102 protein-coding genes, 1 pseudogene and 1 riboswitch (2 of these 104 running past the window's edge) are annotated in these 113,485 nt (G+C 72.6%); of the genes and pseudogenes, 58 read left to right on the top strand and 45 right to left on the bottom strand.

From position 1 onward, the window contains the following. The 4 genes from R2S09_RS16970 to R2S09_RS16985 form a co-directional block, all read left to right on the top strand. Positions 1-752: the 3' portion of a beta-ketoacyl synthase N-terminal-like domain-containing protein gene (locus R2S09_RS16970; RefSeq protein ID WP_306186756.1), read on the top strand. 496 nt of this gene lie to the left of the window's left edge; 752 of the gene's 1,248 nt are visible here — the last part of the coding sequence; its start codon lies off the left edge, out of view; it ends in the stop codon at positions 750-752. A gap of 95 nt (positions 753-847) precedes the next feature. Next, a complete protein-coding gene (locus tag R2S09_RS16975; protein WP_030164875.1) occupies positions 848-1,105 on the top strand; it encodes an acyl carrier protein in 258 nt (85 codons plus the stop codon). A 2-nt stretch (positions 1,106-1,107) separates the two neighbouring features. Continuing rightward, positions 1,108-1,590: an SRPBCC family protein gene (locus tag R2S09_RS16980; protein WP_306186754.1), complete on the top strand. Its 483-nt coding sequence runs from the start codon at positions 1,108-1,110 to the stop codon at positions 1,588-1,590. A 49-nt stretch (positions 1,591-1,639) separates the two neighbouring features. Next, the gene (locus tag R2S09_RS16985; protein WP_316741839.1) at positions 1,640-1,972 is read left to right on the top strand and encodes a TcmI family type II polyketide cyclase; all 333 of its coding nucleotides are present in this window, start codon (positions 1,640-1,642) and stop codon (positions 1,970-1,972) included. A gap of 84 nt (positions 1,973-2,056) precedes the next feature. Here the strand turns inward: R2S09_RS16985 and R2S09_RS16990 are convergent, their stop codons facing one another. The 3 genes from R2S09_RS16990 to R2S09_RS17000 all read right to left on the bottom strand — a co-directional run bounded on the left by R2S09_RS16990 (position 2,057) and on the right by R2S09_RS17000 (position 5,288). Beyond that, complete coding sequence (locus tag R2S09_RS16990) at positions 2,057-3,085, bottom strand: methyltransferase (protein WP_316741841.1); 1,029 nt, start codon at positions 3,083-3,085, stop codon at positions 2,057-2,059. Positions 3,086-3,212: 127 nt separating this feature from the next. Further along, positions 3,213-4,274, bottom strand: a complete 1,062-nt coding sequence (locus R2S09_RS16995; protein ID WP_306186749.1) for a nitrous oxide reductase family maturation protein NosD — start codon at positions 4,272-4,274, stop codon at positions 3,213-3,215. A 102-nt stretch (positions 4,275-4,376) separates the two neighbouring features. Then, positions 4,377-5,288: an aminoglycoside phosphotransferase family protein gene (locus R2S09_RS17000; RefSeq protein ID WP_316741843.1), complete on the bottom strand. Its 912-nt coding sequence runs from the start codon at positions 5,286-5,288 to the stop codon at positions 4,377-4,379. Between the two features lie 10 nt (positions 5,289-5,298). On the opposite strand from R2S09_RS17000, the gene R2S09_RS17005 reads away from it, so the two are divergent. The 3 genes from R2S09_RS17005 (at position 5,299) to R2S09_RS17015 (ending at position 10,216) form a co-directional block, all read left to right on the top strand. After that, positions 5,299-5,988: a rhomboid-like protein gene (locus R2S09_RS17005; protein ID WP_306186747.1), complete on the top strand. Its 690-nt coding sequence runs from the start codon at positions 5,299-5,301 to the stop codon at positions 5,986-5,988. Positions 5,989-6,034: 46 nt separating this feature from the next. Further along, on the top strand, positions 6,035-7,417 hold the full coding sequence (locus tag R2S09_RS17010; protein WP_316741937.1) for an FAD-dependent oxidoreductase: 1,383 nt from the start codon (positions 6,035-6,037) through the stop codon (positions 7,415-7,417). Between the two features lie 165 nt (positions 7,418-7,582). Further along, positions 7,583-10,216: a glycosyl hydrolase gene (locus R2S09_RS17015; RefSeq protein WP_316741845.1), complete on the top strand. Its 2,634-nt coding sequence runs from the start codon at positions 7,583-7,585 to the stop codon at positions 10,214-10,216. A gap of 89 nt (positions 10,217-10,305) precedes the next feature. Here R2S09_RS17015 and R2S09_RS17020 read toward each other — a convergent pair whose 3' ends face one another. Further along, entirely contained in the window at positions 10,306-10,584 is a 279-nt protein-coding gene (locus R2S09_RS17020; protein WP_316741847.1) for an FAD-dependent oxidoreductase, read from the bottom strand. Between the two features lie 136 nt (positions 10,585-10,720). On the opposite strand from R2S09_RS17020, the gene R2S09_RS17025 reads away from it, so the two are divergent. Both R2S09_RS17025 and R2S09_RS17030 read left to right on the top strand, forming a co-directional pair. Next, entirely contained in the window at positions 10,721-11,410 is a 690-nt protein-coding gene (locus R2S09_RS17025; RefSeq protein ID WP_306186743.1) for a pentapeptide repeat-containing protein, read from the top strand. Between the two features lie 5 nt (positions 11,411-11,415). Then, the gene (locus tag R2S09_RS17030) at positions 11,416-12,054 is read left to right on the top strand and encodes a hypothetical protein (RefSeq protein ID WP_316741849.1); all 639 of its coding nucleotides are present in this window, start codon (positions 11,416-11,418) and stop codon (positions 12,052-12,054) included. 55 nt (positions 12,055-12,109) lie between these two features. Here the strand turns inward: R2S09_RS17030 and R2S09_RS17035 are convergent, their stop codons facing one another. Further along, positions 12,110-12,610 (bottom strand): hypothetical protein, encoded by a 501-nt coding sequence (locus tag R2S09_RS17035; RefSeq protein WP_316741850.1) that lies wholly within the window; start codon positions 12,608-12,610, stop codon positions 12,110-12,112. Between the two features lie 7 nt (positions 12,611-12,617). Here R2S09_RS17035 and R2S09_RS17040 point away from each other — a divergent pair, with 7 nt between their 5' ends. Further along, complete coding sequence (locus R2S09_RS17040) at positions 12,618-14,060, top strand: M1 family metallopeptidase (protein ID WP_399144003.1); 1,443 nt, start codon at positions 12,618-12,620, stop codon at positions 14,058-14,060. 16 nt (positions 14,061-14,076) lie between these two features. Here the strand turns inward: R2S09_RS17040 and R2S09_RS17045 are convergent, their stop codons facing one another. The 3 genes from R2S09_RS17045 to R2S09_RS17055 all read right to left on the bottom strand — a co-directional run bounded on the left by R2S09_RS17045 (position 14,077) and on the right by R2S09_RS17055 (position 15,818). Further along, the gene (locus R2S09_RS17045) at positions 14,077-14,550 is read right to left on the bottom strand and encodes a hypothetical protein (protein WP_316741854.1); all 474 of its coding nucleotides are present in this window, start codon (positions 14,548-14,550) and stop codon (positions 14,077-14,079) included. A gap of 28 nt (positions 14,551-14,578) precedes the next feature. Next, a complete protein-coding gene (locus R2S09_RS17050) occupies positions 14,579-15,109 on the bottom strand; it encodes an N-acetyltransferase (RefSeq protein WP_306186733.1) in 531 nt (176 codons plus the stop codon). A 133-nt stretch (positions 15,110-15,242) separates the two neighbouring features. After that, a complete protein-coding gene (locus R2S09_RS17055) occupies positions 15,243-15,818 on the bottom strand; it encodes a TerD family protein (RefSeq protein WP_306186731.1) in 576 nt (191 codons plus the stop codon). 177 nt (positions 15,819-15,995) lie between these two features. Here R2S09_RS17055 and arfB point away from each other — a divergent pair, with 177 nt between their 5' ends. Then, entirely contained in the window at positions 15,996-16,433 is a 438-nt protein-coding gene (arfB, locus tag R2S09_RS17060; protein WP_316741858.1) for an alternative ribosome rescue aminoacyl-tRNA hydrolase ArfB, read from the top strand. Between the two features lie 18 nt (positions 16,434-16,451). Here the strand turns inward: arfB and R2S09_RS17065 are convergent, their stop codons facing one another. Both R2S09_RS17065 and R2S09_RS17070 read right to left on the bottom strand, forming a co-directional pair. After that, complete coding sequence (locus R2S09_RS17065; protein WP_306186728.1) at positions 16,452-16,967, bottom strand: N-acetyltransferase; 516 nt, start codon at positions 16,965-16,967, stop codon at positions 16,452-16,454. A 387-nt stretch (positions 16,968-17,354) separates the two neighbouring features. Continuing rightward, a complete protein-coding gene (locus R2S09_RS17070) occupies positions 17,355-17,954 on the bottom strand; it encodes a flavin reductase family protein (protein WP_306186726.1) in 600 nt (199 codons plus the stop codon). 380 nt (positions 17,955-18,334) lie between these two features. Between R2S09_RS17070 and cdgB the strand changes: the two genes are divergently transcribed. Continuing rightward, positions 18,335-19,987: a diguanylate cyclase CdgB gene (gene cdgB / locus R2S09_RS17075; RefSeq protein ID WP_306186724.1), complete on the top strand. Its 1,653-nt coding sequence runs from the start codon at positions 18,335-18,337 to the stop codon at positions 19,985-19,987. 119 nt (positions 19,988-20,106) lie between these two features. Further along, positions 20,107-21,093, top strand: a complete 987-nt coding sequence (locus R2S09_RS17080) for a CBM35 domain-containing protein (protein ID WP_306186722.1) — start codon at positions 20,107-20,109, stop codon at positions 21,091-21,093. An 8-nt stretch (positions 21,094-21,101) separates the two neighbouring features. On the opposite strand, the gene R2S09_RS17085 is transcribed toward R2S09_RS17080, so the two are convergent. The 3 genes from R2S09_RS17085 to R2S09_RS17095 form a co-directional block, all read right to left on the bottom strand. Continuing rightward, positions 21,102-22,031 carry a 1-phosphofructokinase family hexose kinase gene (locus R2S09_RS17085; RefSeq protein WP_316741860.1) on the bottom strand — a complete coding sequence of 310 codons (930 nt, stop codon included), beginning with the start codon at positions 22,029-22,031 and terminating at the stop codon, positions 21,102-21,104. 185 nt (positions 22,032-22,216) lie between these two features. Beyond that, positions 22,217-23,359, bottom strand: a complete 1,143-nt coding sequence (gene nagA, locus R2S09_RS17090; protein ID WP_306186718.1) for an N-acetylglucosamine-6-phosphate deacetylase — start codon at positions 23,357-23,359, stop codon at positions 22,217-22,219. Positions 23,360-23,366: 7 nt separating this feature from the next. Next, on the bottom strand, positions 23,367-24,302 hold the full coding sequence (locus R2S09_RS17095; protein ID WP_316741862.1) for an ROK family protein: 936 nt from the start codon (positions 24,300-24,302) through the stop codon (positions 23,367-23,369). 129 nt (positions 24,303-24,431) lie between these two features. On the opposite strand from R2S09_RS17095, the gene R2S09_RS17100 reads away from it, so the two are divergent. From R2S09_RS17100 to otsB, 3 genes are all read left to right on the top strand, one after another. Continuing rightward, positions 24,432-25,682, top strand: a complete 1,251-nt coding sequence (locus tag R2S09_RS17100; RefSeq protein WP_316741864.1) for an extracellular solute-binding protein — start codon at positions 24,432-24,434, stop codon at positions 25,680-25,682. 308 nt (positions 25,683-25,990) lie between these two features. Next, entirely contained in the window at positions 25,991-26,251 is a 261-nt protein-coding gene (locus tag R2S09_RS17105) for a DUF3263 domain-containing protein (RefSeq protein WP_306186713.1), read from the top strand. Between the two features lie 36 nt (positions 26,252-26,287). Further along, positions 26,288-27,160, top strand: coding sequence for a trehalose-phosphatase (gene otsB, locus R2S09_RS17110; RefSeq protein ID WP_316741866.1), 873 nt, complete (start codon positions 26,288-26,290; stop codon positions 27,158-27,160). A 197-nt stretch (positions 27,161-27,357) separates the two neighbouring features. Here the strand turns inward: otsB and R2S09_RS17115 are convergent, their stop codons facing one another. Further along, positions 27,358-28,794 carry a trehalose-6-phosphate synthase gene (locus R2S09_RS17115; protein WP_316741868.1) on the bottom strand — a complete coding sequence of 479 codons (1,437 nt, stop codon included), beginning with the start codon at positions 28,792-28,794 and terminating at the stop codon, positions 27,358-27,360. A gap of 172 nt (positions 28,795-28,966) precedes the next feature. Between R2S09_RS17115 and R2S09_RS17120 the strand changes: the two genes are divergently transcribed. Continuing rightward, positions 28,967-29,659 (top strand): hypothetical protein, encoded by a 693-nt coding sequence (locus R2S09_RS17120; protein WP_316741870.1) that lies wholly within the window; start codon positions 28,967-28,969, stop codon positions 29,657-29,659. Positions 29,660-29,686: 27 nt separating this feature from the next. Here the strand turns inward: R2S09_RS17120 and R2S09_RS17125 are convergent, their stop codons facing one another. After that, positions 29,687-30,658 carry a glucosyl-3-phosphoglycerate synthase gene (locus R2S09_RS17125; protein ID WP_306186836.1) on the bottom strand — a complete coding sequence of 324 codons (972 nt, stop codon included), beginning with the start codon at positions 30,656-30,658 and terminating at the stop codon, positions 29,687-29,689. A 201-nt stretch (positions 30,659-30,859) separates the two neighbouring features. Then, positions 30,860-31,000: riboswitch (SAM riboswitch) on the top strand. An 18-nt stretch (positions 31,001-31,018) separates the two neighbouring features. Between R2S09_RS17125 and thrC the strand changes: the two genes are divergently transcribed. The 6 genes and pseudogenes from thrC to R2S09_RS17155 form a co-directional block, all read left to right on the top strand. Then, the gene (gene thrC, locus R2S09_RS17130; RefSeq protein WP_306186707.1) at positions 31,019-32,305 is read left to right on the top strand and encodes a threonine synthase; all 1,287 of its coding nucleotides are present in this window, start codon (positions 31,019-31,021) and stop codon (positions 32,303-32,305) included. Between the two features lie 176 nt (positions 32,306-32,481). Beyond that, positions 32,482-32,757, top strand: coding sequence for a MoaD/ThiS family protein (locus tag R2S09_RS17135; protein WP_030164968.1), 276 nt, complete (start codon positions 32,482-32,484; stop codon positions 32,755-32,757). A 428-nt stretch (positions 32,758-33,185) separates the two neighbouring features. Continuing rightward, a complete protein-coding gene (locus R2S09_RS17140) occupies positions 33,186-33,389 on the top strand; it encodes a cold-shock protein (RefSeq protein ID WP_004986573.1) in 204 nt (67 codons plus the stop codon). A gap of 329 nt (positions 33,390-33,718) precedes the next feature. Continuing rightward, the gene (gene groL / locus R2S09_RS17145; protein ID WP_306186705.1) at positions 33,719-35,341 is read left to right on the top strand and encodes a chaperonin GroEL; all 1,623 of its coding nucleotides are present in this window, start codon (positions 33,719-33,721) and stop codon (positions 35,339-35,341) included. Positions 35,342-35,568: 227 nt separating this feature from the next. Then, positions 35,569-36,711, top strand: coding sequence for an NADH:flavin oxidoreductase (locus R2S09_RS17150; RefSeq protein ID WP_316741873.1), 1,143 nt, complete (start codon positions 35,569-35,571; stop codon positions 36,709-36,711). A 230-nt stretch (positions 36,712-36,941) separates the two neighbouring features. Then, a pseudogene (locus R2S09_RS17155) lies at positions 36,942-37,253 on the top strand (RNA-guided endonuclease InsQ/TnpB family protein); the annotation flags it as partial. A gap of 13 nt (positions 37,254-37,266) precedes the next feature. Here R2S09_RS17155 and R2S09_RS17160 read toward each other — a convergent pair. From R2S09_RS17160 to R2S09_RS17170, 3 genes are all read right to left on the bottom strand, one after another. Next, positions 37,267-37,851: a hypothetical protein gene (locus R2S09_RS17160; protein ID WP_316741875.1), complete on the bottom strand. Its 585-nt coding sequence runs from the start codon at positions 37,849-37,851 to the stop codon at positions 37,267-37,269. Positions 37,852-37,934: 83 nt separating this feature from the next. Further along, positions 37,935-38,870, bottom strand: a complete 936-nt coding sequence (gene murQ / locus R2S09_RS17165) for an N-acetylmuramic acid 6-phosphate etherase (protein ID WP_316741877.1) — start codon at positions 38,868-38,870, stop codon at positions 37,935-37,937. A gap of 157 nt (positions 38,871-39,027) precedes the next feature. Next, positions 39,028-39,975 (bottom strand): MurR/RpiR family transcriptional regulator, encoded by a 948-nt coding sequence (locus tag R2S09_RS17170; protein WP_306186698.1) that lies wholly within the window; start codon positions 39,973-39,975, stop codon positions 39,028-39,030. Positions 39,976-40,031: 56 nt separating this feature from the next. Here R2S09_RS17170 and R2S09_RS17175 point away from each other — a divergent pair, with 56 nt between their 5' ends. Together R2S09_RS17175 and R2S09_RS17180 are read left to right on the top strand one after the other, a co-directional pair. Then, the gene (locus R2S09_RS17175) at positions 40,032-40,415 is read left to right on the top strand and encodes a hypothetical protein (protein ID WP_306186696.1); all 384 of its coding nucleotides are present in this window, start codon (positions 40,032-40,034) and stop codon (positions 40,413-40,415) included. A gap of 37 nt (positions 40,416-40,452) precedes the next feature. Next, complete coding sequence (locus tag R2S09_RS17180; RefSeq protein WP_306186695.1) at positions 40,453-40,731, top strand: DUF4031 domain-containing protein; 279 nt, start codon at positions 40,453-40,455, stop codon at positions 40,729-40,731. Here the strand turns inward: R2S09_RS17180 and R2S09_RS17185 are convergent. Beyond that, a complete protein-coding gene (locus tag R2S09_RS17185) occupies positions 40,713-41,780 on the bottom strand; it encodes a GNAT family N-acetyltransferase (RefSeq protein WP_316741878.1) in 1,068 nt (355 codons plus the stop codon). The two genes, R2S09_RS17180 and R2S09_RS17185, sit on opposite strands and share 19 nt — an antisense overlap. Before the next feature lie 28 nt (positions 41,781-41,808). Further along, the gene (locus R2S09_RS17190) at positions 41,809-42,462 is read right to left on the bottom strand and encodes a hypothetical protein (RefSeq protein WP_316741879.1); all 654 of its coding nucleotides are present in this window, start codon (positions 42,460-42,462) and stop codon (positions 41,809-41,811) included. Between the two features lie 241 nt (positions 42,463-42,703). Between R2S09_RS17190 and R2S09_RS17195 the strand changes: the two genes are divergently transcribed. Further along, positions 42,704-43,390, top strand: a complete 687-nt coding sequence (locus R2S09_RS17195) for a maleylpyruvate isomerase family mycothiol-dependent enzyme (RefSeq protein ID WP_316741880.1) — start codon at positions 42,704-42,706, stop codon at positions 43,388-43,390. A gap of 88 nt (positions 43,391-43,478) precedes the next feature. Continuing rightward, positions 43,479-44,198: a copper homeostasis protein CutC gene (locus tag R2S09_RS17200; RefSeq protein ID WP_316741881.1), complete on the top strand. Its 720-nt coding sequence runs from the start codon at positions 43,479-43,481 to the stop codon at positions 44,196-44,198. A 25-nt stretch (positions 44,199-44,223) separates the two neighbouring features. On the opposite strand, the gene R2S09_RS17205 is transcribed toward R2S09_RS17200, so the two are convergent. Then, positions 44,224-46,347, bottom strand: coding sequence for a HelD family protein (locus R2S09_RS17205; protein ID WP_399144014.1), 2,124 nt, complete (start codon positions 46,345-46,347; stop codon positions 44,224-44,226). Between the two features lie 320 nt (positions 46,348-46,667). Here R2S09_RS17205 and R2S09_RS17210 point away from each other — a divergent pair, with 320 nt between their 5' ends. Continuing rightward, complete coding sequence (locus R2S09_RS17210) at positions 46,668-46,862, top strand: hypothetical protein (protein WP_316741882.1); 195 nt, start codon at positions 46,668-46,670, stop codon at positions 46,860-46,862. Between the two features lie 32 nt (positions 46,863-46,894). Beyond that, positions 46,895-48,064 carry a glycosyltransferase 87 family protein gene (locus tag R2S09_RS17215; RefSeq protein ID WP_316741941.1) on the top strand — a complete coding sequence of 390 codons (1,170 nt, stop codon included), beginning with the start codon at positions 46,895-46,897 and terminating at the stop codon, positions 48,062-48,064. On the opposite strand, the gene R2S09_RS17220 is transcribed toward R2S09_RS17215, so the two are convergent. Together R2S09_RS17220 and R2S09_RS17225 are read right to left on the bottom strand one after the other, a co-directional pair. Beyond that, on the bottom strand, positions 48,030-49,673 hold the full coding sequence (locus tag R2S09_RS17220; RefSeq protein WP_306186684.1) for a DNA repair helicase XPB: 1,644 nt from the start codon (positions 49,671-49,673) through the stop codon (positions 48,030-48,032). The genes R2S09_RS17215 and R2S09_RS17220 overlap by 35 nt on opposite strands. Positions 49,674-49,759: 86 nt before the next feature. Next, entirely contained in the window at positions 49,760-52,384 is a 2,625-nt protein-coding gene (locus tag R2S09_RS17225; RefSeq protein WP_316741884.1) for a helicase C-terminal domain-containing protein, read from the bottom strand. Between the two features lie 153 nt (positions 52,385-52,537). Here R2S09_RS17225 and R2S09_RS17230 point away from each other — a divergent pair, with 153 nt between their 5' ends. Both R2S09_RS17230 and R2S09_RS17235 read left to right on the top strand, forming a co-directional pair. Beyond that, positions 52,538-53,602 (top strand): hypothetical protein, encoded by a 1,065-nt coding sequence (locus R2S09_RS17230; RefSeq protein ID WP_316741885.1) that lies wholly within the window; start codon positions 52,538-52,540, stop codon positions 53,600-53,602. Positions 53,603-53,736: 134 nt separating this feature from the next. Continuing rightward, complete coding sequence (locus tag R2S09_RS17235) at positions 53,737-54,426, top strand: haloacid dehalogenase-like hydrolase (protein ID WP_316741886.1); 690 nt, start codon at positions 53,737-53,739, stop codon at positions 54,424-54,426. On the opposite strand, the gene R2S09_RS17240 is transcribed toward R2S09_RS17235, so the two are convergent. Continuing rightward, on the bottom strand, positions 54,384-54,653 hold the full coding sequence (locus tag R2S09_RS17240; protein ID WP_030165032.1) for a hypothetical protein: 270 nt from the start codon (positions 54,651-54,653) through the stop codon (positions 54,384-54,386). The two genes, R2S09_RS17235 and R2S09_RS17240, sit on opposite strands and share 43 nt — an antisense overlap. Positions 54,654-54,817: 164 nt before the next feature. Here R2S09_RS17240 and R2S09_RS17245 point away from each other — a divergent pair, with 164 nt between their 5' ends. Beyond that, the gene (locus tag R2S09_RS17245) at positions 54,818-55,201 is read left to right on the top strand and encodes a cold-shock protein (protein ID WP_030165033.1); all 384 of its coding nucleotides are present in this window, start codon (positions 54,818-54,820) and stop codon (positions 55,199-55,201) included. Positions 55,202-55,265: 64 nt separating this feature from the next. Here R2S09_RS17245 and R2S09_RS17250 read toward each other — a convergent pair whose 3' ends face one another. The 4 genes from R2S09_RS17250 to R2S09_RS17265 form a co-directional block, all read right to left on the bottom strand. Next, complete coding sequence (locus tag R2S09_RS17250) at positions 55,266-56,120, bottom strand: 1,4-dihydroxy-6-naphthoate synthase (protein WP_306186676.1); 855 nt, start codon at positions 56,118-56,120, stop codon at positions 55,266-55,268. Continuing rightward, positions 56,110-56,847 (bottom strand): futalosine hydrolase, encoded by a 738-nt coding sequence (locus tag R2S09_RS17255; RefSeq protein WP_372337677.1) that lies wholly within the window; start codon positions 56,845-56,847, stop codon positions 56,110-56,112. The genes R2S09_RS17250 and R2S09_RS17255 overlap by 11 nt, the downstream gene beginning before the upstream one ends. Before the next feature lie 70 nt (positions 56,848-56,917). Continuing rightward, a complete protein-coding gene (locus tag R2S09_RS17260) occupies positions 56,918-57,385 on the bottom strand; it encodes a DUF2771 domain-containing protein (protein WP_316741887.1) in 468 nt (155 codons plus the stop codon). A gap of 620 nt (positions 57,386-58,005) precedes the next feature. Further along, the gene (locus R2S09_RS17265; RefSeq protein WP_316741888.1) at positions 58,006-59,442 is read right to left on the bottom strand and encodes an MFS transporter; all 1,437 of its coding nucleotides are present in this window, start codon (positions 59,440-59,442) and stop codon (positions 58,006-58,008) included. Positions 59,443-59,787: 345 nt separating this feature from the next. Here R2S09_RS17265 and R2S09_RS17270 point away from each other — a divergent pair, with 345 nt between their 5' ends. From R2S09_RS17270 to R2S09_RS17280, 3 genes are all read left to right on the top strand, one after another. Continuing rightward, a complete protein-coding gene (locus R2S09_RS17270) occupies positions 59,788-60,714 on the top strand; it encodes a DUF3027 domain-containing protein (RefSeq protein WP_316741889.1) in 927 nt (308 codons plus the stop codon). A 147-nt stretch (positions 60,715-60,861) separates the two neighbouring features. Then, positions 60,862-63,990 carry a sacsin N-terminal ATP-binding-like domain-containing protein gene (locus R2S09_RS17275; protein WP_316741890.1) on the top strand — a complete coding sequence of 1,043 codons (3,129 nt, stop codon included), beginning with the start codon at positions 60,862-60,864 and terminating at the stop codon, positions 63,988-63,990. 364 nt (positions 63,991-64,354) lie between these two features. Further along, complete coding sequence (locus R2S09_RS17280) at positions 64,355-65,206, top strand: hypothetical protein (RefSeq protein ID WP_306186665.1); 852 nt, start codon at positions 64,355-64,357, stop codon at positions 65,204-65,206. Positions 65,207-65,213: 7 nt separating this feature from the next. On the opposite strand, the gene R2S09_RS17285 is transcribed toward R2S09_RS17280, so the two are convergent. Then, the gene (locus R2S09_RS17285; protein WP_316741891.1) at positions 65,214-67,631 is read right to left on the bottom strand and encodes a cation-translocating P-type ATPase; all 2,418 of its coding nucleotides are present in this window, start codon (positions 67,629-67,631) and stop codon (positions 65,214-65,216) included. A gap of 171 nt (positions 67,632-67,802) precedes the next feature. Next, positions 67,803-68,111 carry a DUF2530 domain-containing protein gene (locus R2S09_RS17290; protein WP_306186661.1) on the bottom strand — a complete coding sequence of 103 codons (309 nt, stop codon included), beginning with the start codon at positions 68,109-68,111 and terminating at the stop codon, positions 67,803-67,805. Between the two features lie 300 nt (positions 68,112-68,411). Between R2S09_RS17290 and R2S09_RS17295 the strand changes: the two genes are divergently transcribed. After that, a complete protein-coding gene (locus R2S09_RS17295) occupies positions 68,412-69,863 on the top strand; it encodes an NCS2 family permease (protein ID WP_306186659.1) in 1,452 nt (483 codons plus the stop codon). A gap of 71 nt (positions 69,864-69,934) precedes the next feature. On the opposite strand, the gene R2S09_RS17300 is transcribed toward R2S09_RS17295, so the two are convergent. After that, positions 69,935-70,117 carry a ribbon-helix-helix protein, CopG family gene (locus tag R2S09_RS17300; RefSeq protein ID WP_316741893.1) on the bottom strand — a complete coding sequence of 61 codons (183 nt, stop codon included), beginning with the start codon at positions 70,115-70,117 and terminating at the stop codon, positions 69,935-69,937. Positions 70,118-70,274: 157 nt separating this feature from the next. Between R2S09_RS17300 and R2S09_RS17305 the strand changes: the two genes are divergently transcribed. Then, on the top strand, positions 70,275-70,712 hold the full coding sequence (locus tag R2S09_RS17305; protein ID WP_316741895.1) for a MarR family transcriptional regulator: 438 nt from the start codon (positions 70,275-70,277) through the stop codon (positions 70,710-70,712). 217 nt (positions 70,713-70,929) lie between these two features. Continuing rightward, the gene (locus R2S09_RS17310) at positions 70,930-72,195 is read left to right on the top strand and encodes an MFS transporter (protein WP_372337676.1); all 1,266 of its coding nucleotides are present in this window, start codon (positions 70,930-70,932) and stop codon (positions 72,193-72,195) included. 16 nt (positions 72,196-72,211) lie between these two features. Here R2S09_RS17310 and R2S09_RS17315 read toward each other — a convergent pair whose 3' ends face one another. Beyond that, the gene (locus R2S09_RS17315) at positions 72,212-72,799 is read right to left on the bottom strand and encodes a Uma2 family endonuclease (RefSeq protein WP_316741897.1); all 588 of its coding nucleotides are present in this window, start codon (positions 72,797-72,799) and stop codon (positions 72,212-72,214) included. A 115-nt stretch (positions 72,800-72,914) separates the two neighbouring features. Here R2S09_RS17315 and thpR point away from each other — a divergent pair, with 115 nt between their 5' ends. Next, positions 72,915-73,487, top strand: a complete 573-nt coding sequence (gene thpR, locus R2S09_RS17320; RefSeq protein ID WP_306186650.1) for an RNA 2',3'-cyclic phosphodiesterase — start codon at positions 72,915-72,917, stop codon at positions 73,485-73,487. Positions 73,488-73,647: 160 nt separating this feature from the next. Here the strand turns inward: thpR and R2S09_RS17325 are convergent, their stop codons facing one another. The 3 genes from R2S09_RS17325 to R2S09_RS17335 all read right to left on the bottom strand — a co-directional run bounded on the left by R2S09_RS17325 (position 73,648) and on the right by R2S09_RS17335 (position 76,064). After that, a complete protein-coding gene (locus tag R2S09_RS17325) occupies positions 73,648-74,640 on the bottom strand; it encodes an aldo/keto reductase (protein WP_316741900.1) in 993 nt (330 codons plus the stop codon). A 61-nt stretch (positions 74,641-74,701) separates the two neighbouring features. Further along, positions 74,702-75,292: a Uma2 family endonuclease gene (locus R2S09_RS17330; protein WP_306186646.1), complete on the bottom strand. Its 591-nt coding sequence runs from the start codon at positions 75,290-75,292 to the stop codon at positions 74,702-74,704. An 88-nt stretch (positions 75,293-75,380) separates the two neighbouring features. Beyond that, positions 75,381-76,064, bottom strand: a complete 684-nt coding sequence (locus tag R2S09_RS17335; protein ID WP_316741901.1) for a GDSL-type esterase/lipase family protein — start codon at positions 76,062-76,064, stop codon at positions 75,381-75,383. An 88-nt stretch (positions 76,065-76,152) separates the two neighbouring features. Between R2S09_RS17335 and R2S09_RS17340 the strand changes: the two genes are divergently transcribed. Both R2S09_RS17340 and R2S09_RS17345 read left to right on the top strand, forming a co-directional pair. Further along, positions 76,153-77,154 (top strand): WD40 repeat domain-containing protein, encoded by a 1,002-nt coding sequence (locus R2S09_RS17340; protein WP_306186644.1) that lies wholly within the window; start codon positions 76,153-76,155, stop codon positions 77,152-77,154. 95 nt (positions 77,155-77,249) lie between these two features. Continuing rightward, complete coding sequence (locus tag R2S09_RS17345; RefSeq protein WP_316741902.1) at positions 77,250-78,794, top strand: cellulase family glycosylhydrolase; 1,545 nt, start codon at positions 77,250-77,252, stop codon at positions 78,792-78,794. Between the two features lie 121 nt (positions 78,795-78,915). On the opposite strand, the gene serC is transcribed toward R2S09_RS17345, so the two are convergent. Beyond that, positions 78,916-80,034 carry a phosphoserine transaminase gene (gene serC / locus R2S09_RS17350; RefSeq protein WP_316741903.1) on the bottom strand — a complete coding sequence of 373 codons (1,119 nt, stop codon included), beginning with the start codon at positions 80,032-80,034 and terminating at the stop codon, positions 78,916-78,918. 188 nt (positions 80,035-80,222) lie between these two features. On the opposite strand from serC, the gene R2S09_RS17355 reads away from it, so the two are divergent. The 10 genes from R2S09_RS17355 (at position 80,223) to R2S09_RS17400 (ending at position 94,656) form a co-directional block, all read left to right on the top strand. After that, positions 80,223-83,114, top strand: coding sequence for an FAD-binding and (Fe-S)-binding domain-containing protein (locus tag R2S09_RS17355; RefSeq protein WP_306186640.1), 2,892 nt, complete (start codon positions 80,223-80,225; stop codon positions 83,112-83,114). 158 nt (positions 83,115-83,272) lie between these two features. Then, positions 83,273-84,226 (top strand): EamA family transporter, encoded by a 954-nt coding sequence (locus R2S09_RS17360; protein ID WP_316741907.1) that lies wholly within the window; start codon positions 83,273-83,275, stop codon positions 84,224-84,226. A 306-nt stretch (positions 84,227-84,532) separates the two neighbouring features. After that, positions 84,533-85,327, top strand: coding sequence for a TIGR03084 family metal-binding protein (locus R2S09_RS17365; protein WP_316741909.1), 795 nt, complete (start codon positions 84,533-84,535; stop codon positions 85,325-85,327). Then, positions 85,324-87,054 carry an acyclic terpene utilization AtuA family protein gene (locus tag R2S09_RS17370; protein WP_316741910.1) on the top strand — a complete coding sequence of 577 codons (1,731 nt, stop codon included), beginning with the start codon at positions 85,324-85,326 and terminating at the stop codon, positions 87,052-87,054. The genes R2S09_RS17365 and R2S09_RS17370 overlap by 4 nt, the downstream gene beginning before the upstream one ends. Continuing rightward, positions 87,051-88,649 (top strand): acyl-CoA carboxylase subunit beta, encoded by a 1,599-nt coding sequence (locus R2S09_RS17375; protein ID WP_306186635.1) that lies wholly within the window; start codon positions 87,051-87,053, stop codon positions 88,647-88,649. The genes R2S09_RS17370 and R2S09_RS17375 overlap by 4 nt, the downstream gene beginning before the upstream one ends. A 5-nt stretch (positions 88,650-88,654) precedes the next feature. Then, complete coding sequence (locus R2S09_RS17380) at positions 88,655-90,523, top strand: biotin carboxylase N-terminal domain-containing protein (protein WP_316741912.1); 1,869 nt, start codon at positions 88,655-88,657, stop codon at positions 90,521-90,523. Between the two features lie 7 nt (positions 90,524-90,530). Further along, the gene (locus tag R2S09_RS17385) at positions 90,531-91,691 is read left to right on the top strand and encodes an acyl-CoA dehydrogenase family protein (RefSeq protein WP_306186631.1); all 1,161 of its coding nucleotides are present in this window, start codon (positions 90,531-90,533) and stop codon (positions 91,689-91,691) included. A gap of 22 nt (positions 91,692-91,713) precedes the next feature. Beyond that, positions 91,714-93,282 carry a 4-coumarate--CoA ligase family protein gene (locus tag R2S09_RS17390; protein ID WP_316741914.1) on the top strand — a complete coding sequence of 523 codons (1,569 nt, stop codon included), beginning with the start codon at positions 91,714-91,716 and terminating at the stop codon, positions 93,280-93,282. 43 nt (positions 93,283-93,325) lie between these two features. Beyond that, positions 93,326-94,060 (top strand): enoyl-CoA hydratase family protein, encoded by a 735-nt coding sequence (locus tag R2S09_RS17395; protein ID WP_316741916.1) that lies wholly within the window; start codon positions 93,326-93,328, stop codon positions 94,058-94,060. After that, complete coding sequence (locus R2S09_RS17400; RefSeq protein WP_306186627.1) at positions 94,048-94,656, top strand: TetR/AcrR family transcriptional regulator; 609 nt, start codon at positions 94,048-94,050, stop codon at positions 94,654-94,656. The genes R2S09_RS17395 and R2S09_RS17400 overlap by 13 nt, the downstream gene beginning before the upstream one ends. Before the next feature lie 119 nt (positions 94,657-94,775). Here the strand turns inward: R2S09_RS17400 and R2S09_RS17405 are convergent, their stop codons facing one another. Further along, positions 94,776-95,876: a citrate synthase 2 gene (locus R2S09_RS17405; protein ID WP_306186625.1), complete on the bottom strand. Its 1,101-nt coding sequence runs from the start codon at positions 95,874-95,876 to the stop codon at positions 94,776-94,778. A gap of 445 nt (positions 95,877-96,321) precedes the next feature. On the opposite strand from R2S09_RS17405, the gene pdxH reads away from it, so the two are divergent. Further along, positions 96,322-96,951 carry a pyridoxamine 5'-phosphate oxidase gene (gene pdxH, locus R2S09_RS17410; RefSeq protein WP_399144041.1) on the top strand — a complete coding sequence of 210 codons (630 nt, stop codon included), beginning with the start codon at positions 96,322-96,324 and terminating at the stop codon, positions 96,949-96,951. Between the two features lie 310 nt (positions 96,952-97,261). Here the strand turns inward: pdxH and R2S09_RS17415 are convergent, their stop codons facing one another. Together R2S09_RS17415 and R2S09_RS17420 are read right to left on the bottom strand one after the other, a co-directional pair. Next, on the bottom strand, positions 97,262-98,248 hold the full coding sequence (locus R2S09_RS17415; protein ID WP_306186623.1) for an alpha/beta fold hydrolase: 987 nt from the start codon (positions 98,246-98,248) through the stop codon (positions 97,262-97,264). A 426-nt stretch (positions 98,249-98,674) separates the two neighbouring features. Beyond that, the gene (locus R2S09_RS17420; RefSeq protein WP_306186621.1) at positions 98,675-99,367 is read right to left on the bottom strand and encodes a metal-dependent transcriptional regulator; all 693 of its coding nucleotides are present in this window, start codon (positions 99,365-99,367) and stop codon (positions 98,675-98,677) included. Positions 99,368-99,684: 317 nt separating this feature from the next. On the opposite strand from R2S09_RS17420, the gene R2S09_RS17425 reads away from it, so the two are divergent. Together R2S09_RS17425 and R2S09_RS17430 are read left to right on the top strand one after the other, a co-directional pair. Continuing rightward, a complete protein-coding gene (locus tag R2S09_RS17425; RefSeq protein ID WP_316741919.1) occupies positions 99,685-100,440 on the top strand; it encodes an SIS domain-containing protein in 756 nt (251 codons plus the stop codon). A gap of 397 nt (positions 100,441-100,837) precedes the next feature. Next, the gene (locus R2S09_RS17430) at positions 100,838-102,289 is read left to right on the top strand and encodes a PAS domain-containing protein (protein WP_306186618.1); all 1,452 of its coding nucleotides are present in this window, start codon (positions 100,838-100,840) and stop codon (positions 102,287-102,289) included. 54 nt (positions 102,290-102,343) lie between these two features. Here R2S09_RS17430 and R2S09_RS17435 read toward each other — a convergent pair whose 3' ends face one another. The 4 genes from R2S09_RS17435 to R2S09_RS17450 form a co-directional block, all read right to left on the bottom strand. Continuing rightward, positions 102,344-102,730, bottom strand: coding sequence for a RidA family protein (locus tag R2S09_RS17435; protein WP_316741921.1), 387 nt, complete (start codon positions 102,728-102,730; stop codon positions 102,344-102,346). Positions 102,731-102,778: 48 nt separating this feature from the next. After that, a complete protein-coding gene (locus R2S09_RS17440; protein WP_316741922.1) occupies positions 102,779-104,407 on the bottom strand; it encodes a transporter in 1,629 nt (542 codons plus the stop codon). Then, positions 104,404-105,198: an ABC transporter ATP-binding protein gene (locus tag R2S09_RS17445; RefSeq protein ID WP_306186832.1), complete on the bottom strand. Its 795-nt coding sequence runs from the start codon at positions 105,196-105,198 to the stop codon at positions 104,404-104,406. The genes R2S09_RS17440 and R2S09_RS17445 overlap by 4 nt, the downstream gene beginning before the upstream one ends. Positions 105,199-105,343: 145 nt before the next feature. Next, a complete protein-coding gene (locus R2S09_RS17450; RefSeq protein ID WP_316741925.1) occupies positions 105,344-106,009 on the bottom strand; it encodes a bifunctional DNA primase/polymerase in 666 nt (221 codons plus the stop codon). Between the two features lie 376 nt (positions 106,010-106,385). On the opposite strand from R2S09_RS17450, the gene R2S09_RS17455 reads away from it, so the two are divergent. Beyond that, positions 106,386-107,771 carry a transcriptional regulator gene (locus R2S09_RS17455; protein WP_306186613.1) on the top strand — a complete coding sequence of 462 codons (1,386 nt, stop codon included), beginning with the start codon at positions 106,386-106,388 and terminating at the stop codon, positions 107,769-107,771. 156 nt (positions 107,772-107,927) lie between these two features. Further along, complete coding sequence (locus tag R2S09_RS17460; protein WP_316741927.1) at positions 107,928-109,667, top strand: hypothetical protein; 1,740 nt, start codon at positions 107,928-107,930, stop codon at positions 109,665-109,667. A 43-nt stretch (positions 109,668-109,710) separates the two neighbouring features. Here R2S09_RS17460 and R2S09_RS17465 read toward each other — a convergent pair whose 3' ends face one another. Then, positions 109,711-111,024 (bottom strand): ABC transporter substrate-binding protein, encoded by a 1,314-nt coding sequence (locus R2S09_RS17465; protein WP_306186611.1) that lies wholly within the window; start codon positions 111,022-111,024, stop codon positions 109,711-109,713. A 117-nt stretch (positions 111,025-111,141) separates the two neighbouring features. Between R2S09_RS17465 and R2S09_RS17470 the strand changes: the two genes are divergently transcribed. Both R2S09_RS17470 and purU read left to right on the top strand, forming a co-directional pair. After that, positions 111,142-111,642, top strand: a complete 501-nt coding sequence (locus R2S09_RS17470) for an SCO4402 family protein (RefSeq protein WP_306186610.1) — start codon at positions 111,142-111,144, stop codon at positions 111,640-111,642. 162 nt (positions 111,643-111,804) lie between these two features. Beyond that, positions 111,805-112,692 carry a formyltetrahydrofolate deformylase gene (gene purU, locus R2S09_RS17475; protein WP_316741930.1) on the top strand — a complete coding sequence of 296 codons (888 nt, stop codon included), beginning with the start codon at positions 111,805-111,807 and terminating at the stop codon, positions 112,690-112,692. A gap of 36 nt (positions 112,693-112,728) precedes the next feature. Here the strand turns inward: purU and R2S09_RS17480 are convergent, their stop codons facing one another. After that, positions 112,729-113,485, bottom strand: partial view of a zf-HC2 domain-containing protein gene (locus R2S09_RS17480; protein ID WP_399144034.1) — the 3' portion only. Its footprint extends 749 nt past the window's final position; only the last 757 of its 1,506 coding nucleotides appear in the window; the start codon falls outside the window, past its right edge; it ends in the stop codon at positions 112,729-112,731.

The raw sequence follows: 113,485 nt of genomic DNA on the forward strand, positions 1-113,485 counted from the left end.
CCGCCGACGAGGCGGGCGGTGTGGACGCCCTGGCGCACGCGGCGCGGGCGGTGCGGCGCGGCACGGACGTGATCGTGGCCGGTGCGACCGAGGCGCCGCTGGCCCCGTACTCGATGGTGTGCCAGCTCGGTTATCCGGAGCTGAGCGCGGTGACGGACCCGAAGCGCGCGTACCGGCCGTTCACCGAGGCGGCGTGCGGGTTCGTGCCCGCCGAGGGCGGCGCGATGCTCGTGGTGGAGGAGGCGGGTGCGGCCCGGGAGCGGGGTGTCCCCGTGCGGGCCGTCGTCGCCGGGCACGCCGCGACCTTCACCGGCGCGTCCCGGTGGGAGCTGTCCCGGCAGGGGCTGGCGGAGGCGATCCGCGGGGCTCTGGCGGAGGCCGGCTGCGCACCGGAGGAGGTCGACGTCGTCTTCGCCGACGCCCTCGGTGTGCCCGCGGCCGACCGGGCGGAGGCCCAGGCCATCGCCGACGCGCTGGGTGCCCACGGCCGGCGGGTGCCGGTGACGGCGCCCAAGGCGGGCACGGGCCGGGCGTACTGCGCGGCACCCGTGCTGGACACGGCGGCGGCCGTGCTCGCGATGGAGCACGGCCTGATCCCGCCCACCCCGAATGTCGCTGACATCTGCCATGACCTCGACCTGGTGACCGGCGCTGCCCGAGCCGCGCGGGTGCGTACGGCGCTGGTTCTCAGCCGGGGACTCATGGGCTCGAACTCGGCGCTGGTGCTGCGGCACGGCGCCGCGGACGAGTGAGCCTGACGACCGCCGTCCCGTAGCGGGGCGGCGGGGGAGACCGGACGCCGCCGAACCGATCGCGGGCGGCCGGGAGCAACAAGGAGAGGAACCGCATGAGTGACCGAATCACCGTGGAAGAACTGTCCGAACTCATGAAGAAGGCGGCCGGTATCACCGTCAGCCCGCAGGAGCTGGCGGACCGGCCCGACACCGGCTTCGAGGAGCTCGGCATCGACTCGCTCGGGCTGCTCGGCATCGTGGGCGAACTGGAGAACCGGCACGGCCTGCCGATGCCGCCCGACGCGGAGCGCTGCAAGACGCCCCGGAAGTTCCTCGACCTCGTCAACAGCACTCTTCTGGCAGGAGCGTAGAGATGGCCGGACACACCGAGAACGAGATCACCATCGCGGCGCCGGTGGACCTGGTCTGGGACATGACCAACGACGTGGAGAGGTGGCCACAGCTGTTCAGCGAGTACGCCTCCGCCGAGATCCTGTCCCGGGAAGGGAACAAGTGCACCTTCCGGCTGACCATGCATCCCGACGAGAACGGCACGGTCTGGAGCTGGGTCTCCGAGCGTGAGCCTGACCGGGACACGCTGACCGTCACCGCCCGGCGGGTGGAGACCGGTCCCTTCGAGTACATGAACATCCGGTGGCGGTACGAGGAGGTGCCCGCCGGCACCCGGATGGTGTGGACCCAGGACTTCGCGATGAAGCCTCAGGCGCCGGTCGACGACGACTGGATGACCGACAACATCAACAAGAACTCCAAGGTCCAGATGGCCCTCATCCGCGACAAGATCGAGAAGGCCGCCGCGGGACGCCGGCCCGAGCCGGCCCTGACCACCGACTGAGCCGCGCCGGACGACGACCGAACCGCACCGGACGACAGGAGAAACGTTCATGCACCAGGCCCTGATCGTGGCCCGGATGGCCCCGGGGTCGGCCCCGGACATCGCGAAGATCTTCGAGGAGTCCGACCGGGGGGAGCTGCCGCACCTGGTCGGCGTCACCCGGCGCAGCCTCTTCCAGTTCGGCGATGTGTACATGCACCTCGTCGAGGCCGACCGGGACCCGGGCCCGGCCATCGCCAAGGTGGCGGACCACCCCGAGTTCCGGGGCATCAGCGAGCGGCTCTCGGCGTACGTCAGCGCGTACGACCCCGAGACATGGCGCTCGCCGAAGGACGCCATGGCGCATCGCTTCTACGTCTGGGAGCGCGACGGCCACGGCTGACGCCGTCGTACGACGGACGGACAACGGCCGCCGGACCCGCGATGCCGCGGGCCCGGCGGCCGTCGCCGGGAGTACCGCCGCCGGTCAGGCGGGGACGGTGCAGTCGAAGGCGTGCAGGTAGGGGTTGACGGGGCTGATGTCGTCGATGACCAGGCCCGCCGCCTCCAGCCGGCTCACCATGGAGTCGGTGGTGTGCTTGGCGCCGCCGACGTTGAGCAGCAGCAGCAGGTCCATGGCGGTGCTGAACCGCATCGAGGGGGTGTCGTCGACGAGGTTCTCGATGACCACGACCCGCGCCTTCGGGCCGCCCGCCTCCATGACGTTGCGCAGACAGCGGGCGGTGGAGGCGTCGTCCCACTCCAGGATGTTCTTGATGATGTAGGCGTCGGCCCGGACCGGGACGGCCTCGCGGCAGTCGCCGGCCACGATGCTCACCCGGTCGGCGAGGGCGCCGCCCGGCAGCAGCCGCGGGTCGGCGTGGTCCACCACACGCGGCAGGTCCATCAGGGTGCCGCGCATGTGCGGGTACTTCTCCAGCAGACAGGCCACCACGTGCCCCTGGCCGCCGCCGATGTCGGCGACCGAGGCGGCCCCGGACAGGTCCAGGAGTTCGGCCACGTCCCGGGCGGACTGCTTGCTGGAGGTGGTCATGGCCCGGTTGAAGACGTCCGCCGACTCGGGGGCGTCCTCGTTGAGGTAGACGAAGAACTCCTTGCCGTACAGCTCCTCGACCACGTTGCGGCCGGTGCGGACCGCCTCGTCCAGCTTCGGCCAGGCGTCCCAGGTCCACGGCTCGGTGCACCACAGGCAGATGTTCCGCAGGCTGTGGGGGTCGTCCTCGCGCAGCAGCCGGGACATGTCGGTGTGCGCGAAGGTGCCGTCCGGACGCTCGGTGAAGACGCCGTAGCAGGTCAGCGCCCGCAGCAGCCGGCGCAGCGGCTTGGGTTCGGTCTTCACCGCGGCGGCGAGGTCCTCCACAGCGGCGGGGGTGTCCCCGAGGGCGTCGGCGACGCCCAGCCGGGCGGCGGCGCGGAGGGCGGCGGCGCAGGCCGCCCCGAACGCGAGCTCCCTGAGCCGCATGGACGGCGGTGGGGCGGTGTGAGCGGTCGTCATGCCGCCTTCCTTCCTTCTGGCTTCTCGGTCCCGCGAAGGGTGTGCGGGGGGCTACGGGTGACGGCGCGGGACCCGCGGGTTGCGGCGCGGGCCTACGGGTCAGGGCTCGATGCCTGCGGGGTGCGGCTCAGCACAGCCCGGCCGGCTCGGACGCACGGCAGAAGTTGTGGGCGAAGGTGTTGCCGCGCTTGGCGGTCTCCTGGTCGACCAGGTCGGCGGGGGAGTTGTCGCGCAGCGAGTTGTCCCGGATCCGGTTGTTGTCGCTGGTGGCCCCGACGAAGCTCTTGAAGAGCACGATGCCGCCCGACAGCGGGGAGGTGCCGGAGTTCCCGGTCACCGCGTTGCCGGTGACGTCGGTCTTCTCCACACCGGTCAGGACGATGCCCGAGCCCTGGAGGAAGGGCAGCCGCTCGGTCTTGGCGCAGTACTTGTTGTTCTTCACGACCTGGTTGCCGCGCACGGTCAGCGCGCCCGCCTTCGGCTTGTTCTCGTCGCCGACGAGGAAGACGCCCGCGCAGTTGCCGGTGACGTTGTTGGCGGTGACGGTCAGGTTCCGCAGCCGGCGGACGGTGACGCCGATCCGGTTGTCCTCCATGCGGTTGCCGGTGATCACCGTGCCCTTGGTGTCGGGGGCGCCCTCTTCGGCGCTGATCGTGTTGGCCAGGAAGATGCCCGCGTCCCCGTTGTTCCGGAGGGTGTTCTGCCGGTACGCGCTGTGCTCGGAGCGCTCCTCGGCGAGGCCCCACACGCCGTTCTTCTCCGCGGTGACGCGCCGTACGGTCAGCCCGTCGGCGGCCACGGCGATCACTCCGGCGTGGGAGAACCCGGTCACCTTCAGGTCGGAGACGGTGACACCCTTGAGCCGCTTGGTCTTGGTGCCGGCCACGCAGATGCCGTTGCCGCGCTTGCCGCAGTCGTCCGTGGCCTTCGGCGCCGGCTCGAGGACGGTGGCGCTGCCCATGCCGCGCAGGATCAGGCCGGGCGTCGTCACCTTGACGCTCTGGTGGTAGGTGCCGGGCAGCACGAGCACGGTGTCGCCCGCCTTGGCGGAGTCCACCGCCTTCTGAATCGATTCTCCCGGGTGCACCGTGTGCGTCCGCTGCCCCCCCGGCTCCGGAGACGCGGCGGCGACGCAGGAGGCGACGAGCGCTGCCGAGCCCACGAGCACGGCGATATGGCGTTTCTTCATATTCTGTACGCTATGACCGGATAAGCCGCTGGACTGGGGGGTGGGCCGTCCGAGGGCGTGTCGCAGGCGCGGTCAGGCGCGGTCAGGCGCCGGCGGGCGCGGTCAGGCGCGCAGGGCGCGGCCGATCTCCAGGTCCGTGGCCGGCAGGGGCCGGCCGTCCCCGAGCTCCCACAGGAAGTTCTGGAGCACCCGGCCCAGCGTCCAGGCACGGGCCCGCTCCCGGTCCAGCCCCAGCGAGCCGGTCAGCGCGTCGAAGCGCCGGACGGTCCCGGCGGGGTCGTAGCGGTTCCACAGTGCCGGGAACAGTTCGAATCCGGGGTCGCCGGCCAGCGGCTTGGGGTCGATGGCCAGCCAGGGCTCGCGCCGGCCGCCCCCGGCCGCGCGCCCGGCGGCGAGGACGTTGTCGTAGTGCAGGTCCCAGTGCAGCAGCCGGTCGCCCGGTTCCGGGGCGACCTCCCGTACCGCGGCCGCGCAGTCCGCGAGCAGCCGGCGGTCCGCGGGGTCCGGGACGCGTTCCAGGGCGGGTGGTGTCCGCTCCAGCATGCCCCGCGCGATGTCGCCCAGCCGCCGCATCCCCGCCGGGGCGGCCACGGAGGTCAGCCGGGCCAGCAGATCGCCGATGACCGAGACGGCCTCACGGATGTCCGGCACATGCGCCAGCGTGCGGGAGGAGTCCAGCCGCTCCAGCAGCAGCGTGCCGGTGGACTCGTCGTGCTCCAGCAGCCGTACGGCCCCGTCGCCGTCCCACACCCGCAGCGCGACCGGCTCACCCGCGCTCTCCTCGTCCAGGAGCTGGAGCTTGAGCGCGGCCGGTGTGCGGTCGGCGCGGACCACCGGAAGGACCAGCGCGCACACCCCGTACATCGGCGGGCCGTCGACGCGCAGCTCCCACCGCTGCAGGAAACCGGCCGCCTGCCGCGGCAGGCCGGCGACGAACGCCCTGCCCGCCGCCCCGTTGAATTTCTCCTGAGAAGCGGCCAGCTCGGCGGGCACCTCGATCACGTTCCCGACCATACTGGCGCGTGTGAACGGGGTCATCCGGTTTCGGCGCGGGTTCCGGGCGGTGGCGGGGTACGTCCGCAGCGCCCCGGGGACGTACGTCTGGCTGCTGATCCTGTTCCTCACCACTGTCGCGCTGCACCACATGTCGCCGGAGTTCGAGGAGGACTTCCTGCGGCAGCGTTCGACGAACCTCCATGAGCTGTCGGACAACCCGGTGCGGGTGCTGTTCGCCAGCGCGATGTGGATCCCGAGCGGCCGGTGGGTGCCGTACGTGGCGCTGTACACGGTCTTCCACGCGCAGGTCGAGCGCTGGCTGGGCACGCTGCGCTGGCTGCTGGTGTGCGCGGCGGCGCATGTGCTGGCCACGCTGATCAGCGAGGGCGCGCTGCTGTGGGCGATCCGGCGCGGCATGGCCCCGGAGTCGGCCGTGAACACGCTCGACGTGGGCGTGAGTTACGCGTTCGCGGGGGTGGTGGGGGTGCTGACCTACCGGTACCCGCGTCCCTGGCGGTACCTGTACGCCGGCGCCGTGCTCGCCTACTTCGGGGTGCCGCTGCTGACCGGGCGCACCTTCACCGACCTCGGGCACTTCACCGCCGTACTGATCGGACTGGCCTGCTTCCCGCTGGTCCCGGGCCGTGGACGAGCGCGGAAAAGCACGGAATCCGAAGGAGACACCGGCGGCTCGCAGAGGTTAACGTCGCGCCCATGACAGCTCGGCAGGCGCCGCGGGCGGCGGCATCGTGAACGGCGGCACGGTGAACGGCGGTATCTCCTTCTGGTTCGCGGACGACGGTCTCCCGGCGGTGCGGGAGCCGCTGACCGGGGACGCGAGCGCCGACGTGGTGATCGTCGGAGGCGGGTACACAGGGCTGTGGACGGCCTACTACCTGAAGAAGGCGGCGCCCTTCCTGCGGATCACCGTCCTGGAGCAGAAGTTCTGCGGCTACGGCGCCTCCGGCCGCAACGGCGGCTGGCTCTACAACGGCGTCGCCGGCCGCGACCGGTACGCGAGGCTGCACGGCCACGAGGCCGCCGTACGCCTCCAGCGGGCGATGAACGACACCGTCGACGAGGTGATCCGCGTCGCCGCCGAGGAGGGCGTCGAGGCGGACGTCCACAAGGGCGGCGTGCTGGAAGTGGCCCGCACCCCCGCCCAGCTGGCCCGTCTGAAGGCCTTCCACGAGCACGAACTGGGCTACGGCGAGAAGGACCGCGAGCTGTACGGCGCCCGGGAGACCGCCCGGCGGATCCGGATCGCCGACGCGGTGGGCTCCACCTGGACCCCGCACGGCGCCCGGCTGAACCCGGCGAAGCTGGTCAAGGGCCTCGCGGCGGCCGTGGAGGCGCTCGGGGTGACCGTCCACGAGGCGACACCGGTCACGGAGATCCGCCCCAAGCACGCGGTCACCCCCTACGGCACCGTCCGCGCCCCCTATGTGCTGCGCTGCACCGAGGGCTTCACGGCCTCCCTCAAGGGCCAGCGGCGCACCTGGCTGCCCATGAACTCCTCGATGATCGCCACCGAGCCGCTGAGCGACGAGCAGTGGGAGGCGATCGGCTGGTCGGGCCGCGAGACGCTCGGCGACATGGCGCACGCCTACATGTACGCCCAGCGCACCGCCGACGGCCGGATCGCGCTCGGCGGGCGCGGGGTGCCGTACCGTTTCGGCTCGCGTACCGACAACGACGGCCGCACCCAGCGGGAGACGGTGGAGGCGCTGCGGGACATCCTCGTCGGTCTCTTCCCCGCCCTGGCCGGGGTGCGGGTCGCGCACGCCTGGTCCGGGGTCCTCGGGGTGCCGCGCGACTGGTGCGCGACCGTCACGCTGGACCGTACGACGGGCCTGGGCTGGGCGGGCGGCTACGTCGGCTCGGGCGTGGCCACCACCAACCTCGCCGCCCGCACCCTGCGCGACCTGGTCCAGCAGGACTCCGGGCAGGGCGGCCGCACCGAGCTGACCGACCTGCCCTGGGTGAACCACAAGGTGCGCAGGTGGGAGCCGGAGCCGCTGCGCTGGCTGGGCGTGCAAGGCATGTACGCCACCTACCGCACGGCCGACCGCCGCGAGACGCTCACCCACAGCGCCCGCTCCTCCCGGCTGGCCCGGATCGCCGACCGCGTGGCCGGACGACACTGACGGCCCGTCAACTCCGTGTCCTGAGCGGCTCGGTCGGCTCGGTCGGCACGGTCGAAATCTTTACGCCTTGATTGCCGTCACGAGCACCTCCTGTCGCTGCCGTCCCTAAGAAGCTGTGTGCCGTATGTGTGTCATGTACGCCACGGCTCCAGGGGAGGGCACTTCATGGCGGCCACAAGCCGGCACAGAAGACGCACGGCGGCGGTACTCATCACCACCGCCGCACTAGGACTGACCATCACTCAGGCCCAGGCGGTGGGACGCGGCACCGATCCCTTCGGTGTCCGCGCCCTGCGCCACCAGGCCCAGCTGCACGAGCGGCACCAGGGGCTGTCACCCTTCGCCGAGGACGGCGACGACGACGGCGGCGAGGGCGCGGAGATCGCCGAACAGGCCGACCAGTACGCCGAGGCCCGCACCTCGCCCGGCATCGTGGCGCCGGGCGCCTACGGAGCGGCCTACGAGTCGCTGCGGAACCTGCCGCGAACCAAAGGAAGATGGCGGGACGTCACCCGGCGGCCCTACGACTCCGACGACCCCCGCTACCGGGACGTCAACTCCAACTCCAGCGGCGGTGCGGGCCGGGTCACCGGCCGGGTCACCGGGCTGGCCGCCGACGACCACGGCTATGTGTACGCCGGTTCCGCCAACGGCGGCGTCTTCCGCTCCCGCACCGGCGGCGGCCACTGGACCGAGATCTCCGACCGGCTCCCGGCGCTGTCCACCGGCGACCTGGAGCTCGACGGACGCGGCCGGCTCTGGTACGCCACCGGTGAGGCGAACACCAGCGCCACCGCGTTCCTCGGCACCGGCGTCTACGTCCTGGACAACCCGCGGCACGGCAGCTTCAGCCGGCGCGACCGGGTCGGCGGCGACGAGCTGGAGTCGACGTCGATCCACGCGCTGCGGTTCGCCGGCGACAAGGTGTGGGCGGCGACCACGCGGGGCGTGTGGAGCCACTCGACGCGGACGCTGAAGGGCCCGTGGAAGCTGGAGTTCGCCCCCGACCCGGACTATCTGCCCGGCGGTCCGAAGGCCGCCGACCCGGACGCCGCGTACAAGAACATCGCCAACGACATCGCCGTCGACCCGAAGGACCCGGACAAGGTCGTCCTCGCGGTCGGCTGGCGCGGCGGCGACGACTACAACGGCTTCTACACCAAGGGCAAGAACGGCTGGCAGCGCCTGACCGGGCTCGGTGACCTGCCCAGCGACAGCGGGGACGTCGGCAACGTCACCTTCGCGCGCAGCGCGGACGGCTCCCGCTACTACGCCATCGACCAGTCGCCGGAGCAGACCAGCGAGAACCCCGACAGCGGCCTGGAGGGCGTCTTCGTCTCCAGGTCCGGTTCGCCGACCGGCCCGTGGACGAGGATCGCCGACTACAAACAGCTGCGCGACTCCGGCTCGGCGCTCACCGGCGCCGGATACCAGCCGGGCATCCAGGCCTGGTACAACGAGTTCCTCGCCGTCGACCCGAAGAACCCCGACCACGTCTACGCGGGTCTGGAGGAGGTCTTCGAGACGAAGGACGGCGGTACGTCCTGGACCGTCCCCGGACCGTACTGGAACTTCGGCTTCCAGTGCTGGTCCATCGACCCGTCCAAGCAGTCCGGCTCCTGCCCGCCCACCGTCCACGCCGACCAGCACGCCGTGGCGATCGGCAGCGACCACGGCCGCTCCTACGTCGTCGTCGGCGACGACGGCGGCGCCTACCGCCGCCCGCTGAACGGCAGCGCCGACGCCGCCGGCCACGCCACCGACTGGACCTCGCTCAACGACGGCACGATGGACGCCCTTCAGTACTACTCGGTCGGTGTCGGCACCGACCCGGCCGGCCGGGGCGTCGACGTCACCGGCGGCCTCCAGGACAACGGGCAGTCGATCCTGCGCCCGCACGACCGCGTGATGGGCTCGAACTTCGGCGGCGACGGCGGCGACACGATCACCGACCCGGCCAACGGCTGCAACACCGCGCAGGAGTACGTCTATCTCGCGGTGTCGGTCACGCAGAACTGCGCGGTGAACGACGGCTCCTGGACCACCGACCCGGCCAAGGCGACCACCTGGTCCGTCGCCCCGCCCGACAACGCGACCGGCGAGGCCCGCTTCATCGCCCCGCTGAACGCCGACATCAAGGACAAGAACACCTGGGTCGCGGGCGGCCGGCACGTGTGGGTCAACACCAAGGGCTGGGCGATCCGCAGCGGCAGCGAGTGGTCCGGGGCGTACGACCTCGGTGAGGGCCGTACCGCCACGGCCGTCGCCTCCTCCGGGGGCAAGGTGTACGCGGCCTGGTGCGGCCCCTGCAACAACCAGGGCTTCGCCCGGGGCATCGCGGTCGGCAACGCCGACGGCACCGGCTGGCACGAGCTGACCCTGCCGGTGGACGGGACCGTCCCGAACCGGTACCTGTCGGGGCTGGCGATCGACCCGGCCGACGCGAACCACGTGCTCCTCGCCGTCAACGGCTTCTCCCGCAAGTGGACCGAGGGCCCCGGCGCGGGAGTCGGCCACCTGTTCGAGACCCGGGACGGCGGAGTGACCTGGAAGGACGTCTCCGGGAACCTGCCGGACGTCCCGGCGAACTCGGTGGCGCTGCTGCCGGGCGGGACGGTCGTGCTGGGCACCGACCTCGGTGTCCTGGTCCGTACGCCGAGGTCGCACGGCTGGCAGGTGGCGGGCGGCGGCCTGCCGACGACCGCGGTCATGCAGCTGCGCACCGGGCCGGACGGCCTGCTGTACGCGGCCACGCACGGGCGGGGCATCTGGGCGATCGATTCGCGGCGCCTGCGCTGATCGCGGCGTCCGCCGGTCGTACGGTGCCGGTCGTGCGGCAGGAGGGTCCCGAGTACGGCTCGGGACCCTCCTTCGCCCCTCGCGGGCCTTCAGCCTGCTCTTGCGAGGAAGCGTCCGGTAGCTGGGTCGGGGGCTTTGCCGTGTTGGAATGCGTGGGCCCGGAGGGCCGGGTAGCGTCGCGGCTGTGAAGCCGCGGTGCGGGTGAAGCTGCTGCCGACACCCGCGCAGGCGGCGCCCTCCGCCGTCCGCGCCCGTCCGCCGAGCCTGTGGTGGGCCTCGTACACGGTGACCTTGGCGCCCGCTTCGGCGGCGGAGACGGCCGCGGTCAGCCCGGCGAGGCCGCCGCCGATGACGGGGATGCGCCGCATGGGTGGGTCTCCCTCTGGTCGGGTTCCGGTCGCTTGCGCCTTCGCCGGTTACGACTCCCCGCGGACCCGGTTTGTGACATCGCGGGTGTTCGCGCAGGTCAGTCGCTTTGTCAGTGGTGGGGTGCAGCATGAGGCCATGGCGAGGAGAGCGAACGGCGGGGCGGGCGGGCGCGGTGCGGTGAGGGCCGCGCGGCGGCCGGAGGTGCGGCTGCCCGCGCTGGAGGAGTACGGCGGCGGGGCGCTGTCACCGGACGGGGACTACGACGGGCTGGAGTTCCGGGACGCGGACTTCGCCGGGCAGGGCGGCGCGGGCGCCCGCTTCATGGACTGCGCGCTGCGGGACTGCGCGCTGGACGACACGTCACTGCGTCACGCGCGCCTGCTCGACTCGGTCCTCACCGGCGTGCGGGGCGTGGGCACCGACCTCGCGGAGTCCACGCTGCGCGACGTGGAGCTGGCCGACGCCCGCCTCGGCGGGACGCAGCTGCACGGCGCGGTGCTGGAGCGGGTGTGGATCCGGGGCGGCAAGATCGACTACCTGAATCTGCGTAAGGCGAAGCTGCGGGACGTCGTCTTCGAGGGCTGCGTCCTCGTCGAGCCGGACTTCGCGGGAGCCCGGCTGGAGCGGGTCGAGTTCCTGGACTGCGCGCTGAAGGGCGCGGACCTCAGCGCGGTGACGCTCACGGACGTGGACCTGCGCGGGGCCGCGCCGCTGGAGATCGCGGCAGGCGTGGACCGGCTGGCGGGAGCGGTGATCAGCACCGGCCAGCTGCTCGACCTGGCGCCGGTCCTGGCGGCGGAGCTGGGGCTCCGGGTGGAGGGGTGACGAAAATGGGTTCATTCTACGGGAACGTGCTGGTGGCGCGGGCGTGCGAGGTGGTCGTGCCGGTCCTGGACGGCCAGGGCGTCAGGGGATTCGCGCTGCCGGCGGGACCGGAGCACACGGTGATCTACCCGGATCCGGAAACCTCGGGGCTCGAACTAGCCGGGCCGCTGAGCACGCTGCTCGCGGCGCCCGCGCTGGGCATGTACCTCTGCGACTCCGACGTCCTCGTGATGACGCTGTATGAGAACGGCGATCTGCGCCACTCCTACGACTCCTTCCCCGGCTACTTCGACGAGCCGGAGGCCGACGGAGAGGATCCGCCGAGCGTCGAGGAGCCGTTCGAGTGGCCCGAGCCGACGGGCGCCGACCCGGACGCCTTCCTGCCGCTCGCCGCCGGCCCCGTGGACCGGACGGCGCTGGAGTCGGTCCTGCGGTGCATACCGATCGACCCGGAGGACGGGGAGGACGGACGGTATGTGTTCGCCGACGCGCAGCACTTCGACGCGATGGACTGCCTGCGCCTGAACGCCCCGCGCCTGACCACCGGCTACCGCTACCTCGCACAGGGCGATCTGCCGTACCAGACGACGGCCGACGACCTGGTCCTCCTCGGCGGAGCCCAGCGGCCCACCGCGCGTACCTGACGGCCGGCGGACCGGCCGCCCGGGCCGGTGTCCCGGCTCACGGAGGGCGTCCGGCTCACGGCAGGCGGGGGAAGCGGGCCTGGAGGGTCCAGATCGCCGGGTTCTCGGCCAGGTCGTCGTGCATGTCCGTCAGGTCGGCGATCAGGTCGTGCAGGAAGTCCCGGGCCTCGCGGCGCAGTTCGGAGTGGGAGAAGGTGAGCGGGGGCTCCTCGGCCGGCATCCAGTCGGCCTCGATGTCCACCCAGCCGAAGCGGCGCTCGAAGAGCATCCGGTCGGGCGACTCGGTGAAGTCCAGCTCCGCCCGCTGCGGCCGCGCCGCCCGCGAGCCGGCCGGGTCCCGGTCCAGCCGCTCCACGATGTCGCACAGCGCCCAGGCGAAGTCGAGCACGGGCACCCAGCCCCAGGCCGTGGCGACCTCCCGGTCCGCCTCGGTGTCGGCCAGGTACACATCGCCGCAGAACAGGTCGTGGCGCAGGGCGTGGACGTCCACGCGGCGGTAGTCCGTCTGCGGCGGGTCCGGGAAGCGGTTGGAGAGGGCGTAGCCGATGTCGAGCACGTAGCAGATGGTGTCACGCCCACCGCATAAGATCGCACATGTGTACCGTTCCGCACCGGTTGTCCGGGCCGCCGTCGCCACCACGGCCGTCCTCGCCCTCGCCCTGACCGCCTGCGACGGCGGTGTCCACGGCGCCCCGGGCGGCTCGGGCCTGCGCGACGCCTACTTCCCCAAGGCGGGCAACGGCGGGTACGACGTCACCCACTACGGCCTCACCCTCGCCTACGACCCGGACCACCGCCGGCTCACCGGCACGGCTCGGATCACGGCCCGGGCCACCAAGGACCTCTCCGCCTTCGACCTCGACCTCAAGGGGCTGACGGTGCGGGACGTGACCGTCGAGGGACAGCGCGCCCGCTTCCAGCGGGCGGGCCAGGAGCTGACCGTCCGTCCGCACGGCGAACTGGACGAGGGCGAGACGTTCGGTGTGACAGTCCGCTACTCCGGCACCCCGCAGACCCTCACCGACCCCGACGGCTCCGAGGAGGGCTGGCTCTACACCGCCGACGGCGCGCTGGCCCTCGGCGAACCGGTCGGGTCGATGGCGTGGTTCCCCGGCAACGACCACCCATCGGACAAGGCCGCGTACGACATCGCCGTCACCGTGCCCAAGGGGCTTCAGGCCGTCTCCAACGGCGAGTTGAGGTCCACGACGACCAGCGGGGACCGGACGACGTACCGCTGGCACACCGCCGAGCCGATGGCGAGCTACCTCGCCATGGTCGGGATCGGCCACTACAAGATCACTCGCTCGGTGCTGAAGAACCACCTGCCGGTGTACGCCGCCGTGGACCCCGCTCAGGAGGCGGCGAGCCGCGCGGTGCTCGCGAAGCTGCCCGAGATCATCGAGTGGGAGGAGTACAACTTCGGTCCGTACCCCTTCTCCTCCACCGGCGTGGTCGTCGAGCGCGGCGGGGACGCCGGCTACGCCCTGGAGACCCAGAACCGGCCCGTCTTCCCCGGCGCCCCCGGCACCCGCACCCTCGTGCACGAACTCGCTCACCAGTGGTTCGGCGACTCCGTCACCCCGGCGTCGTGGCGGGACATGTGGCTCAACGAGGGCTTCGCGACGTACGCGGAGTGGCTGTGGGAGGAGGACCACGGCGGCCCCAGCGTGCAGGAGACCTTCGACGCGCTCTACCGGGGCGAGGACGAGAACGTCGACCCCGAGGAGCTCTGGGCCTTCCCGCCGGTCAGACCGAGCGACGCCGCGCACATCTCCGCCCACCCCGTCTACGAACGCGGCGCGATGGTCCTGCACAAGATCCGCCAGAAGGTCGGCGACGACGCCTTCTACGACATCGTCCAGGGCTGGGCCGCCGCGCACCGCCACGGCAACGCCACCACCGCCGACTTCACCGCCTACGTCGAGAAGAAGGCGCCGGACAAGGACTTCAGCGAGATCTGGAAGGACTGGCTGTACGGCGACGGCAAGCCGGCGCATCCCTGAGCCGGCCCCGCAGCGGTCACACCCGCCGCCGCAGATCCCGCCGCATCGCCGCACGGGCGGCCCACACGGCCCGTGCGTGCTTCAGCCGCTGCTCCTGGAACTCGGCGGAGTCCAACGGCGGGCTGCCGGCGGCGAACGCCTCCAACAGGTCCCGCACGGTCGTGCAGACGGCCTCGATGACATCCGCCATGGCCTCCGGCGCGCAGATCAGCGCCGACTCGCGCACCTCGTCGCACCCGGAGGCCCGGAACGCCTCCCGCACGGCCGATTCCAGGTCCGGCCCCGGCTGTCGGCGGTGCGTGACGGCGGCCGTGTGCATGGCCTCGTAGGCCTGCCGGGACTTCGTCAGGCAGGTCACGTATATCTCCTTGCGCTCCTGCCGGGTGCGTTCGGCAAGGTCGCGCCGCCAGCGCACGCGGTCGGCGAGGAGCGTGGAGGTGACACCGACGAGCGCGCCGAGTCCCGTACCGGCCAGGGTCGTCCAGTCCATCAGGGAATGGTGCCTGGCCGCGGCGCGGTCATGCCGACGGGAGCCGGCCCAGTTCCTTGCGCAACACCGCGCAGGGACGGTGGAGTTCCCGGTCCGGGCGGTGGTCGATGACCTCGTAGCCGAGGGCGGTCCAGAAGGCGAGGCCGCGCGGGTTGTTCTCCAGCACGGCCAGGCGGACGGCGGTGCGGCCCGCGGCTCGGAAGCGGTCCTCGACCAGGCCCGCCAACCGCCTTCCGTGGCCCCGACGCCGAGCGTCCGCGTCCACCATCAGCAGACCGATCCACGGGTCCGGGTCGGCCGGGTCGGGGTGGTGGGCGAGGGTGATCGCGATGCCCACCAGGCGGCCCTCGCTACGGGCGAGCAGCACCTCGGCGTCCGGATTGGCCAGATCGTCCGCCAGGGCGGTCGCCACCTGTTCCGGACGGATGTCGTCCGGGTCGGGGAACTCGCCGCTGAGGGCGTGGAAGTCGCGGTTGGAGGCGTAGAGCGCGGTGAGTTCGGTCAGCAGCTCGCCGGGCAGGCCGTGGTCCGGGGAGAGGGGCAGGGACTCGATGATCACCCGAGCAACGTATCGCGGACGGCGCGGACGGGGCGAGGCAGTCGCACCACCCAGGGGACGGGACGGGCGCGGGCACGGGAGCGGGGCCCCGCCCGTTCGAAGGCCGGGGCCCCGCCGCCGCACATGGCTGCCGTCAGACGTTGACGCCGAAGTCCTGGGCGATGCCCACCAGGCCCGAGGCGTAGCCCTGGCCGACCGCGCGGAACTTCCACTCCGCGCCGTTGCGGTACAGCTCGCCGAAGACCATGGCCGTCTCGGTGGCCGCGTCCTCGGAGAGGTCGTAGCGGGCGATCTCCGCGCCGCCGGCCTGGTTGACGATGCGGATGTAGGCGTTGCGGACCTGGCCGAAGTTCTGGCTGCGGCTCTCGGCGTCGTAGATCGAGACCGGGAAGACGACCTTGTCGATGTCGGCCGGGAGCGCGGCGAGGTTGACGTTGATCGCCTCGTCGTCGCCGGAACCCTCGCCGGTGCGGTTGTCACCGGTGTGGACGATGGTGTTGTCCGGGGTCTGCTTGTTGTTGAAGAACACGAAGTGGGCGTCGGAGTACACCTTGCCCTGCGCGTTCACCGCGATCGCGGAGGCGTCCAGGTCGAAGTCCGTGCCGGTGGTCGTGCGGACGTCCCAGCCGAGGCCCACGGTGACGGCGGTCAGGCCCGGGGCCTCCTTGGTGAGCGAAACATTGCCGCCCTTGGACAGGCTTACAGCCATGGTGGGGGAGTCCCTTCCCTCGTTGCGTGTGCGGACGAAGCTACCGCCACCCTTATGAACGCCGTGGGGGGTCCCCATGGTTCCGGATGCCTTTACCTTTTTTACCAACCCGGCTTCGAACGCCCCCGGAGCGGCCCCTCGAAAATCCGGTGACGTGACCCGGACAGGCGCGGGAACATGGACGGCATGTCCGGTCCCTATGTCATCCGCGGCTCCGTCGCGCTCCCCGAGGCCGAACTGGCCTGGCGCTTCTCGCGGTCCTCGGGGCCCGGCGGACAGCACGTCAACACCAGCGACACCCAGGTCGAACTGCGCTTCGACCTGGCGAACACCGAGTCCCTGCCCGAGGTGTGGAAGCAGCGCGCCCTGAAGCGGCTGGCGGGCCGGCTCGTCGGCGGGGTGATCACCGTCCGCGCTTCCGAGCACCGCTCCCAGTGGCGCAACCGCGAGGCCGCCGCCGTGCGGCTCGCCGCCCTGCTCGCCGAGGCGACGGCGCCCCCGCCCAAGACCCGCAGACCGACCCGTATCCCGCGCGGCATCAACGAGCGCCGTCTGCGGGAGAAGAAGCAGCGCTCGGAGAGGAAGCGCGGCCGCTCCGGACGGGACTGGACGTAACGTCCGCCGCGGCCCCGCTCACCCGGCGGCGTCGCTCACGAGCTCCCGTACGCCCACCGTCTGCCCCCCGCTCGTCTCGCCGTTCGTACGAAAGCCCAGCCCCAGGTAGAAGCCCTCCGGACCGTCCGGTCCGGGATGCCAGGTCACGTACATCCGCGTGCCGCCCCGGCGGCGGATCTCGGCTGCGACCGCCTCGACGGCGAACCGGCCGTAGCCGCGGCCCTGTGCCCCGGCGTCGATGTTCAGCCGCCACAGTCCCGAGCGGATCGTGCTGCCGTCCAGGTGCCAGTCGATGTCGAAGAACGCCATGAGGAAGCCCACCGGGCGGTCGCCGTCGACGATCAGACGCGGCCAGGCGACGCCCGGATGGACGTAGGCCTCCGCCAGGGACTTCACGACCGGAGCCACCGTGTGCTCCTGGTCGGGGCGGACCCGGATGCCGAGCGCGGCATCGAGGTTGCCCACGGTGATCTCTTCGAGGCGGGGCACGGACACGGCGGAACCGGCGTCCACGGCGGCGTCAGAGGTCGTCACCCGCGCACCGTAGGCCGGACACCCGGCACACGACCACCGAAATACCGGCCCACATGCTCCGGGTCGTCCGGCACACCGGCACACCGGCTCATCGGCTCAGCGGAGTTCCGGGCCGCCGGCCGCCGGGCCGCCGGCACACCGAGATGTCGGGCCCACCGGGGTATCCGGCCCGCCGGCCCACCGGAGTGTCCGGGCCGTCCGCGTATCCGGCTCACCGGCCTGTCCGCTGTACCGGCCTGTCCGCTGCACCGGCGTGTCCGGCCCGCCGCGTCACCCAAGGCGCCGGCTCGCCCGAGGCATCGCCGGTCCGAAGCGCCGGATCTTCCACTGTGGGCTCGCCCGGGCCATCGGCTCGCCCTCCGCGGGATCGCCGCGCGCCCCGCCGGCTCACCTCAGTTGGCGGTACCTTCCCCGGAAGTGCAGCAGCGGGCCGCCGTCCGCGCTGGGGAGATGGGCGGTCAGGACGCGGCCGACGACCAGGACGTGGTCACCGGCCGGGACCCGCTGCTCGGTGCGGAGTTCCAACGTGGCCAGGGCGCCGCCGACCAGCGGGGCACCGGAGACCTCGCCACGGACATAGGGGATGTCGTCGAACAGCAGACGGTCGCTGATGCGGCCCTTCATGGCGAAGCGGCCGGCGATGTGGCGCTGGCTCTCCGTCAGCACGGACACGGCCCACAGGGGCTGCTCGGCGAGCAGATCGTCCATGCGGGAGCCCTCGCGCAGGCTGACCAGGACCAGCGGCGGGTCCAGCGACACCGAGACGAACGCCGTGGCGGTCATGCCCACGTCCTCGCCCCCCGGCGCCAGCGGGTCGTCCGGGTCCAGCGGCGGTTCCTGCGCGGTCACCAGGACCACGCCCGCGGCCAGCCGGGACATCGCGGCCCGGAACTCGTCGTTGCTCACCCCCTCAGCATGCCCAACGGCGGCGGTGGCCGTGGGCGAGGCGGACGGGGAGGGGGACGGCGAGGGGGAAGTGTTCAGCACACACTCCACGCTAATCACCCGCTCACGGCCCCCGCATCGGGCCTTGGCCCGAACCCGGACCTAGGACCCGAGGACCAGCGGAACCGAGGACTCCGGCCCGCTGCGCAGAGCGGAACCCCGGATTCCAGCCCGCTCGGCGGGGCGCTGGTGCATCATGTCCACACACCCACAAAGTTTGCGTTCGGTAAACGTGCAGGGAAAACGCGGAAACCCCACTCAATTGCTCACGTTCGGCTGTGACTTGAGTCACAAGAGGCTCTAATTGTTGACCCTGTGTACCGAGTGGGCTTCGCGCTGTGATTCAGTGGCGGAGACCGCACGGAACGATACGCCGAAGAGAACCCTTTGACGCACTGCGAGGTCTCGGGGGGAGGGCGAGCATGGAGACCGAGTCGGAGCCCTACGTCCGTCTTGCGACCCTGCGACAACTGCACCAGGTCATGGCGGACATGAACACCGCGCGGAGCCTGGCGGACACGCTGCAGACCGTCGCCGACGGCGTCGTGACGGGCCTCGGCTACGAGCTGGCGTGCGTCAACCTCGTGCGCCCCGACGGCGACCTCGTGGTGGCCGCGTTCTCCGGCAATCCCGCCGCCGAGGCCCTGATCACCGGCCGGGTCGGCTCCCGCGCGTCCTGGGAGCGCCGGCTGACCATGGGCGAGCAGTGGGGCGACCTGGTCTTCATACCCCATACCGAGGGCTGGGTCCTCGACGACGACGACGTCCCGCAGTGGTACACCGACGGGCCCGCCCCCCGCTTCGAGGACGAGTGGCACCCCTCCGACCGGCTCTTCGCGCCCATGTACTCGCCCGGCGGCCCCGGCGGCTCGGGCGAGCTGCTCGGCGTGCTCTCCGTGGACCGCCCGCGCAACGGCCGCCGCCCCGGCGCCTGGGGCCGCGAGGCTTTGCAGGTGTACGCGTTCCAGGCGGCCATCGCGATCAGCAACGCCCGGCTCCGCGCCAACATGCAGCGCGCCCTGGTCCGCCTGGAGCGCGAGCAGCAGGCCCTGCGCGCCAGCGAGGAGAGTTTCCGGCAGGCCTTCGAGTACGCCCCCTCCGGCATGGCCATCGCCGAGATGGGCGGCGACCAGCACGGCCGGATCCTGCGCACCAACGACGCCCTGTGCCGGCTGCTCGGCCGTCCCGCCTCCGCGATGCGCCGCTACTCCTTCTCCGACCTGGTCCACCCCGAGGACATCGGCACACTGCTGCGGACCTCCGCCGAGGGCGGCCGCGCGGAGCTGCGCCTCGGCCGCCGCGACGGCACCTATGTCTGGGTCTCCCTGCGCAACTCCGTGGTCGCCGACGCCGCCGACGGCCCCCGCTTCCTGCTCACCCACGTCGAGGACATCGAGGAGCGCAAGCGCCGCGAGCTGCATCTCGCGCACCGCGCCTCCCACGACTCCCTCACCGGCCTGCCGAACTCCGCCGAGCTGCGCTCCCGCCTCTCCGCCCGCCTGTGCCGCCGCCCCCAGTCGGCCGGCGAGCTGGACTCGCTGGACGCCGCCTACGGCCACCCGGCCTACGCCGCCGGCGGCAACCACGGCTTCGACTTCGCGCCCGGCTCCGCGGCGTACGACGCCTACGACCACCATGTGCACACCGTCGCCCCCGAGAGCGACCGGGACGACGGCACCAAGGGGCTCGCGGTGCTCTTCTGCGACCTCGACGGCTTCAAGTCGATCAACGACCGGTTCGGGCACAACGCGGGCGACGCGGTCCTCATAGAGGTGGCCCGGCGGCTGTCGAACGGCGTGCGGGACGGCGACACGGTCGCCCGGCTCGGCGGCGACGAGTTCGTGATCCTCGCCGACGGGCTCGGCCGGGCCGATGCCCAGGACCTCGCCGTACGACTGCGCAACGAGATCATCCAGCCGATCCGCGCCGAGGGCCGCGCCGTCCGGGTCGGCGCCAGCTTCGGCATCGGCTGGGCACATTGCGGCATGACGGCGGACGAAGTGTTGAAGTCCGCTGACGAACGGATGTACGTCGAGAAACGATCTCGTCCCAAACAGCATCGCCGGGCCGGGTGATCCGCAGGTCAGCGACCTGATGCCGGTCGAGTCACCTGTTTGGGGCCACGGGAGCGGGTAGGCTCGCCATTCTGACGACGTACTGCATCCGACCCGCACCTGTTGAGGAGTACCAAGGGATGACGCCCGGCAACAACGGCGCGAGCACGCCCGAGGACGACGACCCGTTCGGCTACCTGTACGCCGACGGTCAGGCCAACGGAGCCCAGCCGCCGTCCGGCGGTTACGGCTACCCGAACTCGGTCAACCGGGTGCGCGCCGTCGGTCAGCGTCAGTACGGCCAGCAGGTCGGCCAGCAGACCCCCACGGCGCCCTACGGCCAGGTCCCGCAGCAACAGGGCCAGCAGGGCCAGCAGGGCTACGGTCAGCAGCAGGGCGCGTACGGCCAGCCGAGCGCTCACTACGCCGCTCCCGAGACCCTTCCCGGCGGCGCGCCGCCCAGCGGCCGCCGGCCCGCTCAGGGCGGCGGCACCGGCCGCCGGGGCCCGAACACCAAGGGCCTGCTGATCGGCGCCGTCGCGGTGGTCGCGGCGGTGGTCATCGGCATCAGCGTGGCCATGATCGGTGACAAGGGCGACGACAAGGGCGGCAACAAGGCCGGCGGCACCACCCCCGCGGCCACCCAGAGCTCCCAGCCGGCCCCGTCCGCCAGCAGCAGCGTGGCGGCCGACGGCGAGCTGCCGAAGATCGACGCCAAGGCCCTGCTGCTGGGCGGCGGCGCCACCACCGCCTCCACCGTCAAGGGCGCCCAGGCCGACGGCGGCGTCTACGTGACGAACTTCAACAACGTCGGGGCCTCGGTCACCTGGACCGTCAACGGCATTCCCGCGGACGGCAAGTACTCGGTGTACATCGGCTATGACGTCCCGGGGAAGGACGGCACCGCCACCCTCACCGTCAACGGCACTGTGGCCAGCACGCCGGTCAATCTGAAGAACTACGCCCACGCCGCCGAAGGCGACTACGAGAAGGGCTGGACGAAGACGTACAACTACGTCCAGCTCAACAAGGGCACCAACACCATCAAGATCTCGTGCGAGCAGGGCAACCAGTGTGACGCCAACCTCGACCAGCTGTGGCTGGTGAAGGGATGGGTCGGCAGCTGAGCCGAGCCTCAGGCCGCGCTGGCCTCCCCGGTCACCGCCACCCGCTCCAGCAGCTCCGCGTAGGCCGTGCGGTCGAACTCGCCGGCCGCCGGGGCGAGGACCGTCGCCGTGGACAGGGCGACCGCGCGGGCCAGGCGGTCCGGCCAGGGCAGGTGCTCCACCAGGCCGGAGAGCAGGCCCGCCACCGCCGAGTCGCCGGCGCCGGTCGGGTTGCCGTGGACGCGGGCGGGCGGGGCGGCCCGCCACAGGCCCTCCGGGGTGCGCGCCAGGAGGCCGTCGACGCCCAGGGAGGCGACCACCGTGCGGGCGCCGCGCCGGCGGGCGTCCTGGGTGGCGCGCAGCGGCTCGTGGGCGCCGGTGAGCTCGGCCAGTTCGTCGGCGTTCGGCTTGATGATGTCGGGGCGTGCCGCCACCCCGCGCCGCAGGGCCTCGCCGCCGGTGTCCAGCAGCACGGGCACGTTCGCGGCGCGCGCGGTGCGCACCAGGCCGGCGTAGGCGCCCACCGGAAGTCCGGGCGGCAGGCTGCCGCACAGCGCGACCGCCGAGACCGAGCCGAGCAGATCCTCGTAGACGTCCTGGAAGGCGGACCACTCGGCCGGGGTGATGACCGGGCCCGGCTCGTTGAGCTGGGTGGTGTCGCCGGTGCGCTCGTCCACGACCGCCACCGTGCGCCGGGTCGCGCCGGACACCGGGACCAGCGCGTCCACCACACCGGGCGTCGCCGCGAGCCGCTCGTGCACCACGCGCCCGGTGGTGCCGCCCGCGAAGCCGGTGACGGTCACCTCGTGACCGAGGGCGGCCAGCACCCGGGCCACGTTGACGCCCTTGCCGCCGGGCCGCTCGGTCACCTCCGTCACCCGGTGGGAGACGTGGGGTCTCAGGGACGGCACCCGATAGGTGATGTCGAGAGCGGTGTTCAGCGTGACCGTGAGGATCACGTGGGCCGACCTCCCCCGAGTAGGTGCGCCTGTCACGGCGTACGCACGCCTGTCATGACGTCCCGGACGTCCGCCGGGACTTCGATCATGCCAAACGGAAGGCGCACCGCCCAGCCCCCGGACCGGCCGTCCGGCCGACGGCCGGCCGGACGGCGTCCGAAGGCCGGGGCGTACGACCGGACGGATCAGCCCAGTTGGGGATCGACCACCCATTCGCCGCGCCGCATCACGCCCTTGAGCGCGAAGTCCTCGTCCAGCAGCACCAGATCGGCGTCCTTGCCGGGTTCGAGGGAGCCCACCCGGTCGTCCATCCCGAGCAGCCGGGCCGGGTTGGCGGACAGCGCCCGTACGACGTCCTCTACCGGCAGCCGGTCGACCGTCACCGCGCGCCGGAAGGCCCGGTCCAGGGTGAGCGTCGAACCCGCGATCGAGCCGCCCTCCACCAGCCGTGCCACACCGTCGGCGACCTCGACCTCCAGCGGGCCGAGCATGTAGCGGCCGTCACCGCTGCCGGCGGCGTCCATGGCGTCGGTGATGAACGCGACCCGGGCCGCGCCGGCGTGGTGGAACGCCAGCTCCAGGGCGGCCTGGTGCAGGTGCACCCCGTCGTTGATCAGCTCGACCGTGACCCGCTCGTCCTCCAGCAGCGCCGCGATCGGGCCGGGCGCGCGGTGACCGAGCGTCGGCATCGCGTTGAACAAGTGGGTGGCGACGGTGGCCCCGGCGTCGATCGCCTCCAGCGTCTGCTCGTAGGTGGCGTCCGTGTGCCCGATCGCCGCGATCACGCCGTGCTCGGCGAGCAGCCGTACGGAGTCGATGCCGCCGGGCAGTTCGGTGGCGAGCGTGACCATCTTCGCGTGTCCGCGGGCCGCGTCGATCAGCTTGCGCACCTCGGCGGGGTCCGGGTGGCGCAGCAGCGCCTCGGAGTGCGCGCCCTTGCGGCACGGCGAGATGAACGGCCCCTCGAAGTGGATGCCCGCGATCTCGCCCTGCTCGGCCAGCTCCGACAGCAGTCCCGCCTGCTTGGCGAGGACGCCCATGTCGTCGGTGACGGTGGAGGCGACGACGGTGGTGGTGCCGTGGCGCCGGTGTGCGTGCACGGCGGTCAGCGCGTCCTCGGCCGAGCCGGAGAAGGAGGCCCCGCCACCGCCGTGGTTGTGGATGTCGACGAAGCCGGGGACCAGCCAGTGCCCGGTGACGTCGAGGGTCTCGGCGTCCGCGGGGGCCCTGTCGGCGATCCGCGTGCCGTCGACGATCACACGGCCGCCGTCCGCGATCCCGGTGGGCAGTACCACCCGGGCTCCGGTGAGAACCTTGCTAGGGGCCATCAGCTGGCTACCTCCGGGAAGTCGTAGAAGCGTTGAGGAGATCCCAGGCGAGGAGCCCCGCGCCCAGGCATCCGGCGGTGTCCCCCAGGGCCGCGGGGACGATCGACGGCAGTTTCTGGAAGGTGACCCGCCGCCGGACGGCCTCCCGCAGCGGTGCGAACAGGGTTTCCCCCGCTTCGGCGAGCCCGCCGCCGATGATCAGCGTGCCCGGGTCCAGCAGGGTCAGCGCGGTGACCAGCCCGTCGGCGAGCGCGTCCACCGCCTCCTGCCAGACCGCCTGGGCACGCGGGTCCCCGGACGAGACGGCCTTGGCGCAGTCCGCCGCGTCCGCGTCCGGGTCCCCGCACGCCTCGGCCCAGGCCTGGCTGACCGCGGAGGCGGACGCGAACCGCTCCAGGCAGCCGCGCTGACCGCACGGGCACGGGGTGCCCCCGGGCCGTACGACGATGTGGCCGATCTCGCCGGCGAAGCCGTGCGCACCCGCCTCCACCCGGCCGTCGATGCCGATGGCGCCCGCGATACCGGTGCCCAGCGGCACGAAGAAGAACCGGTCGGCGCCCTTGCCCGTGCCGATCCGGCCCTCGGCGAGCCCGCCGGTGCGCACGTCGTGGCCGAGCGCGACCGGGGCGCCGAGCCGCTCGGCGAGCAGGTCGCGCAGCGGTACGTCGCGCCAGCCGAGGTTGGCGGCGAAGGCGGCGATGCCGCGCTCCTCGTCGACGATGCCGGGCACGGCGACGCCGGCGGCCGCCGCGGGCTCGCCGAAGCGCTCGGCGCCGTATGCGCGCAGCTCGGCGGCGAAGCCGAGGATGCCCTCGACGACGGCGTCGGGCCCGCGCTCCCGGCCGGTCGGGCGGCGTGCCTGGTGGAGGAGGCCGCCGTCCGCGCCGACCAGCGCGGCCTTCATCCCGGTGCCGCCCACATCGAGAGCGATGACGTGTCTCACAGGGGACAGTGTGGCCCGTCGACCCGCAAGAGGTCTAGTCCACTCACGTGGTGTAGACCTATCGTGTCCGCATGGTGAACACGAGAACGATTTGAGGCTGAACCAGCAGTGCAGCGGCGTAGGACAGGAATGATCGCGGTGGTGTCCGCACTGGGCATGACGACGGTCCTCGGCGGCTGCGGGAGCACCGGCTCCTCCGACGTGACTCTGAAGCTGGTCGCGGCCGACTACGGCGACTCGGCGGCCAACACCTCCCAGAAGTACTGGGAGCGGCTGGCCGCGGACTACGAGTCCCGGCACCCCGGCGTGAAGGTCCAGGTCAGCGTGTACTCCTGGACGGACGTCGACCGCAAGGTCAAGGAGATGGTCGACGCCGGCGACCCGCCGGACATGGCGCAGATCGGCGCCTACGCCGACTACGCCGACCGGGGGCTGCTCTACAAGGCCGACGACCTGCTCTCCATACCCGTCCAGGCCGACTTCCTCGGCCGGCTCTCCGAGGCCGGACAGGTGCGGCACGTGCAGTACGGCATCCCGTTCGCGGCCTCCACCCGGGTGCTCTTCTACAACAAGACCCTCTTCGACCAGGCCCACCTCACCCCGCCCAAGAACTGGGACCAGCTCGCCGCCGACGCCGAGGCGCTGAAGGCCAAGGGCGTGGAGTACCCCTACGCGCTGCCGCTGGGGCCCGAGGAGGCGCAGGCGGAGACGATGATGTGGCTGCTGAGCGGCGGCTCCGGCTACACCGACGACATCGGCACCTACACCATCAACTCCCCGCAGAACACCGAGACCTTCACCTGGCTCAAGGACGAGCTGGTCGGCAAGGGCCTGACCGGCCCCGTCGCCCCCGGCAAGCTCAACCGCGCCGACGCCTTCGCCGCCTTCGCCAAGGGTGACGTCGGCATGCTCAACGGCCACCCCACGCTGATGCAGCAGGCCGCCGAGAAGGGCGTGAAGTTCGGCATGGTGCCGATGCCCGGCCGCAGCGGCACGCCCAAGTCCACCATGGGCGTCACCGACTGGATGATGGCCTTCAAGAAGAACGGCCACAAGGACCGGATCGGCGACTTCCTCGACTTCGTCTACAGTGAGAAGAACGTCCTCGACTTCTCCCGCGAGTACGACCTGCTGCCCGTCACCACCTCCGCCTCCGACGCGATGGCCGCCGCGGAGCAGGACAAGGACCTCTGGCCGTTCCTGGAGGAGCTGCCGCTCGCCCAGCTCTACCCGGTCGGCAAGACGTCCTGGGCCGGGATCAGCGCGGACATCAAGAAGCAGATCGGCCGGACAGTGAGCCCCGGGGGCGACCCCACCGCGGTCCTGAACCGGCTCCAGGAAAAGGCATCGGAGGCGGAGAGCGCGGAGAGCGCGGGCTAGGTCTGGGCTAGGTCCTGTCGTCGAATTCCCGTCGTCCGCCCGCGGGGCGGCCTCGCGGCGTCAGGTGCGTGCTCTGGGGGTCCCCCGGCCGAAGGCCGGGGGAGTGCCGGGCCCTGACCCTCGTACTGGATGTACTCGCGTCCGGGCCCGGTGCGGCGCGTGGGGGCACCTCCCACGCCGTCAAGGCAGTGGGGGAGCGTGCACGGCGTCGCGGGGCAGGCGGGAACTTGACGACAGGGCCTAGGGGGGCGTCTCGCGGGACCGCCGGGGCGGGCGTCGTTGTCGGTCGCGGGGGCTACGGTGCACCTATGGACGACGTGGGCGACGAGCGGGAGGCGCGGGCGAGCAGCCTGGACCGCAGGGAACGGGACATCCTCGCCCTGGAGCGCCGCGGCTTCGCCGGCCCCGGCGCGAAGGAGCGCGCCATACGCGAGGAGCTGGGCCTGTCACCCGTTCGCTACTACCAGCTCCTCAACGCCCTCCTCGACGACACCCGCGCCCTGGCGCACGACCCGGTGACGGTGAACCGGCTGCGCCGGGTGCGGGAGGCGCGCCGGTCCGAACGCTGAGGAGTGGTCGCGGCCCGCGGTGGATAGGTTCGGCATATGGGCAGCCAGGACAGTCACGAGACGAACCCGACCAACGCCGGCCCCTCCCTGCCGACGCCCGTCACGCGCGCCGGGTGCGACGGACTCGCCGCGCTGATCGCACACCCGGAGAAGGCGGTGATCGCCCTCGACTTCGACGGCACACTCGCCCCGATCGTGGCCGACCCGGACCAGGCCCGCGCGCACCCGGAGGCGGTGCCGGCGCTCGCCGCGCTCGCGCCGAAGCTGGCCGCCGTCGCGGTGGTCACCGGCCGCCCGGCCGGCGTCGCGGTCCGCTACGGCGGCTTCGCGGGCGTGCCCGGCCTGGAGCACCTCGTCGTCCTCGGCCACTACGGCGCCGAACGCTGGGAGGCCGCCACGGGCACCCTCACCGCACCGGCCCCGCACCCCGGCGTGGCCGCCGTCCGCGCCGAGCTGCCGGGCTTCCTCGACCGGATCGGCGCCTGGCGCGGCACCTGGATCGAGGAGAAGGGCCGCTCCCTGGCGGTCCACACCCGCCGCGCGGACGATCCCCAGGCCGCGTACGACCTGCTCTGCGAGCCCCTGACGGAGCTGGCCGCCCGCCACGGCCTGATCGTCGAACCGGGCCGCATGGTCCTCGAACTGCGCCCGCCGGGCATGGACAAGGGCGTGGCACTGTCGGACTACGTCCGCGGCCTGGGCGCCACCTCGGTCCTCTACGCCGGCGACGACCTCGGCGACCTCCCCGCCTTCGCCGCGATCGAGAACCTCCGCTCCGACGGCGTACCGGGCGTGCTGGTGTGCAGCGGCAGCACAGAGGTCACGGAACTCTCGGACCGAGCGGACCTGGTGGTGGAGGGCCCGGCAGGCGTGGTGGCACTACTGAGGACACTGGCAGCGCGGCTGTGAAACCCGCGGGCAGCCGTGCGAATCCGCGGCCTGCGGACAGCCGCGCCACGTGGCCCTGCGGGCAGCTGGGCCACGTACCCCTGCGGGCAGTCGTGCCGCCAGCCTGCGGGCAGTCGTGCCGCAGGGCGGCACGGGTGGGCGCTGGGGGTACCCCCTCTGGGGGAGGCACCCCCCCCGCGGGGCAAGCGCACCCCCACCTACCCCAGCTGATCCAACTCCCGCAGCTGATCCAGAAACCACTGAGCCGGCGGCAACGCAGTTGCCGCCGCGGCCAACCGCTTCGTCCGCTCCGCCCGCTCCGCCCCCGCCATGCTCAACGCCTCGTGCAGCGCACCCGCCGTCCCCACCACGTCGAACGGATTCACCCCCACCGCGTCCTCCCCCAGCTCCTCGTACGCCCCCGCCTCCCGCGACAGCACCAGCGCACACCCGGAGTCGGAGACGACCGGCACCTCCTTGGCGACCAGGTTCATCCCGTCCCGGATCGGATTGACCAGCGCCACGTCCGCGATCCGGTACGCCGCCAGCGACCGCGCGAAGTCGTCCTCGACGTGCAGCACGACCGGCCGCCACCCGGCGGTCCCGTACCGCTCGTTGATCTCGTCCGCGAGCCGCCGCACCTCCGCCGTGTAGTGCCGGTACACGGCGAGGTCCTGCCGCGAGGGGTAGGCGAACGCGAGATGCACCACCCGTTCGCGCCACTCGGGGCGGTCCTCCAGCAGCTGCCGGTACGCCAGCAGGCCCCGCACGATGTTCTTCGACAGCTCCGTACGGTCCACCCGGACGATCGTCCGGCGCGGGCCGCCGTCCGGGGCCGCGCCGATCTCCTCGCGCAGCGCCGCCATCCACTCGAAGACGTCCGCGCGGTGCGAGCGCTCCCGCAGGAACTCGGCGTCCGCGCCCAGCCCGTGCACCCCGACACGGGTGCCCCCGAGCCCGCCCACGAGCGCCTCGCAACACCCGGTGAACGCGTCCGCCCACCGCCGGGTGAGGAAGCCCAGCCGGTCGGCGCCCAGCATCCCGCGCAGCACCTGCCCGGCGATGTCGTCGGGCAGCATCCGGAAGTAGTCCACCGGCGCCCACGGCGTGTGCGAGAAGTGCCCGATGCGCACATCCGGCCGGAAGTCGCGCAGCATCCCCGGCACCAGGGTCAGGTGGTAGTCCTGCACCACCACGGCCGCGCCCTCGGCCGCCTCCTCCGCCAGCGCCTCGGCGAAGGCCCGGTTGTAGGCCTCGTAGGACGCCCACCGGCGCCGGAACTCCCGGTCGAAGACGGGCTCCAGCGGCGTCTGGTACAGCATGTGATGGACGAACCACAGCACCGAGTTGGCGATGCCGTTGTACGCGTCGGAGAACACCTTCGGGTCGATGTCCAGCATCCGCACCCGCTGCCCGCCGGTCGCCTCCGACGGCAGCCGGCGTTCGCCCTCGTAGCGGCGTACGGCCTCCCGGTCGGCGTCGCTCAGCGCGGCGCACACCCACACCGCGCCCGCGTCCGGCCCGATCGCGGACAGCCCGGACACCAGCCCTCCGCCTCCGCGTCGGGCATGGAGCGAGCCGTCCTCGCGGATCGCGTACGAAACCGGGCCGCGATTGGACGCGACCAGCACCTCGGCACCGTGCGTTGCAGCCATGGTCCTCAACCTAGCCCGCCCCTCGAACGCTCAAACGTGCGCGGGGACCACTCGGCACGGATCCCGCCGCCGACGACTTGTGAGAAACCTGTGATGGACATGAGGATGTGCGGTGTATCCGGGTGATCTCCGTCCGAGCGGTATGCCGGACGGTCCGTGGGGGGTGGGGTTCGTGCGTCTCATACGCGTGCGCCGGTTCGCCGGCACGGCGGTGCTGCTCGTGGCCGGCGCGCTGGCGCTGGCCGGCTGCGGCGACGGCGACTCCGGGGCGCCGAAGGCGGCGCGTCCGGCTCCGGCGACCGCGGCCACCGGACCGCAGCAGCCCGAGGAGCCGGCGAGCACCGAACCCGCGAGCCCCACGCCCACGCCGACCCCCACCCCGACGCCGGCCGCCACGCTGCGCGACTACACCGGCGCCCGCATCGGCACGGCCATCGCCGCCGCCAAGGCGAGCGGCGTCGGCTACGCCGTCCAGCTCCAGGGCACCGGTCGCCGGGCCTCCTCCTGGGGATCGGACGAGAAGGTCTGCGACCAGCGCACCCGCGCCGACGGCGTGACGTTCACCCTGGCCCGCGACGGCCGAGACTGCGCCGGCCGGCTGTTGCACACCCCGGCCCCCACGCAGGCCGGCTCCACCGCCGACGGCAGCAGCGGAAGCAGCGGCGGCGGAAGCATCAGCGGCGGCGGAAGCGGCGGCAACACGGCCTGCGCGATCACCAGCCCGGCCGGCAACTGCTACGCCGACGGCCAGTTCTGCGCCCAGCGTCACCACGGCATGAGCACCTACGGCAAGGGCGGCGAGTACCTGACCTGCGAGCAGGACGCGGCCGGCCGCTGGCGCTGGTCGGACGGTGCGGCCGGCTGACGCCCGGAACCCCGGGCGAGCCCGCGCTCAGGCCACCTTCCGGGTGGCGTACTCCGCGATCTCGTTCATCGGCGGGCGCTCCTCGGTGTCCACCGAGTACGTGCGCGGCTCGAAGCCGTCCTCGCCGCGCTCGAACTGGGTGAGGGCGGGGCGGATCAGATGGCCGCGGGCCAGGCGCAGCTGGGCGGTGCGGTAGATCGCGGCGGCCATCCGGCCGAGCGCCTGCCCGTCCTGGTGCCGGTGTCTGCGCACCCCCACGTCGACCTGCGCGAGGGCGTCCAGGCCCACCAGGTGCAGCGCGTCGACCAGCATGCCCAGCTCGACGCCGTAGCCGACGGGGAACGGCAGCTGTTCGAGCAGCGAGCGGCGGGCGGCGTACTCGCCGCCGAGCGGCTGCACGAAGCCGGCCAGCTGCGGCCAGTGCATGTTCAGCAGCGGCCGGGCCATCAGCTCGGTGACCCGGCCGCCCTGCCCGGCCGCCGTCGTGCCGCCGGCGTCGCCGCCGGGCACGGTCAGCGGGCGGTCGTACATCGCCTTGACCAGGTGCACGTCCGGGTCGGTGAGCAGCGGGCCCACGATCCCGGTGACGAAGTCGGAGGAGAACTCCCGCAGGTCGGCGTCGACGAAACAGACGACGTCCCCGCGGGTGACCAGCAGGGAGCGCCACAGCACCTCGCCCTTGCCGGGGACCGCCGGGATGCGGGGGAGTATCCCGTCGCGGTGCACGACCCGGGCGCCCGCGGCGGCGGCCCGCTCGGCGGTGCGGTCGGTGGAGCCGGAGTCGACGACGACGACCTCGTCGACGAGCGGCGCCCGCACCACCAGGTCCCGGCGGATCGCGGCGACGATGTCGCCGACCGTCTCCTCCTCGTTCAGCGCGGGCAGCACCACACTGATGGAGGAACCGGTCGCGCGTTTGGCGGCCAGGAGCGTGTGGAGCGGGCGATCGGTCACGGACCAGGAGCGTGTCCTCAGCCAGCGCTCGACTTCTTCCAGCACGGTGGACGGCTCCTCACTCCTGCTCGGCTCGCTCGCCAGGACCGGCAGTGCCCGGATCGCGGCGTGGATCACATCTTCGTGTGATCCGTCTCGCGGTTCGGACGACTCTCTCCCACTGTCCTGGCCGTCGGTTACAGTCTTGAACAACGCGGATGACCATCGCATGCCGGGGGTCATCACCCGCGACTCACAACCGAATACCGCTCATCCAGAGGGGCAGAGGGACACGGCCCGATGAAGCCCCGGCAACCCCCCTGAGCCGAACTCGTCTCCGCGAGGCGCCAGGCCAGGGAAGGTGCCAATTCCGTCTCACGGCGAGATGCGTCGTGAGGAAGATGAGGAGAAAGGGCCTCGCCTCACATGGCTGTGCAGACAGTTGCAAGCAGCACCTCCGGATCCACCGTCGACCTCGGCCCCGCCGCGGCACTGAGCTGTCGCGAGTGCGGTCACCGCGTCCCCCTCGGCCCGGTCTTCGCATGCGAGGAGTGTTTCGGCCCGCTGGAGATCGCCTACGACTTCTCGGCCTACGACACCGAGGAGCTGCGCAAGAGGATCGAGGCGGGCCCCGCGAACATCTGGCGCTACGCCCCGCTGCTGCCCGTCCCCTCGGACGTGGCGAGCAAGCCGAACCTCAACCCCGGTTGGACCAAGCTCGTCAAGGCCGACAACCTGGCCCGCGAACTCGGCGTCACCGGCGGGCTGTACGTGAAGGACGACTCCGGCAACCCCACGCACTCCTTCAAGGACCGCGTGGTCGCCCAGGCCCTGGAGGCCGCCCGCGCCTTCGGCTTCACCACCCTGTCCTGCTCCTCCACCGGCAACCTGGCCGGCGCCGTCGGCGCCGCCGCCGCCCGTGCCGGCCTCCGCTCCTGCGTGTTCATCCCGCACGACCTGGAGCAGGGCAAGGTCGTCATGGCCGCGATCTACGGCGGCGACCTCGTCGGCATCGAGGGCAACTACGACGACGTGAACCGCTTCTGCTCCGAGCTGATCGGCGACCCGGCCGGTGAGGGCTGGGGCTTCGTCAACGTCAACCTGCGGCCGTACTACGCCGAGGGCTCCAAGACGCTGGCGTACGAGGTCTGCGAGCAGCTCGGCTGGCGGCTGCCCGACCAGATCGTCGTGCCGATCGCCTCCGGCTCCCAGCTCACCAAGGTCGACAAGGGCCTCCAGGAGCTGATCAAGCTGGGTCTGGTCGAGGACAAGCCGTACAAGATCTTCGGCGCTCAGGCCGAGGGCTGCTCGCCGGTGTCCACGGCCTTCAAGGCCGGGCACGACGTCGTACGCCCGCAGAAGCCGAACACCATCGCCAAGTCGCTGGCCATCGGCAACCCGGCCGACGGGCCGTACGTGCTGGACATCGCGCGCCGCACGGGCGGTGCGGTGGAGGATGTGACGGACGAGCAGGTCGTCGACGCGATCAAGCTGCTCGCCCGCACCGAGGGCATCTTCGCCGAGACGGCGGGCGGCGTGACGGTGGGTGTGACGAGGAAGCTGATCGACAGCGGCGCCCTCGACCCGACGAAGACCACCGTCGTCCTCAACACCGGCGACGGCCTGAAGACCCTGGACGCGGTCGCGGGCACCGGCCTGACCGCGACCATCCGCCCGAACCTGGACTCCTTCCGAGAGGCCGGCCTCGCTTGACCTCCTCCTCGGAAGTCCCGAGGAGTCCAGTGGTCGCCCACTGGGCTTCCTGCTTCACCGCCGGCCGCCCCCGGGACGAACCCGAGCCGAGGTCCTACGCCGGCTCCACAGGCCGAAACCGCCAGCCCGGCGGCCGACACGCAAAGTAGTCTTATCGTGACTGGAGGTCAAGTCGCATGAGCGTGACCGTTCGCATCCCCACCATCCTGCGCACCTACACCGGCGGGCAGGCCGAGGTGAGCGCCGAGGGCGCGACCCTCGCCGAGGTCATCTCCGACCTGGAGAAGAACCACACGGGCATCGCCGCGCGCGTCCTGGACGACCAGGGCAAGCTGCGCCGCTTCGTCAACGTCTACGTCAACGACGACGACGTCCGCTTCGAGCAGGGCCTGGAGACCGCCACCCCGGACGGCGCGGGCGTGTCGATCATCCCCGCGGTCGCCGGCGGCTGATCATTACCCTGAGTAACTCGATTACCGATTGTTCACGGAACGGCCCCTTCCGTAAGAGAAGCGGAGGGGGCCGTTCTGCGTGATTGAGCGCGGTACAGTTGGGGAACGCGCCCCTGATCCATGAATCGGGAAGCCCTGGATTCCTGCCGCACGCCGATAAGAAGTAGCCAAAGTGTGCGAGTTTTTCGCGGCATTTGTCTTGTTTGTGGGGCCCGACTTGCCCTGAAACAAGATGAATTCTCGTCATATTCCGGACCCGGTCCGTCCAGAATTCTCGTCCGATTGACCTGTTGCAGACGGCAGTTGGACAGATACATTCAGCCGCGGTCGACGCGTTCCGGCGCACGCCCCCGTCCACGGGGGGTGAGGTCTGACCCGGGTCCGCGAAGTGTGGATCTGTGCAAGGGCCAGTAATAGGGGAGTTAGGCATGGCTCAGGGCACCGTCAAGTGGTTCAACGCGGAGAAGGGGTACGGCTTCATCGCGGTCGACGGTGGTGCGGACGTCTTCGTCCACTACAGCGCGATCCAGATGGACGGCTACCGCACGCTGGAAGAGGGCCAGCGGGTCGAGTTCGAGATCTCGCAGGGCCAGAAGGGCCCGCAGGCGGACATGGTCCGCGTCACGGCCTGATTCGCGCGACCACCGCAAGCGATCAGCTTTCGAAGGGCCCGCTCCTCCACCCGGGGGGCGGGCCCTTCGGCGTGTCGCCGCACGCGCGCGCTGCCACCCCGGCCGTCGCCCCCCGAGGGGGCTCGCTTCGCGAGCGCGCCTTGCACTCGGGTGGGTCGAGTGCTAATCATTGGCGTTAGCACTCTGAAGGTGAGAGTGACAGCGAAGGACCGGGTCGGTGAGGCCCGCGGGCCGGGTGGGGCAAGGAACCACGAGGCCGGCGAGCCGTCCGTCGCGGGCGCGGGCGCGGTCCGAAGGAATCACCCCCAGTCCTGGAGGGACCACTTCACATGGCCAAGATCATCGCGTTCGACGAGGAGGCGCGGCGCGGCCTCGAGCGCGGCATGAACCAGCTCGCGGACGCCGTCAAGGTGACCCTCGGCCCCAAGGGCCGCAACGTCGTCCTCGAGAAGAAGTGGGGCGCCCCCACGATCACCAACGACGGTGTCTCCATCGCCAAGGAGATCGAGCTCGAGGACCCGTACGAGAAGATCGGCGCCGAGCTGGTCAAGGAAGTCGCCAAGAAGACGGACGACGTCGCCGGTGACGGTACGACCACCGCGACCGTCCTCGCCCAGGCCCTGGTCAAGGAGGGCCTGCGCAACGTCGCCGCCGGGGCCAACCCGATGGCCCTGAAGCGCGGTATCGAGAAGGCCGTCGAGGCCGTCTCCGCCGCCCTGCTCGACCAGGCCAAGGAGGTCGAGACCAAGGAGCAGATCGCCTCCACCGCCTCCATCTCCGCCGCCGACACCCAGATCGGCGAGCTGATCGCCGAGGCCATGGACAAGGTCGGCAAGGAAGGCGTCATCACCGTCGAGGAGTCGCAGACCTTCGGCCTGGAGCTCGAGCTCACCGAGGGCATGCGCTTCGACAAGGGCTACATCTCCGCCTACTTCGCCACCGACATGGAGCGCATGGAGTCGTCGCTCGAGGACCCGTACATCCTCATCGCCAACTCCAAGATCTCGTCGGTCAAGGACCTGCTCCCGCTGCTGGAGAAGGTCATGCAGTCGGGCAAGCCGCTGCTGATCATCGCCGAGGACGTCGAGGGCGAGGCCCTGTCGACCCTGGTCGTCAACAAGATCCGCGGCACCTTCAAGTCCGTCGCCGTCAAGGCCCCGGGCTTCGGCGACCGCCGCAAGGCCATGCTCGGCGACATCGCCATCCTCACGGGCGGCGAGGTCATCTCCGAGGAGGTCGGCCTCAAGCTGGAGAACGCCACGCTCGACCTGCTGGGCAAGGCCCGCAAGGTCGTCATCACCAAGGACGAGACCACCATCGTCGACGGTGCCGGCTCCTCCGAGCAGGTGGGCGGCCGCGTGAACCAGATCCGCGCCGAGATCGAGAACAGCGACTCCGACTACGACCGCGAGAAGCTCCAGGAGCGCCTGGCGAAGCTCGCCGGCGGTGTCGCGGTCATCAAGGCCGGTGCCGCCACCGAGGTCGAGCTCAAGGAGCGCAAGCACCGCATCGAGGACGCCGTCCGCAACGCCAAGGCGGCCGTCGAGGAGGGCATCGTCGCCGGCGGTGGCGTGGCCCTGCTCCAGACCACCAACGTCTTCGAGAAGCTGGAGCTCGAGGGTGACGAGGCGACCGGCGCCCAGGCCGTGAAGCTCGCGCTGGAGGCCCCGCTGAAGCAGATCGCCGTCAACGCCGGCCTCGAGGGCGGCGTCGTGGTGGAGAAGGTGCGCAACCTGACCCCGGGCCACGGCCTGAACGCCGCGACCGGCGAGTACGTCGACCTGGTCAAGGAAGGCATCATCGACCCGGCGAAGGTGACCCGTTCCGCGCTGCAGAACGCCGCCTCCATCGCCGCGCTGTTCCTGACCACCGAGGCCGTCATCGCCGACAAGCCGGAGAAGGCCGCCGCGCCGGCCGGCGGCGGCATGCCGGGCGGTGACATGGACTTCTGATCCACCGGGGTCCCTCGCGGGACCTTCGAGGATCGGATCCGTCCTCTCGTACCGAGGGCGGCACTCCCTGGAAGCAGGGGGTGCCGCCCTCGGGCGTGTTCTGGGCCACACCGCGGGGGGCGGTGGAAATGGTGTGGCGGACGGCACGGTTGGCACCGGTGGACGTAGTCCATGCGCGTGCACATACCATTCGGTATCCGTTCCCTCCGTTCCGCCCAGGAGCCTCTATGACCGTCACCGCCTCCGGATCGGCCCGCGGGTCCGCCTCCCGCGCGGCCTCGATCCTTTCCCGTCCCGTCACGCTGAACGGCCTGACCGTTCCCAACCGGATCGTGATGGCCCCGATGACCCGCATGTTCTCCCCGGGCGGCATTCCGGGTGAGGACGTGTCGTCGTACTACGCCCGCCGCGCGGCGGCCGGAGTGGGCCTGATCGTCACCGAGGGCACGTACGTCGGGCACGAGTCGGCCGGGGAGAGCAGCCGGGTGCCGCGGTTCCACGGCGAGGAGCAGCTGGCGGGCTGGGCGAGGGTCGCCGAGGCCGTGCACGCGGCGGGCGGCACGATCGTGCCGCAGCTGTGGCACATCGGCATGGTCCGCAAGCCGGGCCGGCCGCCGTTCGCGGACGCGCCGCCGGTCGGCCCCTCCGGGCTGCGCATCGGCGAGTCCGAGGCCATCGGCAAGGCCATGACCCGGCAGGACCTGGACGACGTCATCGCCGCGTTCGCGGAGGCGGCGGCCGCCGCGGAGCGCATCGGCTTCGACGGCGTGGAGCTGCACGGCGCCCACGGCTATCTGCTGGACCAGTTCCTGTGGGCGGGCACCAACCGCCGTACGGACGCCTACGGCGGCGACCCGGTGGCGCGGACGAAGTTCGCGGCGGAGATCGTGGCGGCGGTCCGCGCGGCCGTCTCGCCCGAGTTCCCGGTCATCTTCCGGTACTCGCAGTGGAAGCAGGAGGCCTACGACGCCCGTCTCGCCGAGACGCCCGAGGAGCTGGAGGCCGTCCTGACCCCGCTCGCGGCGGCCGGTGTGGACGTCTTCCACGCCTCCACCCGCCGCTACTGGCTCCCCGAGTTCGAGGGATCCGACCTCAACCTGGCGGGCTGGACGAAGAAGCTGACGGGCAAGCAGGTCATCACCGTGGGCTCGGTCGGCCTGGACGGCGACTTCATCAAGGCGTTCCAGGGCGAGGGCGCCGCGCTCGGCAGCCTGGACAACCTGCTGGACCGCCTGGAGCGCGACGAGTTCGACCTGGTGGCCGTGGGCCGCGCGCTGCTCCAGGACCCGGAGTGGGCGGCGAAGGTCCTGGGCGACCGCTTCGACGAGCTCACGCCGTACGACGCCGAGGCGGTGAAAACGCTGAGCTGAGCGCCGTCGCCCGACGGCGGTCGCACGAGGCCGGCGTCTCCCCGTGCTACGCACTCGCGGGGAGACGCCGGCGTTCTTGTTGGGCACGGGGCGGCCGGAGGAGACGAGGCTCGTGCGGAGCAGGGCAGGGAATGCCGGTTGGCCGCCGGGGCGGACCGGTGTCCACCGGCCACCGGTCGGCACAGTTCGCTCACACGGAAACTGATAGCATGTGAGATGGGCCACGGCAGATCAAGCGGGCTTTCAAGTACCGCTTCTACCCCACGGACGAGCAGACAGCCGAGCTGTCCCGCACGTTCGGCTGCGTCCGCCTCGTGTACAACAAAGCGCTGGAGGAACGCACCCGGGCCTGGTACGGCGAGCAGCGCCGTGTCTCCTACGTGCAGTCGTCGGCCGCGCTGACGCAGTGGAAGAAGACCGAGGAGCTGGCCTTCTTGGCCGGGGTGTCCTCGGTCCCACTCCAGCAGGCGCTGCGCCATCTCCAGGCGGCGTTCGGGAACTTCTTCGCCAAGCGGGCCAAGTACCCGCGCTACAAAAGTCGGCCCCCACGGGTGGCTATATGCCGCCCAGCGGCTCGATGTCGACCCGTGCGGGGGTTCCCCAGACGCGTACGACCTCGTAGTCGGTGAACTCGTGCACCAGCCGGTAGGCGATCGCGGCGCGCGGCCCGCGCCGCTCGGCCGCGATGAACTGCTCGGCCTCGCGCCGGTCCCGGCGCGGGGTGCCGCACAGTTGCCAATCCCGCCCGTTCCACAGCTCCGGCAGCCACCGCTGCTGGGGCTGCGGCCGTTCCTCACGCCTGCCGTAGCGGGAGGGAGCGGGGGAGGAGGCGGGCGGTTCGCCGGCCGGGTGGCCGTATGACGGGCCGTACAGGTCCGTGCGGCGGGCGACGCGCCGCCGGGTCTCGCAGAGCAGACAGCGATCGGGCGCGCTGTCGTCCACGGGACCGTTCGGGTGCTCGGGGCACCGGGTGGCGGGGGCCGCGCCGGTGACGCTCTCCTCCAGCAGGTCGAGGGCGCGCCTGAGGTCGCCCCTGACCTCGTGCAGCTTGACGTCGGGCGTGTCGGCGGTGAGCGCCTCGCCGTGCTCGCCGAGAAGACGGAGAGCCCGGCCGAGGGCGGTGAGCTGGGCGTGATTCATCGTGCCCCCCAGCGTAGGGGGTGCCTCGTCGATCGCGCCGGGCTCGCGGCGCCTGGCACAGACCCTCGATCGCCCCCCCGCTGTCAGGCGCGGGCCTGGTCCAGGGCCGCGCGCAGGTGGCCCGCCGAGGCCTCCAGGAGGCGGGCGGCCGTCTCGGCGTCGACGCCGGACAGCAGGGTGAGGATCGCGTTCTTCACCTCGCCGTCCGTGGCCGCGAGCGCCCGCTCGATCTCCTCGTCCGCCGCGCCCGTGGCGAGGGCCACGATCCGGCGGGAGCGGGCGCGCAGCTTGTCGTTGGAGGCACGTACGTCGACCATCAGGTTCCCGTACGTCTTGCCCAGCCGGATCATCGTGATCGTCGAGAGCATGTTGAGCACCAGCTTCTGGGCCGTGCCGGCCTTCAGCCGGGTCGAGCCGGTGAGCAGTTCCGGGCCGGCGACGATCTCGATGCCGTGCTCGGCGGCGGCGGCCAGCGCGCTGTCCGCGTTGCAGGCCAGCCCGATCGTCAGGGCCCCGCGACCACGGGCGTGCTGGACCGCGCCGAGGGCGTAGGGGGTGCGGCCGGAGGCAGAGACGCCGACGACCGTGTCGTCCGCGGTCAGGCCGAGGGCGTCGAGCGCCCTCACGGCCAGTTCCCGCGAGTCCTCCGCGCCCTCGACGGAGGTCACCATCGCCTCCGGGCCGCCCGCGATCAGCCCCACGACCTTGGACGGCTCGGTGTTGAACGTGGGCGGGCACTCCGAGGCGTCCAGCACCCCGAGCCGCCCCGCCGTACCCGCGCCCGCGTAGATCAGCCGCCCGCCACGTGCCATCCGCTCGGCGACCGCGTCGATCGCGGCGGCGATCTCGGGCAGCCGCTCGGCCACCGCGGCCGGCACGGCGGCGTCCTCGGCGTTCATCAGCCGCGCGATCTCGAGCGTGGGCAGCCGGTCGATCTCGGCCAGCTCGGGGCGGAACGCCTCGGTCGTCAGCGACTCCAACTCGGCGCGCAGCTCACGGTAGTGGGGCGTGGAGGTCATGAAGGGCGGCTCTCTCCGGAACTCTCAGGGCTTGGGGCGATGCGGTACGGCCGGCGGGCGGTGCCGGTCGTCCTCGCCGGCTCGGGACGCCGTCCTGCCGCGGACGCCGTCCTTCCGGCGGACGCGGTCCTTCCGGCGGACACCGTCCTGCCGGCGGCTACGAACGCTGGTTGCCGCCGCGCGGGCTGTGCCGGTGGGCCAGCGCCTCGTACGACGCCGCCAGGGCCGGTGCCGCCGTCTCGTACGTACGCTGGGCGACCCCCACGAACAGGCAGTCAACCACCAGTAGTTGGCTGGTGCGGGAGGACATCGCCGCCGGGCGCAGCTCGCTCTCGCGGGAGGTGGACGTGGTCAGGACGTGGTCGGCGTACTGCGTGACGGGCGCGTCGGGGCGGCCGGTGATGGCGACGGTGGTCGCGCCGCGCTCGAAGGCGACCCGCAGCGGCTCGATCACGTCTCCGGTGGAACCCGAATGGGTGATCGCGATCGCCATGTCGCCGGCGCGCAGCTGCACGGCGTTGGTGACGGCGAGGTGCGGGTCGCTGGGCGCGTGGGCGATCAGCCCTATCCGCAGCAGCTTCTGGGTGAGGTCCTGGGCGACCAGGCCGGAGGCCCCTATCCCGTAGACGTCCGTGCGGCGGGCGGCGGCCAGGGCGGCGACGGCCGCGCCGAGTTGGACGGTGTCCAGGCCGGCGGCGGTGTCGGCGAGGGTCTGCTGCTCCTCGTAGGCGAGTTTGGCGACGACGTCGGCGATGGGGTCGTCCACCGCGATGTCGGTCGTGATGGCGGGCGCGCGGCCGGACTGCTGCTGGGCGGCGAGGCCCGCGAGGGCGAGGCGCAGGTCGCGGTAGCCGGGGTAGCCGAGCAGCCGGGCGGTGCGCACGACGGTCGCCTCGCTGGTGCCGGTGAGTTCGGCGAGGCCGGTGACCGTGAGGGCCGCGCAGCCGGCCGGGTCGTGCGCCACGGCCTCGGCGACGCGCTGCATGGAGCGTGTCATGGAGGGCGCGAGCGTGCGAACCTTGGCCGCGAGGGCGGCGGGCGCGGGGGGTGTGCCGATCGCCGGGCCGCCCGAGGGTGCGAAAATTTCCTTCACGTCCTGGGTCACACCATGAAAGATATTTTCCGAACGGACATGTGGTCAAGAGTGCGCACAATGGAGGCATGCAGCCCATCAGCCCCCTGGAGCAAGCCCTGCACGCCGCCCGCGCCCTGATCCTGGCCGACCTGATCGCGGGCGAGGTCGCCGATGCGGACGTGGTCTCGCTCGTGGAGGACTCCGTCACCCAGCGCCGCTGGTGGGTGGAGCAGTGGCCGGACGGCGCGCGGTATGTGGCGGGGCTGGTCGCACAGGACGTGCAGGACGCCCTTCTGGAGCGCTACGGCCGCTGGCCGCTGTGCCCCGTCTGCGGCCACGGCGACCCGCACGCGCTGGACGTGGAGCCGGAGCTCGGACCCGATCCGCACTGGGTGTGCTCGAAGGCGGGCGTGAAGGTGGCGCCGGTGGGAGCGCTGGGGGCGGCGGCGGGCGGGGAACCCCTGTCGTGAGGGCCGAGCGAACCGCCCTCACCAGGACGGCGCCGGCATGACCCTCTACATCGACCCACCCACCTGGCCCGGCCACGGCCGCATGTGGTCGCACCTGGTCAGCGACGTCTCCTACGAGGAACTGCACGCCTTCGCCGAGCGGTTGGGCGTGGCCCGCCGCGCCTTCGAACGCGACCACTACGACCTGCCCTCCCACCGCTACGCCGACGCGGTCGCGGCCGGCGCGGTGGAGGTCAGCAGCCGCGAGGTGGTGCGGCTGCTGCACGCCTCCGGCCTGCGCCGCCCCAAGCACCGCCCTCAGCGCGGCAGTTCGTAGGCGAGCTGCTCCCCTTCGTCACCCACCTGGACGAAACCGGCCCGGGCGACCACCTGCTGGGAGGGGGCGTTGTCCCGGTCGATCCGCGCGTACAGCCGCCGTACGTCGTCCCGCGCCAGGGCCCACGCCGACAGCGCGCGCAGCGCCTCGGTGGCGTAGCCGTGGCCGCGGGCCGGCTCGGTGAGGTCGTACCCGACCTCCGCCCGCCCCTCCCCGTCGGGCGGCCCGTGGAAGCCCATCGCACCGACGGCGCCCCCGTCCTCCCGCCGTACCAGCACGAACATCCCCCACTCGGGCCGGTGCTCCCCGCTCTCGTAGGCCTTCACCACCATCCCGGCGGCCGCCCGCGTGCCCTCGTAGGGCCCGCCGCCGACCCACGCGAACCCGCCGTCCCCGCCTTGGTCGAGATCACGGGCGGCGGCGGGGGTGACACCCTGAAGGGTGAGCCGCTCGGCGGGAATCACAAGGGGATTGCTCCACCGCCACTCGGTGACCGGCGCCCGGCCGGGCAGCTCGCCGCGGCCGGTGGCCCACAGCAGGGTCGGCCAAGCGGCCGGGCCCGGCCGGACGTGCGGGAAGAGCCGGGTCAGCACGTCCTCGCACAGCTCGGCGGACGGCTCGTGGTCCAGTCCCAGCCCCTGTGCCATGTCGTGCGTGTGCAGCAGCACCTCCGCGACGCCCATCGCGGCGAAACCCTCGCGGTCCGCACTGCGGAAGGGGTACGGGTGGAAGGCCCGGACGTCCCGCGGAGTGGTGCGGACGGCGGCGGCCAGCAGGGCGCCGGTCGCCTCGATCACATCCAGGGCGCCCGCGTTGTCGGTGCCCTCGTCGAGGGTGATCTCGAAGGGGACGTACGCGCTCCGGGCGCGGCCCGCCAGCTGCCCGGCGTAGGCGATCAGATCGCTCGCCACGTGCTCGGCGGTCTGCCGGCAGCTCCACTCCAGCCGTCCGGCCCGCACCCCTTCCCAGTCCCGGTCCGTCACCGTCCGCAGCAGCGCCACGGCGCCCGCGACGGCCTGCTCCACCTGTTCCCCGCCCCATGCCCGCATAGGGCGCAGAGTAGGTGCGAAGACGGCCTCAGAGCGACAGCATTTCCAGTTCCGAGGTGATGTTGTAGCGGGCCGTCGCCTCCCAGTGCCGCTGCGCGTACGGGGTGCGGAACAGATGGGGGAGCGCCAGGAGCTGGCGCAGGACGGCGGCCCGGCCTTCACGGAAGGCGTCATTGGGGACGAAGTGGTACTCCTCGCGGACGGCGGCGGCGTAGGCGGCGTACCCGGACGGGGCCGAGGCCAGGACCGCCAGGTCGGCGTCGCACAGGACCTGGCCGTCCGCGTCGTCGTCGGCCGGGTCGTGGGTGACGGTGAGACGGACCAGCCGGGCCACCTCGGCGGTCTTCGCCTCCGGCACCCCGGCCTCCGGGAGCGCGCGCTCGGCGAGGCGGGCGGAGCGCTCCTCGTTCTCGGAGCGCTCCGGCAGGTAGACGGCGTCGTGGAACCACGCCGCCAGCCGGACCACGTCCGGGTCGGCGGCGTACTCCGCCAGTACGTCCACGTGCTCCAGGACGGCGGTCAGATGGGTGAGCGTGTGGTAGTGCCGCTGCGGCTCCTGCCAGCGGGCGAGCAGGTTGTCGGCGTACGGCACCGGGTCCGGGCCCCCGCCGGACCCCCGGGCACCCTCCAGGGCACGGGTCCAGCGGGAGCGCAGCGCGTCGAGATCGGCGTGATCGGCCATGGGCTCATTCTCCCGTCGCGGGGGCCGGGACCCTAGGGCCTTTCGTTTGGATCATGCCGGGCTCGCGGGCCCTGGCACCGCGCCTCGCCGCGTTGTCGTCGGTTGCCATGGCTCCGCCGTGACGCCCTCCTCCGCCTTGCGATCCTCCCCCACTGCCTGAACGGCGTGGGAGGTACCCCCATCACCAGACCCCGCTCCCTGATCCGGCCTGATCCAAACGAAAGGCCCTAGCTTGGACGGCATGACTTCTGCCGATCTGCATGAGGTACGGGACCCCGAGCTGCCCGGGCGGCTGCTGACCATGGAGCGGGACGCGTTGATCCCGCTGCTGCGGGCGCGGCCGGAGGCGGACTTCGCGCTGCCGACCGCCGCGTGTCCGGGGTGGACGGTGCGGGACGTGCTCGCGCACTGTTCCGCCGCGCTGATGAGGGTGGTGGAGAGCCGGTTCGAGAAGGGGGTGTTCTCCCCCGAGTCCAACCAGCGGGACATCGCCGAGCGGGCCGACTGGACGAACGCGCGGGTGGTGGACGAGCTGGAACGCGGGATGACCGAGGCGGGCCCGGTGATCGCCGAGGCCGGCGGGGTGCTCGACATGGTCGCGCTGGGCGAGTGGGTCCACGCCGGTGACGTGCGCGACACCCTCGGCGCGCCGGGGGCGTACGCCGGCGCGGGGCTGTCGTACGCCCTTCCGCTGCTCGTCCGGGTCACCCGGGAGAAGGCGCACCTGCCGCTCCACGCCGACCTGGACGACATGGACGAGCCGCTGCGGCTGGGCGACGTGAGCGGTGTGCGCACGCCGGCGCGGTACATCGGCGACGCCGCCACCCTCGTACGGCTCTACGCGGGCCGGCCGCTACCGCGGGCGGGGGACGGTGCGGGGTACGAGCTCGCGGGCGCGGAGGGGGTGGAGCTGAACATCTTCGGGTGAGGCGGTTGTCGGCCGTGGACCCCATCCGGCGTACCCTGATATTGGACTAGACCTGTCAGCCCCAGGGGAAACCGAGGAAAGGGTTCCTATGAGCATGCGTGCAGTCCTGGAGGTGATCGCCCTCGATGTCGAGGACGCGGTCGCCGCCCAGGCCGGAGGCGCGGACCGCCTCGAGCTGGTCACCGACATGGCGGCCGACGGGCTCACTCCGTCGCTCGAGACCGTCGCCGGGATCCGCGCCGCCGTCGACATCTCGCTGCGTGTGATGGTGCGGCTCGCGGACGGGTTCGCCGCGGGTGGTGCCGGGGGCGTGGACAGGCTGGCCGGGGTCGTGGGGGAGCTCCGGGCGGCCGGGGCCGAGGAGTTCGTGCTCGGGTTCCTCGACGCGGACGGTGCGGTGGATCGGGGGGCTGTGGAGCGGGTGGTCGCAGCACTGGACGGCTGCCCCTGGACCTTCCACCGGGCCATCGACCGGGCCGCCGACCGCGATGCGCTGCGCAAGCAGCTGGACGGGCTGCCCGGTCTCGACACGTACCTGACCGCGGGCGCGGCCGGCGGTGTGGACGACGGCCTGCCCACCCTGGTCGCGGAGGCGGCGCGCGGCGGGCAGCCCGGCTACGAGCAGCGGATCATGGTGGGCGGCGGTCTGCGCCTGGACCACGTGCCCGCTCTGCGGGCCGCCGGTATCGACGCCTTCCACATCGGCGGCGCGGCCCGCCCGGACGGCTGGGCGGGCCCGGTATCGGTCGGCGCGGTCGCGCAGTGGCGCACCGTGCTGGACGCGGAGACCGTGGGGTCCGCCGTCTGAGCGGGCCCGTGCCGGCGCCTCCCGCTCAGGCCAGCTGGGGCGGGAGCGCCGCCTTGTGGGTGACGATCAGGCCCGAGACCGCTCGGGTCAGGGCCACGTACAGGCGGCGCAGGCCGGTGCGTTCGTCGGGTTCGCCGTCGACCACGGCCCGCGGCTCGTCCAGGACCACGTAGTCGTACTCCAGGCCCTTGGCGAGCGAGGCCGGGACCAGGGTGAGACGGGTCTCGGCCGTCGTCTCCTCGCCGGGGGACAGATACGTCAGTCCGGCCGCCGTCAGCGCCTTTGCGAGGGCCGGGACGCGGGCGTCGGCGGCGATCAGGCCGATCGAGCCCTCGTTGCGCAGCAGTTCCTCGCAGGCGGCGACCACGTCGGCGTCACCGGCCGCGTCCGCCCCGGTGGGACGGATCTCGAAGAAGCCGGGGTTCTCACGGACCGACGCCACCGGGGTCAGGCCGGGCGCGATGTCCGGCAGCAGCCGGGAGGCGTAGGTGATGACGTCCGTCGGCACGCGGAAACCGGCCGTCAGCTCCTCGACGACCCCCTCGGCCTTGCCGAGGTGCGCCAGCGCCTCCTCCCAGGTGCGGGTCGCCCACGGCGTCGTGCCCTGCGCCAGGTCCCCCAGGACGGTCGCGGAACCGGTGCTGCAGCGCCGGCCGACCGCCCGGTACTGCATGGGGGACAGGTCCTGCGCCTCGTCGAGGACCACATGGCCGAGGGAGTGGGTGCGCTCGACGAGATCGGCGGCCTCGTCGATCAGGACGGCGTCGGCCGCCGACCACTTCGCCGACCTCACCGACCGTACGGGCCCGGCCCACAGGATCGTCTTCTGCTCCTCCTCGGTGAGGATCCCCTCGGCGTGCGCGGCGAGGAAGTCCGCGTCCGTCAGCAGCCTCAGCACCAGCTTGGCGGGGTCGACGGCCGGCCAGACCGCCTTGACGGCCGCCTTCACCGCCGCGTTGCGGGCGACCGCGTCCTGCACCCGGTCGTCCGGTGCCTCGCCCGCCCGCTCCATCTGCACCAGCACCGCGTGCGCGATCCGCTGCGGCAGGGCCTCGCGGGCCGCGCCGTAGCGGATGCCCCGATCCAGCAACTCGCGGACGAGTTCCTCCAGTTCGTACGCCGGGACCCGCCAGCGGCGCGAGCCGCGCACCACCACGACCGGCTCGGTGGGCATCGTGACGTGTGCGTACACGGCCCTGCGCAGTACCTGAGCCATGCGCGCGTCGCCCTTGACGATCGCGGCCGGCGCGTCGTCCGTGCCCCGCAGCTCCACATGGGCGACCAGGTCGTCGACGGTGGCCTGCCGCACCGTCAGCTCGCCGAGCGCGGGCAGCACCTGCTCGATGTAGTGCAGGAAGGACTTGTTCGGGCCGATGACGAGCGTGCCGGTGCGGGCCAGCCGCTCCCGGTGGGCGTAGAGGAGGTAGGCGACCCGGTGCAGGCCGACGGCGGTCTTCCCGGTGCCGGGTCCGCCCTGCACGCAGACCGTGCCGCCCAGCCCGGACCGTACGATCTCGTCCTGCTCGGGCTGGATGGTCGCGACGATGTCGCGCATCGGGCCGACGCGCGGACGCTCGATCTCCTGCTGGAGCAGCTTGCCGGCGGTGGCAGCCCCCGACGGCTCAGCCGGCTCGGCCGGGTCGGACAGGTGCTCGTCCTCGTACGCGGTGAGGTCGCCGCCGGTGTAGCCGAAGCGGCGGCGCAGCGCGACGTCCATCGGGTCCTTCTTCGACGCGCGGTAGAACGGCTGGGAGACCGGCGCGCGCCAGTCGATGACCATGGGGTCGCCGTCGGCGTCGTGCACATGCCGCCGTCCGATGTAGAAGCGCTCTCCTCCGGCGCCCTCGGCCTGTTCCGCGCCGGGCGCGTGCAGGTAGTCGAGGCGGCCGAAGAACAGCGGGGTGTCGCTGAGGTCGGCCAGCGCCTTGATGCGCTCGTCGATCTGGTGGGCGAGGACCTCGGCGTTGACCCAGTTCGCGGTGACGTCGCGGATGTCGAGCGACTCGACGTCCGCGCGCATGGCCCGCAGCGCGGCGCGGGAGGCGGAGAGGTGGGACCGCTCGCGGGCCAGGGGGTCGCCGGTGTCGGCAGGGCGCGCGGCGGTGTGGGGTTCGGCGGGGTGCGCTGCGGGGTCGGCGGGCGTGGACAAGGGGGTGCCTCCGGAAGACCTACGGGACAGGCGGCCGGGCCTGGACGGCCGTGCCGTGCGGCTGCGGGATCTGCCGGCCGGTTTCCGTCCGGTCGGCTGCGCTCCATGGGGGGAGGCGGGCAAGAGCGGGGATTCTAGGTCGCCGGGGGCGGCGAATGCCAACCGATTTCGTCGGCCCCGGTCGATTCCGCTCCCTCCCCCTAGGGGTCGCCGTCCGGCGGGTGTAGGGGAGGCGGTCCCTCCAGAGGGGTAGGCGGAGGCTCCGAGGTTGGCTCCGTGGAGTGATGCCTGCCGCATCCCCCGGGATCGACCATGGAGGCATGAGCGCAGCAACCATCCACCCAGCTCCCGCCGCCCGCCCGGCCGGCGGCTCGGCCGTTCCGGGCAGCCGTCGTCTCGGCCGTCACCACCGTCTGGGCGACGCCCTGCATGCCGTCAAGGTGTTCGCGGGCGCCGCGTTCGAGGTGATCGTCCTCGGGGAGTACGGCGAGGAAGCGGGCATACGCCACAAGTGACCTATTAGGGTCGTTCCGTGACAGAACGGACGATGGCCCTCCGGTCGCATGCGGCAACCCCCCTCGTCCTGCTTGTCGCCTCCTTCGCCGCCCTCGCGGTCCTGCTCGCCGTCCTGGGCGTGCCGATGCCCGACGCGCTGGTCTACCAGGCCGAGGGCGCGGCCGTCGTCCACGGCCGTGACCTGTACGGCTTCACGATCACGGTGGGGCGGCTGCCGGCCACGTATCCGCCCTTCGCGGCCCTGCTGTTCGTGCCGACGGCATGGCTTGCGGCCCCGGAGCTGAAGCTGGCGTTCCTCGCGGGCAACGCGCTCCTGCTCGCCTGGCTCGTCCAGCTGTCCGCCCGGCTCGCGGGCCGCCGGCCCGGGCCCGCACTGCTGTGCCTCACCACGGCCCTCGCCCTCTGGCTGGAACCGGTCTTCCAGACCTTCGTGTTCGGGCAGATCAACCTCGCGCTCGCCTGTCTGGTCCTGTGGGACCTCACCCGGCCGCCCGGCGCGCGCGGGAAGGGGGCCGCGATCGGGGTGGCGACCGGGATCAAGCTCACCCCGGGGCTCTTCGTCGTCTATCTGCTGCTGCGCGGGCGCCGGCGAGAGGCCGCCACGGCGCTGGCCGCGTACGCCGCGACCGTCGTCGCCGGCGCGCTCGTCCTGCCCGCGGCCAGCGTCGAGTACTGGACCCGTCTCGTCTTCGACACCGACCGTGTGGGGAAACCATGGATCATCGACAACCAGTCCCTCCAGGGACTGATCGCCCGGGCACTGCGCGATCCGGCGCCCGGACCCGCCTGGCTGGTCCCGGCGTGCGTGGCGGGTGCCGTGGGCCTGTGGGCCGCCCGCCGGGAGCAGCGGGAGAGGTGGGGCATCGTCCTGACGGGCCTGACCGCCCTGCTCGTCTCGCCGATCAGCTGGTCCCACCACTGGGTGTGGTGCGTCCCGCTGCTCGCCGTGCTCCTGGCCGAGGGCCGCCGCGCCTGGGCGGCGGCCACCGTGCTCTGCTTCACGGCCCGCACGATGTGGCTGGTGCCCCGCGCCGGCGACGGGGACCTGCACCTGCGGTGGTGGCAGCAGCCCCTGGCGGCGCCGTACGCGCTGCTGACCTGCGCGCTGCTGGCGTGGGCCGTGCTGAGGCACCGGGAGGCCGGGCCGCCGGAGAGGAGTCGTTCGCTCAGTTCTCCGCGAGCAGCTCGTCCGCGTCCATGATCCGGTAGGCGTAGCCCTGTTCGGCCAGGAAGCGCTGGCGGTGGGCGGCGAAGTCCTGGTCGATGGTGTCGCGGGCGACCACCGAGTAGAAGTGGGCCTGGTGGCCGTCGGCCTTGGGCCGCAGCACCCGGCCGAGGCGCTGGGCCTCCTCCTGGCGGGAGCCGAAGGTGCCCGAGACCTGGATGGCGACCGTGGCCTCCGGCAGGTCGATGGAGAAGTTCGCCACCTTCGACACCACCAGCACGTTGATCTCCCCCTCGCGGAAGGCGTCGAAGAGCTTCTCGCGCTGGGCGTTGGACGTCTCACCCTTGATCACCGGGGCGTTCAGGTGCTCGCCCAGCTCGTCGAGCTGGTCGATGTACTGGCCGATGACGAGGATCTGCTGCCCGGCGAAGCGGCGGACGATCGCCTCGGTGACCTTCCGCTTGGTGTCGGTGGTCGCGCAGAAGCGGTACTTCTCCTCGGTCTCGGCGGTGGCGTAGGCGAGCCGCTCGGAGTCGGTCAGGTTCACCCGGACCTCGACGCAGTCGGCGGGCGCGATGTAGCCCTGCGACTCGATCTCCTTCCACGGCGCGTCGAACCGCTTCGGCCCGATCAGCGAGAACACGTCCGACTCGCGGCCGTCCTCCCGGACGAGCGTCGCGGTCAGCCCGAGGCGGCGGCGCGCCTGGAGGTCGGCGGTGAACTTGAAGACCGGCGCGGGCAGCAGATGCACCTCGTCGTAGACGATCAGGCCCCAGTCCCGGGAGTCGAACAGCTCCAGGTGCGGGTAGACGCCCTTCCGCCTGGTGGTGAGGACCTGGTACGTGGCGATGGTGACGGGCCGGATCTCCTTCCGGGTCCCGCTGTACTCGCCGATCTCGTCCTCGGTCAGCGAGGTCCGCTTCACCAGCTCGTGCTTCCACTGCCGGGCGGAGACGGTGTTCGTCACCAGGATCAGGGTGGTCGACTTGGCCTGCGCCATCGACCCGGCGCCGACCAGCGTCTTGCCCGCCCCGCAGGGCAGGACGACGACACCGCTGCCGCCGTGCCAGAAGTTCTCCACGGCCTGCTTCTGGTAGGGCCGCAGCGCCCAGCCGTCCTCGCGCAGCTCGATCGGGTGGGCCTCGCCGTCGACGTAGCCCGCCAGGTCCTCGGCCGGCCAGCCCAGCTTCAGCAGCACCTGCTTGATCTGACCGCGCTCGGACGGATGCACGGCCACGGTGTCCGGATCGATCCGCGCCCCGACCAGCGGGGCGATCCGCTTGGACTTCAGCACCTCCTCCAGCACCGGCCGGTCGGTGGTGGACAGCACCAGCCCGTGCGCGGGGTGCTTGGTCAGGGTCAGGCGGCCGTAGCGGTCCATCGTCTCGGCGATGTCGACGAGCAGCGCGTGCGGCACCGGGTAGCGGCTGTACTGCACCAGCGCGTCGACGACCTGCTCCGCGTCGTGTCCGGCGGCCCGCGCGTTCCACAGGCCGAGGGGGGTGACCCGGTAGGTGTGGATGTGCTCGGGCGCCCGCTCCAGCTCGGCGAACGGCGCGATGGCGCGACGGCAGTCGTCGGCCCGCTCGTGGTCGACCTCGAGCAGCAGGGTCTTGTCCGACTGGACGATCAGGGGACCATTCACGCGCAGCGCCCTTTCCGTGTGACCAAACGTCCAGTGTGCCCTACCGGCGGCCGATCACGGCCGTGACGACGGTCGCACGGCGGCTGTCAGGACCCCTCGTCCGCGAGCTCGGCCACCCCCGTGATCCGGTGCAGCGGATACGTCCGCACCTCGTCGGCGGTGTGGTCGTACGCCGTCACGAAGCCGCCCTCGACCCGGATCGGGGCGATGACCCGCTGGCTGGCGGCGCCCTCGGCGTTGACGTACCCGATCCACAGGGCCTCACCGGTGAGCACGGCGGCCTGCACGGTGGCCAGGGTCTCGGCGGCACCGGTGCGGGGCAGCTCGCCGCCCGCCACCGGGTCCGCGGCCGGCTTGCGCGGGGCGGTGGAGGCCAGGTCGCCCGCCCGGATGGCGCGGATCGCCGCGGACAGAAGGGTGGCGTCCGGGGCGGGCGGACCCTCCGGGACGGGTTCGGGCGCGGTGCGCGGCGGGGTGCGGTAGGAGTCGGCCCGGGTGATGAGCACGTCGCCCTCCGCCGACTCGGCGGCCGGGGCGTAGCCCATGGCACGCAGGCCCTCCAGGAGCGTGGCCGGGTCGGCCTGGGTGGCCAGCAGGGTCGGCGCGAGGCGGCGCAGATGCAGGCCGGCGGACCGCTTGTCGGCCAGGATCTCGTTCAGCAGTGCGTCGTCGTCGCAGCGCACATACGCCGAGGCGGCCCCGACGCGCAGATGCCCGTGACGCCGGGCCACGTCGTCGATGAGGTAGGCCAGCGGCTGCGGCACCGGCGTACGGGAGTGCTCGGCGAGAAAGGCGTGCAGATCGGCGGCGGTCCGGCCGGCGTCCAGGGCACGGCGTACGGAGGCCGGAGTGAACCGGTACACGGTCGCGCCGCCCTTGGACTCCACGTCCGCGAGCACCCCCAGCATCTCGGCCAGCGGGCGTTGCAGCGGTCCGGGCGCCACCGCCGTCAGATCCGCCTGGAGCAGTACATGGTCCAGGGGCGCGGGCAGCAGCGGGGCGAGCAGACGGGCCGCAGCGGCGGCGGCGGTGGCCTGCTCGGCGGGGGAGAGGGGCTCCCTGGCGGCCAGGGGGTCGGAGAGCGCGGCGGACGGGTGGTGCCTGTGGACGGGCAGCTTGTCCCCGGGACCGCCCCGCCCCACGGGCGGAGCCTCCTGCGCAGGGGTCTTGCGGCCGGCCGCCGGTTGCGCGGGAACAGGTCGCGCGGAGGCCGGTGCCGGCGGTGCGCCCAGCAGCGCACGCCCGTGCGCGCAGAGCGCGCCCCGGCCGGTGACGCCCAGCTGCTCCGCCTCGGACAGCGTCCACTGGGCGAGCCGGCTGCGCAGGTCGTGCTCCTGATCGCGCTGCGGGCCGCGCAGCGGGCGTTCCCAGCGCAGCCGGGCCAGCACCGACTCGGCCGACGGCGCGGCTCCCTCCGGCAGCCCCGCGAGCAGGGTCAGCACCCGGTGCCGTACCTCCGGCGCGGCCGAGCGGTCCAGGCCGGGGCCCAGCGCGGAGAGCGTGCGGTCCTTGGCGTCCCGTCCGCCGACCAGGCCCGGCGTGCGCGTCCCGGTCACCCAGGCCTCCGCCAGCTGGGCCCAGCGCTCGGCGGGGGGCCGGTCCAGCCACTCGTCGTAGGCCGGGGTCGCCGCGTACCGCTCGTCCGCCTCCCCGTCGGAGGCCAGCAGTCCGGCCGCGTAGGCGAGCTCCACCCAGAAGGCGGCCACCGGCTCGGAGACGTCCAGGGCGACGGCGGTGCGCTTGAGGTCGCGCACGCTCAGGCCGCCCGCGCGCAGCACGTTCGGCCCGCCCTCGTCCCAGTCCTTGAGCAGCTCCTCGACGGTGGCCAGCGCGGTGTACGCCTGGCCGGCCGCCGTCGCGTCCACAACCTGTGGACGGTGCGTCGCGGCCGCCTCCACGGCGGGCGGCAGCGGCTCGGGCGCGCGGTGCGCGCGGCCCGCGCGCAGATGCAGGGCCACCTCGCGCGGCAGGACGACCGTGCCGGGCGCCGTGGGCAGCAGCAGACCCCGGTCGAGCAGCAGCCGCAGCCGGGGCGCCGGGTCGGCGGTGACCTGGCCGTAGGGCGGCCCCCACAGCAGCCGTTCGAGCACGTCGAGGGAGTCGGCCGGCACCTCGGCGAGCAGCGTCGCCATCCGCTCGCGGTCGGTGAACAGGGCGGTCAGCGCGGCCACGGCGGAGACCGAGTCGTGGGTCGAGGGCAGCCCCGCGGTGGTGAGGATCTCCTGGATGCGCCCCGGCGACATGCCCGCCGTCGCCTCCTGCACGGTCGGTCCGAGCCCGGTCGGCGACGGGTGCTGGGGCGAGGGCGCGAGCAGTTCGCGGGCGGTGCGCACCAGGCGCAGCCGGTCGTCGCCGCCCCAGACCAGGGCCTGCTCGCGCAGCGTGGCGACGGCGCGGGGCAGGGCGGCAGCGACGGCCGGATCACCGGCGTCCCCGGCCATCAGGCCGAGCAGCTCCGCGTACGTCGCCGGGTCGCCGGCCACCGCCAGCGCCTCCGCGGTCTGCAGCGCGAACCGGTCCAGCCGCTCCAGGGCGCGCACCACAGAGGCGCGGGTCCCGGCGCGGGTGGCGAGCTGGGTGAGATCCGTCGGGACCGGCGTGATGAGGTCGGGCCGGCTGCGCAGAAGCGCGGCCAGGGAGGCGTCGTCGCGCGCGCGAAGCGCCTCCGCGAGCGAGCGGGGGGCCGGCGCCGGTTTCTCATCGCTGCTCATCCGACCCACGGTAGCGGGTGGGTATGACGGCGGGGCACGTCTCCGTTCCCTGCGCGGGGCGGCGCGGCACGCCCGCGAGCCGCTACGACGACCCCGGCGCACGCGGTACCTTCGTCCCCACGGGTTCGAGGACAGCCGCCCCGGAGGGGTTCCGTGGGGATCGAGAGCGACCAGGTCGTCTACGAGTATCTGAGCCGCGTCGGGGACGTCGCCCAGCAGCGGCAGCTGTCCTCGGCGACGCGGATGCGGCTGGTCTCGGAGCTGCGCAACGAGATCGACCGGCGCCGCGCCAAGGCCGCCGTGGACAGCCCCGCGGCCGTGCGCCGCATCCTCGAACGCCTCGGCAGCCCCGACGAGATCGTCGCGGCGGCGGGCGGAAGCGGCGACACACGTGCGCGGACGGCGAGCCCGCCACAGGCGCCGCCCGCCACCGCCGTACCCGTGCAGCGCGAGACCGGGGCGCCCGAGGCGTCCGAGGAGGAGGAGGAGAAGCGGCCGAAGGGACTGCGCCGCGTCGTGCCGCGTCCCCGCCCCGCCCGGCCCCCGGCGAGCCCGCCGCCGTCCGGTGCCGTCTCCCCACCGCACCTGGCGACCGCCGCCGAGCTCGGCGGCGCGACGGACCGCCCCGACTGGTGGACCGCGGACGGCAGCCCCTTCGGGATCGGCGACGACGTGCCGGGGTTCGTCGGCGGCGTGGAGATCCCGGACCTGCTCAAGCCCCCGCCGCGGCGGGACCCCGCCCGGCCGGCGGAGTCCGCGCGGCCGGGCGGCCCCGCGCGGGCGGAGGCCGCCCCGGCCGCCGAGGCGGACGCGGCGACGGCCGACCCCGAGTCCCCGGCCCGCCGCCGGCGCCTCGCCCTGCTGACCCGGCGCACCGGCGGCTGGAGCAACCCGCTCCTCCTGATCGCCGCCGGGCTGCTGCTGGCCGGCGCCGTGCTCGGCAACTGGTTCGCGCTGCTGCTGGGCTGGATCATCGCCTACGGCTCGCGGCGCCTGACCCGGGCCGAGTCCAAGTGGGCCGTCATGGGCCTGCCCGGCCTGGCGCTCGCCGCCGGGCTGCTGTGGCTGTGGGGCCGCAGCAATGACCGCTGGGGCACCCCCATCGCCCAGGGCCACCTGAACGACGCGATCGCCCAGACCTGGCCATGGGTGGTGCGCGCCGCGGCCGTGCTGTCGGCGCTGTTCCTGCTGTGGCGCTCACAGCGGCAGCGCCGGTAACCGGCCGCTGACATGCCGGGCGGCCGCTGACACGCCGGGCGGCCGCCGGCAGTGCCGGCCGCCCGCCGGCAGTTGGTTGTACGTCACACGGGCCGGGCGTCTCGCCCGTATGCCCCCTGGGCACAATGGCCCATATGACTTCTCGCCCGCTGACCGTCGGCTTCGACCTCGACATGACCCTCATCGACTCCCGCCCCGGCATCCGTGCCTGCTATCTGGCGCTGTCGGAGCGGACCGGCACCCACATCGACGCCGACCTGGCGGTCACGCGGCTCGGTCCGCCGCTCGCGGAGGAGCTGATCAACTGGTTTCCGGCCGAGCGGGTCGAGGCCATGGCCGATCTGTACCGCGAGATGTACCCGTCGTTCGCCGTCGCCCCGGCGCTCGCCCTGCCCGGCGCCCGCGAGGCGGTCGCGGCCGTACGGCGGGCAGGCGGGCGGGCGATCGTCGTCACCGCCAAGTACGAGCCGAACGCCAAGCTGCACCTGGAGCACCTCGGCATCGATCCGGACGCCGTGATCGGCGACCTGTGGGCGGAACAGAAGGCCGAGGCGCTGCGCGAGTACGGCGCGCGGGTGTACGTCGGCGATCACGTGGGCGACGTACGGGGTGCCCGGGCGGCCGGTGCCCTGTCGGTGGCGGTGGCCACCGGGCCGTGCGGCGAACGGGAACTGCGGGAGGCCGGCGCGGACGTCGTCCTCGCCGATCTGACGGGATTCCCGAAGTGGTTTTCGGACTATGACGCGCGCTTTTCGGCCGAGGAAGCGCGCGCCGGTGCCGACTACCGCGACGGGGCCGCGGACCCGGTGCCGCCGCGCGCCTGACGGCGCTGCGCGGCGATCGACCGCAGCACCCCGGCACCCGCGATCAGGAAGCCGACGCCCATGAGCATGCTCAGTCCGAACATGTAGGTGGGAAATGGCCTCGCCCCGAGGAACAGCGGGGCCACTGTGACCAGAGTGGCCGCCGCACCGACGAAGAACACGATGGCACCGGCACGGATCAGCCCGTCACCGGCCGCGGCGGAATTCGTTTGGGTTTTGTCACGCACCGGACCAGGGTAGTTCCCAGCTCGAAGGAACAACCGGGCGACGTCTTGCCACCCGCCCGAAGACCATTAGCCTTGGTACCGGCGGGTCGGGCGCGACCCGCCCCAGTGTTATCCAGAGCCGTTTCCGAAGCAGTTTTCCGACGAGTACGAGGACGAGGACAGACGTGCCCACCGGCAAGGTCAAGTGGTTCAACAGCGAGAAGGGCTTCGGCTTTCTCTCCCGCGACGACGGCGGTGACGTCTTCGTCCATTCCTCTGTCCTGCCCGCCGGAGTGGACACGCTCAAGCCGGGACAGCGCGTGGAGTTCGGCGTGGTCGCCGGACAGCGCGGCGACCAGGCGCTGTCGGTGACGGTCCTGGAACCCGCCCCCTCGGTCGCGGCCGCCCAGCGAAAGAAGCCGGACGAGCTGCTCTCCATCGTCCAGGACCTGACGACGCTCCTGGAGAGCGTCGGCCAGACCCTGGAGCGTGGCCGCTACCCCGAGAAGGCCTCCGGCAAGAAGGTCGCCGGACTGCTTCGCGCGGTCGCCGACCAGTTGGACGTGTAACCCGCTCGGGGGAACCGGAACCGCCTCGGTCCCCCCGATGATGTGCCCTCAGGGGAAGGCGCCCTCAGGGGAAGTCGAGTGCGTCCGGGCCGAGGGCCGGAAGGAGTCCCTCGGCCGCGGCGCGGGTGAGCAGCCCGCGGATCGCCGCGTAGCCGTCGGGGCCGAGACCGGCGGTGAACTCGTTGACGTACAGGCCGATGTGCTGGTCGGCGACGGCCGGGTCCATCTCCTGGGCGTGCTCCATGACGTACGGCCGGGATGCCTCGGGGTCGTCCCAGGCGGCGCGCACGGACGCCCGGACCGAGTCGGCGAGCCGGGTCAGCGTCTCGGTGCCCAGTGACCGCTTGGCGATGATCGCGCCGAGCGGGATCGGCAGGCCGGTGGTGTCCTCCCAGTGCTCGCCCATGTCGGCGAGCTTGTGCAGGCCGTAGTTCTGGTACGTGAAGCGGGCCTCGTGGATCACCAGTCCGGCGTCCACCTTCCCGTCCCGTACGGCCGGCATGATCTCGTGGAACGGCATGACCACGATCTCACCGACCCCGCCGGGGACGGTGTCCGCCGCCCACAGCCGGAACAGCAGATACGCCGTCGACTTCTCGCTCGGCACGGCGACCGTACGGCCCGTCAGCTCGGCCTGCGGCTCGCGGGTGAGCACCAGCGGCCCGCAGCCCCGGCCCAGCGCGCCGCCGCAGGGCAGCAGCGCGTACTCGCCGAGGACGTAGGGCAGCACGGCGTACGACACCTTCAGCACGTCGAACTCGCCGCGCTCGGCCATGCCGTTGGTGATGTCGATGTCGGCGAACGTGACGTCCAGCGCGGGCGCGTCCGGGACGCGGCCGTGGGCGAGGGCGTCGAAGACGAACGTGTCGTTGGGGCAGGGCGAGTAGGCGATCTGCAGTCGCCGGTGCTCAGAGCTCATGGGGGTTCCAACTCTCCAGTACGGGGGCGATCTTCCCGAAGCCCCCGGTCAGGGCGGTCAGGGCGGCGCCGATCCGCCAGGCGGCGCGGTCGCGCGGGCCGACGGGGTTGGATACCGCGCGCAGCTCCAGCACGGGCACGCCGTGCGCCGCTGCCGCCTCGGCGACGCCGAAGCCTTCCATGGCCTCGGCGAGGGCGCGGGGATGACGGGCGCGCAGGGCGCCGGCGCGGGCCGCGGTGCCGGTCACGGTCGAGACGGTCAGCACGGTGCCGGCGGCCGCGCCGGTCGCGGCCGCGATCGCCCGTACGAGTGATTCGGGCGGGTGGTGTGTGACGGTGCCGAAGCCGAGCTCGGTCACCGGCAGGAAGCCGTCGCCGGTCTCGGCGCCCAGGTCGGCCGCGGTGATCTCGTCGGCGACGACGAGCGACCCGACGGGCGCGCCGGAGGCCGTACCGGACGCCGTGGACGTCGTGCCGGGGGCCGTCCCGGGGGTCGCGTCCGGCACGAAGCCGCCCGCGATACCGGCGGAGACGACGAGATCGTACGGGTCACCGGTCAGCGCGGCGGCGGTGAGCGCGGTGGCGGTGGAGGCGGCGGCGAGGGCCGGGCCGACCCCGGCGGCGAGCAGGTCGAACAGGCCGGAGCCGGCCGGCCCCGCGAGCCGGTGCAGCATCGCCCCGGGCAGCGGCACCTCCCGCGCGGGCGGCCCGGGGAACGCCTGCGCCACCGCGTCCCGTTCGACCGGGACGGCGGTGGCGACGAGGACGCGTACGGAGGTCACCGAGGGCAGGACCCCGTCAGGAGGCCTTCTGCAGCTTGAAGGACCACACGCCGGTGGTGCCCTTCTCGCCCTCCGCGATGGCCACCCACGTCGAGTTGCCGCTGGCGCCGTACTGGGCGTTGAAGAACACGCTGCCGGGGATGGTCTGGTAGGTCTTCTTGGTGGGCTCGACCAGCGGCTGACCGTTCATCAGGATGGTCCAGCCCTTCTCCGCGATGTCGGGGTCGACACCGAAGCGGACCGTCTCGGCGGTGTCCACCTTGATGGTCTTGTCCGACTTCAGGCACTTCGGCAGGTCGGCGGTCTTGATCGCCTTGCCGTCGTTGTAGCAGGTGGCTTCCGAGTGCACCGAGTCGTCGCCGACGGTGATCGTGGCGATCGGCGTCGGCTTGGAGCAGGCCGACAGGGCAAGCAGTCCGGCGGATACGGCACCGGCGGCGGCGACGGCGCGGCGGCGTCGCACAGCGGATTGCAGCGAGGTCATGGCCGAAGGCTATCGGGCACCTCCAGCAGCCCGCCCACGCGGGGGTACGGCGTGCCGCGCCCCGACCGGCCGTCCGACACCACGGCCGCACGTTCGGGCTGTCCCGGAGCGGGTGGGCGCACGAGTGGTCGGGCCGTCCCGGAGCGGCCGGCATACGGGCCGGACCACGTGGCGGGGGCGGAAGCCGGAGGCCGACCATGCGGGGTGCGGCGAGCGGGTGCGGTGCCACCGCGTGCCGCGCGGTCAGGTCCTGGGTTGTGCGCCGCCGCGCGGTCAGGTCGCCTTGCGGCGGGCGGTGCGCGGGGTCGGGTCGGTATGGGGCGGTGGTGCGCGGGGTCGGGCCGCCTCGCGGTGGGCCGGGTGCCGGCAGCCGCTGGTGTGGAGGGGGGTGTCGTGCGGCCGGCGGGCGGAGTGCCGTCGCGCTCCGCGCGGTCAGGTCGCCTTGCGGCGGGCGGTGCCCGCGGTCGGGCCGCCTTGCGGTGGTCGGTGCGTGCGGTCAGACCGCGTTGCGGCGGGTGGCGCGCGTGGTCGGGCCACCCTGGGCGGGCGCCATGCGGGGGCGGGGCACCTGGCGGTGCGTGGTCGGGGCGTCGTCCTGGGGCGGGGTGGGCCGCGGGTGGTCAGGTCGGCTTGGGGTGGGTGGCGTCCTTGTGGCGGGCCGAGGTCAGCAGGCCGCGGACCGTGGGGATCCAGCCGGCGGCGACGATCGCGGCGCCCACCGACAGGCCCAGCACCCCGTTGAGAGGCAGCACGATGCCGATCGCCCCGCCGAACACCCAGGCCATCTGCAGCAGCGTCTCGGAGCGTGCGAACGCCGATGTGCGCACCAGCTCCGGCACGTCCCGCTGGATCAGCGCGTCCAGCGACAACTTGGCCAGCGCTTGCCCGAACCCGGCGATCGCGGCCAGACAGATCACCAGGAACGCCCCGAAGAGAACCGCCGCCGCGATCGCCGCGCCCAGCACGATCGCGACGACCGTCACGACGATGATCTCGGGGGCCCGCGACCGCAGCCACGCTCCGACCGCCGTGCCGAGCGCGTTGCCCGCTCCCGCCGCGACCCCCACTATGCCCAGCGACACCGCCGCGCTCTGACCGGCTAGGGGATGCTCCCGCAGCAGGAAGGCGAGGAAGAAGATCAGGAAGCCGGACAGGCAGCGCAGGGCGGCGTTGGCGGCGAGGGCGTGCGTGACGGCCGTGCCGACGGTGCGCAGCCCGGGCCGCCTGGGCGGCCTGCGGCGCGGCCCGTGCGGGCGCTGCTCGTCCGCCGAGAGCAGCGCCCGGTCCTCGCCCTTGGCCGAGTCGACCTTCGGCGGCAGGGAGAAGGACAGGAATGTCCCCGCGACGAAGATCACAAAGGCGCCGTAGAGCGGCCAGCGGGGACCGAGCAGATGCAGCCCCGCCCCGACCGGCGCGGCCACCCCGGTGGCGAGCAGCCCGCCGAGCGTCACCCGCGAGTTCGCCTTCACCAGGGAGAACCGCGGCGGCAGCAGCCGTGGCACGACCGCGCTCCGGACCACCCCGTAGGCCTTGGACGCCACCAGGACGCCCAGCGCCGCCGGATACAGCTCCAGGCTGCCGCTGGCCGCCGCGCCCGCGATGATCAGCGCGAGCAGCGCCCGGGCGAGCATCGCGGCGGCCATCGCGGCGCGCCGGCCGTGCGGCAGCCGGTCCAGCAGCGGACCGATCACCGGCGCGAGCACCGTGAACGGCGCCATGGTGATGGCGAGGTAGAGCGCGACCCGGCCGCGGGCCTCGTCGGTGGGGACCGAGAAGAAGACGGTGGAGGCGAGCGCGACGGTGATCATGACGTCCCCGGCGCCGTTCACCGCGTGCAGCTCGATCAGCTTGCCCAGCCCGGACTCGCCCGCGCCGTGCGCGTGGGTGACCCGGCGGATGCCGCGGACCATCCCCGTGACCGGACGGCGCAGGGCACGGCCGACCGCGCGGACGGACCCGCCGAACCGGCCCGAACCACTGCCCCGGCTGCTGCCCCCGTTCAACCCCTCGGGCTCTCCGAGCCCGGCGGTCTCCTGAGGCGTCCTCGCGGCTGCCACCCCGTCATAGTGCCCCGAGACGGCCGCAAGTAGCGCCATTACGGCACGGATCGGGTCGACCGGCCCCCGACGGGCCCAGCCCCGCGCCCCCGGAAACCGCTCGTCGGCCGATGACGAGGCAACCGCCGGTGTAGGCCCAGCGGCGGCGAGAAGGTAGCGTGCGTAGCGCGCCGTGGCGAACGTTCTCGGCCGCGCGCCTTACGTGCATACCGCAGAATGGATGACGTAGGTGCGCCCGAGCGCGATCGGGCGCGGACGTCGACGCGGTCCACGGGTCCGCTCCGCCCGCCCCGCCGCCTTCAGGCCGGCGCACCCGGAAGACGGCGTAGGAGAGAAGCGATACCTGTGAGCGCAGCGAGCACGCGAAGCCGCACCCCCGACCGCCTGTGCGCCGAGGCCGTCGACCTCGCCCGCTCCGCAGCCGAGGAGGTGGCCGCGCCCGGCGTCGTCGGCGAGCACGCGGGCCTGGTCTCCGAGGGTGACCGCGTCGTCACGCACTTCTTCGAGTGCAAGGAGCTCGGCTACCGGGGCTGGCGCTGGGCGGTGACGGTGGCCCGCGCCTCCCGCGCGAAGATCGTCACCCTGGACGAGGCCGTCCTGCTGCCCGGCCCCGACGCGCTGCTCGCCCCCGAGTGGGTGCCGTGGAGCGAGCGGCTGCGCCCCGGCGACATGGGCCCCGGCGACCTGCTGCCCACCGACGCCGAGGACCTCCGCCTGGAGCCCGGTTTCTCCGGCCAGGACGAGCCCACGCCGAACGCCGCCGTCTCCGCCGACATGGCCGAACTGGTCGAGGCCGAGGACGCCGACGTCACCGCCGGCCCGCCGAAGAACCTGCCCGCGGCACCCTCGCGCGGCTCCATCGCGGCGGTCGCCGAGGAACTGGGCATGCGCCGCGCCCGGGTCCTGTCCCGCTACGGCCTGCATGTCGCCGCCGACCGCTGGGAGGAGTCGTACGGCGCGAAGACCCCGATGGCGCAGGCGGCCCCGGCGTCCTGCGTGACCTGCGGCTTCCTGATGCCGATCGGCGGCTCCCTGGGGCAGGCCTTCGGGGTGTGCGCCAACGAGTTCTCCCCGGCCGACGGGCGTGTGGTGTCCCTGACGTACGGCTGCGGCGGGCACTCCGAGGCCGCGGTCATGCCGAAGCCGCCCCAGCCGGCTCCGCCGGTGATCGACGAGACGCGGGTGGACCCGTTCCCGCTGCGGCCGGCCAAGGACTCCGGCTCGGTGCCCGACGTCTCCGACGAGGATGCGGCGGAGCTGGGGCACTCGTAGGCTCGGTGCGCTTTCTTCTGCGGGTGCGTCTCCGCGGGTGCGTCGTGGCTCGTGTCCCTGCGGGCTCTGCCCCAGACCCCCGTCGGCCTTGACGGCCTCGTCCTCAAGCGCCGGACGGGCTGCTTTCTCGTGAGGAGAATGAACAACGTGAGCATGTTGGTGCAGCCGTCCGCCGGAGGCGACCCGTTCGGGAGCGTGCGTCTGCGGCGCGGCGTGCTGGACGCCTGGGCGGCCAGCCCGGCCCGGTTCCGCGAGGACGCCAACGCCGAGGAGGACCTGGTCCTCGGCGGCTACCGGGACCGCCTCGTGGTCGAGCTGGCGCAGAACGCCGCCGACGCCGCCGCCCGCGCGGGCGTGCCCGGCCGGCTGCGCCTCACGCTGCGCGACGGCGTCCTCCTCGCCGCCAACACCGGCGCCCCGCTGGACGCGACCGGCGTGGAGTCGCTGTCGACGCTGCGCGCCTCCGCCAAGCGGGACACCGCCGGCGCGGCGGCACCCTCCGTGGGCCGTTTCGGCGTCGGCTTCGCCGCCGTCCTCGCCGTCACCGACGAGCCCGCGGTCGTCGGCCGGCACGGCGGGGTGCGCTGGTCCCTGGCCGAGGCCCGCGACCTGGCCGAGGAGACCGCCCGGCACAGCCCCGGGCTCGGCGACGAGATCCGCCGCCGCGACGGGCACGTACCGCTGCTGCGGCTCCCGTTCGCCGCCGAGGGCACCGCCCCCGACCCCTACGACACGGTCGTCATCCTGCCCTTGCGCGACACGGCCGCCGCCGACCTCGCCGAACGGCTGCTGCACGCCGTCGACGACGCCCTGCTCCTCGCCCTGCCCGGGCTGGAGGAGGTCGTGGTGGAGATCGGCGACGAAGGCCCGCGCACCCTGAGCCGCCGCACCGACGGCGCGTTCACCGTCGTGGAGGACTCGCGCGACGGCATCACCCACTGGCGCACCTCCTCCGCCCACGGCCCCCTCACCGCCGACCTGCTGGCCGGCCGGCCGGTGGAGGAGCGGCTCCGCCCGTACTGGTCGGTCACCTGGGCCGTGCCCGTCGACGCCTACGGCAATCCGGTGCGCCCGCGCACCAGCCCCGTGGTGCACGCGCCCACCCCGAGCGACGAACCGCTGGGCGTCCCGGCGCTGCTCATCGCCTCGTTCCCGCTGGACAGCACCCGCCGGCACACCGCGCCCGGACCGCTCACCGACTTCCTGGTGCAGCGCGCGGCCGACGCCTACGCCGGGCTCCTCGCCGAGTGGCGGCCGGTGGCCGAGGGCGTGATCGACCTCGTGCCCGGCCCGCTGGGCAAGGGCGAGCTGGACGGCGCGCTGCGGCAGGCGGTCCTGGAGCGGCTGCCGCGCACCTCGTTCCTGCCGCCCGCCGTCCCGCCCAGGGCGCACGAGACCGATCTGCCCGAGTCGCTGCGGCCCCGGGACGCCGAGGTGGTCGAGGGCGCGGGCGCCGACACCGTGCGGGTCCTCGCCGAGGTGCTGCCCACCCTGCTGCCCGCCGGGCTGGAGCGGCGCGTGGAGCTGCGCACGCTGGGCGTGGCCCGGCTGCCGCTGACCGACGCCATCGACCGGCTGGCCGGCCTGGAGAAGGAACCGGGCTGGTGGCAGCGGCTGTACGACAGCCTGGCGGGCGTCGACCCCGACCGGCTCTCCGGACTGCCGGTGCCCCTCGCCGACGGCCGTACGACGATCGGCCCCCGTCAGGTGCTGCTGCCCACCCCGGACGCCGCCCCGGCCGACCCCGAGGTGCTGGCCCGGCTCGGGCTGAAGGTCGCCCATCCCGACGCCGCCCACCCGGTTCTGGAGAAGCTCGGCGCCCTGCCCGCGACGCCGCGCGCGGTGCTCACCACCCCGCAGGTGCGGGCCGCGGTCGCCGCCTCCCTCGACGAGGACGCCGGCGGCTGGGACGAGGACACCCCGGACGCCGAGGAACTCGCCGACACCGTGCTCACCCTGGTCCGGGACGCGGGTCTGGAGCCCGGCGACGAGCCGTGGCTCGGCGCGCTCGCCCTGCCCGACGAGGACGGCGAGCTCGCCCCGGCCGGTGAACTGGTCTTCCCCGGCGGCCCGTTCGCGCAGGTCATGAGCGAGGGCGAAGTCCCGGCCGTGGACCCCGAACTGGCCGGGAAGTGGGGCGAGCGGCCGCTCGCCGCCTGCGGGGTCCTGGTGGACTTCGCGCTCGTCCGGGCCACGGACGTCGTCCTCGACCCGGACGAACTGGAGCCGCGCGAGGGCGACTTCCCCGAACCGGACGACCCCGGACTGCTCGACGCCGTCGACGTGTGGTGCGAGGACGTCCTGGACCGCTTCCCGGACACCCCGGTGCCGCCGGTGGCCACCGAGATCGTCGCCGTGCGCGACCTGGACCTCGTCGACGACGACCAGTGGCCCCGAGCCCTGGCGCTGCTGTCCCGGCCGCCGCTGCGGGACGCAATCGTCCAGCCGGTGCGGATCCTGCTGCCGGACGGCACCCACGAGGTCGTACGGCCGTACACCGCGTGGTGGCTGCGCGGGCACCCGGTGCTCGGCGGGCGCCGCCCGGCCGGCCTGCGCGCCGCCGGCTCCGACCCGCTGCTGCGCGGCCTGTACGACGAGGCCGACGCCACCGGCTTCGACGACGAGCAGGTGCTGCGCGCGCTGGGTGTGCGCACGTCCGTCGCCGCGTTGCTCGACGAACCGGGCGGCGCCGCGGAACTCCTCGACCGGCTCGCCGACCCCGAGCGGCCGGTGACCTCCGCGCAGCTGCACGCGCTCTACGGCGCGCTGGCCGACCTGGATCCGGAGCAGGTGACGCTGCCCGACGAGCTGCGGGCCGTGGTCGACGGACGGATCGAGGTCGTGGACGCCTCCGACGCCGTGGTGTGCGACTCCCCGGACCTGCTGCCGTTCACCTCCGGCGTCCCGCTGCTGCCGGTACGGCCGTCACGGGCCGCCGAGCTGGCCGACCTGTTCCAGGTGCGGCGGCTGAGCGAGTCCGTCACCGGGTCCGTGGACTCCGAGGGCACCGAGCACGACGTACCGGACGCGGTACGGGCCCTGCTCGGCCCGCGCACGCCCGCCACGTACGTCGAGCACGAGGAACTCGTCGTCGACGGCACCGAGTTGGACTGGCGTCTCACCTCCGACGGCGTCCTGCACGCGGCCACCCTGGAGGGCGTGGCCGCCGGTCTCGCCTGGGCGTCGGGCCAGTGGCCCCGCCGCTTCGAGGTGGCCGCCCTGCTGGAGGACCCGACCCGCACGGAGGAACTGGCCCGCGACCGCTGGTTCGACTGAGACCCTGAGTTTCGCTGGCCATGTGGTGGTTGGGGTGGGTGGCCCCTGTAAGGGCGGCCCCCGGCGCGTGTCCAGGGGTGGCGGCGCCGAGTGTGGGTGGGTGGTTCCGGTGGGGGCGGCCCCCCGGCGCGTGTCCTGGGGTGGCGGCGCCGAGTGTGGGTGGGTGGTTCCGGTGGGGGCGGCCCGCCTGCGCGTGCCCAGGGACGTAGGCCCCGGGACTGCTGGGTCTGGGCAATGGGCATGCCAAGGGATGCGCATGGGGCGACAAAATCCGGGGGCGGGGCCGCAACCCTTGCCATCGCTCCCGGATCTGATCACCCGAGTCAAAGGACTCCTAGATCACTTCTCCAGCTTGGGGAACCCCATGCGCATTCGAGCCACCGTGGCCGCCGTCTGCGGCGCCCTGGCCCTCACCGCCCTCACCGGCCCGGCCGCCCAGGCCACCGGGTCCACTCCCGCCACCGGGACGGACGGCACGCCGTACACCCTGAACGTCGGCTTCTCGAACTTCAAGATCGCCTCGAAGGTCAAGGTCGGCACCTACTACAAGGTCAGCACCACCGTCACCTACACGCTGACCCACGGTGCGGACGTCAACATCGCCGCGAAGGACTTCTACACCGACCCGTTCATCTACCGCGGGTCCTTCGACGACCCCACCAAGGAGTTCTACGGCGACAACCCGGCCACCTGCACGGCCACGTCGTCGACCACCGCCAGCTGCAAGGGCACCATCGACTTCTACCCGGCCGACGGTGACCTGAAGAGCGCGGACGCCGGCAGCTGGACGGCCGCCGCCGAGGCGATCGCCTTCAACGGCCAGGACCCCGCCAACCCGGCGGACATGAGCAAGATCGGCTACAAGGACCAGGACAAGCTCGGCACCACGCTGCTGCAGCGCGTCTCCAAGCTCACCACCGACGCCTCGCCGGAGCCGGTGAAGAAGGGCGGGACCATCACGGTCACCGGTACCCTCACCCGGGCGAGCTGGGACTACCTCAAGTACTACGGCTATTCCGGCCAGTCGGTGAAGCTTCAGTTCCGCAAGGCGGGCACCAGCACCTACACCACGCTCAAGACCGTGACGACGGACTCCTCCGGCCGTCTGAAGGCCACGGTCACCGCCTCCGCCGACGGCTACTTCCGCTACAGCTTCGGCGGCACCTCGACCACCGCGGCGGTCAGCGCCACGGGCGACTACGTCGACGTGCAGTAGGCACACCTCAGGCGGGGAAGCGGCGGCCGACCCGCTTCCACAGGAACTCCAGGACGATCGCCGCGCCGACGGCGGTGCCCACCGCGAGCCAGGGCATCGCCGTCCCCACCAGCCGCAGCGCGAAGAAGTGCTGGAGCGCGGGCACGGCCAGCACGCACAGGAACGCCACGCCCATCGCGGCCACCAGCGCCATCCGCCACCAGGTGTAGGGGCGGGCGATGATCGCCAGCACCCACATCGAGACCAGGAAGAGCGTGAGCGTGGCCGCGCTGGTCTCCGCGTCGAGCGACTCGGGCCCGGTGTAGTGCCGGCGGGCGATCAGATACGTCACGAACGTCGCCACGGCCGCCACCAGTCCGCCGGGCACCGCGTAGCGCATGACCCGCCGTACGAAGTGCGGCCGGGCCCGTTCCGTGTTCGGGGCGAAGGCCAGGAAGAAGGCGGGGACGCCGATGGTGAGGGTGGACAGCAGGGTCAGGTGCCGGGGCAGGAACGGGTACTCCACCTGCGAGCACACCACCAGCACGGCCAGCAGCACCGAGTAGACCGTCTTGACCAGGAACAGGGTCGCCACCCGGGTGATGTTGCCGATCACCCGCCGCCCCTCCGCGACCACCGACGGCAGCACGGCGAAGCTGTTGTCCAGCAGCACGATCTGCGCGACCGCCCGGGTGGCCTCCGAACCCGAGCCCATCGACACGCCTATGTCGGCGTCCTTCAGGGCGAGGACGTCGTTCACGCCGTCACCGGTCATCGCGACCGTGTGACCGCGCGACTGGAGTGCGCCCACCATGTCCCGCTTCTGCTGCGGGGTGACCCGCCCGAACACGGTCCCCTCGTCCAGCTCCCGCGCCATCGCCTCCCGCTCGGCGGGCAGCCGGCGGGCGTCGACGGCGGAACCGGCGAGACCCACCTTGGCGGCCACCGCGCCCACGGAGACCGCGTTGTCACCGGAGATGACCTTGGCGTGGACGTTCTGCTCGGCGAAGTAGCGCAGAGTGTCGGCGGCGTCGGACCGCAACCGCTGATCCAGCACGACGAGCGCGGCGGGCACGGCGTCGCGGGCGACGTCGGGGTCGTCCAGCTCGCGGGCGGCACGAGCGAGCAGCAGGACGCGCAGGCCCCGCTCGTTCAGCAGCCCGGTCTCGGCGAGGGCGGGGGCATCGGCGGGCAGGAGGACGTCCGGGGCACCCAGCAGCCACGTACTGGACTCGCCGTTGCTTTCGCTGAAGCTGGCCCCGCTGTACTTGCGGGCGGAGGAGAAGGGCAGCGACTCCACGCACCGCCACTCCTCGCTGTCCGGGCAGGCGTCGATGATCGCCTGAAGGGAGGCGTTCGGGCGCGGGTCGGACTCGCCGAGGGCGCCGAGGACCTGGCGTACGTACGACTCGTCGTGGCCGTTCAGCATCCTCAGCTCGGTGAGGTCCATGCCGCCCTCGGTGAGGGTGCCGGTCTTGTCCAGGCAGACGGTGTCGACGCGGGCCAGCCCCTCGATGGCGGGCAGCTCCTGGACCAGGCACTGCTTGCGGCCCAGGCGGATCACACCGATGGCGAAGGCGACGGAGGTGAGCAGGACCAGCCCCTCGGGGACCATGGGGACGATGCCGCCGACGGTGCGGGCCAGGGAGTCCTTCAGGTCGGTGTCCTTGACCACGAGCTGGCTGATGACGAGGCCGACGGCGGTCGGGACCATCATCCACGTCACGTACTTGAGGATGGTCGAGATGCCGGTGCGCAGCTCGGAGCGGACCAGGGTGAAGCGGGAGGCCTCCTCGGCGAGCCGGGCGGCGTAGGCCTCGCGGCCGACCCGGGTGGCCTGGAAGGCGCCGCCGCCGGCGACGACGAAGCTGCCGGACATGACGTGGTCGCCGGGCCGCTTGACGACGGGGTCGGCCTCGCCGGTGAGCAGCGACTCGTCGATCTCCAGCCTGTCGGCCTCGACGCAGGCGCCGTCGACGGCCACCTTGTCCCCCGGCCCGACCTCGATCACGTCGTCGAGGACGATCTCGGAGGTGGAGATCGCGACGGCGGTGCCGTCGCGGCGGACCGTGGGGCGGGCCTCGCCGATGACGGCGAGCGAGTCGAGGGTCTGCTTGGCCCGCCACTCCTGGAGGATCCCGATGCCGGTGTTGGCGAGGATCACGAAGCCGAAGAGGCTGTCCTGGATCGGGGCGACGCACAGCATGATCAGCCAGAGCACGCCGATGATCGCGTTGAAGCGGGTGAGGACGTTCGCGCGGACGATGTCGGCGAGTGAGCGGCTGCTGCGCACCGGTACGTCGTTGACCTCGCCGCGGGCGAGACGCTCGGCGACCTCGGCACGGGTCAGTCCCCCCGCCCGCGTCACCCGCGTCGGCGGGACGGGAAAGGGCACGGGGACGGGGTGCACGGGGTCGAGTTCCGCGCCCGCGTCGGTGTGGGCCATGCAACCGACGGTACGTGCGGACGCGCGCCTTGACTCGTTGACCTTCGCCCGCCTGCCCGCCCCTCTCGGCGGGGACAGGGGTGGCCGTCCCTGGGGCTGCGGCCCAGTGCCCGGGCGGGGCTGCGCCCCAGACCCCGGCAGGGGCCGCGTCCCCTGCAGCAACCCCTTCGCTCAGTCCCGGCGGGGCGGGGCCTGTTCCGCCGACGCCGGGCGTTGCGCGCGGGGCGTTTCGCCGGCGGAGGCCGCTCGCTTGATCGCCGCGTCGCGCTTGCGGACGTACCAGATGCCGATCAGGCCGAGGCCGGCGCCGGTCAGGCAGGTCCAGAGCCACCAGGTGCGGCCGTGGTCGGCGAACCAGCCGTAGAAGGGGAGCTGGACCAGGAAGAGGACGAACCAGACGATCGTGCCGCCGGTGATGGTGGCGACCACGGGGCCCTCCAGGGGCTCCGGCGCCTCGTGCTTGGGGGTCCACTTCGCCATGGGCTCAGCTTACGGCCCGCCACCGGCCCGGGAGGCCCGGCCCCGAGCCCACCTCCGAGCCCGTGCCCGAGCCCGTCCTCGAGCTCCTGTGACCCATGGGTCTACGCGCGGAGATTAGCCTTTTCGGCTTCATATGTTCATACTGAAACAGTCTGAGTCTGGCCGCTTCTCTTCGTACGAAAGCCCAACAGAAACGTGGGGGAGACCTGTTGGTGATCGAAGACGGCAAGACTCGATCACGTTTGACCCCCGTTCCACCTCCGGTAGTCCCGTACTTCCCGCATCCCTGAGGTCACTTGCATGTCCACCTCGGCCACCGCCAAGGTCCCCGCCCCCGAGAAGCCGGGAACGCCGCCCGCGTACGGCGCCCTCGACCGCTACTTCAAGATCTCCGAGCGAGGCAGCTCCCTGCCCCGTGAGATCCGAGGCGGCTTCGCCACCTTCTTCGCGATGGCCTACATCATCGTGCTGAACCCGATCATCCTCGGCAGCGCGAAGGACATGTACGGGCACCAGCTCGACAACGGCCAGCTCGTCACCGCCACCGCCCTGACCGCCGCCTTCACCACCCTGCTCATGGGTGTCATCGGCAACGTGCCGATCGCGCTCGCGGCCGGCCTCGGCGTCAACACCGTCGTCGCACTCCAGCTCGCGCCCCGCATGACCTGGCCCGACGCCATGGGCATGGTCGTCCTCGCCGGGTTCGTCGTGATGCTGCTCGTCGCCTCCGGGCTGCGCGAGCGCGTCATGAACGCCGTGCCGCTCGGCCTGCGCAAGGGCATCTCCATCGGCATCGGTCTGTTCATCATGCTGATCGGCCTCGTCGACTCCGGCTTCGTCTCCCGGATCCCGGACGCCGCCCACACCACCGTCCCGCTCCAGCTGGGCGCCGACGGTCACCTCAACGGCTGGCCGGTCCTCGTCTTCGTCCTGGGCGTGCTGCTCACGCTCGCCCTCATCGTGCGCAAGGTGCCCGGCGCGATCCTGATCTCGATCGTCGCGATGACCGTCGTCGCGGTCGTGATCAACGCCGTCACCCACATCCCGTCCTGGGGCCTGACCACCCCGAAGTGGCCCGGCAACCCCGTGTCCACCCCCGACTTCGGCCTGATCGGCAAGGTCAGCCTGTTCGGCGGCTTCGACCGGGTCGGCGTACTGACCGGCGTCCTGTTCGTCTTCACCGTGCTGCTGTCCTGCTTCTTCGACGCCATGGGCACGATCATGGGCGTCAGCGACGAGGCCAAGCTGACCGACGCCGAGGGGCAGATGCCGGGCATCAGCAAGGTCCTCTTCGTCGACGGCATCGCCGTCGCCGCCGGTGGCGCCAGCTCCTCCTCGGCCACCACCTGCTTCGTGGAGTCGACGGCGGGCGTCGGCGAGGGGGCGCGCACCGGCTTCGCCAACGTCGTCACCGGCGCGCTGTTCGCCGTGGCGCTCTTCCTCACCCCGGTCGCCACGATGGTCCCGTCCCAGGCGGCCACCCCGGCCCTGGTCGCGGTCGGCTTCCTGATCATGTCCGGTGCGGTCAAGGAGATCGACTGGGCGGACTACACGATCGCCGTCCCGGCCTTCGTGACGATGCTGATGATGCCGTTCACCTACTCGATCACCAACGGCATCGGCATGGGCTTCATCACCTTCGTGGCGCTGCGCCTGGCCGCCGGCCGCGGTCGCGAGGTGCCCGCGGCGATGTACGTGGTGGCGGCGGTGTTCGCCTTCTACTACCTGATGCCGGCCCTGGGCCTGACCTGATCCCGGTGACCGGGGGGAGCCCGGTCGTCGAGGGTGATCCCGGCCGCGGCGGGGGTTCCCGCGGCCGGGGGTCACGGAACCCCGTAGAACCGCTCGGTCTTCTCGACGGCGGCCTGGAACCGCTCGTCGAAGTCATTGCGAATGAGCGTCCGGACGACATAGTCCTGGACGCTCATTCCTCTTTTCGCGGCATGGGACCGGAGCCGTTCGAGCAGCTCGCGGTCCATGCGCAGGCTGAGCACATCGGTTCCCATGCAGTCGAGGGTCGCGGCACACTTCCGCGCGGTGTGTCACGTTCCGCGCGTGGATCACCCATATGAGTGACATTTGTGACCGGTAGTGGTCAGAGTCACCGCACACGTGCGTGTCCCCGGTGGTCTTTAGCGAGAGTAATGAGTTACTCTAAAGAACATGCTGGACCTTAGCCATGGCGACGACGCCGCCGCCGTGAACTCCCTGCGATCCGCCGTGATGCGGTTGTCCCGTCGGCTCAAGCACCAGCGGGTCGACGAATCGCTCAGCCCCACCGAGATGTCGGTGCTGGGCACCCTGTCCAGATGCGGCAGCGCCACGCCGGGCGAGCTCGCCCGCAAGGAGCACGTGCAGCCGCCGTCGATGACCCGCATCGTGGCGCTGCTGGAGGCCAAGGGACTGGTCCGGCTGGAGCCGCACCCCGAGGACCGGCGCCAGAAGGTCGTCACCAGGACCGAGCAGGCCGAGACCATGCTCGAGGAGAGCCGCGGCAAGCGGAACGCCTTCCTGGCCGGCCTGGTCGAGGGCCTCGACGAGGACGAGTGGGCGAAACTGCGCGCGGCCGCCCCCGTGCTGGAAAAGCTCGCGCATCTGTGAAGCACGTCAGCCGGCGAGTGAGCCGCGGGGGCGGATGGAGCACGCCCCCGGAGGCGCACACGCAGCCAGAAGGAGGCGAACCCCTTTGAGTACGGGACCCGGAGCAGCTTCCGCCCCCGCACCGAACCCCTACAACTCCTCGCACACCCACGACTCCCCGAACGCCCCGGACTCCCGGAGATCCCCGGACGTCCCCCGCGCCCCCCGCAAGACCTCGATGTTCAGCTCGCTGAAGATCAGGAACTACCGCCTGTTCTTCCTGGGCCAGGTCGTCTCCAACACCGGCACCTGGATGCAGCGCATCGCCCAGGACTGGCTGGTGCTCTCCCTCACCGGCTCCTCGGCCGCCGTCGGCATCACCACAGCCCTGCAGTTCCTGCCGATGCTGCTCTTCGGCCTCTACGGCGGCGTACTCGTCGACCGTCTGCCCAAGCGGCCCGCGCTGCTGGTCACCCAGTCCTCGATGGCCGTCACCGGCCTGGTGCTCGCCGCGCTCACGCTCACCGGCCACGTCCAGGTCTGGCATGTCTACCTCGCCGCCTTCGCCGTCGGCCTCGCGACCGTCGTCGACAACCCGGCCCGCCAGTCCTTCGTCTCGGAGATGGTCGGCCCGAAGCAGCTGCAGAACGCGGTCAGCCTGAACTCGGCGAACTTCCAGTCCGCCCGCCTGATCGGTCCCGCCGTCGCGGGCCTCATGATCACCGGCGTCGGCACCGGCTGGGCGTTCCTCGCCAACGGCCTGTCCTTCCTCGCCCCGATCGCCGGCCTGCTGCTGATGCGCGCCCGCGAGCTGCATGTGGTCGAACGCGCCCCGCGCGGCAAGGGCCAGCTCCGTGAGGGCCTGCGCTACGTCGCCGGACGCCCCGATCTGATCTGGCCGATCGTCCTGGTCGGCTTCATCGGCACCTTCGGCTTCAACTTCCCGGTGTGGCTGTCGGCGTACGCCGACGACATCTTCCACGCCGGCGCCGGCGGCTACAGCCTCTTCAACACCGTGATGGCGATCGGCTCCCTGATCGGCGCGCTGCTCGCGGCCCGCCGCGGCACCGCCCGGATGCGCGTGCTGATCGCGGCCGCGGCCGCCTTCGGCACCCTGGAGGTCGTGGCCGCGCTGGCCCCGTCGTACTGGCTGTTCGCCCTGCTGATGGCCCCGATCGGCATCTTCGGCCTGACCGTCAACGTCACGGCGAACACCGCGGTGCAGATGGCCACCGACCCCGCCATGCGCGGCCGCGTGATGGCCCTGTTCATGATGGTCTTCGTGGGCGGCACACCGCTCGGCGCACCCGTGGTCGGCTGGGTCACCGACGCCTACGGCGCCCGGACCGGCTTCGCCCTCGGCGGCGCCGTCTCGCTCACCGCCGCGGTCACCATCGGCCTGGCCCTGGCCCGCGTGGGCGGCCTGCGCCTGGCCGTCGGCTGGCACCGCGGCCATCCTCGGGTCCGGTTCGTACCCAAGGAGGAGCTTGCCCCGGCGGCGTGAGGCCGGGGCCGGGAGGTCAGTCGCGGGGGAACTCGTCGGTCTTGAGGACGAGGCCGAGAGGGGTGCCCGTGAGGTCCAGTTCCTCGCCGAAATCGGCCTTCACCTCGACGGCGTACCTGCCGTCTCTGGGGTGGGTGCAGATGCGGCACTCACCCCGGTAGGGGTCGGCGATGATGAAGACGGGCACCCCGGCCTTGGCGTAGGCGGTCTTCTTCGGGCCGTAGTCGTTGGCGGCGGTGCCCTTGGAGATGACCTCGGCGACGAACTCGACGTCCTCGCAGCGCCAGCGGCCGCCCTCCGTCTTGGCGGCGTCCTCGGCCATCACCGTCACGTCGGTCGCGAACCCGTTGAGGTGACCCGGGTAGTCGATGCGGACATCGGACTTCACCCGCTTGCGGGGGTACTTGGTCCGCAGCTGCTCGTAGATGTCCGCGATGATCTCCCAGTGGGTGTCCCGCTGTGGGGACATGAAGACGGTCCCCTCGACGATCTCGACCTTGTATCCCTCGGGGACGGGCATCTTCTCGAGCCGCTCGAACATCTCGTCGAGCGTGATCGTGTTGTCGCTCTCGGCCATCGCGATCCGGTCTTCAAGGACGGTCATCGTGGCGCTCCTCCCCGGCTGCCTCACCGACGAGCGCAGCCGCGCAGTACAACGATACGCACGGTGACCAGGACACGCCCGGGCCTTCCGGCCGCCCGGCGGGGACACTGGCCCCATGAGACTCTTCGCCGCCGTACTGCCTCCCGAGGACGTCCTCGGCGCGCTCGCGCAGGAGATCGACGCCCTGAAGAAGCTGCCCGGCGCGGACCGGCTGCGCTGGACCGGGCGCCCGGGGTGGCACTTCACACTTGCCTTCTACGGCGAGGTCGACGAGGAGCTCCTGCCGGAGCTGTCGGAGCGGCTGGGCAGGGCCGCGCACCGTACCGAACCGTTCGAGATCGCGTTGCGCGGCGGCGGCCAGTTCGGCCGCGGGAAGGTGCTGTGGACGGGCGCCGACGGCGACCTGCGCACCATGGGGTTCCTCGCCGAGCGCGCGGAGGCCGCGGCGCGCAGGGCGGGCGTGGAGATGGGGGAGCACCGCCGCTACAAGGCCCACCTGACGGTGGCGCGCGGCCGGGACGTCGTGGACGTACGGCCGCACGTCCAGGTGCTCACGGGGTTCACCAGTCGCACCTGGACGGTGGACGAGCTGGTCCTCGTCCGCAGCAACCTGCCGAAGTCGGGCGTGGCGGGCGAGCGGCCCCGCTACGAGCCGGTCGCCCGCTGGGCACTCGGCGGCGCCGGTTAGTCTCGAATACGTGGACCCGAAAACCCGGAACCGGATCATGGCCGTCGCGCTTGTGCTGATGTTCGCCGTCGTCGCCCTGGCGGCCGCGCTCGGCAGGTGACGCCGAGCACACCGCGCACATCGAGCACGGCCGCCGCGGTCGATCGGTGACCGGCCGGTCTCACCAGGCGAAGGCCTCCGGGGAGGGTCCGGTGCCCGGGAAGATCTCGTCCAGCCCGGCCAGCAGCTCCGCGCTCAGCTCCAGCTCGACGGCCCGCAGCGCGGACGCCAGCTGCTCGGCGGTGCGCGGGCCGACGATCGGGCCGGTCACGCCGGGCCGGGTGAGCAGCCAGGCCAGCGCGACCTCGCCGGGCTGAAGTCCGTGCTTGTCGAGCAGGTCCTCGTAGGACTGGATCTGGGCCCGGGCGACGGGGTCGGCCAGCGTGGTGGCGGCCCGCCCGGAGGCGCGGCGCCCGCCCTGGACCTCTTTCTTGATGACCCCGCCCAGCAGTCCGCCGTGCAGCGGAGACCAGGGGATGACCCCGAGGCCGTAGTCCCGGGCCGCCGGGATGACCTCCATCTCGGCGCGGCGCTCCGCGAGGTTGTACAGGCACTGCTCGCTGACAAGACCGACGTTCCCGCCCCGGCGGGCCGCGATCTCGTTGGCCTGGGCGATCTTGTAGCCGGGGAAGTTGGAGGAGCCGACGTAGAGGATCTTGCCCTGCTGGACCAGGACGTCGACGGCCTGCCAGATCTCCTCGAAGGGCGTGTTCCGGTCGATGTGGTGGAACTGGTAGACGTCGATGTGGTCGGTTCGCAGCCGCTTCAGGCTGGCGTCGACCGCGCGCCGGATGTTGAGGGCCGAGAGCTTGTCGTGGTTGGGCCAGGCCTCGCCGTCGGCACCCATGTTGCCGTAGACCTTGGTGGCGAGGACGACCTTGTCGCGCCGGTCGCCGCCCTTCGCGAACCAGTTGCCGATGATGGACTCGGTACGGCCCTTGTTCTCGCCCCACCCGTAGACATTGGCGGTGTCGAAGAAGTTGATCCCGGCGTCCAGCGCCGCGTCCATGATCGCGTGACTGTCGGACTCGTCGGTCTGCGGCCCGAAGTTCATCGTCCCGAGGACGAGTCGGCTGACCTTGAGTCCCGTGCGTCCGAGCTGTGTGTACTTCATGGTCTCCAAGCCAACGGCCTGGAGTGCGCTCGAGGCAAGGGGGATTGTGGCTGGTACGCCGTCAGTCGCGGGGGAACCCGTCCGTCTTGAGCACGAGGTCGACCACGGTGCCGGTGAGGTCGATGTCGTTGCCGAAGTCCACCCTCGTCGGCTCGGCGTAGTCGCCCTGCTTGGGGTCGGTGTAGACGTGGCACCGGCCCTGGTAGGGATCGGCGATGACGTACACGGGGACCTCGGCCTCCGCATAGGCGAACCTCTTCGGGCCGTAGTCGTTGGCGGCCGTGCCCTGGGAGATGACCTCGGCGACGAACACCACGTCCTGGTAGCGCCAGTGGCCCGTCTCGTCCTTCTTCGCGGAGTCCTTGAGCAGGGCGACGTCCGGGCAGAGGCCGTTCTCGTGGCCCGGGAAGTCGATGCGGACGTCCGAGAACACCCTCTCCACTCCGAACTTGGCCGCGACAACTCCTGCGATCCGAAAGGTGATGTTCCAGTGAGTGTCCCGCTGCGGTGTCATGAAGACGTTGCCCCCGACGATCTCGACCCTGTATCCCTCGGGGACGGGCATGTGCTCAAGCCGCTCGAACCACTCGTCCAGACGCTCGGTGTTGGCGTCGGCGTCGGCCATCTCGATCCTGTCTTCAAGGACGGTCATCGTGGCGCTCCTCCCCGGCCGCACCACGGTCAGGTGCAGCCGCGCAGTACAACGATACGCACAGTGACCGGGAGACGCCGCAATTCGGTCAGCTTGTTCCGGCCGCGTACGGCTGTCCGACCCCCCATGCCTCCCACATCGCCCCCGCGAAGGCCCCCGCGATCCCGTGCTCGCCGCTCGCGTTGGGGTGCGTGCCGTCGTAGGTGTCGGCGTGGATGTCGTACGACTTCGGAGGCGAGGCGAGCAGGAGGGGCGAGCGGGGCTCGTCCAGGTCGGCGGCCGCTTTCGCGAGCAGGGCGTTGAAGAGGTCCACCTGGGCGGCGAAGAGCGCGTCCGCCTCCGCCCGGATGTTCGGGATCACCGGCAGCAGCACCATGCGGACGTGCGGGTTCGCCTCCCGTGCGCCCGCGACGAACGCCCGTACGTTCTCCGCCGTCTGCTCGGCGCTCGTGTAGAAGCCGAGGTCTATCAGGCCCAGCGAGACCAGCAGCACATCCGCCCGGTACTCGCGCACCGCCCCGCCGATCAGCGGAGCCATGTGCAGCCAGCCCTCGCCCCAGCCGGCCAGATGGGCGCGGGGGAAGCCGGGGTCGGCGTAGGCGTACGAGGTCGGCGCGTCGGCCGTCTTGTCGTACAGCGCCTCGCGCGGCCCGACGAAGGTGAACGGGCCGCCGTACGTCGCGCACAGGTGCTGCCACAGCCGGTGACGCCATGTGTGTTCGCCCGCGCTGCCGATCGTCATGGAGTCGCCGACGGGCATGAACCTGAGCATCCGCTCATGATGGACGATCGACGCGGCGGGTGCGATGTGAGGCCCGCCACCTCATGTGAACGGGCCCGTGTGATGGCAGGCTTGGGGAATGCGCCGACCGTTCGCCCTCCTCGCCGGAGCCCTCCTCGTGGGCGCCTTCGCCCTGCCCGCCGCCGCGCCCGCCTGCGCCGCCGACGGGGACGGCGGCTTCACGATCAAGGACCCCCGGATCAAGGAGTCCAGCGGGCTGGCCGCCTCGCATCTGCACCCGGGCATCTACTGGACGCACAACGACAGCGAGGACGGCCCCTACATCTACGCCGTGGACTCCAGGACCGGCAAGACCGTCGCCACCGTCACGCTCAGCGGCATCGGCCGGCCCCGCGACGTCGAGGCCATCTCCATCGGCCCCGGCAACCAGATCTACGTCGGCGACATCGGCGACAACCGCGACGGAACCTGGCCGTACGTGTGGATCTACAAGCTGCCCGAGCCGAAGGCGCTCAAGGACCAGACGATCCGGGCCACGCAGTACGTGGTGAAGTACGCGGACGGCCCGCGCAACGCCGAGTCGCTCGTCGTGCACCCGAAGACCGGGCGGGTGTACATCATCGACAAGAAGGAGAACGGCGGTCACCTGTTCGAGGGTCCGGCCCGTCTGTCGCCCACCGGGACCAACGTCTTCAAGCCCGTCGCGCCCGTCGACCTGTGGGCCACCGACGCCGCCTTCTCCCCCGACGGCACCCAGCTGGCCGTACGCGGCTACTTCGGCGGGATCTACTACGACTGGAACGGCGGGAGGATCAAGCGCGAGGGCAGGCTGGAGGTGCCGTTGCAGGGGCAGGGCGAGTCGGTCACGTACAGCACCGACGGCACCAGGCTGATGTACGGCAGCGAGGGCGAGGACAGCCCCGTGCAGGCGGAGCCCGCGCCCGGCCGCGGGGGCGGCGGGGCCTCGAAGCCGTCGTCGGGCGGTGGCGCCTCGGGCGCGCAGGCGTCCGGCGGGAGTGGCGTGGGCATCTCCGGCGAGCTCAAGACGGGCGCGGTCGCGGTCGTCGTGGCGGCGGTCGCGGTCTTCGGGCTGGGACGGATGTTGCGTCGACGGTCTTGACGGGCCTCCGACAATTCGCGTTCCATGGGTGACGCGGGGTTTGGGAGCGCTCCCATTCTGTTCCGGGCCCGCGCCTCCGAGAGGACAGCAGCGACATGTTCCGCAGTTTGCGAAGAGCGCTGTGCACGGCCGCCGCGGCGCTCCTGGTACCGCTGGGGGTGGGTGCCGGTCTCGCCGCCCCGACGGCCGCCCACGCCGCCGACGCCACCACCGCGGCGGCGGGCGCCGGCTACTGGCACACCAGCGGACGCCAGATCCTGGACGCGGCCGGGAACCCCGTCCGTATCGCCGGCATCAACTGGTTCGGCTTCGAGACCGGCAACCACGTGGCCCACGGCCTGTGGTCCCGGGACTACAAGAGCATGATCGACCAGATGAAGTCGCTGGGCTACAACACCATCCGGCTGCCCTACAGCGACGACATCTTCAAGGCCGGCACCACCGCCGACAGCATCAACTTCAACGGCATGAACACCGATCTGCAGGGGCTGACCCCCCTTCAGATCATGGACAGGATCGTGGCGTACGCGGGCCACGACGGCCTGAAGGTCATCCTCGACCGCCACCGGCCGGACTCCGGCGGCCAGTCGGCCCTCTGGTACACCTCCGCCGTCCCCGAGTCGACGTGGATCGCCGATCTGAAGGCGCTGGCCACCCGCTACAAGGGCCAGGACACCGTCATCGGCATCGACCTGCACAACGAGCCCCACGACCCCGCCTGCTGGGGCTGCGGCGACCAGTCGACCGACTGGCGCCTGGCCGCCGAGCGCGCCGGCAACGCGGTCCTGTCCGTCAACCCCGACCTGCTGATCTTCGTCGAGGGCACCCAGACCTTCAACGGCGTCTCCGGCTGGTGGGGCGGCAACCTGATGGGCGCCGGGCAGTACCCGGTACGCCTCGACGTCGCCAACCGCCTCGTCTACTCCGCCCACGACTACGCCACCAGCGTCGCCCAGCAGAGCTGGTTCAGCGACCCGTCCTTCCCGGCCAACATGCCCGGCATCTGGGACAAGTACTGGGGATACCTCTTCAAGCAGAACATCGCCCCCGTGTGGGTGGGCGAGTTCGGTACGACGCTGCAGTCGACGGTGGACCAGAAGTGGCTGTCCGCACTGGTGAGTTACCTGCGTCCGACGTCGACGTACGGCGCCGACAGCTTCCAGTGGACCTTCTGGTCCTGGAACCCCGACTCCGGCGACACCGGCGGCATCCTCAAGGACGACTGGCAGACCGTGGACACCGTCAAGGACGGCTACCTGGCGAGCATCAAGGCCCCCGGGTTCCCGGCGGGCGGCGGGGACAGTGGCGGCGGCGGTGACGGCGGCGGCAGCGGATCCACCCCCGCCTGCAGCGCCACGTACACCGTCAGCAGCGACTGGGGGAGCGGCTTCAACGCGGACGTGACCGTGAAGAACACCGGGACGACCGCGCTGTCGTCCTGGAAGGTGACCTGGACCTGGAGCGGATCCCAGAAGATCACCAGCATGTGGAACGCGACCTACACGCAGAGCGGTTCGACCGTGACGGTGACGAACGCCGACCACAACGGCTCGGTCCCGGCGGGCGGTTCGACCGGCTTCGGCTTCGGGGGAGCACCCGGGGGCGGCAGCGCGCCGAGCGTGAGCTGCACGGCGTCGTAAACGCCGAGGTGAGCCGCGGGGCGTCGTGAAAGGCGAGCGTGAGCCGTACGGCGTCGTGAAAGGCGAGGGCGCCCGGTGTTCACCGGGCGCCCTTCACCGTTCTCACGTAGTACCCGAGAGGTCAGAGCCTCTCGATCACGTAGTCGACGCACTTCGTCAGGGCCTCGACGTCCGCCGGGTCGATCGCGGGGAACATCGCGATGCGGAGCTGGTTGCGGCCCAGCTTGCGGTAGGGCTCGGTGTCCACGATGCCGTTGGCGCGCAGGACCTTGGCGACGGCGGCGGCGTCGACCTCGTCGGAGAAGTCGATCGTGCCGATGACCTGGGAGCGCTTGGCCGGGTCGGTCACGAACGGGGTCGCGAACTTCACGTCCTCCGCCCAGCCGTACAGCGTGCGCGCGGAGGTGGCCGTGCGGCGGACCGACCAGTCGAGGCCGCCCTGGCCGTTGAGCCACTCCAGCTGCTGGTTCAGCAGGAAGAGGGTGGCGAGGGCCGGGGTGTTGTACGTCTGGTTCTTGCGGGAGTTGTCGATCGCCGTGGGAAGGCTGAAGAACTCCGGGACGTGACGGCCGGAGGCGTGGATCCGCTCGGCGCGCTCGATGGCGGCCGGGGAGAACACGCCGATCCACAGGCCGCCGTCGGAGGCGAAGGACTTCTGCGGGGCGAAGTAGTACACGTCGGTCTCGGCGACGTCGACCGGGAGGCCGCCGGCGCCGGAGGTGGCGTCCACCAGGACCAGCGCGCCCTCGTCGGCGCCCGCGACGCGCTTGATGGGCATGGCCACGCCGGTCGAGGTCTCGTTGTGGGTGAAGGCGTAGACGTCCACGCCCGCCTCGGCCTGCGGATCGGGGTGGGTGCCGGGATCGGCGGAGACGACGGTGGGCTCGGCGAGCCACGGGGCGAGCTTGGCCGCCTTGGCGAACTTCGAGGAGAACTCGCCGAAGCTCAGGTGCTGGGACTTGTGCTCGATCAGGCCGTGGGTGGCGATGTCCCAGAAGGCGGTGGAGCCGCCGTTGCCGAGGATCACCTCGTAGCCGTCGGGGAGCGAGAAGAGCTGGGCGATGCCCTCGCGCACCTTGCCGACCAGGTTCTTGACGGGGGCCTGGCGGTGGGAGGTGCCCATGAGGGACGTGCCGGTGGCGGCGAGGGCGTCCAGCGCCTCCGTCCGCACCTTGGAGGGACCCGCGCCGAAACGTCCGTCCGCGGGCTTGATGTCAGAGGGAATCTGGATCTCAGCCACGAGCCGGAGCGTATCTCTTCGGTGAAACCGGACGGAAACATGTCCGTCGGATGAGACGAGTCGATGAGACGGGCGATGAGACGGAATCGGCGAGTCGCGGGCGCGTGAACCGGGGGCCGGTACGACGATATGCCTGGAGCTGTGGAAAAGATGCGGTGACTGTCCGTGAGGGCATGCATCCTGGACGCATGACGGATCTCTCGGGACTCGAAGCGGAGCTGCGCAGGGCCGTCCGGGGGGAGGTCGGTTTCGACGTCACCTCCCGGGCGCTGGTCACCATGGACGCGTCCAACTACCGGCGTGTCGCGCAGGGCGTCGTGGCCCCGAGAGACGCCGATGACGTGGCCGCCGTGCTGGAGGCGTGCCGGGCGCGCGGGGTGCCGGTCGTGGCGCGGGGCGGCGGGACGTCGATCGCGGGGCAGGCGACGGGGACGGGCGTGGTGCTGGACTTCACCCGGCACATGAACCGGGTGCTGGACCTGGATCCCGGGACGCGGACGGCCGTCGTCCAGCCGGGGCTGGTCCTGGACCGGCTCCAGGAGGCCGCCGCGCCGCACGGGCTGCGCTTCGGCCCCGACCCGTCCACACACAGCCGGTGCACGCTCGGCGGGATGATCGGCAACAACTCCTGCGGCTCGCACTCGGTGGCGTGGGGGACCACCGCGGACAGCGTGCGGGAGCTTTCGGTGGTCACCGCCCGCGGCGAGCGGCTGCGGCTCGGCCAGGGGTGGGCCGGGGCGCCGGACGGACTGCGGGAGCTGGTGGAGGGCGAGCTCGCGCGGCTGCGCGCGGGCTTCCCCGAGCTGCCCCGGCGCATCTCCGGGTACGCGCTGGACGCCCTGCTGCCGGAGAAGGGCGCCGACGTCGCCCGCTCCTTCTGCGGTTCGGAGGGCACGCTCGGCGTGCTGACCGAGGCGGTCGTACGGCTGGTGGAGGCGCCCCGCGCGCGTGCGCTCGCCGTGCTGGCCTACGCCGACGAGGGCGCGGCCGCGGAGGCGGCGGCCGGCCTGCTGCCGCACGGGCCGCTGACCGTGGAGGGCATGGCGGCCGACCTGGTGCCGTCGGCGGCCGGGCTGCCGAGGGGCGGCGCCTGGCTGTTCGTGGAGACCGGCGGCGAGACGGCGGAGGAGGCACGCGCGCGTGCGGAGGCGATCGTGCGGGCGGCGGACGTCGTCGACGCGCTGGTCGTGACCGATCCGGCCGGGCAGCGGGCGCTGTGGCGGATCCGGGAGGACGCGAGCGGTACGGCGACGAGGATGCCGGACGGCTCGGAGGCCTGGCCCGGCTGGGAGGACTGCGCGGTGCCGCCCGCCCGGCTCGGCGCGTATCTCCGTGACTTCCGCGGGCTGCTGTCGGCCCACGGCCTGCGCGGCACGCCGTACGGGCACTTCGGGGACGGCTGCATCCACGTCCGGATCGACTTCGACCTGCTGACCCCGGCCGGTGTCGGCAGCTTCCGGCGCTTCTCCGAGGAGCTCGCCGAGCTGGTCGTCTCCCACGGCGGCTCGCTGTCGGGGGAGCACGGCGACGGGCAGGCGCGGGCCGAGCTGCTGCCGAAGATGTACGGCGAGGAGCTGGTGGCCCTGTTCGAGCGGGCCAAGCGTGTCTGGGACCCGGACGACCTGCTCAACCCCGGGATGCTGGTCCGCCCGGACCCCCTGGACGCGAACCTCCGCTTCTCCGTCCTGCCGCGCGAGCCGGTGGACGTCGCCTTCGGCTACCCGGCCGACGGCGGCGACTTCTCGGCGGCGGTGCGCCGCTGCGTGGGGGTCGCCAAGTGCCGTACGACGCAGGCGTCCGGGCCCGCCGTGATGTGCCCCTCCTTCCGGGCGACGGGGCAGGAGCAGCACTCCACACGCGGGCGTGCCCGGCTGCTGCACGAGATGCTCGCCGGCGAGCTGGTGACCGACGGCTGGCGGTCCACGGAGGTCCGCGACGCGCTCGATCTGTGCCTGTCGTGCAAGGGCTGCCGCTCGGACTGCCCGGTGGGCGTCGACATGGCCACGTACAAGGCGGAGTTCCTGCACCACCACTACGCGGGCCGGCGTCGCCCCGCCGCCCACTACTCCATGGGACGGCTGCCGGTGTGGCTGCGCTGGGCGGCCCGCACGCGCACGGCATGGGTGGCCAATGCGCTCGCCTCGGTACGGCCCCTGGCGTGGGCGGCGAAACGGCTGGGCGGGATCGCACCCGAACGGAGGATCCCGCGGCTGGCGACGGAGCCGTTCACCCGGTGGTGGGAGCGGCGACGGGGCCGGAGCGCCGCGGGCGGCGGCGATGTGGTCGTCCTGTGGCCGGACACCTTCACCGAGCACCTCGCGCCCTCCGTGGGCCGGGCGGCCGTACGGGTACTGGAGGCGGCGGGCCTGCGGGTGGCGCTGCCGCCGACGGTCCACCTCAAGCGGCCGCCGGTCGGCGACGGCCGCACGGTCGCCCTCGACCCCGTCGGCCTGCTGCGGGGCCGGGGCAGGGTCTGCTGCGGGCTGACCTACGTCTCCACGGGCCAGCTCGACCGCGCCCGTACGGTCATGCGCCGCACCCTCGATCTGATGGAACCGGTCCTGGGGACGGCCGCCCCGGTCGTCGTCCTGGAACCGAGCTGCGCCGCCGCCCTGCGCACCGACCTGCCGGAGCTGCTCCCCGACGACCCGCGCGCCCGCCGACTGGCCGACCGGGTGCTGACCTTCGCGCAGACCCTGGAACGCCACGCCCCCGCCTGGGCCCCGCCCCGTCTGAACCGCCCGGTCGCCGGCCAGACCCACTGCCACCAGCACGCCGTCCTGGGCGACGACGCCGACCGCCGGCTGCGCGAGGCGGCGGGCCTGACCGGCGAGCTCTCCGGCGGCTGCTGCGGCCTCGCCGGAAACTTCGGTTTCGAGCGGGGTCACTGGGAGGTGTCCACGGCCTGCGCCGAGGAACAACTGCTGCCGTCGGTACGTCGCGCCGAGCCGGGAGCGGCGATCCTGGCGGACGGCTTCTCCTGCCGCACACAGCTGGAGCAGCTGGCGGGGACACGGGGACGGCATCTGGCGGAGGTGCTGGCCCAGGCACTGGACGAACGGGAGGGGAAGGGAGGCTGACGGTCATCGCCGGGGCCCTGCCAGGTACCGGCATCCGAGACAGCTGCATTATGGGTTCACACGCCTGACCAAGGTCTACTACCCTGGACTCAGCAGTACATCGCGATGAACGACCAACTCCCGGGCCCAGCGCCCCCGAACCCGCCTCTGGACCGCCCGTGACCGCCCCCAGCACCGCCAGCCCGTCCTCGTCGACCCCCCTCGCGCCTGCCGCGGGGGCCCAGGCGCCCGCGCCGGGAACTCCGGGCGCGCCGCGCCGCTTCGGCTCCCTCGGCCCCGTCGGGCTGGTGCTCGCCGGCGGCGTCTCGGTGCAGTTCGGCGGCGCGCTGGCGGTGACGCTGATGCCGCGGGCGGGCGCGCTCGGCGTGGTGAGCCTGCGGCTGCTGGTCGCCGCGATCGTGCTGCTGCTGGTCTGCCGGCCCCGGCTGCGCGGGCACTCGCGCGCCGACTGGGGCACGGTCGTCGTCTTCGGTGTCGCGATGGCCGCGATGAACGGCCTGTTCTACCAGGCCGTCGACCGCATCCCGCTCGGGCCCGCGGTCACCCTCGAAGTCCTCGGCCCGCTCGCCCTGTCGGTGCTCGCCTCCCGACGTGCGGTCAACGCGGTGTGGGCGGCACTCGCCCTGGCCGGTGTGTTCCTGCTCGGCGGCGGGGACTTCGGCAGCCTCGATCCCGCCGGGGTGGCCTTCGCGCTCGGCGCGGGTGCGATGTGGGCGGCGTACATCGTCTTCAGCGCCCGCACCGGCCGGCGCTTCCCGCAGGCCGACGGCCTGGCCCTGGCGATGACGGTCGGCGCGGTGCTGTTCCTGCCGCTGGGGATCGCCGAGTCGGGCGCGAAGCTGGCCGACCCGACGACGTTCGGGCTCGGCGCGGCGGTGGCGCTGCTCTCCTCCGTCCTGCCCTACACCCTCGAACTGCTGGCCCTGCGCCGCCTGCCCGCCTCCACCTTCGCCGTCCTGATGAGCCTGGAACCGGCCCTCGCCGCCACAGCCGGCTTCCTCGTCCTGGGCCAGTCCCTCACCCCCGCCCAGGGCCTCGCCATCACCCTGGTCATCGCGGCGAGCATGGGCGCGGTACGCACGCAGGTGGGGCGGGGGAAGGTCACCTCCTGACCGTTGCCGCGGCCGGGCGGCGTCCGGTGGGGCTACGGTCGGGCGGATCAGTGTGGAGCACGCCGAGCCAACGGCCGACGGGCCGCTGATCCTGCGCCGTACCCACCTGTCCGGATACCCGGTTCACGGTGCCGGTGGAGGTGTTCGCCGAGCTGTGTGCGACGCTCCCGCACTGCCCGTCCGGCGTGGGAGGTACCCCCTGCACCAGCCACCGCTCCCTGGCCGGGCCCGATCGGCGAGACACCGCCTGGGGAAATCATGCAAGCATGCTTGATTGTTTCTGGGGCCGGTGCCATGCTCCCCCTCATGGCCGACCCGACGCCCGTCATCGACGACCTGCGTGTGGAGAGCGACGAACTCGACCGGCTGGTGGCCGAGTCGGAGCCGGAGCGCTGGACGCGCCCGACCTCCGCGCCCCGCTGGACCATCGCTCACCAGATCGCCCACCTCGCCTGGACCGACCGCTCGGCGCTGCTGGCCGTCACCGACGCGGACGCCTTCCAGGTGCTGGTCGACAAGGCCCTCGCCGCCCCCGGCACCTTCGTCGACGAGGGCGCCGAGGAGGGCGCGCACCTGCCGCCCGGCGAGCTGCTGGCCCGTTGGCGAGAGGGCCGCGATGCGCTCGACCGGGCGCTGCGCGAGGCACCGCCCGGCGCCCGCTTCCCCTGGTACGGGCCGCCCATGTCCACGGCCTCCATGGCCACCGCCCGCCTGATGGAGACCTGGGCGCACGGCCGGGACGTCGCCGAAGCCCTCGGCACGGCCCGTCCCCCCACCGGCCGACTCCGGCACATCGCCCGCCTCGGCGTACGCACCCGCGATTTCTCCTTCGGCGTGCGCGGACTGACCCCGCCCGCCGCCGAGTTCCGCGTCGAACTCACCTCACCCGCAGGCGAGACGTGGGCCTACGGGCCCGAGGACGCCCCGCAGCGTGTCACCGGCCCCGCCCTCGACTTCTGCCTGCTGGTCACCCAGCGCGCCCACCGCGCCGACCTCGCCCTGACCGCCGCGGGCCCGGACGCCGACCGCTGGCTCGACATCGCCCAGGCCTTCGCCGGCCCGCCCGGCGCCGGACGCCCGCCGAAGGGGGAACCGGCGTGAGGGTCCTGCGCATCGGCAACTTCTCCGGTTTCTACGGCGACCGCTTCGACGCCCTGCGCGAGATGCTCACCGGCGGCGAACTCGACGTCCTCACCGGCGACTACCTCGCCGAACTCACCCTGCTCATCCTCGGCCGGGACCGGCTGAAGGACCCCTCCGCCGGGTACGCCCGTACCTTCCCGCGCCAGCTGGAGGACTGCCTCGGCCTCGCGCACGAGCGGGGGGTACGGATCGTCACCAACGCCGGCGGACTCAACCCGGCCGGACTCGCCGACGACATACGGCAACTGGCACGGCGACTCGGCATACCGGTCAAGGTCGCGCACGTCGAGGGCGACGACCTCACCGCGACCCCGCCCCGGGCTCCCGGCCCCGCTCAAGGAGGGGGGACCCCCACGGGCACCCTCGCCGCCCACGCCTACCTCGGCGGCTTCGGGATCGCCGCCTGCCTGCGCGCGGGCGCCGACATCGTCGTCACCGGGCGGGTCACCGACGCGGCCCTGGTCACCGGGCCCGCCGCCGCCCACTTCGGCTGGCAGCCGGGGGAGTACGACCGGCTCGCGGGCGCCGTCGTCGCCGGGCACGTGCTGGAGTGCGGCGCGCAGGCCACCGGCGGCAACTACGCCTTCTTCACCGACCACGGCCTCGAACGGCTGCGCCATCCCGGCTTCCCGCTCGCCGAGATCCACTCCGACGGCACCTGCGTCGTCACCAAGCACCCCGGCACCGGCGGTGTCGTGGACACCGGCACGGTGACCGCCCAACTGCTGTACGAGACGGGCGGCGCCCGGTACGCCGGGCCCGATGTCACCACGCGGCTGGACACCGTACGGCTGCGCCAGGACGGGCCCGACCGGGTGCGCGTCGAGGGAGTGCGCGGTGAGGCCCCGCCGCCCACCCTCAAGGTCGGGCTGAACCGCCTCGGCGGCTTCCGCAACGAGGTCACCTTCGTCCTGACCGGGCTCGACATCGAACGCAAGGCCGAACTGGTGCGCCGGCAGATGGAGGACGCCCTCCAAGCCGCCAAGCCGCCCCCGGCCGAGGTGCGCTGGGACCTGGTGCGCACCGACAAGGCCGACGCCGACTCCGAGGAGACCGCCAGCGCGCTGCTCCGCCTCGTCGTGCGCGACCGGGATCCGGAAGCCGTGGGACGGGTGTTCAGCGGGGCCGCCGTGGAGCTGGCACTGGCCGGATACCCCGGCTTCCACATGCTCGCACCGCCCGGGAAGGGCGTGCCCTACGGCGTCTTCGAAACCGCCCACGTCCCCCAGGACGCCGTGCAGCATCTGGCCGTCCTCCACGACGGCCGCCGTATCGCCGTGCCGCCGCCCCAGGACACCCGCGCCCTCGACGACGTACCCGAGCCGCCGCTGCCGGATCCCCTTCCCGGCGGGCCCGCACGGCGTGCCCCGCTCGGGCTCGTCGCCGGGGCGCGCAGCGGCGACAAGGGCGGGGACGCCAACGTCGGCGTATGGGCGCGCTCGGAGGACGCCTGGCGGTGGCTCGCCCACGAGCTGACCGCCGACCGGTTCCGGCAGCTGATCCCCGAGAGCCGCGCGCTGCCCGTCACCCGGCACGTCCTGCCCCGTCTGCGCGCCCTCAACTTCGTCGTCGAGGGGTTCCTCGGCGAGGGCGTCGCCGCCCAGCACCGCTTCGACCCGCAGGCCAAGGCCCTCGGCGAGTGGCTGCGCTCCCGCCACCTGGACATCCCGGAGGCCCTGCTGTGACTGTCCTGTCCTCCTCCCTGGACGCCGGCTCCGCCGAGTACCGGGAAAACCGCGAGGCCATGCTCGCCAGGCTCGCCGATCTCGAAGCCGAGCACGCCAAGGCGCTCGCGGGAGGCGGCGCCAAGTACGTCGAACGGCACCGCAGGCGCGGCAAACTGCTCGCCCGGGAACGCATCGAGCTGCTCCTCGACCCCGACACGCCGTTCCTGGAGCTGTCCCCGCTCGCCGCCTGGGGCAGCGACTACACCGTCGGTGCCTCGCTGGTCACCGGGATCGGGGTCGTCGAGGGCGTCGAATGCCTGATCACCGCCAACGACCCCACCGTGCGCGGCGGCGCCAGCAATCCGTGGAGCCTGAAGAAGGCCCTGCGCGCCAACGACATCGCCCTCACCAACCGGCTGCCCTGCGTCAGCCTGGTGGAGTCGGGCGGCGCGGATCTGCCGTCCCAGAAGGAGATCTTCATCCCGGGCGGCGCCATCTTCCGGGACCTGACCCGGCTGTCGGCGGCCGGCATCCCCACCGTCGCCGTCGTCTTCGGCAACTCCACCGCCGGCGGCGCCTACATCCCCGGCATGTCCGACCACGTGATCATGGTCAAGGAGCGGGCCAAGGTGTTCCTCGGCGGCCCGCCGCTGGTGAAGATGGCCACCGGCGAGGAGAGCGACGACGAGTCGCTGGGCGGCGCCGAGATGCACGCGCGCGTGTCCGGACTGGCCGACCACTTCGCCGTCGACGAACAGGACGCCCTCAGACAGGCCCGCCGCGTCGTCGCCCGCCTCAACCACCGCAAGGCCCACCCCGATCCCCCCTTCGCAGAGCCCCCGAAATATGACAACGAGGAACTTCTCGGCATCGTTCCCGGCGATCTGAAGATCCCCTTCGACCCGCGCGAGGTGATCGCCCGCATCGTCGACGCCTCCGACTTCGACGAGTTCAAACCGCTGTACGGGACCAGCCTGGTCACCGGCTGGGCGAACCTCCACGGCTACCCCGTCGGCATCCTCGCCAACGCCCAGGGCGTGCTGTTCAGCGAGGAGTCGCAGAAGGCCGCCCAGTTCATCCAGCTCGCCAACCAGCGCGACATCCCGCTGCTGTTCCTGCACAACACCACCGGCTACATGGTCGGCCGCGCATACGAACAGGGCGGCATCATCAAGCACGGCGCCATGATGATCAACGCCGTCTCCAACTCCCGCGTCCCCCACCTCTCCGTCCTCATGGGCGCCTCCTACGGCGCCGGGCACTACGGCATGTGCGGACGGGCCTACGACCCGCGCTTCCTGTTCGCCTGGCCCAGCGCCAAGTCCGCCGTCATGGGCCCGCAGCAGCTCGCCGGCGTGCTGTCGATCGTCGCCCGGCAGTCGGCGGCGGCCAAGGGACAGCCGTACGACGACGAGGCGGACGCGGCGCTGCGCGCCATGGTCGAGCAGCAGATCGAGTCCGAGTCACTGCCGATGTTCCTGTCCGGCCGGCTGTACGACGACGGCGTCATCGACCCGCGCGACACCCGCACCGTCCTCGGCATCTGTCTCTCGGCCGTCCACACCGCCCCCTACGAGGGCGCGCGCGGCGGCTTCGGCGTCTTCCGGATGTGAGGTCCATGATCCAGACACTGCTGGTCGCCAACCGGGGCGAGATCGCCTGCCGGATCTTCCGCACCTGCCGCGAGGCGGGCATCCGCACCGTCGCCGTGCACTCGGACGCCGACACCAACGCCCTCCACGCGCGCGTGGCCGACGCCGCCGTACGCCTGCCGGGCGCCACGCCCGCCGAGACATATCTGCGCGGCGACCTGATCGTGAAGGCGGCGGTCGCGGCCGACGCCGACGCCGTGCACCCCGGCTACGGCTTCCTGTCCGAGAACGCCGGCTTCGCGCGCGCCGTCCTCGACGCCGGCCTGATCTGGATCGGCCCGCCACCCGACGCCATCGAGGCGATGGCGTCCAAGACCCGCGCCAAGGCACTGATGGGCCTCGCACCCCTCGACGAGGCCGACGTCACCACCGCAGACCTGCCGGTGCTCGTGAAGGCCGCCGCCGGCGGCGGAGGGCGCGGGATGCGGATCGTGCGCCGCCTGAAGGACCTGCCGGCCGCGTTGGAGAGCGCGCGCGCCGAGGCCGCGAGCGCCTTCGGCGACGGCGAGGTGTTCATCGAGCCCTACGTGGAGGGCGGCCGCCACGTCGAGGTGCAGATCCTCGCCGACGCCCACGGCACCGTCTGGCCGCTCGGCACCCGCGACTGCTCCCTCCAGCGCCGCCACCAGAAGGTCATCGAGGAGGCCCCCGCGCCCGGACTCTCCGACCGGCTCACACAAGAGCTGTACACGCTGGCCGTACGCGCCGCGCGCGCCGTCTCCTACGTCGGCGCCGGCACCGTCGAGTTCCTCGTCGAGGGCGACCGCGCGCACTTCCTGGAGATGAACACCCGCCTCCAGGTCGAACACCCCGTCACCGAGGCCGTGTTCGGCCTCGACCTGGTGGCCGAACAGATCCGCGTCGCAGAGGGCCGGACCCTCGACACCACACCCCCACGCGCGCACGGCCACGCGATCGAGGCCCGCCTGTACGCCGAGGACCCGGCCCACGACTGGGCCCCGCAGACCGGCACCCTGCACCGCCTCGCCCTGCCGCCCGGCATCCGCCTCGACACCGGCTACGGCGACGGCGACACCATCGGCGTCCACTACGACCCGATGCTCGCCAAGGCCGTCGCCCACGCCCCCACGCGCGCCGAGGCGATCCGCAGACTCGCCGGCGCGCTCGACACCGCCGTGATCCACGGCCCCGTCACCAACCGCGACCTGCTGGTGCGCTCCCTGCGCCACGAGGAGTTCACCCGGGCCCGCATGGACACCGGCTTCTACGACCGTCACCTCGCCGGCCTCACCTCACCGGCCCCCGACCCGTACGCCCCTCTTGCCGCCGCCCTCGCCGACGCCCACGGCCGCTCCCGCTTCGGCGGCTGGCGCAACGTCCCCTCCCGGCCGCAGACCAAGCGCTACCTGATCGCGGGGCAGCAGCACGAGGCCCACTACCGGCACACCCGCCAGGGACTCGCGGCCGACGGAGTACGGGTCGTACACGCCGACGCGCACCGGGTCGTCCTCGAAGCGGACGGCGTACAGCGCCGCTTCGACATCGCCCGGTACGGCGACCAGGTGTACGTCAACACCACCCGCCTCACCGCCCTGCCCCGCTTCCCCGACCCGAGCGCCCGGCCCGCCCCCGGCTCCCTGCTCGCCCCGATGCCGGGCACGGTCGTACGCGTCGCCGAGGACCTGACGGAAGGAGCCTCCGTCCACGCCGGACAGCCCCTGATCTGGCTGGAGGCCATGAAGATGCAGCACCAGATCTCGGCACCGGCCACCGGGACGCTCAGTGCCCTGCACGTCAAGCCCGGGCAGCAGGTGGAACCGGGCACGGTCCTCGCCGTAGTGCGGGAAAGCCCTTCTCGACAAGCCTCTTCCTAGGAGCCCCATGACCGCCGTCATCGAATCCGAAGAGCACAAGGCCCTCCGATCCGCCGTCGCCGCCCTCGGCAAGCGCTACGGCCGCGACTACCTCACCCGCACCGTCGCCGACGGCAAACCCCCCACCGAGCTCTGGACCGAGGCAGGCAAACTCGGCTACCTCGGCGTCAACCTCCCGCAGGAATACGGAGGCGGAGGCGGCGGCATCACCGAACTCTCCATAGTCCTCGAAGAACTGGGTGCCGCGGGCTCCCCCCTCCTCATGCTCATCGTCTCGCCCGCCATCTGCGGCACCGTGATCTCCCGCTTCGGCACCGAGACCCAGAAGCAGCAGTGGCTCCCCGGACTCGCCGACGGCACCCGCCTCATGGCCTTCGGCATCACCGAACCCGACGCCGGCTCCAACTCCCACCGCATCACCACCACCGCCCGCCGCGACGGCGCCGACTGGCTGCTCACCGGCCGCAAGGTCTTCATCTCCGGTGTCGACATCGCCGACGCCGTACTGATCGTCGGCCGCACCGAGGACGCCCGTACCGGCCGGCTCAAGCCCTGCCTGTTCATCGTCCCGACCGACGCCGACGGCTTCCAGAAGCGGCCCATCGACATGGAACTGCGCGCCGCCGAAAAGCAGTTCGAGCTCGTCCTGGACGACGTACGGCTCCCCGCGGACGCGCTCGTCGGCGACGAGGACGCGGGCCTCCTCCAGCTGTTCGCCGGGCTCAACCCCGAACGGATCATGACCGCCGCCTTCGCGATCGGCATGGGCCGCTACGCACTGGCCAAGGCCGTCGAATACGCCCGCGACCGCACCGTCTGGAAGGCCCCCATCGGAGCCCACCAGGCCATCGCCCACCCCCTCGCCCAGGCCCACATCGACCTCGAACTCGCCCGGCTGATGACGCAGAAAGCGGCCCACCTCTACGACACCGGCGACGACATCGGTGCCGGCGAGGCCGCCAACATGGCCAAGTACGCGGCCGGGGAGGCCTGCGTGAAGGCCGTCGACCAGGCCGTGCACACCCTCGGCGGCAACGGACTCACGCGCGAGTTCGGGCTCGCCTCACTGATAACGGCCGCACGCGTGTCTCGTATCGCCCCGGTGAGCCGGGAGATGATTCTCAACTACATCTCCCACCAGACCCTCGGTCTGCCCAAGTCGTACTGAGCAGCAGCCGCTTGGAGGAACCGTGTTCCGCAGCGAGTACGCAGACGTCACCCCCGTCGACCTCCCCATCCACGACGCCGTCCTGGGCCGCGCCGCCGACTTCGGCGACCATCCCGCACTCATCGACGGCACGGACGGCACCACCCTCACGTACGAGCAGCTGGACCGGCTCCACCGGCGCCTGGCCGCCGCGCTCGCCGCCACCGGCGTCCGCAAGGGCGACGTCCTCGCCCTGCACAGCCCCAACACGATCGCCTTCCCGACCGCCTTCTACGCGGCCACCCGTGCGGGCGCCTCCGTCACCACCGTGCACCCGCTCGCCACCCCCGAGGAGTTCGCCAAACAACTGCGAGACAGCGCGGCCCGCTGGATCATCACCGTCTCCCCGCTGCTGGACTCCGCCCGCCGCGCCGCCGAACTCGCCGGCGGCATACGGCAGATCCTCGTCTGCGACAGCGCCCCCGGACACCGGTCGCTCATCGACATGCTCGGCTCCACCGCACCCGAACCGCACATCGACCTCGACCCCGCCGAGGACATCGCCGCACTGCCGTACTCCTCCGGCACCACCGGCACCCCCAAAGGCGTCATGCTCACCCACCGGCAGATCGCCACCAACCTCGCCCAGCTCGAACCGGCCGTCACCACCGGCCCCGGCGACCGCATCCTCGCCGTTCTGCCGTTCTTCCACATCTACGGCCTCACCGCCCTGATGAACGCCCCCCTGCGCAGGGGCGCCACCGTCGTCGTCCTGCCCCGCTTCGACCTGGAGACCTTCCTCGCCGCCATCGAGACCCACCGCATCACCGGCCTCTACGTCGCCCCGCCGATCGTCCTCGCCCTCGCCAAACACCCCGCGGTCGCCCGCTACGACCTGTCCTGCCTCACCTACGTCATCAGCGCCGCCGCCCCGCTCGACGCCGCCCTCGCGCGCGCCTGCTCCGAGCGGCTCCACCTGCCCCCCATCGGCCAGGCCTACGGCATGACGGAGCTGTCCCCGGGCACCCACGTCGTCCCCCTCGACCGGCTGCACGACGCCCCCGCCGGCACCGTCGGCAGACTCATCGCAGGCACCGAGATGCGGATCGTGTCCCTCGACGACCCCGACAAGGACCTCGGCACCGGCGAACCCGGCGAGATCCTGATCCGCGGCCCCCAGATCATGAAGGGCTACCTCGGCCGCCCCGACGCCACCGCCCAGCTGATCGACACCGACGGCTGGCTGCACACCGGAGACGTCGGACACATCGACGAGGACGGCTGGCTCTTCGTCGTCGACCGCGTCAAGGAACTCATCAAGTACAAGGGCTTCCAGGTGGCCCCCGCCGAACTCGAAGCCCAGCTGCTCACCCACCCCGGCATCGCCGACGCCGCCGTCATCGGCGCCTACAACGAGGACGGCAACGAGATCCCGCACGCCTTCGTCGTCCGCGGGCCCACCGCCGACGGCCTCGACGAGAACGAGATCATGCTGTACGTCGCCGAACGCGTCGCCCCCTACAAACGCATACGCCGGGTCACCTTCATCGACACCGTCCCCCGCGCCGCCTCCGGCAAGATCCTGCGCCGCGAACTCAGGGAACTGCCGTGACCGCCGTGACCCGGATCCCGCGCCGCGAACCCAGGGAGCTGCAGTGACCCTGATCAGCCGTACACGCGCGCGTGCCGTCGAAACCCTCAGCCTCGACGCCACCGACACCCGCAACGCCCTCTCCGCCGCCCTCGTCTCCGACCTCGCCGACGCCGTCACCGACTGCGGCAAGGACCCCGATGTACGCGCCGTGGTCCTCACCCACACCGGCACCACCTTCAGCGCCGGAGCCGACCTGCGCGACCCACCCCACCCGGACGCACTGGTGGGACTCCTGCGGCAGATCGTCGAACTGCCCAAGCCCGTCATCGCCCGCGTCACCGGACACGTTCGCGCCGGCGGCCTCGGCCTCCTCACCGCCTGCGACATCGCCGCCGCCGCCACCACGGCCACCTTCGCCTTCACCGAGGTACGCATCGGCGTCGCGCCGGCCGTGATCTCCCTGCCCGTCCTCCCGCGCACCGACCCCCGCGCCCTGGCCCGCTACTACCTCACCGGCGAACGCCTCGACGCGTCCGAAGCCGCACGCATCGGCCTGCTCACCACGGCCGCGGACGACGTCGACGACGCCCTCACCCCCATCCTCGACGGCCTGCGCCGCTCCTCCCCCCAAGCCCTGACCGAGACGAAACGGCTGCTCACGGCTAGGGTGCTGGAGACGTTCGACCGGGACGCGGCCGACCTGACCGCGCTCTCGGCCCGGCTGTTCACCTCCCCCCAGGCCCGGGAGGGGATGACGGCCTTCCTGGAAAGACGGGATGCGGCATGGGTGGTGTGAGTACGGCGGAACGCGACCGCGTACCCAAACAGGACCGCAGCCGGGCCACCCGGCAGCGACTCCTCCAGGCCGCCGTGGCCTGCCTCGCCGAACACGGCTGGGCGGGCTCCACGGTGTCCGCCGTCGCCGAACGCGCGGGAGTCTCCCGCGGCGCCGCACAACACCACTTCCCCACCCGCGAGGACCTCTTCACCGCCGCCGTCGAATACGTCGCCGAGGAACGCTCCACCGCCACACGCGCCCTCTTCCCCGGCGGCGCGTCCGGCGACCGGCGCGCCGTCGTGCGCGCCCTCGTCGACCTCTACACCGGCCCCCTCTTCCGCGCCGCCCTCCACCTGTGGGTCGCCGCCTCCAACGAGGACCAGCTCCGCGCCCGCGTCACCGAACTGGAAGCCCGCGTCGGCCGCGAGACCCACCGCATCGCCGTGGAACTGCTCGGCGCCGACGAATCCCGCCCCGGCGCCCGCGAAACCGTCCAGGGCTTCCTCGACATGGCCCGCGGCCTGGGCCTGGCCAACCTCCTCACCGACGACACCGCCCGCCGCGAACGCGTCGTCACCCAGTGGGCGGCACTACTGGACCAGGCCCTGGCCTGAGCCGGAAGACGCACGCGAGGACGGCACACGGGAGAACGGCGCACGGGAGAACGGCGCACGGGACCGGACCCGCACGCCGCCGGAGCCTCCGCACCCGGTCCCGTCAGCACACGCTCCCGTCAGTGCGCGATCTCGTCGTACCCAGCGATCTCACGCGGGCTGCGCGGACCCGGACCGATGTAGCGGGCGGAAGGACGCACCAGACGGCCGGTGCGCTTCTGCTCCAGGATGTGCGCCGACCAGCCCGCCGTACGCGCACAGGTGAACATCGACGTGAACATGTGCGCCGGAACCTGCGCGAAGTCCAGCATGATCGCCGCCCAGAACTCCACGTTCGTGGCCAGCACCCGGTCCGGGCGACGATTGTGCAGCTCCTCCAGAGCCGCCTTCTCCAGCGCCTCGGCGACCTCGAACCGCGGAGCACCCAGCTCCCGCGCGGTACGACGCAGCACCCGCGCACGCGGGTCCTCCGCCCGGTACACCCGGTGACCGAAGCCCATCAGCCGCTCACCACGGTCCAGCGCCCGCCGCACATACCCCTCGGCATCCCCCGTCCGCTCGATCTCCTCGATCATGCCGAGCACCCGGGACGGCGCACCACCGTGCAGCGGACCGGACATCGCACCCACCGCACCCGACAGGGCGGCCGCCACGTCCGCACCCGTGGACGCGATGACCCGGGCCGTGAACGTGGACGCGTTCATGCCGTGCTCGGCAGCGGACGACCAGTACGCGTCCACGGCCGCCACATGCTTGGGATCCGGCTCACCCCGCCAGCGGATCATGAACCGCTCGGTGATGGTGCTCGCCTTGTCGATCTCCCGCTGCGGCACCATCGGCAGACCCTGCCCGCGGGCCGACTGGGCGACGTACGACAACGCCATCACCGCCGCCCGCGCCAGATCCTCCCGGGCCTGCTCGGCATCGATGTCCAGCAGCGGTTTCAGCCCCCACACCGGGGCGAGCATCGCCAGCGCCGACTGCACGTCCACGCGGATGTCACCCGAGTGCACCGGGATCGGGAACGGCTCGGCCGGCGGCAGACCGGGGTTGAAGGCGCCGTCGACGAGCAGCCCCCACACATTGCCGAACGAGACATGACCGACGAGATCCTCGATGTCGACGCCCCGGTACCGGAGGGCGCCGCCCTCCTTGTCCGGTTCGGCGATCTCCGTCTCGAACGCGATGACTCCCTCGAGCCCGGGTACGAAGTCGGACATCAGGCGGCTCCTCGTGGTCTGTGCGACAGATGGTGCGACGGGGGAACGACGACCAGGTGTCGGATGTCGGAGATGTCAGCAGCAGGCGGTTTTCAGAAGGGGCGACCGCGGGGTCCGGACGGCTCACCGAACTCCGCCGGACTCCTCGGACTCCCTCGGACTTCCTCAGGCTCCTCGGGCACTGCCGCCCGTACGGATCCGCGGTCGTGTCCACCGACTCGCGGTCCGGGACGGTACCCCTGTCATGCCCCGTGCGGTCGCGGCTCACCCAACCGGCACGGCACCAGCACGATAACCCCGGGTGCCACGGAAGGGGAGACCGTCCGGCACTCAGTGCCAAGCAGTGACGAAGGACACCCCCGCCGGACGGACGCCACCGATACGGCAAGATGACCGCGTGACCGACCAAGAAGCCGGAGAAACCGCGCCCTTCGACCTCGCCGCCATGCGCATGCACTACCGGGCCGAAGGCCTGTACGAGGCCGACCTGGCCGACACACCGGTGGAACAGTTCGCCCACTGGTTCCAGCAGGCCGCCGCCGAGGCCCACCTGTTCGAACCCAACGCCATGGTCGTCTCCACCGCCGACGCCCAGGGCCGCCCCAGCTCCCGCACGGTCCTGCTGAAGGCCTTCGACGAGCACGGCTTCGTCTTCTACACCAACTACGGCTCCCGCAAGGCCCGCGACCTCGCCGAGAACCCCCACGTCTCCCTGCTCTTCCCCTGGCACCCCATGGCCCGCCAGGTCATCGTCCAGGGCACCGCCCACCGCACCGGCCGCGACGAGACCGCCGCCTACTTCCGCACCCGCCCCCACGGCTCCCAGCTCGGCGCCTGGGCCAGCGCCCAGTCCACGGTGATCACCACCCGCGACATCGTCGACACGCAGTACGCCGAACTCGCCGCCCGCTACCCCGAGGGCGAACAGGTCCCCGTCCCACCCCAGTGGGGCGGCTTCCGCGTCGTCCCCCACACGGTCGAGTTCTGGCAGGGCCGTGAGAACCGCCTCCACGACCGCCTCCGCTACACCACCCGACCGGACGGCACCTGGCACGTGGAACGCCTGAGCCCCTGAGGGGGTCTTCGAGAGGCCCGCGCACGCAGACGACCCGCGAGCTGGGTCCCCCCGCCTGACGACGGGGAAGCCGGCCGGACGTACCGGCAGCTCGCGGGTCGGGTGACTGCTTGGGATTGGGCCGGCTGCACGCGTCTCTCACGCGCTGGTCCGGCACCGCACTGGGTGGGGTGACGGGCCGCTAGCCCGCAGCCACCTCACGCGTCCGGTTCTCATACATCTGCCGAACCACCTCCCTTCTCGTGTACCCCACACCTTAGGAAGCGATCGGGGGCCGATCAACCTGTTTTTTCGTGATGTTGCTCGGTGTTCATCCCGTCAGGACCGCTTCCAGGAACGGAGTGATCGCCGTGCGCCAGGCGTCCGGCTGGTCGTAGTGGACGAGGTGGCCGGCGTCGGCGACTTCCGCGTACTGGCCGTGGGGGAGGACGCGCACCATCTCCTGGGCCTCGGCGCGGCCGAGTTCGCCGTCGAGGCCGCGTACGACGAGGGCGGGGCACCGGACCTGGGCCAGTTCCTCCCAGTGGGCGTCGTAGACCCAGGTCTCGCGGGAGGTGAGCATCTGGTCGGGTTCGAAGACGGGGCGCCAGCCGTCGGGTCGCTCGTGCATGACCTCGGCGTAGAACTCGCCGCGGGCCGGGTTCGGGCGCTCCACCCAGGGGTCGTCCTCGCCGAACCACTTGCGGACGTCGGCGAGGGTGGCGAAGGGCAGGGGCCAGGACTTGAACCAGTCCTCCCACTCGCGCTGGGAGGCCGCGCCGAGGGCGGAGGCCCGCATGTCGCAGATGATCAGTCCGCGCACGAGGTCGGGGCGTTTGGCGGCGAGCTGCCAGGCGGTCAGGGCGCCCATGGCGTGCCCGATGAGAACGGCCGGGCCGAGGCCGAGCTGTTCCACGGCGGCCTCGGCGTCCTCGACGTAGGCGTCGCGGGTGTAGGCGGCCTGCGGGGGTTTCTCGCTCTGGCCGTGGCCGCGCTGGTCGAGGGCGACGGCCCGGTGCCGCTCGGAGAGCCAGCGGGCGGTGGCGGCCCAGTGAGAGGCGCGGCCCATCAGGCCGTGGAGTAAGAGCACGCCGGTGGGCGGGCGCAGTTCGGCCTCGTGGCCGGCGTGCGGTTCGTGGGGCTCGTGCGGTTCGTGTGGTTCGCGCGGTTCCTGAGGTACCGCCTGGGACGGTACGAAGGTACGTGGTGCGGTGCTGTCCGGCGCCGAGCCGCCCGGTGCTGTCTTCCGGGGTTCCGCGAACTCCCAGGCGGCGAGCCGTACGCCGCCTGCCCCGGTCACATCGATGCGCCGCGCCATTGCCCCTGGCACCCCCCTGACTCGCTGCCCATTCCCGTAGCGCGGGCCCCCGGCGGCCCATCACGCACAGGTTATCGAATGCCTATTCGAAAACACCGTTCCTGCCGTCAACACCCCTCGTTCGAGTGACCCCCCGCAACGCATGATCGCCGCCACCGGGGGGAGATCTTCAACGGGAGGCGGACCACTCGGGGAAAAGGGGTCCGCGGGGAACGACCCTGAGAGCTCGGGGCTCCGGGTCGCTACAGGGGAGGACAGGCCCCGGCGCCACCACACGGCGCCGGGGCCCTCCACACGTCTTCGGCACATCCTCCCCCACCCCCACGAGTCATATGCCTCTCGCGACAGCCTCGCACGCCGGGCGCCCGCGCGCTGCGCTTCGACGCGCTGGAATCCGCCACGGACAGGGGCGCCAGGAACCAGCGGTCAGCGCTTGGCGACGAAGACGTGGGACGCGACCTCCGCCTCCAGCTCGGCGGCCTCGCCGCCGCTGCCGACCAGCACGCCGCCCGCCGACTCCGTGACGCTCACCACGGAGCCGGGCTGCACGCCCGCACGGCGCAGCGTGTACATCAGCTGCGCGTCCGTCTGGATGGGCTCGCCGATCCGGCGGACGACGACCGTCTTGCCGTCGGAGCCCGGGTCGAGGTCGGCCAGCGACACCATGCCCTCGTCCAGGAACGGATCGGCGTGGTCCTTCTCGCCCAGCTCCTCCAGGCCCGGGATCGGGTTGCCGTACGGCGACTCGGTCGGGTGCCGCAGCAGCTCCAGCACCCGGCGCTCGACGGCCTCGCTCATCACGTGCTCCCAACGGCAGGCCTCGGCGTGCACCTGCTCCCACTCCAGGCCGATCACGTCGACCAGCAGACACTCCGCGAGCCGGTGCTTGCGCATCACGCGCGTGGCCAGCCGGCGGCCCTCGTCCGTGAACTCCAGGTGCCGGTCCGGAGCGACCGAGACCAGGCCGTCGCGCTCCATGCGCGCGACCGTCTGGCTCACCGTCGGCCCGCTCTGGTCCAGCCGCTCGGCGATCCGGGCGCGCATCGGGACGACGCCTTCCTCCTCCAGTTCGAGGATGGTGCGGAGATACATCTCCGTGGTGTCGATCAGTCCGGACATACGTGCCCCTCGATTACCTCTGCCGGAAGCTCGGCGGCTCCCAGGCGCGTGCGCTGGCCCTGAACTCAATTCTGACGCATACCACTGACAACCGGGGCGTGCCGACGGAACCCCGCGTCGCCGACGGCGGTCCCGGACGGCCGCGGCGGCCGGGGACACACCCGGCGCCGTGCCCGGCCGTGTTGACAGGACTCTGGTCCAGACCTCACCGTGATCCGCGGCACACGGGCATGGGCACACGCCCCGCAGACATCCGCACAGTCATCCATGGCATTCACGGCATCCACAGCATCCACAGGCATCCGGAGGGACCCCGCATGAGCGACCGCACGTTGGCCGGCCAGTTCTTCGACGCGGCCATCGGCCTGCTCCAGCGGGTCCGTGACGAGGAGGCCGAGTCCGTCACGGCCGCCGGCACCCTGCTCGCCGACACCGTGGCCGACGGCGGCCGTCTGTTCGCCTTCGGCGCCGGACACTCCTCCCTCGCCGCCCAGGACGTCGTCTACCGGGCCGGCGGCCTCGCCCTGATGAACCTCCTCGCCGTCCCCGGCGCCGTCGGCGTCGACGTCATGCCCGCCACCCTGGGCTCCGCCCTCGAACGCGTCGACGGCCTCGCCACCGCCGTCCTGGACAGCTCCCCCATCCGCTCCGGCGACGCCCTGGTGATCGTCTCCCTGTCCGGCCGCAACGCCCTCCCCGTCGAGATGGCCATGAACGCCCGCGCCCTGGGCGTGAAGGTCATCGGAGTGACATCGGTGGCGTACGCCACCCGGACCACGTCCCGCCACGTGTCGGGGACGTATCTGAAGGACCACTGCGACGTCGTCCTGGACTCCAAGATCGCCGTCGGCGACGCCGAACTCACCCTCGACACCGTCCCCGCGCCCTTCGCCCCGGCCTCCACGGTCGTCACCTCGGCCCTTCTCCAGGCGGTCATGGCCACCACCGCCGGAGTCCTGGCCGACCGAGGCATCGAGCCCCCGCTGCTGCGCTCCGGCAACGTCGACGGCGGCCACGAGTGGAACGGCAAGGTCTTCGAGCAGTACGCGGACCGGATCTTCTACCGGCGCTGACGACCGCGGGCCCACGCGCGCGTGCCCCGGGACCGCCCCCACGCGCGCGTGGTGCACGACGTGATCGTGCCGCCCGCCGCCAGGACCCTCGACGAGGTGGGCGAACGCAGCGGCCGTAACCGGCTGGAGCGGCTTCACCGAGACCGAGCGGTACGTACTCCCGGACGAGGCCGGCCTCTGGCTGACCCTGCGGCTGACGGCGGCCGGCGCGTGGCCCCCGTGTTCTTCTCGGGTTCGCTCCAGGTCCACGGGGATTTTCCGCGTACAACGATTCCTTCAATATTGCGGGAACCCGATGTGCTCTGCGTCACGTTCAAGTTGAATGAGGGCCAGTGAACGAAGGCCAGTGAGTGAACCGACGCGCCGTGTGTGCGGACGCAGCCTGCAGGGGGTCCAGGTGAGTGCTTCCCGGCGTAGAGGGACCACCGACGAGCTCGGGCCGGACGAGCCCGAGCCGGAACGGGACGGTCCGAGGGCCCTCGACGGCCCCGACCACCCCGGTGGCCCTGGCGGTCCCGACGGCTCCGACCTGCTCGCCGCCCTGCTCGACGGCATGGACGCCGCCCTCTGCGCCTTCGACGCGGGCGGCGTCGTCACCCACTGGAACCGCGAGGCCGAACGCATCCTCGGCTGGACGGCCGCCGAGGCGGTCGGCCGGCACGGCTTCGCCGGCTGGGCCGTACGCAGCGCGGACGCCGAGGAGGTCGAACGGCGGCTGATGTCCGCCATGCACGCACGCGGACGCCAGGTCCACGAGTTCGCCCTCCTCACCAAGGACGGCGGCCGCGTCCTCGTACGCACCCAGTCCGCGGCCGTACGCGGACCCGACGGCAAACCGGCCGGCCTGTACTGCGCCTTCAGCGAGGTGCACGCACAGATCGACCTGGAGCGGTCCATCGCGCTCAGCGAAGCCCTGTTCGAGGACGCGTCCTGGGGCGTCGTCCTCGTCGACGCCGACCTGCGGCCCGCCGTCGTCAACGCCCACGCCGCCCGGGCCCTCGGCACCGGCCGCACCGCCGCGCTCGGGCGCCCCCTCGGCGAACTGCTCGCCCAGGGCGTGGAAGAACTCGAGAGCGCGCTCACCCACGTCCTGGCGGAAGGCGCACCGCCCGCACCCGCCGAGATCTGGGTGAGCGTGCGCGCGTCGGAGGGCGACCGGCGGCGCTGCTGGCGCAGCGGATTCGTCCGGCTCGCCTCACCGCTGGCCGAGGAACCCGTGCCACTCGGCGTCGCCTGGCTCTTCGTCGACGTCACCGAAGCCAAACAGGGCGAGCAGGAAGCCTCGCTGCTGCGGTTCCGCACCAACCAGCTGCACCGGGCCGCCCGCGCCGCCGCCGAGTGCGAAGACCCGGCGGAGGCCGCGACCGTCCACCTCGACTTCGCCCTCGCCGGCTTCGCCGACCACGCCCTCGTCGACCGGGTGGCCGGCGGTACCGCCCCCGAGGACGGCGAGCCCACCACCCCGCTGCGGCTGGTACGCGTCGCCGCCACCCCCTCCGACGGCCCCGGCCCCAGCCTGCTCACCGGCCGGGCCGGACTGCCCGTCCGCTACGGCGAGGGACACCCCGCCCTGCAGTGCATCGAACGGACCGGCGCCGTCCGCGCCACCGTCGGCACGGTCCCGGCCGACCAGGCCCGCGCCTGGGCCCAGGCCCGCCAGTGGCCCGCCGACACCGTGCACGCGCTGTGCGCCGTACTGCGCAGCCGCGGCCGCACCCTGGGCGTCGTCACGTTCCTGCGCTGCTCCGGCCGCAGCCCCTTCGAACGCTCCGACGCGGCCTACGCCGAAGACGTGGCCGTACGCATCGCGACGGCCCTGGACCTGGCGGGGCTGCTGGAGAAGGAGTGACCGTGGCAGGCCGGAGCGGGCGGCCGTGAGCGCGGAAGAGGCGACCGTGAGAGGTCAGGCGGCCCGCCGCCGCGCGTACACCTCTGTCTCGATCTTCATCCCCGCGTCGGCCGGCCCGCGCACCATCGTCGCCGTCGGCCGCACCTCGCCGAACACCCGCCGCAGCACCGGCCAGCACGGCTCGAAGTCCTCCCGCACGGGCAGCAGATACCGCACCCGCACCACGTCCTCGAACCCGCACCCCGCCGCCTTCAGGGCGGCCCCGATGTTCCGCAGACACTGCTCGGCCTGCTCCACCACGTCCTCGGAGATCGTCATCGTCGCGTAGTCGTACCCGGTCGTCCCGGAGACGTGCACCCACTCCCCGTCCACCACGGCCCGCGCGTACCCGATCCGCTCCTCGGACACCGAACCGCTGAGAATCGCCCGTCGCTCCGTCATGCGGGGAACAGCAGGGGACGGCAGGGATCACGCACCCTCGTGCCCGGCTCACTCCTTGCTCACCGAGGTCAGGATCTCCGGTAGCCGGGCCGCCGTGCGGGGGGCCGCGAGCCGTAGGCCCGCGAAGGTGATCGCGGCGCCGTACGCCGCGCCCGCCGGGAGCAGGAGCCAGCTCCAGGTGTCGCCGGTCGCGCTGACGTTCGCCCAGATGGCCAGGGCGATGACGGGGGAGGACAGCAGGGCCGCCGAGACCATGCCGCCGGCGATGGCGATCCAGGCGAGGCCCGCCTGGCCGGGGGCCACGTTCTTGTGCCCCTCCTGGGGGATGGAGTACGGGAAGCGCGCCGAGGTCCACGCGCCGGTCGCCAGCATCGCACCGAGCAGGGAGAAGGACAGGCCGAGCACCTCGGGCAGCCGTGGCCAGTCGCCGAGCAGTGCCGTCGTCACCACGGTGACCAGGGTGGCGTAGGGGAGGGTCACCACCAGCAGGGCCAGCGCCCGTCCGCGCAGTTCGAGATAGGCGTCGCGCGGCGTGGAGATCGTCAGCGCGACCATCCAGAACGCGGAGGTGTCCTGCCCGAACTGGTTGTACATCTGGATGCCGAGCATCCCGGCGGCGAAGCAGGCGAAGTAGAGCGACCCGGTGCCCTGGAGGGCGTTGAACACCGGCACGATCAGGCCGATGGCCAGCGAGGTCACCCAGGCCGCCTTGGTCTTCGGGTCGCGCCAGACGTAGCGCAGGCTGCGCTCCATGACGGTGCCGGTGCGGCCGGAGGGCAGCAGCCGGGTCAGTCCACCGGTGCGGGACCGGTCGCGGGCTGCGGTGTCGGCGGGCTGGAGCGTGGAGGCGTCGGGGGAGGTCATCAGGCGGGTCAGGGTGCGTGCCCACACCGTCAGGAGGGCGGCGAGGGCGGCCGCGGTCAGTGCGAGCTGGGCCGCCGCGACGCCGTACGAGCCGTCGCTCACCGAGTCCACCGCGCCCACCGCCGACGCGGGCGGCACCCAGCGGACCACGTCCGCCACCGGGTCGAGCCGGCCGAGCCCCGACGAACCCAGGCGCTGCATGCCGAAGTTGACCAGCTGCGCGCCGATGGCGATGACCAGTCCGCTGAGCACCGCGAGATCCCGGCCCTTGCGGCTGGTCAGCAGCCGGGTGTTGGCGGCGGCCACGGCGCGGGCGAGGGCCACGCACACCAACAGGGCGAGCAGCAGGGCGACGACCGCGACGGCGTACGCCGCCGCCCCGCGCGCCACCGCCACCACGCAGCCCGCCAGCAGCAGCACCGTGAACAGCGGCCCGATGCCGACCAGGGAGGCCGCCAGCAGCGCCCGGACGAGCGGCTGCGGGCGCAGCGGCAGCATCACCAGACGGGTGGGGTCCAGGGTCTCGTCGCCACTGGGGAAGAACAGCGGCATCACCGCCCACCCCAGGGCCAGTACGGCCGTGCCCAGCACGGCCACGGAGGCGATGTGCGCGTGCCCGCGCAGCAGGATCATGCCGAGCAGCTGGGACACGGCGAACAGCAGCGCGACGACGGCCGACGCGATGTACGCGGCGCGCCGGCCGCCGGACCGCCGCAGCCCGCCGCGCAGCAGCGACAGCTTCAGCCGGACGACGACGGGGGTGATCGAGCCGTCGGCGGCGCTCGGCGGGGCGGTGTTCGCGGCGGTGCTCATCGGGTGCCTCCGCCCAGCCAGTCGAGGTCGGAACCGGCTTGTCGGCCCTGCGCGCCGACGAGTTCGAGGAACGCCTGCTGAAGGCTGGGGGCCTGGCCGCGCACCTCGGCGAGGGGGCCGTGGGCGCGGATGCGGCCCGCGGCCATGACGGCCACCCAGTCGCACAGGGACTCGACCAGCTCCATGACGTGCGAGGAGAACACGACGGTCGCGCCGGAGGCGGTGTACCGCTCCAGGACGCCCCGGATGGTCTGCGCGGACACCGGGTCGACGCCCTCGAACGGCTCGTCGAGGAAGAGGACTTCGGGGTTGTGGAGGAGCGCGCAGGCGAGCCCGGTCTTCTTGCGCATGCCGGTCGAGTAGTCGACGACGAGTTTGTGCTGGGCGCCGGACAGGTCGAGCACGTCGAGCAGTTGGGTGGCCCGGCGGTCCACCTCGGCCCCGGGCAGTCCGCGCAGCCGCCCGGAGTACGACAGCAGTTCCCGGCCCGACAGCCGCTCGAAGAGCCGGAGTCCCTCGGGCAGCACCCCGATCCGCGCCTTCACCGCCACCGGGTCCCGCCACACGTCGTGCCCGACGACCTCGACGGTTCCCTGATCGGGCCGCAGCAGCCCGGTCACCATGGACAGCGTGGTGGTCTTGCCGGCCCCGTTGGGCCCCACCAGGCCGATGAACTTCCCGGCGGGCAGCTCCAGATCGATCCCGGCGACGGCGACCTGCTGCCCGAACCGCTTCCAGAGCCCTTGGACACGTACGGCACTGTTACTCACCACTGCTGCTCCCTCCGTCAGGTGAACCCTACGAGGGAGCCCGGTGCGGCTACGGCCTACGGTGCGCCACGGCCCTCGGCGCGTCCACCGCCATCAGCGTGCCCATCTCCACCAATGTGCCCATCGCCATCAGCGTGTCCACCGTCCCGTCCCCACCGCCGGCGCCCTACCGGTCCCTGCCGCACGCGTAGGCCAGCGCCGAGATCAGCTCCTCCGCGTCCGGCAGCCACCGGTTCGCCAAGGTCGGCCGGCAGGCCCACTGCACGGCACCCCGCGACCCGTACCGCGTGGGCGGAGCGGCCACGTACGCGCCCTCGCCCAGCGCGATCAGGTCCAGGGCCCCCGGCGTCCAGCCCAGTTTGCGCAGCAGGTCCGGCAGCTTCGCGCAGGCCCCCGGCAGCACGAAGAACTGCATCCGCCGCTCCGGGGTCAGTGTCACCGGCCCGAGGGTCAGCTCCATCCGCTCCATACGGGCCAGCGCGAGGAACCCGGCCGTCTCCGGGACGCAGATCGCTTCGAACGTACGGCCCGTGGGGAGCAGGATCGAGGCGGTCGGCCGCTTCTGCCACATCCGGCGGGCCACGGTGGCGCTGCCGGTCGCCTGGGTCGCCCAGTCCTCGCGCGCCGGGTGCGCGCCGGGCGCGGCGCACGCCGGGTCGCCGCAGGAACAGCGCTGCACCCCGTCCACGGCCTCCAGCCAGGTGCCGGGGAACACGTCCCAGTGGCGCTCCTCGGCATAGCGAACGGCGGTCTCCAGCAGCGAGTCCCCGCGCTGCTTGGGGATCTGACCGGCAATCTGTGCGGCGTGCGTGCCCGGGATCGTCTCTTCCACGCCCCACTCAACTCCCGCGCCCACCTGGAGTTACGGGTGGTGCGGGAGTCTCCCGGCAGGGTTCCGCGCGGGAGGGGAGCATCGATTCCGCGCCCGGGGCGCATGGATGCATGTGTGGGGGCGCGCGGGAGGATCGTCGGCAGGCGCTGGGTAATCCTCTGTGCGGGGGTATCCGCCTTTACCCCGGCAATCTTCGCATGTCCCGCATTTTCGTTATCCCGGTGGGGCATTGATCTTCACGGCCGGACCCTCCGCCGGGACGCGGACGGGTCCGGCCGTGCGGAACACGTCAACGTCGGTGCACGGGCAGGGCACCGGAGCCACACGGCGAGTGAGCCGAAGGGGCGAGCCGCCACGAAGGCAGGGGGTTAACGCCATGGCCGCAAGGCCTCTCGTCGCGCGGCAGCCGAACGAACGGCTGCAGGCGCTCATCCAGGAAGCGGGCTGCTCGAACGCCGGACTGGCCCGCCGGGTCAACATGTGCGGCGCCGAGCACGGCCTCGACCTTCGCTACGACAAGACGTCCGTGGCGCGCTGGCTGCGCGGACAGCAGCCACGCGGGCGGGCCCCGGCGATCATCGCGGAGGCGCTGGGCCGCAAGCTCGGCCGTACGGTCACGATCGACGAGATCGGCATGGCCGACGGCAAGAACCTCGCCTCGGGAGTGGGTCTCCAGTTCTCGCCGACGGTACTGGGGGCCATCGAGCAGGTCTGCGAGCTGTGGCGCAGCGACGTGGGCCGGCGGGACTTCCTGTCCGGCTCCTCCGTCGCCGCCTCCGCGCTGGTCGAGCCGAGCCGCGACTGGCTGATCACCGCACCGGACGGGCAGGTCGCGCGCTCGGCCGGGCCCCGGGTGGGCCAGTCCGACGTGGCGGCCGTGCGGGCCATGACGCAGGCCCTGGTCGACCTGGACCACACCTACGGCAGCGGGCATGTGCGCCCGGTGGTGGTGCACTACCTCAACAGCGTGGTCTCGGGGCTGCTGGCGGGGTCGTACCGGGAGGCGGTGGGCCGCGATCTGTTCGCCGCCGTGTCGCGGTTGACGGAACTCGCCGGCTACATGGCCGTGGACACCGGTCAACCCGGCCTGGCCCAGCGGTACTACATCCAGGCGCTGCGGCTCGCCCAGGCGGCCGGGGACCGCGGTTACGGCGGCTATGTGCTCGCCGCCTCCATGAGCCACCTGGCCGCACAGCTCGGAAACCCGCGTGAGATCGCGCAGTTGGCGCGGGCGGCGCAGGAGGGAGCGCGGGGTCGCGTGACACCGCGCGCGGAGGCGATGTTCCACGCGGCGGAGGCGCGCGGGCACGCGCTGATGGGCGATGTGCGGGCGGCCGAGCTGTCCGCGGGCCGGGCGGTGAGCGCGCTGGAGTCCGCCGGGACGGACCGCGGGGACGACCCGGTGTGGATCGCGCACTTCGACGAGGCCTATCTCGCCGACGAGTTGGCGCACTGCTACCGGGACCTGGGCCGGCCGGAGGCGGCGGCACGGCAGGCGGAGACGTCGCTGGCCGGGCATCCCGCCTCGCGGACCCGGCGCCGGGCGATCGGCTACGTGCTGCTCGCCACGGCGCAGGTGCAGCAACGGGAGGTCGAACAGGCGTGCAGCACCGGCCTGAAGGCCGTGGAACTGCTTCAGACCCTGCGGTCCGACCGGGGCGTGGAGTACCTGGAGGACTTCCAGCAGCGTCTCGACCCGTACCGGGAGGAGTCGGTGGTAAGGGAGTTCGGGGCGCGGCTGGAGGTGCGGGCGGCGGCCTGAACGCGGGTGCGCGGGTCGCATACAGCGCCGTACGCCCAGCTTTTGTTACTGCCGTCACAGGGAAGGAGTGCGCGCCGGTGCTGCGTGGCACCGGGCTCAGGGGACCCGGTAGCGTGAGCCGACGATTCCGAAGGTCCCCCAATCGTAGGAGTCCCGGTGACGCAGAGTGGACAGGGCGAGGAGCCCTCGGCGCGGCCCGCGCGCGAAGGCATCGTGCTGCCCTCCGACGGTGGGCAGCCCCTGCTGCCGGGCATGACGGGCGGTGCGGGCGGCCCGGTCGGCGCGGGTGGGCCCGGCGGCCTGCCGCCCGCCCAGCCGGCCGGTCGGGCCGCGGCCCCGTCCGGCGGTCAGGCCTGGGGCCAGCCGTGGGGTCCCGACGGCGGGCAGCCGGCGGCGCCGCAGCCCGGACAGGACTGGCCGTCTCCGCACGACCAGTCCGCCCAGCCCTTCCAGAGCTCCCAGTCCGCCCCGTCCTGGGGCTCGGGCTCCCCGGAGGCGTACCCGCGGAACCCGCAGGCCCCGTGGGGCGCCCACGGCCAGGCCGCAGGCCCGCCGCACCCCGAGGGCGCCCCGGCCTACGCCGCCCAGGCCGGCGCCCCGCTGCCTCCGGCCACGGACCCGTACGCCCCCCAGGCCGCCCCGCCGAGCCCGTACACGAGCGGCGGACACGGCGCCCCCGCACCGGGTGGCGCCACCTACGGCGCTCAGGCGCACGGCGCGCCCGGCGGCGACGAGGGTGCCACTCAGTACCTGCCGCCGGTCGGTGCGGCTCCCGTGAACGAGGGGGCTACGCAGTACCTGCCGCCCGTGGCCGCCGCACCGGCGGACGAGGGCGCGACGCAGTACCTGCCGCCGGTGGCGCCGGGGGCGATGCCGCCCGAGGCGCCCGGCGGCGACCCCTCGACCCGGTTCCTGGGTCGCGTACCGCAGGGGGGCGCGGGCCCGCTGCCGGGCGGCGACCCGGACGCCCAGGCCACCCAGTTCATCGCACCCGTGGACGCCCAGGCGGCCGGCGCACCGGCCGCCCCGTACGGCGGCGGGCCGGGCGCGGCCGGCGGGCGGCAGACGCCCGCCGAGTTCGACAACCTGTTCCGCAGCGACGCCGGAGGCGGCGCGCCGGCCACCCAGCAGCTGCCCCGCTTCCAGTCCCACGACGTTCCGCCCGGCCGGGCGGGCGCCCCCGGTCCGGGCGCCCCCGGTCCGGGCGGCCCGTCCTCGTTCGTGGGGCAGGCCGGCACCGGTGACGGCGGCCCTGGCCGCGGGGGCGGACGGACCGGCTCGCGCGTGCCGCTGATCGCGGCCGTCGGCATCGGGATCGTCGTGCTCGGCGTCGGCGCGGGCGCCATGCTCAGCGGCGGTGGCGGCGACAGCACCGACAAGAACACGAACGTCTCCGCCACGGCTCCCGCCACCGACTCCTCCGCCTCGCCGTCCGCCGACCCGGCCCGCGCGCAGGCGGTCGAGCTGGACAAGCTGCTGGCCGACAGCGGCAGCAGCCGCACCTCCGTGATCAACGCGGTCGCGAACGTCCGCAAGTGCGACAACCTGGACAAGGCGGCCACCGATCTGCGTGACGCCGCCAAGCAGCGCAACGGCCTGGTGACCCGGCTGGGCCGGCTCTCCGTCGACAAGCTCCCCGGCAACGCCGAACTCACCAGCGCGCTCACCAGCGCCTGGAAGGCCTCCGCGGCGGCCGACCAGCACTACGCGGCCTGGGCGGACCAGGTCAAGGACGAGAAGGGCTGCAAGAAGGGCCACGCCCGCACCACCGCCGAGGCCCAGCAGGGCAACCGCCAGAGCGGTGTCGCCAGCGCCCAGAAGGTCAAGGCCGCGCGGCTGTGGAACGTGATCGCGAAGAAGTACGGCCTCACCCAGCGCCAGCCGACCCAGCTCTGAGCGCCCCGCTGCCCGGCTCCCAACGGCGGCGCCGGGCAGCGGATCACTCCACGTCCGCGTCCTGGAGCGTCTTCGTCACGTCGACGAACCCCTTCGTGGCCGACACGAGGCGCCCCTGGCGCACCACCTGGAGGGTGACGGCGGCGTTGACCAGGCGGGCGAAGCCGGCGCCGGAGAACGGCCCCGACAGCTCCCAGCGCAGCGGCGGGGTCAGCCCGCCGGTGTCGACCCGCAGCCCGTCGTCGAGGGTGCGCCGTACGGTGTCGGCGCTCACCTCGCCGGAGCCGATCTTCTCCAGGACGGCCCGGAGCACGGTGTAGGCGATCCAGGTGGTCTGCACCCCGGCGTCCGCGGGGTCGACCCGGTTGTCGCCGAAGGCCTCCTCGTTGATCACCTTCTTCATCGGGGCCCAGCGCGGGTCGCCCGCGACCGGGTACCAGCCGGTGACGTACGACCCCTCGTACGGCCCCGACGGCCCGCCGCTGGCGTCGATCACCGTCTGGTCGACGCTGCCGAGCACGGCGTCGGTGCGCACCGCCGGATAGTTCTCCCGGCCGCGGCGGAAGGAGTCCATGAAGATGTTGGTGCGCTCGCCCAGGGCCGGTATCACGCAGCCCTTCCTGCCCCGGTCGGCGGTCGCCTGCCGCAGCGCCCGGTCCGCCTCGGCGGAGTACTCGGTGGCGTCCTCGGGGGCCATCTGGTCGTGGGCGGGGGCGTGCCCGCCGGCCTTGAGGCCGGCGTCGAGCAGGTCGGGCAGTTCGTCGCCCGCGATGCTGTCGGGGCGGACGAGCGTGACGGGGCCGCAGTCGGCGGCCAGCTCCCGGCCCAGGCCGACCAGCAGGGTGGGCTGCCCGCCGTTGACGGGGTAGGACAGCGCTCTGGTGAACTCGGTGCTGGTCACGCCGTAGCCGCCGATGTACGGGATGCCCGCGCCCTCCAGCGGAGGAAAGAAGGAGTCGCTGAACTGGCTGTAGGAGCCGACGACGGCGACCACGTTCTCCTGGACGGCGCGCCGGGCGCACTTGCCGGCCTGCACGCTGTCGTTGCCGTCGTTGCAGGTGAGGACCTTCAGCTTGTGACCCGCGATGCCGCCGTGGGCGTTGACCCAGCGGGCGTAGGCCCGGGCCATGGCGGGCATGCCGGGCTTGTTGGTCGCCTTGGTCCCGTCCGGGGCCCAGGTCATCACGGTGACGGTGTCGTCCCCGGAGCCCCCCGTGGCACCGGGCACGACACCGCAGCCCGCGGCGAGCGACGCGCACGCCGCAAGTGCGCCCGCGGACAGAAGGGCTCTGCGCCTTCCGGCGGGGCGGGTCGGGGCGGGGAGGTTCGTGCTGCGCGTACGTCGCCTGCCGGTCATGCACACGCACGATTCCCGCACATCCCTAACCGTGGAGTGACCCATGTTCAACAGCGGGTGACACGCAGGTGAATTGCAGGGGCCGGTGAGCGTGCCGGGAGGGAGAACGTACGATCGATGACCGTGCAAGGTTCGGAGAACTCTTCCCGTCGCGGCCGTCGCTCGTCCACCATGGGCGGCATGCCACTCAACGACATGCCGTGGTGGCGCTGGCGCAGCAATGTGCGCTCCGCGCTGCACATGCTCTCCGACCCGGTGTTCCAGCGCGACGTCTGGCTGGCCGGAGTTGAAGGTTACGGCGACGTCACCGACGCCGTCTACCGCCTGGTCGAGGACACCTGGCTCGACAACTGGTCCGCCGAGAAGTACGTCGGCACGATCTTCCGGGACTCCCAGGAGGCGGCCCTCGTCGACACGTCCGTGCTGCGGGTGCTGCGGATCATGCACGAGGTCGGCCCGGACGCACCGGTGGCCGCCTACCTCGAGCACCACGGCTGGCCGGAGGCGGTCCGGGCGGCGCGGGACGCGCATATGCGGATGGCGGTGAGCGACGGCGAGGACCCCGACGCCCCGCCGCGCAGCCTCGAGGTGCTGCGCATCCTCACCCGCGCCGCGTGAGCCTCACCCGCGCCGCGTGAGCCTCACCCGCGCCGCGTGAGCCTCGCCCGCGCCGCCTGACCCGCGGCGGGTCCGCGACCCGTGCCGCACAGGGGGCGGCCGCCGTCCCGTCCTGCGGGACGGCCGCCCACGGCGGGCGGGGCGTGTGGGACCCTTTGGTGCATGAGTGCGCAGTCCCCCCGAGCCGCGGCGGCCCAGCCGGCCGACCAGTACGTCCTGACTCTTTTCTGCCCGGACAAGCAGGGCATCGTGCACGCCGTGTCGAGCTACCTGTTCATGACCGGCTGCAACATCGTGGACAGCCAGCAGTTCGGCGACCAGGACACGGGACTGTTCTTCATGCGGGTCCACTTCTCCGCCGAGGCCCCCGTGACCGTGGACAAGCTGCGCGCCAGCTTCGCGGCGATCGGCGACTCCTTCGCCATGGACTGGCAGATCAACCGGGCCGACGAGAAGATGCGGGTCGTGCTGATGGTCAGCAAGTTCGGGCACTGCCTGAACGACCTGCTCTTCCGCGCCCGGATCGGCGCGCTGCCGGTGGAGATCGCGGCGGTAGTGTCCAACCACACCGACTTCGCCGAGCTGGTGGGGTCGTACGACATTCCCTTCCACCACATCCCGGTGACCCGGGACACCAAGGCGGAGGCCGAGGCGCGGCTGCTGGAGCTCGTGCGCGAGGAGAACGTCGAGCTGGTCGTCCTCGCCCGCTACATGCAGGTCCTCTCGGACGACCTGTGCAAGCAGCTCAGCGGCCGGATCATCAACATCCACCACTCCTTCCTGCCGAGCTTCAAGGGCGCCAAGCCGTACCACCAGGCGCACGCCCGGGGAGTGAAGCTGATCGGCGCGACCGCCCACTACGTGACCGCGGACCTCGACGAGGGCCCGATCATCGAGCAGGAGGTCGAGCGGGTCGGCCACGACGTGACCCCGGACCAGCTGGTCGCGGTCGGCCGGGACGTGGAGTGCCAGGCGCTGGCCCGCGCGGTGAAGTGGCACGCGGAGCGCCGCATCCTGCTCAACGGCCGCCGCACGGTGGTGTTCGCGTAGGGACACCCGCCCGGTGCCCCCGGCGACGGGGGTGCCTCACAGCCGGCTCAGCGACGCCGCCGCGTACAGCACGTCCCTGATGGCCTCCCGGTCGCCGACCTGACCCACCGCGGCCTCGCGCGGGGCGATGTGGCCCGCCGCGAGCCGGCAGAACTCCACCCCGTCCAGCGCGACATGGGCCACCTCGTGCCCGGCGGAGCCCACCGCTCCCGGCGAGTCGAGCGGGATCAGCCACTCGCCGCCGGCCAGCCCCTCGATCTCCAGCCGCAGGCTGCGCCCGGGCCGTCCGGCGGCCACGAGATGCCGGGTGCGGGCGGGGGAGGCGAGGCCGGCCCGGCGCCGTGCGGCCAGCATGCCCGGCAGCATCCGGGCGGCGAGGTCGATCATTCCGCGCAGATGGCGCGGAGCGGGCGGCTCGTAGGGGTAGTCGACCGCCTCGGCGATGTCCTCCGCGTGGACCCAGCACTCGAAGGCCCGGTCCAGCAGCGCGTCCCGCAGCGGCAGTTCGAAGTCGCCGTAGGACACGGCCGGGGGCGCCTCGGGGATGCCCTCGGCCCCGCCGGTGCCGGCCTCGTCGGCGTCGGTCCCGCGGGTGCCTGTCCCGCCGGTGTCGGTCCCGCTCGCCCCGCCGACGCCACCGGCGACGGACACCGTCCGTACGAGCGTGTGCGTCTGCTCCCGCCACGGCACCCGTACGGAGCCGGCCGGGGGAAGGTGCGCGGACCTCCAGTACGCCTCGGTGCGCGCCTCGGGCGTCGGCCCGGCACCGCCGCCGGGACCGTCGGCCGCGTCC

Origin of the sequence: Streptomyces sp. MK7, from assembly GCF_032658145.1 — a bacterium.
Lineage (GTDB): Bacteria > Actinomycetota > Actinomycetes > Streptomycetales > Streptomycetaceae > Streptomyces > Streptomyces spiralis.

What these genes read in the sequence shown, in the direction of transcription:
- R2S09_RS17285 (WP_316741891.1), bottom strand. Translation starts at nt 67,631, where the DNA reads ATGGCCCACACCGACGCGGGCGCGGAACTCGACCCCGTGCACCCCGTC.
- R2S09_RS17295 (WP_306186659.1), top strand. Translation starts at nt 68,412, where the DNA reads ATGTCCACCTCGGCCACCGCCAAGGTCCCCGCCCCCGAGAAGCCGGGA.
- R2S09_RS17200 (WP_316741881.1), top strand. Translation starts at nt 43,479, where the DNA reads ATGAGCATGCGTGCAGTCCTGGAGGTGATCGCCCTCGATGTCGAGGAC.
- R2S09_RS17465 (WP_306186611.1), bottom strand. Translation starts at nt 111,024, where the DNA reads ATGACCGGCAGGCGACGTACGCGCAGCACGAACCTCCCCGCCCCGACC.
- R2S09_RS17190 (WP_316741879.1), bottom strand. Translation starts at nt 42,462, where the DNA reads ATGGCCGATCACGCCGATCTCGACGCGCTGCGCTCCCGCTGGACCCGT.
- R2S09_RS17015 (WP_316741845.1), top strand. Translation starts at nt 7,583, where the DNA reads ATGGCGGCCACAAGCCGGCACAGAAGACGCACGGCGGCGGTACTCATC.
- R2S09_RS17380 (WP_316741912.1), top strand. Translation starts at nt 88,655, where the DNA reads ATGATCCAGACACTGCTGGTCGCCAACCGGGGCGAGATCGCCTGCCGG.
- R2S09_RS17470 (WP_306186610.1), top strand. Translation starts at nt 111,142, where the DNA reads ATGACCGTGCAAGGTTCGGAGAACTCTTCCCGTCGCGGCCGTCGCTCG.
- R2S09_RS16985 (WP_316741839.1), top strand. Translation starts at nt 1,640, where the DNA reads ATGCACCAGGCCCTGATCGTGGCCCGGATGGCCCCGGGGTCGGCCCCG.
- R2S09_RS17315 (WP_316741897.1), bottom strand. Translation starts at nt 72,799, where the DNA reads ATGACCGTCCTTGAAGACCGGATCGCGATGGCCGAGAGCGACAACACG.
- R2S09_RS17140 (WP_004986573.1), top strand. Translation starts at nt 33,186, where the DNA reads ATGGCTCAGGGCACCGTCAAGTGGTTCAACGCGGAGAAGGGGTACGGC.
- R2S09_RS17030 (WP_316741849.1), top strand. Translation starts at nt 11,416, where the DNA reads ATGGGTTCATTCTACGGGAACGTGCTGGTGGCGCGGGCGTGCGAGGTG.
- R2S09_RS17135 (WP_030164968.1), top strand. Translation starts at nt 32,482, where the DNA reads ATGAGCGTGACCGTTCGCATCCCCACCATCCTGCGCACCTACACCGGC.
- R2S09_RS16980 (WP_306186754.1), top strand. Translation starts at nt 1,108, where the DNA reads ATGGCCGGACACACCGAGAACGAGATCACCATCGCGGCGCCGGTGGAC.
- R2S09_RS17300 (WP_316741893.1), bottom strand. Translation starts at nt 70,117, where the DNA reads ATGGGAACCGATGTGCTCAGCCTGCGCATGGACCGCGAGCTGCTCGAA.
- R2S09_RS17250 (WP_306186676.1), bottom strand. Translation starts at nt 56,120, where the DNA reads ATGAGCTCTGAGCACCGGCGACTGCAGATCGCCTACTCGCCCTGCCCC.
- R2S09_RS17435 (WP_316741921.1), bottom strand. Translation starts at nt 102,730, where the DNA reads ATGACGGAGCGACGGGCGATTCTCAGCGGTTCGGTGTCCGAGGAGCGG.
- R2S09_RS17365 (WP_316741909.1), top strand. Translation starts at nt 84,533, where the DNA reads ATGGCCGACCCGACGCCCGTCATCGACGACCTGCGTGTGGAGAGCGAC.
- R2S09_RS17045 (WP_316741854.1), bottom strand. Translation starts at nt 14,550, where the DNA reads ATGGACTGGACGACCCTGGCCGGTACGGGACTCGGCGCGCTCGTCGGT.
- R2S09_RS17290 (WP_306186661.1), bottom strand. Translation starts at nt 68,111, where the DNA reads ATGGCGAAGTGGACCCCCAAGCACGAGGCGCCGGAGCCCCTGGAGGGC.
- R2S09_RS17425 (WP_316741919.1), top strand. Translation starts at nt 99,685, where the DNA reads ATGAGCGACCGCACGTTGGCCGGCCAGTTCTTCGACGCGGCCATCGGC.
- R2S09_RS17415 (WP_306186623.1), bottom strand. Translation starts at nt 98,248, where the DNA reads ATGGCGCGGCGCATCGATGTGACCGGGGCAGGCGGCGTACGGCTCGCC.
- R2S09_RS17115 (WP_316741868.1), bottom strand. Translation starts at nt 28,794, where the DNA reads ATGGCTGCAACGCACGGTGCCGAGGTGCTGGTCGCGTCCAATCGCGGC.
- cdgB (WP_306186724.1), top strand. Translation starts at nt 18,335, where the DNA reads ATGGAGACCGAGTCGGAGCCCTACGTCCGTCTTGCGACCCTGCGACAA.
- R2S09_RS17280 (WP_306186665.1), top strand. Translation starts at nt 64,355, where the DNA reads ATGCGCATTCGAGCCACCGTGGCCGCCGTCTGCGGCGCCCTGGCCCTC.
- groL (WP_306186705.1), top strand. Translation starts at nt 33,719, where the DNA reads ATGGCCAAGATCATCGCGTTCGACGAGGAGGCGCGGCGCGGCCTCGAG.
- R2S09_RS17215 (WP_316741941.1), top strand. Translation starts at nt 46,895, where the DNA reads ATGGCCCTCCGGTCGCATGCGGCAACCCCCCTCGTCCTGCTTGTCGCC.
- murQ (WP_316741877.1), bottom strand. Translation starts at nt 38,870, where the DNA reads ATGACCTCCACGCCCCACTACCGTGAGCTGCGCGCCGAGTTGGAGTCG.
- R2S09_RS17025 (WP_306186743.1), top strand. Translation starts at nt 10,721, where the DNA reads ATGGCGAGGAGAGCGAACGGCGGGGCGGGCGGGCGCGGTGCGGTGAGG.
- R2S09_RS17340 (WP_306186644.1), top strand. Translation starts at nt 76,153, where the DNA reads ATGCGCCGACCGTTCGCCCTCCTCGCCGGAGCCCTCCTCGTGGGCGCC.
- R2S09_RS17040 (WP_399144003.1), top strand. Translation starts at nt 12,618, where the DNA reads ATGGTGTCACGCCCACCGCATAAGATCGCACATGTGTACCGTTCCGCA.
- otsB (WP_316741866.1), top strand. Translation starts at nt 26,288, where the DNA reads ATGGGCAGCCAGGACAGTCACGAGACGAACCCGACCAACGCCGGCCCC.
- R2S09_RS17385 (WP_306186631.1), top strand. Translation starts at nt 90,531, where the DNA reads ATGACCGCCGTCATCGAATCCGAAGAGCACAAGGCCCTCCGATCCGCC.
- R2S09_RS16990 (WP_316741841.1), bottom strand. Translation starts at nt 3,085, where the DNA reads ATGACGACCGCTCACACCGCCCCACCGCCGTCCATGCGGCTCAGGGAG.
- R2S09_RS17400 (WP_306186627.1), top strand. Translation starts at nt 94,048, where the DNA reads ATGGGTGGTGTGAGTACGGCGGAACGCGACCGCGTACCCAAACAGGAC.
- R2S09_RS17420 (WP_306186621.1), bottom strand. Translation starts at nt 99,367, where the DNA reads ATGTCCGGACTGATCGACACCACGGAGATGTATCTCCGCACCATCCTC.
- R2S09_RS17195 (WP_316741880.1), top strand. Translation starts at nt 42,704, where the DNA reads ATGACTTCTGCCGATCTGCATGAGGTACGGGACCCCGAGCTGCCCGGG.
- R2S09_RS17160 (WP_316741875.1), bottom strand. Translation starts at nt 37,851, where the DNA reads ATGAATCACGCCCAGCTCACCGCCCTCGGCCGGGCTCTCCGTCTTCTC.
- R2S09_RS17260 (WP_316741887.1), bottom strand. Translation starts at nt 57,385, where the DNA reads ATGACCTCGCTGCAATCCGCTGTGCGACGCCGCCGCGCCGTCGCCGCC.
- R2S09_RS17175 (WP_306186696.1), top strand. Translation starts at nt 40,032, where the DNA reads ATGCAGCCCATCAGCCCCCTGGAGCAAGCCCTGCACGCCGCCCGCGCC.
- R2S09_RS17020 (WP_316741847.1), bottom strand. Translation starts at nt 10,584, where the DNA reads ATGCGGCGCATCCCCGTCATCGGCGGCGGCCTCGCCGGGCTGACCGCG.
- R2S09_RS17150 (WP_316741873.1), top strand. Translation starts at nt 35,569, where the DNA reads ATGACCGTCACCGCCTCCGGATCGGCCCGCGGGTCCGCCTCCCGCGCG.
- R2S09_RS17335 (WP_316741901.1), bottom strand. Translation starts at nt 76,064, where the DNA reads ATGCTCAGGTTCATGCCCGTCGGCGACTCCATGACGATCGGCAGCGCG.
- R2S09_RS17000 (WP_316741843.1), bottom strand. Translation starts at nt 5,288, where the DNA reads ATGGTCGGGAACGTGATCGAGGTGCCCGCCGAGCTGGCCGCTTCTCAG.
- R2S09_RS17355 (WP_306186640.1), top strand. Translation starts at nt 80,223, where the DNA reads ATGACGGATCTCTCGGGACTCGAAGCGGAGCTGCGCAGGGCCGTCCGG.
- arfB (WP_316741858.1), top strand. Translation starts at nt 15,996, where the DNA reads ATGGACGGCATGTCCGGTCCCTATGTCATCCGCGGCTCCGTCGCGCTC.
- R2S09_RS17345 (WP_316741902.1), top strand. Translation starts at nt 77,250, where the DNA reads ATGTTCCGCAGTTTGCGAAGAGCGCTGTGCACGGCCGCCGCGGCGCTC.
- R2S09_RS17100 (WP_316741864.1), top strand. Translation starts at nt 24,432, where the DNA reads ATGATCGCGGTGGTGTCCGCACTGGGCATGACGACGGTCCTCGGCGGC.
- R2S09_RS17235 (WP_316741886.1), top strand. Translation starts at nt 53,737, where the DNA reads ATGACTTCTCGCCCGCTGACCGTCGGCTTCGACCTCGACATGACCCTC.
- R2S09_RS17310 (WP_372337676.1), top strand. Translation starts at nt 70,930, where the DNA reads ATGTTCAGCTCGCTGAAGATCAGGAACTACCGCCTGTTCTTCCTGGGC.
- thrC (WP_306186707.1), top strand. Translation starts at nt 31,019, where the DNA reads ATGGCTGTGCAGACAGTTGCAAGCAGCACCTCCGGATCCACCGTCGAC.
- R2S09_RS17305 (WP_316741895.1), top strand. Translation starts at nt 70,275, where the DNA reads ATGCTGGACCTTAGCCATGGCGACGACGCCGCCGCCGTGAACTCCCTG.
- R2S09_RS17325 (WP_316741900.1), bottom strand. Translation starts at nt 74,640, where the DNA reads ATGAAGTACACACAGCTCGGACGCACGGGACTCAAGGTCAGCCGACTC.
- R2S09_RS17185 (WP_316741878.1), bottom strand. Translation starts at nt 41,780, where the DNA reads ATGCGGGCATGGGGCGGGGAACAGGTGGAGCAGGCCGTCGCGGGCGCC.
- R2S09_RS17440 (WP_316741922.1), bottom strand. Translation starts at nt 104,407, where the DNA reads ATGAGCACCGCCGCGAACACCGCCCCGCCGAGCGCCGCCGACGGCTCG.
- pdxH (WP_399144041.1), top strand. Translation starts at nt 96,322, where the DNA reads ATGCGCATGCACTACCGGGCCGAAGGCCTGTACGAGGCCGACCTGGCC.
- R2S09_RS17405 (WP_306186625.1), bottom strand. Translation starts at nt 95,876, where the DNA reads ATGTCCGACTTCGTACCCGGGCTCGAGGGAGTCATCGCGTTCGAGACG.
- purU (WP_316741930.1), top strand. Translation starts at nt 111,805, where the DNA reads ATGAGTGCGCAGTCCCCCCGAGCCGCGGCGGCCCAGCCGGCCGACCAG.
- R2S09_RS17455 (WP_306186613.1), top strand. Translation starts at nt 106,386, where the DNA reads ATGGCCGCAAGGCCTCTCGTCGCGCGGCAGCCGAACGAACGGCTGCAG.
- nagA (WP_306186718.1), bottom strand. Translation starts at nt 23,359, where the DNA reads ATGGCCCCTAGCAAGGTTCTCACCGGAGCCCGGGTGGTACTGCCCACC.
- R2S09_RS17180 (WP_306186695.1), top strand. Translation starts at nt 40,453, where the DNA reads ATGACCCTCTACATCGACCCACCCACCTGGCCCGGCCACGGCCGCATG.
- R2S09_RS17055 (WP_306186731.1), bottom strand. Translation starts at nt 15,818, where the DNA reads ATGGCTGTAAGCCTGTCCAAGGGCGGCAATGTTTCGCTCACCAAGGAG.
- R2S09_RS17080 (WP_306186722.1), top strand. Translation starts at nt 20,107, where the DNA reads ATGACGCCCGGCAACAACGGCGCGAGCACGCCCGAGGACGACGACCCG.
- R2S09_RS17105 (WP_306186713.1), top strand. Translation starts at nt 25,991, where the DNA reads ATGGACGACGTGGGCGACGAGCGGGAGGCGCGGGCGAGCAGCCTGGAC.
- R2S09_RS16975 (WP_030164875.1), top strand. Translation starts at nt 848, where the DNA reads ATGAGTGACCGAATCACCGTGGAAGAACTGTCCGAACTCATGAAGAAG.
- R2S09_RS16995 (WP_306186749.1), bottom strand. Translation starts at nt 4,274, where the DNA reads ATGAAGAAACGCCATATCGCCGTGCTCGTGGGCTCGGCAGCGCTCGTC.
- R2S09_RS17330 (WP_306186646.1), bottom strand. Translation starts at nt 75,292, where the DNA reads ATGACCGTCCTTGAAGACAGGATCGAGATGGCCGACGCCGACGCCAAC.
- R2S09_RS17225 (WP_316741884.1), bottom strand. Translation starts at nt 52,384, where the DNA reads ATGAGCAGCGATGAGAAACCGGCGCCGGCCCCCCGCTCGCTCGCGGAG.
- thpR (WP_306186650.1), top strand. Translation starts at nt 72,915, where the DNA reads ATGAGACTCTTCGCCGCCGTACTGCCTCCCGAGGACGTCCTCGGCGCG.
- R2S09_RS17210 (WP_316741882.1), top strand. Translation starts at nt 46,668, where the DNA reads ATGAGCGCAGCAACCATCCACCCAGCTCCCGCCGCCCGCCCGGCCGGC.